General features: G+C 72.3%; 91 protein-coding genes. 40 read left to right on the top strand and 51 right to left on the bottom strand.

All coding sequences use genetic code 11. The annotated features are described in order from the left end of the window. From IF655_RS25870 to IF655_RS25860, 3 genes are all read left to right on the top strand, one after another. Positions 1–1720: serine hydrolase (locus IF655_RS25870; protein ID WP_199587525.1), on the top strand; the 1720-nt coding region annotated here is incomplete at its 5' end. A gap of 197 nt (positions 1721–1917) precedes the next feature. Further along, positions 1918–3942, top strand: a complete 2025-nt coding sequence (locus tag IF655_RS25865; RefSeq protein WP_199587524.1) for an MFS transporter — start codon at positions 1918–1920, stop codon at positions 3940–3942. Positions 3943–4116: 174 nt separating this feature from the next. Next, positions 4117–5232, top strand: a complete 1116-nt coding sequence (locus IF655_RS25860) for an ADP-ribosylglycohydrolase family protein (RefSeq protein ID WP_199587523.1) — start codon at positions 4117–4119, stop codon at positions 5230–5232. A gap of 27 nt (positions 5233–5259) precedes the next feature. Here the strand turns inward: IF655_RS25860 and IF655_RS25855 are convergent, their stop codons facing one another. Both IF655_RS25855 and IF655_RS25850 read right to left on the bottom strand, forming a co-directional pair. Continuing rightward, complete coding sequence (locus tag IF655_RS25855; RefSeq protein WP_199587522.1) at positions 5260–6807, bottom strand: sodium:solute symporter family protein; 1548 nt, start codon at positions 6805–6807, stop codon at positions 5260–5262. Positions 6808–6966: 159 nt separating this feature from the next. Next, a complete protein-coding gene (locus IF655_RS25850; RefSeq protein WP_199587521.1) occupies positions 6967–7902 on the bottom strand; it encodes a LysR family transcriptional regulator in 936 nt (311 codons plus the stop codon). 124 nt (positions 7903–8026) lie between these two features. Here IF655_RS25850 and IF655_RS25845 point away from each other — a divergent pair, with 124 nt between their 5' ends. After that, positions 8027–9277, top strand: a complete 1251-nt coding sequence (locus tag IF655_RS25845) for an MFS transporter (RefSeq protein ID WP_199587520.1) — start codon at positions 8027–8029, stop codon at positions 9275–9277. On the opposite strand, the gene IF655_RS25840 is transcribed toward IF655_RS25845, so the two are convergent. Then, entirely contained in the window at positions 9268–9801 is a 534-nt protein-coding gene (locus IF655_RS25840) for a DUF2165 domain-containing protein (protein WP_199587519.1), read from the bottom strand. The genes IF655_RS25845 and IF655_RS25840 overlap by 10 nt on opposite strands. 171 nt (positions 9802–9972) lie before the next feature. On the opposite strand from IF655_RS25840, the gene IF655_RS25835 reads away from it, so the two are divergent. Next, a complete protein-coding gene (locus IF655_RS25835; RefSeq protein ID WP_199587518.1) occupies positions 9973–10455 on the top strand; it encodes a MarR family winged helix-turn-helix transcriptional regulator in 483 nt (160 codons plus the stop codon). 11 nt (positions 10456–10466) lie between these two features. Beyond that, positions 10467–10910, top strand: a complete 444-nt coding sequence (locus tag IF655_RS25830; RefSeq protein WP_199587517.1) for a MarR family transcriptional regulator — start codon at positions 10467–10469, stop codon at positions 10908–10910. Positions 10911–10922: 12 nt separating this feature from the next. On the opposite strand, the gene IF655_RS25825 is transcribed toward IF655_RS25830, so the two are convergent. The 6 genes from IF655_RS25825 to IF655_RS25800 all read right to left on the bottom strand — a co-directional run bounded on the left by IF655_RS25825 (position 10923) and on the right by IF655_RS25800 (position 14946). Then, complete coding sequence (locus IF655_RS25825) at positions 10923–11420, bottom strand: DUF3291 domain-containing protein (protein WP_199587516.1); 498 nt, start codon at positions 11418–11420, stop codon at positions 10923–10925. 122 nt (positions 11421–11542) lie between these two features. After that, the gene (locus tag IF655_RS25820) at positions 11543–12187 is read right to left on the bottom strand and encodes a LysE family translocator (RefSeq protein ID WP_199587533.1); all 645 of its coding nucleotides are present in this window, start codon (positions 12185–12187) and stop codon (positions 11543–11545) included. A 35-nt stretch (positions 12188–12222) separates the two neighbouring features. Further along, on the bottom strand, positions 12223–12675 hold the full coding sequence (locus tag IF655_RS25815; RefSeq protein WP_199587515.1) for a pentapeptide repeat-containing protein: 453 nt from the start codon (positions 12673–12675) through the stop codon (positions 12223–12225). Between the two features lie 13 nt (positions 12676–12688). Continuing rightward, a complete protein-coding gene (locus IF655_RS25810) occupies positions 12689–13402 on the bottom strand; it encodes an alpha/beta fold hydrolase (protein ID WP_199587514.1) in 714 nt (237 codons plus the stop codon). Between the two features lie 109 nt (positions 13403–13511). Then, positions 13512–14522: a transcriptional regulator gene (locus IF655_RS25805; RefSeq protein ID WP_307815061.1), complete on the bottom strand. Its 1011-nt coding sequence runs from the start codon at positions 14520–14522 to the stop codon at positions 13512–13514. A 127-nt stretch (positions 14523–14649) separates the two neighbouring features. Then, on the bottom strand, positions 14650–14946 hold the full coding sequence (locus IF655_RS25800) for a LysE family transporter (protein WP_199587512.1): 297 nt from the start codon (positions 14944–14946) through the stop codon (positions 14650–14652). Positions 14947–15026: 80 nt separating this feature from the next. Between IF655_RS25800 and IF655_RS25795 the strand changes: the two genes are divergently transcribed. After that, positions 15027–15251 (top strand): hypothetical protein, encoded by a 225-nt coding sequence (locus tag IF655_RS25795; protein ID WP_199587511.1) that lies wholly within the window; start codon positions 15027–15029, stop codon positions 15249–15251. 30 nt (positions 15252–15281) lie between these two features. On the opposite strand, the gene IF655_RS25790 is transcribed toward IF655_RS25795, so the two are convergent. Together IF655_RS25790 and IF655_RS25785 are read right to left on the bottom strand one after the other, a co-directional pair. Then, entirely contained in the window at positions 15282–15470 is a 189-nt protein-coding gene (locus IF655_RS25790; protein WP_199587510.1) for a DUF397 domain-containing protein, read from the bottom strand. Further along, complete coding sequence (locus tag IF655_RS25785; protein ID WP_199587509.1) at positions 15467–16279, bottom strand: helix-turn-helix transcriptional regulator; 813 nt, start codon at positions 16277–16279, stop codon at positions 15467–15469. The genes IF655_RS25790 and IF655_RS25785 overlap by 4 nt, the downstream gene beginning before the upstream one ends. A gap of 115 nt (positions 16280–16394) precedes the next feature. Between IF655_RS25785 and IF655_RS25780 the strand changes: the two genes are divergently transcribed. Next, entirely contained in the window at positions 16395–16805 is a 411-nt protein-coding gene (locus IF655_RS25780) for an ATP-binding protein (RefSeq protein ID WP_307815059.1), read from the top strand. Here the strand turns inward: IF655_RS25780 and IF655_RS25775 are convergent. Continuing rightward, positions 16798–17370, bottom strand: coding sequence for a hypothetical protein (locus IF655_RS25775; protein WP_199587508.1), 573 nt, complete (start codon positions 17368–17370; stop codon positions 16798–16800). The two genes, IF655_RS25780 and IF655_RS25775, sit on opposite strands and share 8 nt — an antisense overlap. Positions 17371–17429: 59 nt before the next feature. Then, positions 17430–20015, bottom strand: a complete 2586-nt coding sequence (locus tag IF655_RS25770) for a bifunctional FO biosynthesis protein CofGH (RefSeq protein ID WP_199587507.1) — start codon at positions 20013–20015, stop codon at positions 17430–17432. A gap of 317 nt (positions 20016–20332) precedes the next feature. On the opposite strand from IF655_RS25770, the gene IF655_RS25765 reads away from it, so the two are divergent. Together IF655_RS25765 and IF655_RS25760 are read left to right on the top strand one after the other, a co-directional pair. Then, a complete protein-coding gene (locus IF655_RS25765) occupies positions 20333–23281 on the top strand; it encodes a BTAD domain-containing putative transcriptional regulator (protein ID WP_199587506.1) in 2949 nt (982 codons plus the stop codon). A 185-nt stretch (positions 23282–23466) separates the two neighbouring features. Continuing rightward, positions 23467–23649 (top strand): hypothetical protein, encoded by a 183-nt coding sequence (locus IF655_RS25760; RefSeq protein ID WP_199587505.1) that lies wholly within the window; start codon positions 23467–23469, stop codon positions 23647–23649. 102 nt (positions 23650–23751) lie between these two features. Here the strand turns inward: IF655_RS25760 and IF655_RS25755 are convergent, their stop codons facing one another. After that, positions 23752–24786 carry an endonuclease/exonuclease/phosphatase family protein gene (locus IF655_RS25755; protein ID WP_199587504.1) on the bottom strand — a complete coding sequence of 345 codons (1035 nt, stop codon included), beginning with the start codon at positions 24784–24786 and terminating at the stop codon, positions 23752–23754. 87 nt (positions 24787–24873) lie between these two features. Between IF655_RS25755 and IF655_RS25750 the strand changes: the two genes are divergently transcribed. Continuing rightward, complete coding sequence (locus tag IF655_RS25750) at positions 24874–25578, top strand: response regulator transcription factor (RefSeq protein WP_199587503.1); 705 nt, start codon at positions 24874–24876, stop codon at positions 25576–25578. 10 nt (positions 25579–25588) lie between these two features. Further along, positions 25589–26671 carry a HAMP domain-containing sensor histidine kinase gene (locus IF655_RS25745; RefSeq protein ID WP_307815063.1) on the top strand — a complete coding sequence of 361 codons (1083 nt, stop codon included), beginning with the start codon at positions 25589–25591 and terminating at the stop codon, positions 26669–26671. A gap of 14 nt (positions 26672–26685) precedes the next feature. On the opposite strand, the gene IF655_RS25740 is transcribed toward IF655_RS25745, so the two are convergent. From IF655_RS25740 to IF655_RS25730, 3 genes are all read right to left on the bottom strand, one after another. Next, positions 26686–27102, bottom strand: coding sequence for a hypothetical protein (locus IF655_RS25740; RefSeq protein ID WP_242488935.1), 417 nt, complete (start codon positions 27100–27102; stop codon positions 26686–26688). 219 nt (positions 27103–27321) lie between these two features. Next, entirely contained in the window at positions 27322–29670 is a 2349-nt protein-coding gene (locus IF655_RS25735; RefSeq protein ID WP_199587500.1) for a PQQ-binding-like beta-propeller repeat protein, read from the bottom strand. Between the two features lie 191 nt (positions 29671–29861). Beyond that, positions 29862–30593, bottom strand: a complete 732-nt coding sequence (locus tag IF655_RS25730) for a VOC family protein (RefSeq protein ID WP_199587499.1) — start codon at positions 30591–30593, stop codon at positions 29862–29864. A 133-nt stretch (positions 30594–30726) separates the two neighbouring features. On the opposite strand from IF655_RS25730, the gene IF655_RS25725 reads away from it, so the two are divergent. The 3 genes from IF655_RS25725 (at position 30727) to IF655_RS25715 (ending at position 33459) form a co-directional block, all read left to right on the top strand. Beyond that, positions 30727–31362, top strand: a complete 636-nt coding sequence (locus tag IF655_RS25725; protein ID WP_199587531.1) for a TetR family transcriptional regulator — start codon at positions 30727–30729, stop codon at positions 31360–31362. 102 nt (positions 31363–31464) lie between these two features. Next, on the top strand, positions 31465–32151 hold the full coding sequence (locus tag IF655_RS25720; RefSeq protein ID WP_199587498.1) for a pyridoxal 5'-phosphate synthase: 687 nt from the start codon (positions 31465–31467) through the stop codon (positions 32149–32151). A 108-nt stretch (positions 32152–32259) separates the two neighbouring features. Continuing rightward, on the top strand, positions 32260–33459 hold the full coding sequence (locus tag IF655_RS25715; protein WP_199587497.1) for an NAD(P)/FAD-dependent oxidoreductase: 1200 nt from the start codon (positions 32260–32262) through the stop codon (positions 33457–33459). Here the strand turns inward: IF655_RS25715 and IF655_RS25710 are convergent. Beyond that, positions 33443–34750, bottom strand: a complete 1308-nt coding sequence (locus IF655_RS25710) for an MFS transporter (protein ID WP_199587496.1) — start codon at positions 34748–34750, stop codon at positions 33443–33445. The two genes, IF655_RS25715 and IF655_RS25710, sit on opposite strands and share 17 nt — an antisense overlap. A 72-nt stretch (positions 34751–34822) precedes the next feature. Here IF655_RS25710 and IF655_RS25705 point away from each other — a divergent pair, with 72 nt between their 5' ends. After that, entirely contained in the window at positions 34823–35818 is a 996-nt protein-coding gene (locus tag IF655_RS25705; protein ID WP_199587495.1) for a GlxA family transcriptional regulator, read from the top strand. Here the strand turns inward: IF655_RS25705 and IF655_RS25700 are convergent. From IF655_RS25700 to IF655_RS25690, 3 genes are all read right to left on the bottom strand, one after another. After that, complete coding sequence (locus tag IF655_RS25700; RefSeq protein WP_199587494.1) at positions 35815–36198, bottom strand: VOC family protein; 384 nt, start codon at positions 36196–36198, stop codon at positions 35815–35817. The two genes, IF655_RS25705 and IF655_RS25700, sit on opposite strands and share 4 nt — an antisense overlap. Positions 36199–36976: 778 nt before the next feature. Beyond that, positions 36977–37525 (bottom strand): ATP-binding protein, encoded by a 549-nt coding sequence (locus IF655_RS25695; RefSeq protein ID WP_199587493.1) that lies wholly within the window; start codon positions 37523–37525, stop codon positions 36977–36979. Between the two features lie 564 nt (positions 37526–38089). After that, entirely contained in the window at positions 38090–38470 is a 381-nt protein-coding gene (locus IF655_RS25690; protein WP_199587492.1) for an STAS domain-containing protein, read from the bottom strand. Positions 38471–38807: 337 nt separating this feature from the next. On the opposite strand from IF655_RS25690, the gene IF655_RS25685 reads away from it, so the two are divergent. Beyond that, positions 38808–39371, top strand: coding sequence for a sigma-70 family RNA polymerase sigma factor (locus IF655_RS25685; RefSeq protein ID WP_199587491.1), 564 nt, complete (start codon positions 38808–38810; stop codon positions 39369–39371). A 134-nt stretch (positions 39372–39505) separates the two neighbouring features. Continuing rightward, entirely contained in the window at positions 39506–40906 is a 1401-nt protein-coding gene (locus IF655_RS25680) for a maleylpyruvate isomerase N-terminal domain-containing protein (protein WP_374100363.1), read from the top strand. 104 nt (positions 40907–41010) lie between these two features. Here the strand turns inward: IF655_RS25680 and purU are convergent, their stop codons facing one another. Further along, a complete protein-coding gene (gene purU / locus IF655_RS25675) occupies positions 41011–41895 on the bottom strand; it encodes a formyltetrahydrofolate deformylase (protein WP_199587489.1) in 885 nt (294 codons plus the stop codon). Between the two features lie 125 nt (positions 41896–42020). Then, on the bottom strand, positions 42021–42521 hold the full coding sequence (locus IF655_RS25670) for a hypothetical protein (RefSeq protein WP_199587488.1): 501 nt from the start codon (positions 42519–42521) through the stop codon (positions 42021–42023). A 117-nt stretch (positions 42522–42638) separates the two neighbouring features. Here IF655_RS25670 and IF655_RS25665 point away from each other — a divergent pair, with 117 nt between their 5' ends. Then, on the top strand, positions 42639–43958 hold the full coding sequence (locus IF655_RS25665) for an ABC transporter substrate-binding protein (RefSeq protein ID WP_199587487.1): 1320 nt from the start codon (positions 42639–42641) through the stop codon (positions 43956–43958). A gap of 82 nt (positions 43959–44040) precedes the next feature. Here IF655_RS25665 and IF655_RS25660 read toward each other — a convergent pair whose 3' ends face one another. Then, on the bottom strand, positions 44041–45492 hold the full coding sequence (locus IF655_RS25660; RefSeq protein WP_199587486.1) for a hypothetical protein: 1452 nt from the start codon (positions 45490–45492) through the stop codon (positions 44041–44043). A 200-nt stretch (positions 45493–45692) separates the two neighbouring features. After that, positions 45693–47078 (bottom strand): transcriptional regulator, encoded by a 1386-nt coding sequence (locus IF655_RS25655; RefSeq protein ID WP_199587485.1) that lies wholly within the window; start codon positions 47076–47078, stop codon positions 45693–45695. 322 nt (positions 47079–47400) lie between these two features. Here IF655_RS25655 and IF655_RS25650 point away from each other — a divergent pair, with 322 nt between their 5' ends. Genes IF655_RS25650 through IF655_RS25640 form a run of 3 tightly spaced genes read left to right on the top strand, consistent with a single transcriptional unit; the run spans position 47401 to position 50477 of the window. Then, positions 47401–48054: a bifunctional DNA primase/polymerase gene (locus IF655_RS25650; protein ID WP_199587484.1), complete on the top strand. Its 654-nt coding sequence runs from the start codon at positions 47401–47403 to the stop codon at positions 48052–48054. A gap of 57 nt (positions 48055–48111) precedes the next feature. Further along, entirely contained in the window at positions 48112–48888 is a 777-nt protein-coding gene (locus IF655_RS25645; RefSeq protein WP_199587483.1) for an ABC transporter ATP-binding protein, read from the top strand. Next, entirely contained in the window at positions 48885–50477 is a 1593-nt protein-coding gene (locus IF655_RS25640; protein ID WP_199587482.1) for a transporter, read from the top strand. Before IF655_RS25645 ends, IF655_RS25640 begins: the two co-directional genes overlap by 4 nt. 104 nt (positions 50478–50581) lie before the next feature. Here IF655_RS25640 and IF655_RS25635 read toward each other — a convergent pair whose 3' ends face one another. Together IF655_RS25635 and IF655_RS25630 are read right to left on the bottom strand one after the other, a co-directional pair. Further along, the gene (locus IF655_RS25635; RefSeq protein WP_199587481.1) at positions 50582–51436 is read right to left on the bottom strand and encodes an alpha/beta fold hydrolase; all 855 of its coding nucleotides are present in this window, start codon (positions 51434–51436) and stop codon (positions 50582–50584) included. A 328-nt stretch (positions 51437–51764) separates the two neighbouring features. Next, a complete protein-coding gene (locus IF655_RS25630; protein WP_161179097.1) occupies positions 51765–52457 on the bottom strand; it encodes a metal-dependent transcriptional regulator in 693 nt (230 codons plus the stop codon). A gap of 319 nt (positions 52458–52776) precedes the next feature. Here IF655_RS25630 and IF655_RS25625 point away from each other — a divergent pair, with 319 nt between their 5' ends. Further along, the gene (locus tag IF655_RS25625; protein ID WP_199587480.1) at positions 52777–53532 is read left to right on the top strand and encodes an SIS domain-containing protein; all 756 of its coding nucleotides are present in this window, start codon (positions 52777–52779) and stop codon (positions 53530–53532) included. A gap of 41 nt (positions 53533–53573) precedes the next feature. Here the strand turns inward: IF655_RS25625 and IF655_RS25620 are convergent, their stop codons facing one another. Next, on the bottom strand, positions 53574–54947 hold the full coding sequence (locus IF655_RS25620; protein WP_199587479.1) for a PAS domain-containing protein: 1374 nt from the start codon (positions 54945–54947) through the stop codon (positions 53574–53576). A gap of 415 nt (positions 54948–55362) precedes the next feature. Continuing rightward, positions 55363–56049: a pyridoxamine 5'-phosphate oxidase gene (gene pdxH / locus IF655_RS25615; protein WP_199587478.1), complete on the bottom strand. Its 687-nt coding sequence runs from the start codon at positions 56047–56049 to the stop codon at positions 55363–55365. Between the two features lie 196 nt (positions 56050–56245). Here pdxH and IF655_RS25610 point away from each other — a divergent pair, with 196 nt between their 5' ends. Then, complete coding sequence (locus IF655_RS25610; protein WP_199587477.1) at positions 56246–57346, top strand: citrate synthase 2; 1101 nt, start codon at positions 56246–56248, stop codon at positions 57344–57346. An 89-nt stretch (positions 57347–57435) separates the two neighbouring features. Here IF655_RS25610 and IF655_RS25605 read toward each other — a convergent pair whose 3' ends face one another. The 9 genes from IF655_RS25605 to IF655_RS25565 all read right to left on the bottom strand — a co-directional run bounded on the left by IF655_RS25605 (position 57436) and on the right by IF655_RS25565 (position 69093). Continuing rightward, positions 57436–58464 carry an isopenicillin N synthase family oxygenase gene (locus IF655_RS25605; RefSeq protein WP_199587476.1) on the bottom strand — a complete coding sequence of 343 codons (1029 nt, stop codon included), beginning with the start codon at positions 58462–58464 and terminating at the stop codon, positions 57436–57438. Positions 58465–58733: 269 nt separating this feature from the next. Continuing rightward, positions 58734–59342, bottom strand: coding sequence for a TetR/AcrR family transcriptional regulator (locus tag IF655_RS25600; protein ID WP_199587475.1), 609 nt, complete (start codon positions 59340–59342; stop codon positions 58734–58736). Next, a complete protein-coding gene (locus IF655_RS25595; RefSeq protein WP_199587474.1) occupies positions 59330–60064 on the bottom strand; it encodes an enoyl-CoA hydratase family protein in 735 nt (244 codons plus the stop codon). Before IF655_RS25595 ends, IF655_RS25600 begins: the two co-directional genes overlap by 13 nt. Beyond that, complete coding sequence (locus tag IF655_RS25590; RefSeq protein ID WP_199587530.1) at positions 60061–61629, bottom strand: 4-coumarate--CoA ligase family protein; 1569 nt, start codon at positions 61627–61629, stop codon at positions 60061–60063. The genes IF655_RS25595 and IF655_RS25590 overlap by 4 nt, the downstream gene beginning before the upstream one ends. 22 nt (positions 61630–61651) lie before the next feature. Then, positions 61652–62812, bottom strand: a complete 1161-nt coding sequence (locus IF655_RS25585; RefSeq protein ID WP_199587473.1) for an acyl-CoA dehydrogenase family protein — start codon at positions 62810–62812, stop codon at positions 61652–61654. Positions 62813–62866: 54 nt separating this feature from the next. Continuing rightward, a complete protein-coding gene (locus IF655_RS25580; protein WP_199587472.1) occupies positions 62867–64747 on the bottom strand; it encodes a biotin carboxylase N-terminal domain-containing protein in 1881 nt (626 codons plus the stop codon). A 5-nt stretch (positions 64748–64752) separates the two neighbouring features. Continuing rightward, a complete protein-coding gene (locus IF655_RS25575) occupies positions 64753–66351 on the bottom strand; it encodes an acyl-CoA carboxylase subunit beta (protein ID WP_199587471.1) in 1599 nt (532 codons plus the stop codon). A gap of 223 nt (positions 66352–66574) precedes the next feature. Further along, positions 66575–68302 (bottom strand): acyclic terpene utilization AtuA family protein, encoded by a 1728-nt coding sequence (locus tag IF655_RS25570; protein WP_199587470.1) that lies wholly within the window; start codon positions 68300–68302, stop codon positions 66575–66577. Then, the gene (locus tag IF655_RS25565; RefSeq protein ID WP_199587469.1) at positions 68299–69093 is read right to left on the bottom strand and encodes a TIGR03084 family metal-binding protein; all 795 of its coding nucleotides are present in this window, start codon (positions 69091–69093) and stop codon (positions 68299–68301) included. The genes IF655_RS25570 and IF655_RS25565 overlap by 4 nt, the downstream gene beginning before the upstream one ends. A 97-nt stretch (positions 69094–69190) precedes the next feature. On the opposite strand from IF655_RS25565, the gene IF655_RS25560 reads away from it, so the two are divergent. Next, positions 69191–70207: a phosphotransferase gene (locus tag IF655_RS25560; RefSeq protein ID WP_199587468.1), complete on the top strand. Its 1017-nt coding sequence runs from the start codon at positions 69191–69193 to the stop codon at positions 70205–70207. Between the two features lie 31 nt (positions 70208–70238). Here IF655_RS25560 and IF655_RS25555 read toward each other — a convergent pair whose 3' ends face one another. The 3 genes from IF655_RS25555 to IF655_RS25545 form a co-directional block, all read right to left on the bottom strand. Beyond that, positions 70239–71183 (bottom strand): DMT family transporter, encoded by a 945-nt coding sequence (locus IF655_RS25555; protein WP_199587467.1) that lies wholly within the window; start codon positions 71181–71183, stop codon positions 70239–70241. Between the two features lie 190 nt (positions 71184–71373). Beyond that, positions 71374–72495, bottom strand: coding sequence for a peptidoglycan bridge formation glycyltransferase FemA/FemB family protein (locus IF655_RS25550; RefSeq protein ID WP_199587466.1), 1122 nt, complete (start codon positions 72493–72495; stop codon positions 71374–71376). A 141-nt stretch (positions 72496–72636) separates the two neighbouring features. Beyond that, the gene (locus IF655_RS25545; protein ID WP_242488934.1) at positions 72637–75651 is read right to left on the bottom strand and encodes an FAD-binding and (Fe-S)-binding domain-containing protein; all 3015 of its coding nucleotides are present in this window, start codon (positions 75649–75651) and stop codon (positions 72637–72639) included. Positions 75652–75933: 282 nt separating this feature from the next. Here IF655_RS25545 and serC point away from each other — a divergent pair, with 282 nt between their 5' ends. Next, positions 75934–77052: a phosphoserine transaminase gene (gene serC, locus IF655_RS25540; protein ID WP_199587465.1), complete on the top strand. Its 1119-nt coding sequence runs from the start codon at positions 75934–75936 to the stop codon at positions 77050–77052. A 78-nt stretch (positions 77053–77130) separates the two neighbouring features. On the opposite strand, the gene IF655_RS25535 is transcribed toward serC, so the two are convergent. Beyond that, entirely contained in the window at positions 77131–78129 is a 999-nt protein-coding gene (locus IF655_RS25535) for a WD40 repeat domain-containing protein (protein WP_199587464.1), read from the bottom strand. 143 nt (positions 78130–78272) lie between these two features. Between IF655_RS25535 and IF655_RS25530 the strand changes: the two genes are divergently transcribed. The 3 genes from IF655_RS25530 (at position 78273) to IF655_RS25520 (ending at position 80632) form a co-directional block, all read left to right on the top strand. Continuing rightward, positions 78273–78947, top strand: coding sequence for a GDSL-type esterase/lipase family protein (locus IF655_RS25530; RefSeq protein WP_199587463.1), 675 nt, complete (start codon positions 78273–78275; stop codon positions 78945–78947). Positions 78948–79030: 83 nt separating this feature from the next. Next, positions 79031–79591: a Uma2 family endonuclease gene (locus IF655_RS25525; RefSeq protein ID WP_307815056.1), complete on the top strand. Its 561-nt coding sequence runs from the start codon at positions 79031–79033 to the stop codon at positions 79589–79591. A 48-nt stretch (positions 79592–79639) separates the two neighbouring features. Continuing rightward, positions 79640–80632 (top strand): aldo/keto reductase, encoded by a 993-nt coding sequence (locus tag IF655_RS25520; protein ID WP_199587462.1) that lies wholly within the window; start codon positions 79640–79642, stop codon positions 80630–80632. Between the two features lie 172 nt (positions 80633–80804). Here IF655_RS25520 and thpR read toward each other — a convergent pair whose 3' ends face one another. Next, on the bottom strand, positions 80805–81377 hold the full coding sequence (gene thpR, locus IF655_RS25515; RefSeq protein ID WP_199587461.1) for an RNA 2',3'-cyclic phosphodiesterase: 573 nt from the start codon (positions 81375–81377) through the stop codon (positions 80805–80807). Positions 81378–81425: 48 nt separating this feature from the next. On the opposite strand from thpR, the gene IF655_RS25510 reads away from it, so the two are divergent. Next, a complete protein-coding gene (locus IF655_RS25510; RefSeq protein WP_199587460.1) occupies positions 81426–81938 on the top strand; it encodes a GNAT family N-acetyltransferase in 513 nt (170 codons plus the stop codon). A 17-nt stretch (positions 81939–81955) separates the two neighbouring features. On the opposite strand, the gene IF655_RS25505 is transcribed toward IF655_RS25510, so the two are convergent. Both IF655_RS25505 and IF655_RS25500 read right to left on the bottom strand, forming a co-directional pair. Then, positions 81956–83317: an MFS transporter gene (locus IF655_RS25505; protein ID WP_242488933.1), complete on the bottom strand. Its 1362-nt coding sequence runs from the start codon at positions 83315–83317 to the stop codon at positions 81956–81958. Positions 83318–83347: 30 nt separating this feature from the next. Beyond that, complete coding sequence (locus tag IF655_RS25500) at positions 83348–83785, bottom strand: MarR family winged helix-turn-helix transcriptional regulator (RefSeq protein WP_199587459.1); 438 nt, start codon at positions 83783–83785, stop codon at positions 83348–83350. A gap of 136 nt (positions 83786–83921) precedes the next feature. On the opposite strand from IF655_RS25500, the gene IF655_RS25495 reads away from it, so the two are divergent. After that, positions 83922–84161 carry a ribbon-helix-helix protein, CopG family gene (locus IF655_RS25495; protein ID WP_199587458.1) on the top strand — a complete coding sequence of 80 codons (240 nt, stop codon included), beginning with the start codon at positions 83922–83924 and terminating at the stop codon, positions 84159–84161. A gap of 54 nt (positions 84162–84215) precedes the next feature. Here the strand turns inward: IF655_RS25495 and IF655_RS25490 are convergent, their stop codons facing one another. After that, on the bottom strand, positions 84216–85670 hold the full coding sequence (locus tag IF655_RS25490; RefSeq protein ID WP_199587457.1) for an NCS2 family permease: 1455 nt from the start codon (positions 85668–85670) through the stop codon (positions 84216–84218). A gap of 193 nt (positions 85671–85863) precedes the next feature. Here IF655_RS25490 and IF655_RS25485 point away from each other — a divergent pair, with 193 nt between their 5' ends. The 3 genes from IF655_RS25485 (at position 85864) to IF655_RS25475 (ending at position 91206) form a co-directional block, all read left to right on the top strand. Then, complete coding sequence (locus IF655_RS25485; RefSeq protein ID WP_199587456.1) at positions 85864–86130, top strand: DUF2530 domain-containing protein; 267 nt, start codon at positions 85864–85866, stop codon at positions 86128–86130. 168 nt (positions 86131–86298) lie between these two features. After that, positions 86299–88620, top strand: a complete 2322-nt coding sequence (locus IF655_RS25480) for a GH92 family glycosyl hydrolase (RefSeq protein ID WP_199587455.1) — start codon at positions 86299–86301, stop codon at positions 88618–88620. Positions 88621–88809: 189 nt separating this feature from the next. After that, positions 88810–91206 (top strand): HAD-IC family P-type ATPase, encoded by a 2397-nt coding sequence (locus IF655_RS25475; RefSeq protein WP_199587454.1) that lies wholly within the window; start codon positions 88810–88812, stop codon positions 91204–91206. A gap of 25 nt (positions 91207–91231) precedes the next feature. Here the strand turns inward: IF655_RS25475 and IF655_RS25470 are convergent, their stop codons facing one another. From IF655_RS25470 to IF655_RS25460, 3 genes are all read right to left on the bottom strand, one after another. Then, positions 91232–92065, bottom strand: a complete 834-nt coding sequence (locus tag IF655_RS25470) for a hypothetical protein (RefSeq protein ID WP_199587453.1) — start codon at positions 92063–92065, stop codon at positions 91232–91234. Between the two features lie 266 nt (positions 92066–92331). Then, on the bottom strand, positions 92332–93252 hold the full coding sequence (locus IF655_RS25465; protein ID WP_199587452.1) for a hypothetical protein: 921 nt from the start codon (positions 93250–93252) through the stop codon (positions 92332–92334). A 181-nt stretch (positions 93253–93433) separates the two neighbouring features. Continuing rightward, positions 93434–96574 (bottom strand): sacsin N-terminal ATP-binding-like domain-containing protein, encoded by a 3141-nt coding sequence (locus IF655_RS25460; RefSeq protein WP_199587451.1) that lies wholly within the window; start codon positions 96572–96574, stop codon positions 93434–93436. 253 nt (positions 96575–96827) lie between these two features. Here IF655_RS25460 and IF655_RS25455 point away from each other — a divergent pair, with 253 nt between their 5' ends. Further along, a complete protein-coding gene (locus tag IF655_RS25455; protein WP_199587526.1) occupies positions 96828–97259 on the top strand; it encodes an ATP-binding protein in 432 nt (143 codons plus the stop codon). 1457 nt (positions 97260–98716) lie between these two features. Here the strand turns inward: IF655_RS25455 and IF655_RS25450 are convergent. Further along, positions 98717–99643, bottom strand: coding sequence for a DUF3027 domain-containing protein (locus IF655_RS25450; RefSeq protein ID WP_199587450.1), 927 nt, complete (start codon positions 99641–99643; stop codon positions 98717–98719). A gap of 338 nt (positions 99644–99981) precedes the next feature. On the opposite strand from IF655_RS25450, the gene IF655_RS25445 reads away from it, so the two are divergent. From IF655_RS25445 to IF655_RS25430, 4 genes are all read left to right on the top strand, one after another. Continuing rightward, positions 99982–101382 carry an MFS transporter gene (locus tag IF655_RS25445; protein WP_199587449.1) on the top strand — a complete coding sequence of 467 codons (1401 nt, stop codon included), beginning with the start codon at positions 99982–99984 and terminating at the stop codon, positions 101380–101382. Between the two features lie 166 nt (positions 101383–101548). Next, on the top strand, positions 101549–102028 hold the full coding sequence (locus IF655_RS25440; protein ID WP_199587448.1) for a DUF2771 domain-containing protein: 480 nt from the start codon (positions 101549–101551) through the stop codon (positions 102026–102028). Positions 102029–102042: 14 nt separating this feature from the next. Beyond that, entirely contained in the window at positions 102043–102756 is a 714-nt protein-coding gene (locus tag IF655_RS25435) for a futalosine hydrolase (protein WP_199587447.1), read from the top strand. Next, positions 102746–103612 carry a 1,4-dihydroxy-6-naphthoate synthase gene (locus tag IF655_RS25430; protein ID WP_199587446.1) on the top strand — a complete coding sequence of 289 codons (867 nt, stop codon included), beginning with the start codon at positions 102746–102748 and terminating at the stop codon, positions 103610–103612. Before IF655_RS25435 ends, IF655_RS25430 begins: the two co-directional genes overlap by 11 nt. A 107-nt stretch (positions 103613–103719) precedes the next feature. On the opposite strand, the gene IF655_RS31565 is transcribed toward IF655_RS25430, so the two are convergent. Next, positions 103720–104103 carry a cold-shock protein gene (locus IF655_RS31565; protein ID WP_199587445.1) on the bottom strand — a complete coding sequence of 128 codons (384 nt, stop codon included), beginning with the start codon at positions 104101–104103 and terminating at the stop codon, positions 103720–103722. 163 nt (positions 104104–104266) lie between these two features. On the opposite strand from IF655_RS31565, the gene IF655_RS25420 reads away from it, so the two are divergent. Then, a complete protein-coding gene (locus tag IF655_RS25420; RefSeq protein WP_199587444.1) occupies positions 104267–104515 on the top strand; it encodes a hypothetical protein in 249 nt (82 codons plus the stop codon). Positions 104516–105680 lie beyond the last annotated feature (1165 nt).

Below are 105680 nucleotides of genomic sequence, written 5' to 3'. Positions count from 1 at the left end.
CTCCGGCACCAAGCCCAGCCCCACCGACAAGGTCGAGGGCGACGCCGCCCCCTCGGACAGGGACGACGAGAAGTCCGCCTCCGCCGACAGCTCCGACCGTAAGTCTTCCCCCGCCCCCAAGCAGGGACCGGCCGACAAGCCCGGCGGCAAGCTCATCCCCGCCCCCGGCGACAAGGCGACCCCGACAGACCAGCCCACCACCACCCTCCGCTCCCCCAAGCAACCGCAGCCCCCCAAGGATCAGCCGACCACCACCCTCCGCGCGCCGAAGGAGGTTGATCAGCCGACGACCATGCTGAAGGTCGGGGGGAAGGAGAAGGAGGCTGAGAAGACCAGTCGGTTTGTCGCGCTCAAGGGGGACATAAGGACCGCCCCGGCGGAAGAGACGCGGACCGTGCCGCAGGTCGGGCCGGAGCGGACGACGCAGCAGCCGTTGCCGCCGAAGCCGCCGCTGGACCTGCTGGCGGAGCTGACGAACACCCCGCCCCCGCCGGAGACCCCGGTGCGGACGCTGGTGCGCAGGGTCAAGATCTGGACGCCGCTGGTGCTGCTGCTGGTGGTGATCCTGGGCGTCGTACAGGCGCTGCGCCCGCTGCCCGCGCCCACGCTGGACCTGACCGCGAAGGACAGCTACACCTTCGAGGGCGGGAAGGTCCAGATCCCGTGGCCCGCGGAGGGACAGGCCGCGCTGGATGTTCAGGGCGTCGGCACGTTCGGCTCCTCCGGCTCGGACAAGCCCGTGCCGACCGCGAGCGTCGCCAAGGTGATGACCGCGTATCTGATCCTGCACGACCACCCGCTCAAGAGCGGCGCCGCCGGTCCGAAGATCAAGATCGACAAGACGGCGGAGTCGCAGTCGAAGGCGGGCCAGGAGTCGACGGTGGACGTCACCGCCGGTGACCGGATCACCCAGCGCGAGGCGCTCCAGGACATCCTGCTGGCGTCCGCGAACAACATCGCCCGTCTGCTCGCCCGCTGGGACGCCGGTTCGGTGGACGCGTTCGTCGCGAAGATGAACACGACCGCCAAGCGTCTGGGCATGAGCAACACCAAGTACACCGACCCCTCCGGTCTGACCGACTCCACGGTCAGCACCGCGCGGGACCAGGTGAAGCTGGCGAAGGCGGCGATGACGTACCCCGCCTTCCGCGAGGTCGCGGCGATGATGTCGTACACCGACTACAAGGGCACGTACCACTCGAACTGGAACCAGCTCGTCGGGCACAACAACGTCGTCGGCATCAAGACCGGCACCACCACCTCCGCCCTCGGCAACCTGGTGTTCGCCGCGAAGCAGGACGTGGACGGCGAGACCCGGATGATCATCGGCGCGGTGATGCGGCAGCCCGCGGGCGGTCCGGAGAACACCATCCTGAGCGCCGCCCTGGACCACAGCGACAAGCTGATCCGGGCCGCGCAGGGCGCCCTGAAGTCGGCGACGGTCCTGAAGAAGGGCACGGTCGTCGGGTACGTGGACGACGGTCTCGGCGGACGGACGCCCGTCGAGGTGACCGAGGACGTGAAGGCGACCGGCTGGGCGGGTCTGAAGGTGAAGCTCTCCTTCACCGGCGGTCCGGTCCCGCACACCGCGAAGGCGGGGACGAAGGTCGGTTCCCTGACCGTCGGTGACGGTTCGACCGGTGCCGTCCAGGTGCCCGTCGCACTGCGTGACGACCTCGCGGAGCCCGGTCTCGGCAGCAAGCTGACGCGCCTGGGCTGACCCCGGCACCCGCACCCGTCGCACCCCGCCGCATGTGTTCCCCGCCCGGGAGCCGTGCGGCGGGGTGCGTGCTAGCGTCACGAAACGGGGCAGGTCACCGGTCACGGGACAGGGCCGCAGCGGGACGAGGACCGGCCGGGAGCACGTACGGGACAGGTGGCCGGGAACAGCAGACGGGACACGGGGAGTGCCTTCAGGTGGCCACAGCCGAGCCGACACGCGCCGACCACACCGAGGGCGGAGGTCGCATGAGCCCTGAGCCCGGTACGGACGTCACGGGTACCGCCGGGCGGACCCTGAGCCCCGACCGCGCGGACGCCGACACCCCGCCCGCCTGGCGCCGTTGGCCACGCGAGCACCCCGTCCTGTTCATCACCGCCCTCGCCGCCGTGCTGCACGTGATCTGGTTCTTCACGTCCGCCAACAGCGGCGGCGACCTCGCGGCGCAGGACGCCTGGGCGGAGTTCGTCGGCCGGCACCCCGACTCGGCGTACAACCTCGCCTGGTACGGCGGGATGCACCCGGTGTCGTACAGCGTGCTGTCGCCGTATCTGATGTCCGTGCTCGGCGTGCGCACGACGATGATGATCGCGGGGACGTTCTCCGCCGGGCTGCTGACGCTGATCCTGGTGCGCGGGCGGGCGGTGCGCGAGCCGCTGTGGCCCGCGCTGGCCGGGGTGTTCGCGCTGATGGGCAACGCCGCCTCGGGCCGGGTGACGTTCGGGCTCGGCACGATGTTCGCGCTCGGGGCGGTCGCGGCGGTGTTCTGCTGGCCGTACCAGGGCAGGTACGCGAGCTGGGCGAAGGCGCTGGCGGCAGCCCCGCTGGCGCTGCTCGCCGGGGTGTTCGCGCTGCTCGCCGGGGCGGTCTCCGGCTGGGTGGCGTACGGACTTGCCGCGCTGTTCGGGATCGGCGCGGTCGCGGTGCTGCTCTACTGGCCCTACGAGGGGCGCTACAAGCGCTGGGCGAAGGCGCTGGCCGCCGCGCCGCTGGCCGCGCTCGCGACGATGTCCTCGCCGGTGGCGGGGCTGTTCGTGGGTCTGGTGGCGGTCGCGCTGTTCCTCCAGAAGCGGCGTCCGGGCGCGTGGGCGCTGGGGCTCGCCCCGGCGGCGGTGGTGGCGCTCTCCGCGTGGCTGTTCCCGTTCTCCGGCACCCAGCCGATGACGTTCGGCTCGGTGATCATGCCGCTGCTGTACGGGCTGCTGTGTCTGGCGCTGGTGCCGCGCCAGTGGGTGACGGTGCGGCTGACGGCCGGGGTCTACAGCGTGGCCGTGGTGCTGGTGTGGCTGATCAGCTCGCAGATCGGCACGAACATCTCGCGTCTTCCGATGCTGTTCGCGGGCACGGCGCTGGTGGCGGCGCTGCCGTTCGCGGTGCCGCGCACGCACAAGTGGTACGCGCTGGTGCTGGCCATCGCCGGGTTCGTGGGCTGGATCGGGTTCAAGTCGGTGGACGACGTGATCCACACGACCCCGGCGGCGTCCTGGGCGCGTGAGCTGGCGCCGCTGGTGAACGAACTCCAGCAGGTGGGCGCGGAGAAGGGGCGGGTGGAGGTGGTCCCGGCGCGCTCGCACCGCGAGGCGTCCGCGCTCGCGCCGTACGTGAACCTGGCGCGCGGCTGGAACCGCCAGGCGGACATGGAGCGCAACCCGCTCTTCTACGACGACACCCTCAACTCGGCGAACTACCACGAGTGGCTGCAGCGCTGGGCCGTGCACTACGTGGTGCTGCCGAAGGCGGACGACCCGGACGGCGACGGCGGGGAGCGCGAGCGGGAGCTGGTGCTGCGCGGGATGCCGTATCTGAAGCAGGTGTGGGGGAACGCGGACTGGCAGTTGTTCCGGGTCACGGACCCGGTGCCGCTGGCCGAGCCGAACGCGGTGGTGCTGCGCGCCGAGCAGGGCGAGATGACCCTGAAGGTGAGCCGGGCGGGACGCGTCCTGATCCGCATTCCGTACTCGCCGTGGCTGAGCGTGGTGGACGAGCACGGCAAGCCGCTCAAGCCGCCGCAGGAGACGGAGGCGTCCAAGGAGCGGGCGGACGGTGTGCCGAAGACGTACGTCAACGTCAGCGGCTGTCTGGCGGAGACCCCGCAGGACGCGGAGGGCGACGCCTGGACGGTGCTGCTGGCGCCGCGCGCGGGGACGTACCACCTGGCGGCGCCGTACCAGTTGCCGCGCGGGACGCCGTGTCCGCAGGAACTGAAGGACGCCAAGGGGTGAGATCCGGCCGTTACCTCCGTTCACAGTGGCTCACACCTGTGAACACGTGAGCAAAGCGTTCACACCTGACCGGGATTGGTCTCGCGAGGTCGGTTTGCGCGGCTGATCGGACCGTTCGCGGTCCATTACAGTGCTGCCCGTCGGCCGGACGCGAGGTGCCGTGAGGGGGTCTGCATGGGTGCGACGAGCGGCGCCGTCTGGGGTCGCACCGAGCAGCAGGACTTCCGCAGCCGGGTGCGCGGCACCCTGCTGGGCATCGCGCTCGGGGACACCCTCGGCGCGCCCGTGGACGTGCTCGGTCTCGACGAGATCCGCTCGGCGTACGGTGCGGAGGGCGTGCTCGACCTGGGTTTCGCGCACGGGCGGCGCGGCGCGGTCACCCATCACACCCAGCTCACCCTGTTCACGGTGGACGGTCTGATCCGCGCGCAGGTCCGCCGGGACACCGGTGCCTGGCATCCGCCGACCGATCTGCACCGGGCGTACCTGCGCTGGCGGGCGACCCAGCGGGACTGGGGTCCCGACGAGCGGCGCAGGGAGGACGGCTGGCTGGCTCGCGAGGAGTGGCTGTACGCCCGCAGGGAGCCGCCGAGGTCGCTGCTGAGCGGGCTGGGCGACGAGGTGATGGGCACCCTGGAGCGGCCGAAGAACCCCGGTGAGCTGGGTCCCGAGGCGGTGGCGCGCTCGGGTCCCTTCGGGCTCCTGGTGGGCTGGGAGCCGCAGTTGGTGGCGCAGTTGTCCGTGGAGTGCGCGGCGCAGACCCACGGGCACCCGGTCGCGTGTCTGGCGGCGGGGGCGTACGCCGTGATCGTGCACGCCCTCGCGCGCGGCGAGGACCTGGACGCGGCGGTGTGGGGCACGGTGGCGCTGCTGTCGGCGCGCCCGGGTCATCAGGCGGTCGTGGAGGCGCTCCAGCACGCGGTGAACGCGGTGCGCCTCGGCCCGCCGAACCCGGTGCGGGTGGAGGAGCTGGCCGGGGACGGCACGGCGGACGGGCTGCTCGCGGCGGCCGTCTACTGCGCGCTGGCGGCGGACGACGTACGCCTCGGTCTGTGTCTGGCGGTGAACCAGTCCGGTCCCTCCGCCGCCGCCGGAGCCCTCACCGGGGGTCTGCTCGGCGCCCTGCACGGCGAGACGGCGCTGCCCCCGGCGTGGCTCGCCGAGCTGGAGGGTCGTCCCACGATCCTGGAGCTGGCGGACGACTTCGCCATGGAGATGACCCAGGGTCCGGCGCTGCACAGCCCGGCGGGTTCGGCACCGGGCTGGCTGGCGCGCTATCCGCGCGCCTGAGCTTCCGCGCGCCGGCCGTCCGCCCGGCTATCCGCGCGCCCGAGCCGCCGGGGCGGGTACGGCAGCCGCCGCGCCGTCGCCGTCGGTGTTGATCCGCTCGATGACCGCGAGGCGCTCGGGGGTGTCCTCGGGCTTGATCAGACCGATGACGACGTAGAGGACCAGGGAGACGGCGAGCGGCACCGAGACCTGGTACTGGAGCGGGACGCCGCCCTGGACGTGCCAGCTGATCGGGTAGTTGACCAGCCAGAAGGCGAGCAGTCCGGCGGCCCAGCTCGTGAGCGCGGCGGTCGGACCCGAGCGGCGGAAGGGGCGCAGCAGACCCAGCATCATCGGGATGGCGATGGGACCCATGAGCCCGGCGACCCACTTGATGACGACGGTGATGATGTCCTTCAGGGCGGGCGAGTCGACCTGGGTGGCGACCGCCATCGACAGGGCGAGGAAGACGACGGTGGTCACCCGCGCCGCGAGGAGTCCCACGCGCTCGCCCCAGTCCCGCGCCCGCCGCCACAGCACGGGCACCACGTCCTGGGTGAAGACGGCGGCGACGGCATTGGCGTCGGAGGAGCACATGGCCATGGTGTGGGAGAAGAAGCCGACGACCACGAGCCCCAGCAGACCGTGCGGCAGGAGCTGTTCGGTCATCAGGGCGTAGGAGTCGGAGCCGTCGGGCTTCTTCGCCGTCACCAGGAGCGGGGCGAGCCACATCGGCAGGAACAGCACCAGGGGCCACACCAGCCACAGCAGCGCGGAGAGCCGGGCGGAGCGCTCTGCCTCGCGGGCGGAGGCGGTGGCCATGTAGCGCTGAGCCTGGTTGAGCATGCCGCCGTTGTACTCGAACAGCTTGATGAACAGGAACGCCAGCAGGAAGACGGTGCCGTAGGGACCCGCGAGGGGCTGGGTGTGGTCGTGCAGGGCGGGCTGGTCCCAGGCGTCGAGGAGACCGATGTGCCGGTCGCCCAGCTTCACGGCGACGGCGACGAGCATCGCGATCCCGGCGAGCAACTGGATGACGAACTGGCCGAGTTCGGTGAGCGCGTCCGCCCACAGACCGCCGATGGTGCAGTAGACGGCGGTGATCGCGCCGGTGATGAGGATGCCCTGGTTCAGGGAGAGTCCGGTGAACACCGAGAGCAGGGTGGCGATGGCGGCCCACTTGGCGCCCACGTCCACGATCTTCAGCAGCATCCCGGACCAGGCGAGTGCCTGCTGGGTGCGCAGGTCGTAGCGGTTCTTCAGGTACTCGAGGGGGGAGGCGACGCGCAGCCGGGAGCGCAGGCGGTTGACGCGGGGCGCGAAGAGCCGGGAGCCGATGGCGATGCCGAGCGCGATGGGCAGCGCCCAGGTGACGTAGGAGGTGACGCCGTAGACGTAGGCGATGCCCGCGTAGCCGGTGAACATCACGGCGCTGTAGCCCGACATGTGGTGGGAGATGCCGGACAGCCACCAGGGCATCCGCCCGCCCGCGGTGAAGAAGTCGCCCACGTCGTCCACGCGCCGGTGCGACCAGACGCCGATGGCCACCATCACGCCGAAGTAGCCGATCAGTACGGCCCAGTCGAGACCGTTCATGTCTCACCCTCCAGCGTCCGCAGTCGTGTTCGGCAGTCAGGGATGTGAACTCCGGCTACGACCATGGGGGTTGAGGCGTGGAGGCGTCGAGTCACGGGCAGGTAAAATCGTTCGCCGGGGTGACTGGCGTTCAGATGTGTGAACGCGATCGAGGGGTGCTCAGTGCGGGCGGACCCAGTCCGGCACCCAGGTCCCGGGCACGTCGTGGGCGGGCGTCGCTCCCGCGAGGTAGGCGCGCAGGGTGGTCAGGGCGGGATGGGGGTTGTCCCGGTGCCAGAGGAGGGAGTGCGGGTAGACGGGGACCGGGTCGGTGACCGGGATGCGGCGCAGACCATGTCCTGCGGGCCAGACGAGACGGGTGGGCTCGCCCATGAAGGTGGCCAGGGCCGGGGTGTCGGCGATGGTGTCGAGGAGGGCGTCGGAGCCGAAGTTGGGTCCGGTCACCTCGATGGTGAGCCCGAACTCGGCGGCGAGGTCGTCGTAGTAGGCGGCCCACTCGGTGCCGGGGGCGACGCCGGGCATCCAGATCCGGTGCCCGGCGAGCCGGGCGAGGGTCACGGACCGGGCGCCCGCCAGCGCGTGGGCGGGACCGGTGAGGAGCTGGAGCGGCTCGTCGAGCACCCGCACGGACGCGATGTCCTCCGGCAGGGGACGGCCGGGCGCGGCGACGGCGCGGAAGGACGCGTCGATCGCGCCCGAGCGGATGGCGGTGACGGCGGTCTCGATGTCGAACAGCGTCAGCACGTCGAGGTCGATCTCGGGGTGCGCGCGGTGGAAACCGCGCATCAGACCCGACTGCGCGCTGCGCGAGGCGAGCACGTCGACGCGCAGCGGACGGCTCCCCCGGTGCACGGAGGCAGTGGCGCGTTCGGCCACGCGCAGCAGTTCGCGCGCGTGCGGCAGGAACGCCTGCCCGTCGATGGTCAGCTCGGCGCCGCGCGGGGTGCGGGTGAACAGCCTTACCCCCAGGACGCGTTCCAGGGCGGCGATCCGCTTGGACACCGCCTGCTGGGTGACCGCCAGCTCGTCGGCAGCCTCCCGGAACCGCCCGGCGTCGGCGACGGCGACGAAGGTGCGCACGGTGTCGAGGTCCATGGGGTCAGGCTACGGCGACAACTACGGGTTGTCACACAGTGGCTCCACGGTTGTTTGATCCCAGCTCGGCGGTGCCGCTTTGATGCAACTGGTCGCGGATCGGTTGTGGAGGCGGGAGACGGGCATGAGGAACGGGCGCGGGCTCGGGCGGTCCTTCGGGTGGCTGTGGGGGGCGTACGGGACGAGCGCGCTCGGCACCTGGCTCGCCTTCGGCGCGTTCCCGCTGATCGCCGTCCAGGTGCTGCGCGCGGGACCCGCGGAGGTCGCCGCGCTGTCCTCGGCGGGGGCTGCGGTGGGCGCGGCGGTGGCGGTGCCGCTCGGACCCTGGGTGGAGTTCCGGCGCAAGCGTCCGGTGCTGATCGCGATGGACCTGGTGCGGTGCGCGGCGCTGCTGACGATCCCGGTCGCGTACGCGCTCGGCGCGCTGAGCTTCGTCCAGTTGCTGCTGGTCTCGGTGGTGGTCGCGGCGGCGGACATCACCTTCCGGGCGGCTTCCGGGGCGTACCTCAAGACGCTGCTGCCGCCCGGTGACCTGCTCGCCGCCAACGCGCGCTTCGAGTCGACGGCGTGGACCACGACGATCATCGGACCACCGCTGGGCGGCGCGGCGATCGGACTGCTGGGACCGGTGGCGACGGTGGTGGCGGACGCGGTGAGCTATCTGCTCTCGGCGCTGGGGCTGCGGGCGATCGGGGGCGGGGAGGCGCGACCCGCCGCCGACCGCGGGACTACGGCGCGGCTGCGCCCCGGTGATCTGGTGGCGGGCTGGCGGTACATCCTGGCGGACCCCACCCTGCGCCCGCTGTTCCTCAACGCGGCGGTGTTCAACGGGCTGTTGATGGCGACCGAGCCGCTGCTCGCGGTGCTGATGCTCGGGCATCTCGGGTTCACGCCGTGGCAGTACGGGCTCGCCTTCGCGGCGCCGTCGCTCGGCGGGCTGCTGGGCTCGCGGCTGGCTCGTCCGCTGGTGGCGCGGTACGGGCAGCACCGGGTGCTGACGGTTTCCGGGCGGCTGCGCGCCCTGTGGCCACTCGGACTCGCCTTCCTGGGTCCCGGCACGGGCGGGCTGCTGCTGGTGACGGGGGTCGAGCTGGGGCTCATCTTCTGCTGCGGGGTCTTCAACCCGGTCAGCGCGACCTGCCGCCTGGAGCGGACCCGCACCGACCGGGTCACCCGCGTGCTGTCCGCCTGGACGGTGACGACGAAGGCGACGACAGCCCTGCTGACAGCCGTGTGGGGTGTCCTGGGCTCGCTGCTCGGACCGCGTACGGCGATCGGACTGGCGGGGCTGCTGCTGCTGGCGACGCCGCTGCTGCTGCCCCGCCGTACGGCGGAGGTGCCGACCGATGCCGAGGCGTCCCCGGCTCACGCCTGAGGCGACCGCCGCTCCGGCAACTGGTTCACGACCAGCGCGACCCCGCTGACCAGGACGATCCGGGTCGCCGCGTCCAGCCCGTTCCACGCCTTGGACTGCCACATCGCGAACCACTCCCCGCCGATGGCGATGAACCCGGCGCCGAAGAGGAGTATCAGCATCAGCAGCCCGTAGGTGGAGACCCGGCGCGCCCGCTCGGTGTCCCGCCGCGCCCACAGCCAGGTGCCCAGGATCAGCACGGCGGCGGCGACCGTCTCCCACGCGATGATCGCCACGTACGCGGTGTCCTGAAGCGCGGTGCTGGTGATCGCCCGCCACATCAGGGCGTCGTCCTTGAACGTCGTGTCCATCGCCAGCACATGCCGGACGTACTGCTGGTTCGACCCGAAGTCGGTGATGTTCCCGAGGGCGACGAGGGCGATGTACAGCGCGAGCACGCCGGTGAACACGCCCGCTGCCAGGGAGAGACCGGTGCGGGGCGTGGTCGGGGTGGGGGCGCTGATGTCGGTGGGAGTGGTGGTCATGGCTGAATTCTCCCTGGAGTGGCGGGAGTTGTGCCGCACGCATCGCGCCAGAATGCGGGGACGGGTGTGGCGGTCCCGTCCGGTCCGGTCCGGTCCGGTCCGGTCCGGTCCGGTCCGGTCCGGTCCGGAAAACAGTAGCCATGGACATAGTAGCCATGTACTCTATTTCTCATGAGCAAGGGTTCACCGCCGGGTCCCACGCCCGGATTCCTGGTATGGCGGCTCGCCAACAAGTGGCGGGTCGCGGTCGATCGCGCGGTGGCTCCGCTGGGTCTCACCCACGCGCAGTACTCCCTGGTCGCCTCGCTCCACGGCATGGGGCGCACCGGCGAGCGTCCCAGTCAGCGGCGGCTCGCCGACCACACCGGTCTGGAGGCGCTGTACGTCTCGAAGCTGGCGCGCGCCCTGGAGTCGGCGGGGCTGATCGAGCGCACCCGCGATCCCCGCGACCCGCGTGCCGTACAGCTCGCCCTCACCGAGCGGGGCGAGGAGGTCACCCGGCGGGCCATCACGGTGGTCCAGGAGCTGCACCAGCGGCTGCTGGAACCGCTCGGCGGTCCCGGCTCCCCGCGCACCCGCGCGTTCACCGACGAGCTGACGACCCTGCTCGACGCACCTCTCGCTCCCTCCGTCCCGCCCGACCAGAGCACCTAGAGGAGAACACCATGGCCACCACCGCACCCGACGCCGACGCCCGCGCTCTCGCCCTCGCGCACTACGCCGCCCGTGGCGTCCTGGAGCACGTCCTGGCCCGGCACGGCATCACGTTCCAGCAGCAGGTCGTGCTGCGCACCGCGGTCACCGCCGGGGTCCCGCAGACGCCGGACGAACTCGTCGCCCAGGTCCAGGGACTCCTCAAGACCGACCCCGTCGGCATCCGCGCCACCGTCGACGATCTGCTCGCCGAGCGGCTGCTGACCGAGGACGGTACGCGCCTGCGCCCCACGGACGAGGGGCGCGACGTGCTCGCCGACGTCGCCGCGGAGACCGCCCCCGTCTCCGCCCGCGTCTGGGGCGGCATCCCCGCCGAGGACCTCGCCGCCGCCGGGCGCGTCCTCGCCCTGGTCACCGAGCGCGCCAACGCGGAGCTCGCGGCACTGAAAGCCTGACCTCCCCGCCGGTCACGGGACGTCCTGGAAGGTGAAGGCGTGCGGGGCGGCGCCGTGGGCGTGGAGGTGCTCCAGGCGGGAGACGCCGTCCTGCCAGGTGGGGGTCGCGTCGTCGGGGACCCACCAGAGCACGTGGGTCGGGTGTCCCGTCCGCTCGAACCAGTCGTACCGCCTGCTCAGCGCCTCGCGGTGCACGCCGGTGTAGACGGCGTCGAACGCGGGGCGCGGACCGGTCCAGAGGGAGAGGGTCGCGGCGAGGGCGGTGGTCTCCGGTGTACGCCCCTTGCCGTACCAGTCCGGCACGGCGAACTCGCCCCACGCGCCCCAGTCCGCCCCGAAGAGCACGCCCTGCTCGCCGTCCGCCGCCTCGGCGTGCCCGAGGTAGCCGGGGCGCCCGCTGATCTCCGGGTAGACGGCAGCGCCGATGCCGTAGAACTCGCGTGTGAGCGGGGCGGGGTCGGAGAGGGGGAACTTCAGGACACCGAAGGTGTACAGCGCGAGACGGGGCATACGGGTCTCCCTGGTCGGGGGGCAACTCCGGTTTGGCCGGGGGTGGTTGCCGAGGACCCGGTGAAGGTAGCGGTCTGTGCGGACCCTGTCGAAGTTGCGTTTTCCCTGTCCGCGTGGCCGGGTCACGCCCGTGCGCGGGCGGGTACCTCGCGGGCGAGGGTGATCGCTACGGCGGCGAGGAGGGTGCCCGTGAGGCGGCGCTGCCATTTCGCCCAGGTCGGGCGGCGCTTGAGGAGAGCCGCTACGGATCCTGCCGCGAGCACGATCAAGCCGTTCACGGTGAGGCCCACGGCGATCTGGATGGCGCCGAGGGCGAACCCCTGGGCGGTGGTGTGACCGCGGGCGGGATCGATGAACTGCGGGATCAGCGCGAGGTACAGGATGGCGACCTTCGGGTTGAGCAGGTTGGTGATCAGCCCCATCCGCAGCAGCTTCCCGTACGAGTCGCGCTGGAGACCGCGCGGCTCGAACAGCCCGCGACCGCCCTGCCTGAGCGCCTGCCACGCCAGATACGCGAGGTAGGCGGCGCCGACCGCCTTGAAACCGATGTACAGCCACGGGACGGCGACGAAGACCACCGCGAGACCCACGTTGGCCAACGTCATGTACACCAGGAACCCCACCCCGGTCCCGACCAGCGAGACCAGCCCCGCCGCGCGTCCCTGGCTCACGCTCCGGGACACCAGGTACATCATGTTCGGGCCCGGCGTCAGCGCCATCCCCAGCTCGACCAGGGCCATTCCACCGGCTGCCGCCGTAGAGATCATCACGCGGTCACCCTGCCACGCCCTCGGCGGGCGGCTCAGCCCTTCCCCTCGGCGCCTGGGCGGACTCCGCCCGGTTCAGCTCGGCCGACCACCTGGTCGAGTGGGAGGTCGCGCAGGACGGCGTGGTCCAGTCGGGCGCCGGTGATGTCGGTCAGCCCGTGGGGCGGGGTGCCGGTGAGGACCCGGCCGAAGTGCGCGCCGGTCAGGTCCGCTCCCCGCAGGTCGGCGCCGGTCAGATCGCACCCCGCGAAGGAGACCCCGCGCAGGGAGGCGCCCCTCAGGTCCGCCCCGTGGAAGTCGCACAGCTTGAAACCGCACCCGTCCAGCGTGGCGTGCCGCAGGTCCGCCCCGCGGAACGAGCACCGCGTCAGCCGGAGTTCCCGCAGGTGCACCGAGGCGAGGTCATCGCCGTCGAAGCGCTCCCCGCGCAGAACCTCGTACTTGCGTCGGGACGCGAGCCGTTCCCTCGCCGTCAGCACTCTGCCCATGCCCGACATCGTGTCAGCCCAACGGGACGCCTGTCGTCGGCATTTCACCCTCCCCGCCCCGCGCGTCCAGCAGCAGCGCGGCGACCGCCTCCGGCGCCTCGCGCATCGCGTTGTGCCCGGTGGGGAGGTCGTGGACCCGCCAGTCGGGGTCGGCTGCCAGGCGGTTACGGAGATCCGCGAACGGGGTCCGGTCCTCCCACCCCGAGCAGTACACGAACTCCCGCCGGGGGACCTCCGCGAGCGCACCGGTCAGGCGGATCGTCTGGAGGAACGACGCGAGCGGATGCGGACGGCGCCGGGAATCGCCCCCCGGCGGTGGCTCCACGGCGTATCCGGTGCACGCCGCGCCCGCCGCGAACGCCTGCCGGTAACCCTCGGTCGTCACCGACCAGCACGAGTCGCCGTCCTGCGGCACGTACGCGTCGAGATGCACCAGCCGTGCGACCCTCCCGTCCGCCCGGTCCGCCGCCGCGGCGATCACCATGCCGCCGTAACTGTGGCCCACCAGCGTGGCGTTGGTGACATGAGCGCGGTCGAGGACCCGCAGTACGTCCTCGGCGTGCGTGTCGAGGTTGGCGCCCGCGACGGTCGCCCGGTCGTCGTCGGGGCGCAGCCCGGTCAGCGTCAGCGCGTGCACCGTGTGCCCGGCTTGCTCCAGCAGCGGGACCACGGTCTCGTACGACCAGGCGCCGTGCCAGCCGCCGGGGACGAGGACGAACGTTGCCATGCGTTATCTCTTTCTCCCGGGAGCGGAGGGACGAGCGCTGGGCAGAGCAAGCGGCGAAGCGGAGGAATTCCGTCCGGATGGCGGGCACTTCCTTCGGGCATCGGTGTGCTCAGCGCCGTAGGAGCGCCTTGGCGCGGTCGTGGAGGTCCCTGGCGAGCGGGTTCGTGGTGCGCGGCGCGACGGTGGAGAGCAGTGTGCGCACCCGGTCGTCGCACCGCCCGGACCGCACATGCGGATAGTCGTCCAGTGCCTTGCCCCAGGTGGCGACGGCTTCCTCCATGCGGCCCGCCTGCCACTGCCGCTCGGCGAGCATCGCGTTGTACCGCACACGTGTCCGCCGGTGGGTGGGCTCGCGGAGCCGGTCGGCGAGTTCCAGGGACTCGATCGACCCGGTGATGTCGCCCAGCTCGAACCGCACCTGAGCGAGGTGGTAGTTCAGGGCGCTGGGGTTGTAGGACCCGAGGGCTTTCGCTCTCGACTCGGCTCTCTCCATGGCGGTCTCGGCCGTCCTGATGTGGGCGAGGGCGGCCGGACGGTCGCCGTCCTGCGCGGCGGCGTGAGCCCGCTGCCCGGCCAGGAACGCCAGTAACCGCGGACCTGCCTGGGGGGACGCGGACGCAGCCGATTCCGACAGCCGCACCGCCTGCCGGGTGTGCCCGAGATCCACGGCCTGGACGCTCATGCCGCGCAGGGTCGTGCAGTACGTCAGGTGATCCCCGGCCCGGCGCGCGAGGTCGAGAGCCTTCACGTAGTACCGCTGCGCGAGGCCGTCCTCACGCTCGTCCATCGCCATGTACCCGGTGAGGTAGAGGTGGTCAGCGGCCGCCGACAGCATCGCGTTCCGTACCGGCTCCGATGCGCGCGCCTTGAGGTGCGGGATGATCGTGTTGACGAGGAATGCGGCCGCCATCGGCCGGGCCATACGGCCGCCGTACTCGTCGTCCAGGGTGCTGACGCACTCCGTCATGGCGATCACCGCCTGGACTTCGGCCATACCGATGCGGGCGTGCGGGTCGGTGTCCAGCCGGGACAAGCGACCGTCGATCTCCTGCCATCCGGGCACGGCGAGCGCCGCCGAGTACACGACCCCCCTGATCACGGTCCGCCTCGACGGGTCCATGTCCGCCCTCCCCAGGTCCATCGCCAACGTCTCAGCGAGCGTCTCACCAGCGGCTATCACCCCGAGCCCGACGCCGATCCCACCGGCCTCTTCATCGCCGCCTACTTCCACACCAGCGGCGAACCCCTCAGCAGCTTCGCCACCGCGCTCGAAGCAGCGCACCTCGCCGACCCGCACCCGGACACCGCCGACATGTCCGCCCACATGCTCCTCGTCGCGACGGTTGCCTGACGAGGATGAGCGCGGCGGCGCCGGTGGCGAGGACGATCAGGCCGTTCACTGTGAGGCCGACGGCGATCTGGATGGCGCCGAGGGTGAAGCCCTGGGCCGTGGTGTGGCCTCGGGAGGGGTCGATGAACTGCGGGATGAGCGCCAGGTAGAGGATCGCGACCTTCGGGTTCAGCAGGTTGGTGATCAGTCCCATCCGCAGCTCCGCCGACTGCCGCCGATGCGGTCATCATTTACGCCACCCCGCCGGACGCGGGGCTCACTACACTCCCCCCGATGAACAACATACGGTGCACCCAATGCGGTGCGGTGGGGCTGGAGCCGGGCTTCGTCGAGGACTCCGGCCAAGGCTCTCGCGGCTTCGCCCGCTGGATCGCGGGAGCCCTTGAGCGAGGCCCGCTCGGCAATGCCAAGCGGCTGGGCCGACCGCGCTGGCAGATCGACGCCTTCCGTTGCCCCACCTGCGCCCACCTCGAACTGTTCGCCACCCAGCGGGACTAGCGGCGCGCCGGGCACCGCAGCACCACGCCGTCAGCGGGTGTTGGTGGCGAAGTGGAGGAAGTCGGTCCAGGTGGTGGCGGGGACGGTGAGGTAGGCGCCGTTGTGGTTCTTCGAGTCGCGGATGTGGATCGTGGCGGGAGTGAGGGCGACTTCGACGCAGTCCGGCTCGTTGGCACCGCTGTAGCTGCTCTTGAACCACGTCAACGTGGGTGCCGTCATGTTCCTTCTCCCAAAATATTCTTGATGAACGCCAGGGATTCCAGGCGGGGCAGAGCCTGGGCCCGGATCATTCCATAGCGCATCTCGAGGGTCTGAACTTCCCGAGGGTCACCGATCATCCGGCTGTGCAGCTCGGCAGTCACGTAGCCCACCGCGTTGCCGTTTCGCAGTTTCAGTACCCGGAACGATCCGCTCACACCGGCGTGGTCCTCCCGGTCCGTGGGCATCACCTGGATCTCTACGTGCCGAGACTCGCCTACGGCCAGGAGGTGTTCAAGCTGTTTTCGCTGTACCAGTCTGCCTCCGACCGGCCTTCGTAGCGTCGCCTCTTCCTGGACAAACGTCATGAGCGGCCGTGGTGCCCGTTCGAAGACCTCCTTGCGGGCCATGCGTGCTGCGACACGGCGTCCGATCTCCTCCTCGGTGAGTGCCGGTCGCCGCATGGCGTACATGGCGTGGGCGTACTCCGGGATCTGGAGCAGTCCATGAATGTGGAGGACGCTGTAAGCGCCCATCTCCACGGACTCCTCTTCCAGCTTCTGCAAGTCCCGTACGTTCTTCGGGTACCTCGCCTTCTCCACATCGGCCTTCATCGCCGACAACTTGCCGCCCGCCCGGGTCACTTCATCAGCCTTGTCGAGCAAGTCCGGCTTCGGCACGCGCCGCCCCCGCTCCACCGACGCCACCATCTCCCCGCTGTACCCGATCGCCGCGCCCAACTCCGGCTGAGTCAGCCCCGCCGCTTCCCGCCACGCCCTGATCTGCCGTCCGACCGCACGCAGTACGGCCTCGGCTTCCTCGTCCTCCACCCGGCACCCCTCTTCCGCGTACCAGCCGTACCGTCACCGCAACCACCCGTACAGTCACGCTGCGTACCGTGGTCGTTGCTGTTCAGGGTAGGGACACGCGGCCACGCTGGGTGATGTGAATCAGAAATCTCAGTTGCGGATCCAGTTGTCCGCCACCCGCAGAGGCGCGCGCCTGGCGCGGCTGCTCGCCGAACGTCAACTGGACGAGTGGGGGATGCCGTTCGAGGCGGCTACGCAGGTGGTGGCCGAGTTCGCGGCGAACGCGGTGCTGCACGGCAGGGTGCGGGGAAGGGACTTCCGGCTGGAGTTGCGGCGGTACGACGACGGCACGCTGCGGATCGAGGTGACCGACGCGCGCGGGGAACGGCTCCCCGAGGTGCCGGAGCCCTCGACCGAACTGGCCGAGGGCGGGCGGGGGTTGCGGATCGTCGCCGCCTACGCGCAGCGCTGGGGTGTGATGGAGGCACCGGCGGGGGCGAAGACCCTGTGGGCGGAGCTGGCGCCGGGCGGGGCGGACGTTACTTGACGACCGCCACGCGCGTGCCCTGGTCGCCGAACGCCCACAGCGCGGCGCCGTCCGCCTTGTGGAGGCGGATGCCGGTGGTCTGCTTGCCGCCCGCGGGCGGGGGCGAGGAGCCGTCGATGGCGTTGGAGAAGGCGGCGTCACCGGCCGGGGTGTGGGTGAAGTACAGGATGTGCTCGATGGCGACGCCGTCGGAGCCGGTGGCGGCGGGCAGGCGACCGAGGACGGTGTAGCGGCCGGGCTGCGGGCTGACCGTGCCCGGCCACACCGTGAACGTGCGGACCGCCTTGCCGGTGGCGTCCACCAGCCAGACCCGCTTCTCACCGACCGCGTAGACGATCCGGCGCCCCTCCCCGGAGGCGTCCGGGAGCGCGGGCGGACCGGAGGGCTTCGGGGTGTCGGCGGTCGGGCTCGCGGTGGCGGTGGCCGTCGCCGAGGGGCGCGGTTTCACCGCCGCCGCCGTGGGATGCGGGCCGTGCTCGGCCTGTATCGCGAGGGCGATGACGGCGGCGGTCGCGCCCACCGTCAGTCCGGAGACCCAGGCCCACGAGGGCAGTCGGGCAGCCACGGGTACGCATCTCCTCCGCTGTGAGTCCCCCGCCTACATCCGGGGTCGGATCATCGTACTCAGTCCAGGACCGGCAGCAGATCCGGCAGGTGCCCGTCCGAGGCACGCGCCGCCTTCCGCCGCTCCTCGGACACCTCCCCGTAGAGCGTCGTACGGGGCTTCGACGGGCGCCCCGCCGCCTCCGCGACCGCCTCCAGGTCCCGTACGGACTTGTACGAGCCGTACGACGAACCCGCCATCCGCGAGATCGTCTCCTCCATCAGCGTGCCGCCCAGGTCGTTCGCGCCGGAGCGCAGCATCTCGGCGGCGCCCTCGGTGCCGAGCTTGACCCAGCTCGTCTGGATGTTCGGAATCCAGGGGTGGAGCAACAGCCGCGCCATCGCCGTCACCGCGCGGTTGTCCCGCATGGTCGGACCCGGGCGCGCGATGCCCGCGAGGTAGACGGGCGCGTTGGTGTGGATGAACGGCAGCGTCACGAACTCGGTGAAGCCGCCGGTGCGCTGCTGGATGCCCGCCAGGGTGCGCAGGTGTCCGAGCCAGTGGCGGGGCTGGTCCACATGGCCGTACATCATCGTCGAGGACGAGCGGATGCCCAGCTCGTGCGCCGTGCTGATCACCTCGATCCACGTCGCCGTGGGCAGCTTGCCCTTGGTGAGGATCCAGCGGACCTCGTCGTCCAGGATCTCGGCGGCGGTGCCGGGGACGGAGTCCAGACCCGCTTGCTTCGCCGCCGTCAGCCACTCGCGGATCGACAGTCCCGTCCGGGTCGCGCCGTTGACGACCTCCATCGGGGAGAAGGCGTGGACGTGCATCCCGGGGACGCGCTCCTTGACCGCCTTCGCGATGTCGAAGTACGCCGTGCCGGGCAGGTCGGGGTGGATGCCGCCCTGCATGCAGACCTCCACCGCGCCCACGTCCCACGCCTGCTGGGCGCGGTCGGCGACCTGGCTCAGGGAGAGGGTGTAGGCGTCGACGTCGGTGCGGCGCTGGGCGAAGGCGCAGAAGCGGCAGCCGGTGTAGCAGACGTTGGTGAAGTTGATGTTGCGCGTGACGATGTACGTGACGTCGTCCCCGACCACCGACTTGCGCACGTCGTCCGCGATCCGGCACAGCGCGTCCAGCGCCGGACCGTCGGCGTGGAGGAGAGCGAGCGCCTCGTCGTCGGTGAGCTTCGTCGGGTCGTCGGCGGCGGTGCGCAGTGCCTGCCGTACGTCCGTGTCGATGCGCTCGGGGACCATGCCGGGAGCCGCCGCCTCGCGCAGCTCGGACCAGTCGCCGTAGACCTCGTCGAAGTCGTCGCGGCGGTCGGAGGTGCGCCCGTCGGTGTCGATGGTGGTGTGCAGGTCGGTGCGCCCGCTCGCGGTGAAGACCTCCTCGGGCTCCTGCCAGGGGAGACCCTTCGGGAGTGCGTCCGGGCGGGCAAGACCCGTCTCCGGGTCGGCGAGCGCGTCCACGTGCGGGCGCAGCCGCGGGTCCAGCCAGGGTTCGCCCCTGCGGACGAACTCCGGGTACACGCACAGCCGTTCACGCAGCTCGAACCCCGCCTTCCGGGAGCGCTCGGTGAGCTGCTCGATCTGCGGCCAGGGGCGTTCGGGGTTGACGTGGTCGATGGTGAGCGGGGAGACCCCGCCCCAGTCGTCGATGCCGGCGCCGATCAGCCGCTCGTACTCGCCGTCGACGAGGTTCGGCGGTGCCTGGAGGCAGGCGGCGGGTCCCATGATGTGCCGGGCGACGGCAACCGTGGCGATCAGCTCGTCCAGTTCGGCGTCGGGCATCCCGCGCATGGCGGTGTCCGGCTTGGCGCGGAAGTTCTGGATGATCAGCTCCTGGACGCCGTGGTAGGCGCGGGCGACCTTCCGCAGCGCGAACAGCGACTCCGCGCGCTCCTCGTAGGTCTCCCCGATGCCGATCAGCAGCCCGGAGGTGAACGGCACGGAGGAGCGTCCCGCGTCCTCCAGCACCCGCAGCCGTACGGCGGGTTCCTTGTCCGGGGAGCCGTAGTGCGGACCGCCGGGCTCGGACCACAGGCGGGTCGCGGTCGTCTCCAGCATCATGCCCATGCTCGGCGCGACCGGCTTCAGCCGCTGGAAGTCCGTCCAGCTCATGACGCCCGGGTTGAGGTGGGGCAGCAGCCCGGTCTCCTCCAGGATGCGGATGGAGATGGCGCGGACGTAGGCGATCGTGTCGTCGTACCCGTGCGCGTCCAGCCACTCCCGCGCCTCGGGCCAGCGGTCCTCCGGCTTGTCCCCGAGGGTGATGAGCGCTTCCTTGCAGCCGAGCGCGGCGCCCTTGCGGGCGACGTCCAGCACCTCGTCCGGCGACATGAACATTCCGTGTCCGGCGCGGCGCAGCTTGCCCGGGACGGTGACGAACGTGCAGTAGTGGCACTTGTCCCGGCACAGCCGCGTCAGCGGGATGAACACGCTCTTGGAGTACGTGATGACGCCGGACCTGCCCGCCTGCTCAAGACCCGCGTCCCGCACCCGCGCTGCCGACGCGGCGAGGTCGGTCAGCGCCTCCCCGCGCGCCTGGAGCAGCACCGCCGCCTCGGCGACGTCGAGCGCGACACCGTCCCGCGCTCGTTTCAGGGCGCGACGCATGGAGTTCTCGGTGGGGCCGGTTCCGGGGGTCGCGGAAGTCGTCATTGGTTGAGCATACGTTCGGCGGCACGGGGTGCCAGGGGGCGTTCCCGGCCGGGGGTCCGCGCCGGTGTCCTGGAGTCCGCGCCGGTGTCCTGGGGTCCGCTTCGGTGGTCGACCTGGTCAGCGGTGGACCCGAGCGCCCGTCCTGCCCTTCACCGCCGCCCAGCCACCCGGAAAGCCGACGCGGCGCTCCCGTCCGGCATGTGGAGGGATTGTGGAGCCCCCCGCGCCGCCTTGTGATCGGCGTCTCGCACGGCTGACGGAAGTGGTCCTAAGAAGGCAAACTGGCCCTGTAAGAGGGATGTCTAGGGGGCGAGCGCATGGACGGTGGGCCGCGGGTGCCTGAGCAGCGGGTCAGCGGCTTTGCCGGGTTGCGGTTCGGGGTGCTCGGTCCGGTGCGGGCGTGGCGCGGGGACGAGCCGGTGGGCACCGGGTCGCCGCAGCAACGCGCCCTGCTGGCAGCCCTGTTGCTGCGCGAGGGGCGTACGGCGACGGCGGCAGAGCTGATCGACGCGCTGTGGGGCAGCGAGCCGCCGCAACAGGCGCTGGCGGCGGTGCGGACGTACGCCTCGCGGCTGCGCAAGGCGCTGGGTCCCGGCGTGCTGGTCAGCGAGTCCAGCGGGTACGCCGTACGGGGACTCGGCGAGGGCTCGCTCGACATCACCTCGGCGCAGGAGCTGGCCGCACGTGCCGAAAAGGCGCGCGGTGAGGGGGACTTGCCGGAGGCGGGGAAGCTGCTGCGGCTGGCGCTCGCGCTGTGGGACGGGGAGCCGCTGGCGGGCGTGCCGGGACCGTACGCCGAGACCCAGCGGGTGCGCCTTGAGGAATGGCGGCTCCAACTCCTCGAATCCCGGCTGGACATGGACCTGGAGCGGGGTCATCACGCCGAGGCGGTCTCGGAGCTGACCGCGCTCACGGCGGCGCATCCGCTGCGCGAGCGGTTCCGCGAGCTGCTGATGGTGGCGCTGTACCGCAGCGGACGCCAGGCGGAGGCGCTCGCCGTCTACGCGGACACCCGGCGGCTGCTCGCGGAGGAGCTGGGCGTGGACCCGCGCCCGGGTCTGAGCGAACTCCAGCAGCGCATCCTGCGCGCCGACCCCGCCCTCGCCGGACCCACACCGCCGCCCGCCGAGCCCGCCGTGGTGGCGGTCAAGCCCGCGCAACTGCCCGCTTCCGTACCGGACTTCACGGGTCGCGACGCGTTCGTGACGGAGCTGAGCGAGGTGCTCGCCTCGGCGTCGGAGGCGGAGGGGCGGGTGATGGCGGTGTCCGCGCTGGCCGGGATCGGCGGCGTCGGCAAGACCACGCTCGCGGTGCACGTCGCCCACCGCGCCCGCGCCGCCTTCCCCGACGGGCAGCTCTACGTCGACCTCCAGGGCGCCGGTCCCCGCCCGGCGGAGCCGGAGACGGTCCTCGGCTCCTTCCTGCGCGCCCTCGGCACCCCCGACCGCTCGATCCCGGACTCCCCGGAGGAGCGCGCCGCGCTGTACCGCTCGGTGCTCGACGGGCGCCGGGTCCTCGTCCTGCTGGACAACGCCAAGGACGCCGCCCAGGTGCGCCCGCTGCTGCCGGGCACGGCGGGCTGCGCGGCGCTGGTGACCGCGCGGGTGCGGATGACCGGTCTCGCCGGGGCGCATCTGGTGGACCTGGACGTGATGTCCCCGGAGGAGGCGCTGGCCCTCTTCACGCGGATCGTCGGCGCGGAGCGGGTCGCCGCCGAGCGCGAGTCCGCCCTCGACGTGGTGGCAGCCTGCGGATTCCTGCCGCTGGCGATCCGGATCGCCGCCTCCCGGCTCGCCGCCCGCCGCACCTGGACGGTCTCGGTGCTCGCCGCCAAGCTCGCCGACGAGCGGCGCAGGCTGGACGAACTCCAGGCAGGCGACCTCGCGGTGAAGGCCACCTTCGAGCTGGGCTACGGCCAGTTGGAGCCCGCGCAGGCGCGCGCGTTCCGGCTGCTCGGGCTCGCCGACGGACCCGACCTGTCGCTGGCCGCCGCCGCTGCCGTACTGGACCGCCCGCAGGAGGACACCGAGGACCTGCTGGAGTCCCTGGTGGACACCTCGCTCCTGGAGTCCGCCGCGCCCGGTCGCTACCGCTTCCACGACCTGGTCCGCCTCTACGCCCGCTCCTGCGCCGAGCGCGACGAGGCGGCGCCCGGCGAGTGCGCTGCCGCGCTCTCCCGGCTGCTGGACTTCTACCTCGCCACCGCCGCCCGGGTGTACGCCATCGAGCGCCCCGGCGACCGCACGGTGGAGCACCTCGACCCCGCCGCGCACGAGGGGCTGGCTTTCGCCGGGCACCGCGACGCCCTTGACTGGCTGTACGCGGAGGCGGACCCGCTGCTCGCGTGCGTACGGCAGTCGGCGTCCGGGGCGAGTCTGCGGCGGGCGGTGGACCTGCTCCTGGTCTCCAAGGACCTGGCCGAATCCGGCGCCAACGCCCATCAGTTCGGGGCGGCGGCGACCGCCGTACGGGACGCGGCGGAGGCTGCCGGGGACGCGCGCGCGGAGGGGCGGGCGCGCACCACGCTGGCGCAGGTGCACATGGCGGCGGGGCGGTTCGACGAGGCGGAGGCGGAGGCGCAGCGGGCGGTGGAGCTGGCGGACGCCGCCCGGGACCCGTGGATAGACTGCAACGCCCCGAGCGAGCGCGGGATCGTCGCCGCCTACCACCAGCGCAACGAGGAGGCGGAGACCTACCTCCAGCGCACCCTGGACGCCTACCGCGCCGACGGCAACCTGCCCGGCGAGGCGAGCGCCCTGTGCAATCTGTCCCGGGTGCGGCTCGCGATGGGGCAGGTGGACAGCGCGGTGGAGCTGGCGGAGGCGGGCGTCGCGATCTACCGTGACCTGGGTCTCTCCGTCCGTCTGGCGAACGGGAGTTACGCCCTCGGGCTGGCGCTCGCGGAGTCGGGACGGCAGGAGGAGGCGGAGGCACGCCTCACCGAGGCGCTGACCATCTTCCGCGACAGCAGGCAGCGGCTGTGGGAGGGCATGACGCTCTTCCGGCTCGCCGGGGTGCGGCTCGCGGCGGGGTGGCCCGCCGCCGCGGCGGCACAGGCGGAGCAGTCGCTCTCCGTGCTGCTGCACGTCGGCGGGGACTGGCGCCGGGCGGGGGTGCTGACCGTGCTCGGCAGGGCGCTGGACGCGCTCGGGGAGTCGGACCGGGCGCGTGCCTGCTGGACGGACGCGCTGGCCGTCTTCGAGCGACTGGACTCCCCCGAAGCCGCCGACCTGCGGAAACTGCTCACCCCGGCGACGACGGGCTGACAACGGGGGTCCCGGAGCGCCGCGTTCATCATTCGTTTATCGTGCCCGAGCACTCTCTAGGCAGTCGGCTCGGCGTTCACGGGGGACGTACGGGTCGGCTGGGCCCCGGCCCGTCCGGAAGTCCTCGGGGGAGCGGCCGGACGGGCCTGCCGTCCCAGCACACCTTCACAGCAACGGAGTTCAGGATGAGCGACGCCAAGAAGTCCGACAAGGTCACTCCTCAGGAGAGCCACATCACCGGCGGGGAGACGGCGGACGCCGCCGAGGCGACCCCGCAGGAGAGCCACATCACCGGCGGTGAGAACGCCGCTGAGCTGGACGACGTCACCACCCTGGAGAGCCACATCACCACCGGCGACCCGCGCTGAGACCGCTCCACCGGGGGGTGGAGCACGGGGGACACGGGGGAACACGGGGGACGTGAGGCCGCGGCGGCGCGGAGGGGGGACGCCGCCGCGGCTTTCGCGCGTTCACCAGCCGATACGCGCCGCCACCGGCAGGTGATCGCTTCCGGTGGCCGCGAGCGTCCATGAGCTGTGCGGGGTCACGCCCCTGACCAGGATCTGGTCGATCCGCACCGCGGGGAACCTCGCGGGCCAGGTGAAGCCGAAGCCGTCCCCCGCCGCGTCCTGGGCGGAGCGCAGCCGCGCGGTGATCCCCGCGAACGCCCGGTCGTCCAGGGTGCCGTTGAGGTCCCCGAGCAGCACCACCCGCTTGCTCGGGTCGTCCGCCAGCGCCTTGCCGAGAGCCCGCGCGCCGATGTCCCGGCTGTCCGTCCAGAAGCCCTTCCTGGGCATGAGCCGTACGGACCCCAGGTGGGCGACGTACACCGTCAGCGGACCGTGTCCGGTGGTCACCGTGGTGCGCAGCGCGCGGTTGGCGGGCAGCTTGTCGGCGGTCGTCTTGGTCGCCGCGAGCGGACCGAAGTCCATGATGTCGATCATCCGGGTGTCCGAGAGCGGCAGCCTGCTCCACAGCCCGACCGTGCCGCGCACCACGTGGTGCGGGTACGCCGTCGCGAGCCCCTTCTCGTATCGCGGCGTCGCCTTCGGGGTCAGCTCCTCCAGGGCCAGCACGTCCGCCCCTGAGGCGGTCAGGGCGCGGGCGGTGGCGGTGGGATCGGGGTTGCCCGCGCCGACGTTGTGGGAGACGACGGTGAGGTCGCCGCCCGGTCGGGACTTGTCGGTGAGCAGCCCGCCGAAGAGGCTCAGCCACACCGCGACCGGCAGCACCAGCGCGAGCACCGCCGGAGCGGACCGCCGCCACAGCGCCCCGGCCAGCAGCACCGGGACGCCCAGTCCGAGCCACGGCAGGACGTTCTCCAGCAGACTGCCGAGACCGCCGGGGTCCGGGAGGCTCGCGTGCAGGAGCATCAGCAGACCGAGCAGCAGGGCGAGTGCGGTGAGGACCGGGCCACGCTTCCAGGTCTCCGGGCGGGCGGCGGCGTGGAGCGCCCGGTGGAGACGCGCGCGCCGTCCGTCGGCACCGGGGGTTTCTCGTGTCATGCCGCCAGTCAAGGGCGGGTGATGTTGCCGGGGCGTATGCGCTTTTCGATACGTTGCCGATATGCGCCGCCTCGTAGCCTTTCTCCCATGCGTGTGCTGATCGTCGAGGACGAGCCCTATCTGGCCGAGGCCATCCGCGACGGACTGCGGCTTGAGGCGATCGCGGCGGACATCGCCGGGGACGGCGACACCGCGCTTGAGCTGCTGGGCGTCAACGCCTACGACATCGCCGTCCTCGACCGGGACATCCCGGGTCCGTCCGGGGACGAGGTCGCCCGGCGCATCGTCGCCTCCGGGAGCGGGCTGCCGATCCTCATGCTCACGGCTGCCGACCGGCTCGACGACAAGGCGTCCGGGTTCGGGCTCGGCGCGGACGACTACCTCACGAAGCCGTTCGAGCTGAGGGAACTCGTGCTCCGGCTCCGGGCGCTGGACCGCAGACGCGCCCATCACCGCCCGCCCGTACGGGAGATCGCGGGGCTGCGCCTGGACCCGTTCCGCCGGGAGGTCCACCGGGACGGGCGCCATGTCGCCCTCACCCGCAAGCAGTTCGCGGTCCTTGAGGTCCTGGTCGCCGCCGAGGGCGGGGTGGTCAGCGCCGAGGAGCTGCTGGAGCGGGCGTGGGACGCGAACGCGGACCCGTTCACCAACGCCGTACGCATCACCGTCTCGGCGCTGCGGAAACGGCTCGGGGAGCCGTGGGTCATCGCGACGGTGGCGGGGGTCGGGTATCGCATCGACACGGGCGGGGACGCGGGCGGGGACGCGGACGCGGGAGGCGCGCGTGGATAGGGCGCCCGGGGTGAGCGTCCGCCTCAAACTCACGCTCAGCTACGCCGGGTTCCTCATGGTCGCCGGTGCGCTGCTGCTCGCGGCGGTGTGGTGGTTCCTGCTGCGGTACGTCCCGGAGCGCGCGCTCATCGTCCCCGGCTCCACCGGCGATCCGACGACGGGCGGTGTGTTCCCGGTCCGCTCCAGTCTGCTGCGCGTGTTCGCGCCCCGGGCGTTCGCGGTGCTGGCGTTCCTGCTGGTGTTCGGGCTCGTGGGCGGGTGGTTCCTGGCGGGGCGGATGCTCGCGCCCCTGGGACGCCTCACGGAGGCAACTCGCAGGGCAGCGACCGGTTCGCTCTCCCATCGCGTCGAACTCCCGGGTCGCCGCGATGAGTTCCGCGAGCTGGCGGACGCCTTCGACACGATGCTCGCCCGGCTCGACGCGCACCTGGCCGAGCAGCGCCGCTTCGCCGCCAACGCCTCGCACGAGCTGCGCACCCCGCTGGCGATCACGAAGGCGCTCCTCGACGTCGCCCGCACCGATCCCGGTCGCGACACCGACGCCCTCCTCGACCGGCTCGGCGCGGTCAACACCCGGGCGATCGACCTCACCGAGGCGCTGCTCCTCGTCAGCCGCGCCGAACAGCGGTCCTTCACCCGGGAACCCGTCGACCTGTCCCTCCTCGCGGAGGAAGCCACCGAGACGCTGCTCCCCCTCGCCGAGCGGCACGGGGTCGCGCTGGAGACCTCGGGCGAGATCACGCCCGCCCTCGGATCACCGGCGCTGCTGCTCCAGTTGACGACCAACCTGGTGCACAACGCGATCGTCCACAACCTGCCCGAGGGGGGCACGGTGCGGGTGACGACGGGGGTCCAGGAGGGAAGGGCTGTGCTCACGGTCGAGAACACCGGTGAGCGCCTCACCCCGGAGCTGGTCGCGACGCTCACCGAGCCGTTCCGGCGCGGGACCGAGCGCGTCCACACCGATCACGCGGGCGTCGGGCTCGGTCTGGCCATCGTCCGCACCCTCACCGAGGCGCACGACGGCACGCTGACCCTCGCTCCGCGCGCGGACGGCGGGCTGCGCATCTCCGTGTCGCTGCCCGCGCGTTGACGGCGCCCGGCGCGTCAGTCCGCCCGCTTCGCCGCCGCCTCCGCCTTGCAGTGCCCCGTGCCCACGCCCGCCGCGCCGATCTGCACCCTCTTCTTCGCGCTGCCCCGCGCGGGCACGTCCACCTCCGCCCGCCCGACCCGGAGTTCGGCGCCCGAGCCGTCCAGGAAGTGCACGACGGCGGTGTAGCGCACCTCGCGCTTGTTCGGGTTGGTCACCTCGACGACCGCGTACGGCGTCGTGGCACTCGCACAGCTCAGCAGCTCGACCGTCCCGTCCTCGACGGCGCCGCGCCCGCTGCCGGTGGCGGTCGAGGTGGGCCGGTGCGTGCGGGGGGTGCGATAACCGCCCGTACTGCTCCCGTAGGAGTCGTCGGTGTCGTCGTCCGGGTCGTACGTCGACCCACCCCCGGAGCCGGAGCTGGAGCCGGACAAGCCCCCGCCCGACGACGACGTGCTGTCGTGATCCTGGCTGGAGCTGCTGCACCCGCCCCCGCCCGAGCCGTGCCTGCTGTGCCCGTGCCCCCGCGAAAACCCCGTGAGCGCCAGCACGGTAAGTGCCAGCACAGCCGTCAACCTGAGTCCGCGCCCCCGTAGTCTCATGCGGTTCACCCTAATGGCGGACAGCGGGGGCAGCCAGGGCCCCCTTCGCCGTCACGCCGTCCGCGCCGTGCCCGTGCCCTTCTCCGCGTCCAGGGCGTAGACGCAGCGGTCCTTGCTGCAGGCGTAGACCACGCCGTCCTTGACGACCAGGGAGCCGGTGATCTCGCCGCCGGTGGCGAGTTTCCAGCGCAGGCGGCCGTCGTCTGCCTTGAGGGTGTAGATGAGGGCGTCGGTGGAGCCGAAGTGGATGCGTCCCTCGGCGACGGAGGGGGCGCCGACCACGTCGCCGCCCGCCTGGAAGCGCCACTTGGGGGTGCCGGTGACCGCGTCGAGGGTGTAGAGGCCCTTGCCGCTGCCTACGTGGACGTGGCCGCCTGCCACCAGCACCGGTTCGACCGAGGCGCGGGACTCGGTGGCGATGCGCCAGCGGTCGCGGCCGTCGGCGGCGTCGAGGGCGTAGACCGTGCCGAGGTAGTCCGCGAGGTAGACACCGCCGCCGGTGACCGCCGGTCCGGGGACGAAGGCGGGCGGGGCGAGGAAGACCGCCGGTGCCTCGAAGTGCCAGCGCACGCGACCCGTGGCCGCCTCCACGGCGAGGACACGGCTGCCCGCGCACAGGTAGACGTGCCCGTCGTCGGCCGGGGTGAGCCGGACCGGGACGCCGCCGCAGGAGGCGGCGTCGCCGACGGGGTAGGACCAGCGTTCGTCGCCGGTGCGGGCGTCCAGGGCGCGCAGCCGGGCGTCCTGCCAGACGTAGACCGTGCCGTCGTGGACGACGGGTCCCGCCTCCGGGGACTCGAAGTCCGTCTGGCAGCCGCTGATCTCCCACAGCTTCTGTCCGCCGGACGCGTCCCACGCCTGGGCGCCGCCGCCCCGGGTGCCGGTGACGACGGTGCCCCGGTCGGCCTTGAGCGAGTACACCCAGGCGTCCGTGGACAGCCGCCACAGGTCGGTGCCCTCGCGGGCGTCCAGGGCGAACAGGGTGGGTCCGTCGGAGGCGTGGATGCGCCCGTCGGCGACGGTCATGGACCAGGCGACGTCGCGCGTCTTGAAGCGGCGGCGACCGGTGGCCACGTCGAGGGCGTGCACCTCGAAGGAGGTGACGTAGACGAGGTCGCCGTCGACCGAGGGGGTGCCCCACACGTCGTTGGACATGCGGAACCGCCAGGGCCGCCAGCCCGCCGAGGTTTCCGGCTGCAGCGCCGGTACGGGCGGTACGGCGGGGTCGGCGCCGAGCACGCCGGGGCGCGGCCGGGACCAGCTCGCCACGAGCCCCGCCTCCGGCGGCGGCGCCTTGACCGCGGCGGCGCGGGCGTCGGCCACGCGCGGTCCGGGACCGATGGGCACCTCGACCCCGGCGAGCCGCACCGGACCGGTGTCGGGCCCGCCGAGCGGGACCGGCGCCGGGGAGGACACCACGGGGTCGTACGACGGCGGCGGGGGCACGGCGCCGCGACCGCCGCTGCGCGGTCCCGGCGGCAGCGGGGCGGGCTTGGCGGGCGGACGTCCGCCCCGGCGCGCCTCGATGAGCGCGACCGCCTTCTCGGGCAGCCACGCGGAGGCGGTGCCGGAGTCGTCGGAGCCGGAGCCGAACAGATGCGGGGCCAACTGGGACTGGAGGTCGGCGGGGCTGGGCCTGCCGGGTGCCTCCATCTGCATGCAGGCGTCGATCAGCGGGCGCAGCTCGTCCGGGAGCCCGGTGACGTCCGGACCCTCGCGCAGCAGCATGAACACCGTCTCGACCGGGTTGGCGCCGTGGAAGGGCGGGTGTCCGGTGGCGGCGAAGACCAGGGTGGAGCCGAGCGAGAACACGTCACTGGCGCCGGTGACGCTGCGGGAGTCCTTCGCCTGCTCGGGCGACATGTAGGCGGGGGTGCCGACGGCGACGTTCGTCATCGTCAGCCGGGTGTTGGAGACCCCGGAGGCGATGCCGAAGTCGATGACGCGGGGACCGTCCTCGACCACGAGCACGTTGGACGGCTTGAGGTCGCGGTGGACCAGTCCCGCGCCGTGGATCGACTGAAGTGCCTCGGCGACGCCCGCCGCGAGCCAGCGCACCGCCTGCGCCGGGAGCGGACCGCACTCGTTCACTATCTCTTCCAGCGAGGGCGCCGGGACGTACGCGGTCGCCAGCCAGGGCACCGCCGCGCGCGGGTCGGCGTCGACGACGGCGGCGGTGTAGAAGCCGGAGACCGCGCGGGCCGCCTCCACCTCGCGGGTGAAGCGGACCCGGAAGAGCTGGTCCTCGGCCAGCTCCGTGCGGACGGTCTTGATGGCCACCCGCCGCCCTGATGCCGAGCGCGCCAGATAGACCAGCCCCATGCCGCCGGCCCCCAGCCGGCCCAGCACCTCGAACGGCCCGATCCGCCGCGGGTCGTGCTGTGTGAGCTGATCCACCACTTGCCTGCCACCTCCCCGTACGAGCCGCGTCGCCCACCTGCGGACGCGGCCGTAGTGCAGCGTCTCACCACCGCACCGCCCTGGCGGCACGCACCCCGATTCTTCCTGGCCGGGCGCCCGGTTGCGAACCCGGTGGCGAATCGGGGTGTCTCGTGCCCAATCCCGTCATTTCGCCGCCGCGAGCCGCTCCGTCACCGGTGCAGCAGCGCGAACGACGCCCCCTGATTGTCGGTGACGACCGCCACACGTCCGTACGAGGCGTCGAAGGGCGGCACCTGAACGCGCCCGCCGAGCCGCCGTACGGTCGCGAGGGCGGCGTCCAGGTCCGCGACGCGGAAGTGGACGACGAAGTGCGGGGGCATCTCGGCGGGGAACACGTCGGTGACGTCCGCGCGGCCGAAGTCGGGCTCGGTGCCCGAGCCGAACAGCGCCTCGTGGAAGAGGGCGCCGTAGAAGGTGTTCGCGGCGGCGGTGTCGCGGGTGTACAGCTCGGCCCAGACGAACGTGTCCGGCTCGCGGCGGCGCCCGAATCCGGGGAGCGAGCCGGGCTGCCACAGACCGAAGACGGCGCCCTCGGGGTCGGCGGCGAGGGCGGCGCTGCCGAGTCCGCCCGCGGGGAAGGGACCGGAGATCAGGGTTCCGCCCGCCTCGGTGATCCGGCGGCCGAGCGCGCGGGCGTCCGGGGTGGCGAAGTAGACCGTCCAGACGGTGGGCATCCGGCCGTCCGTCTTCGGGGCGAGCGCGGCGACGGGTTCGCCGTCCAGGCGCGCCCACACCGAGCCGCCGGGCGCCTCCTCGGCGAGCTCGAAGGTCCACCCGAAAAGTTCACCGTAGAACCGCTTGCCCGCCTCGACGTCGGGCAGTTGCGCGTCGACCCAGCAGGGCACGCCCTCGCCGTACGCCGGTGCACTGTTTTCGGCCATGTCGTCAAAGTAACCGCCTCGCGCGCACCCCGCAGACCAGGGAAATCGCCCCGAGATGGCCGGGCACCCCATTTGCAGTCGGCCGAATAGCGCTCCTGCCCCCCGTCGGTAAGCTGACGGCATGACAGGACAAGTGCGTACCGTCGACGGCCGCGTGGCCGGCCGGCGTGGGCAGGCGACCCGGCAGAAGCTGCTCGACTGCCTCAGCGAGATGCTCAGCTCCTCCCCCTACCGGGACGTCAAGGTCATCGATGTCGCCCGGAGGGCGGGCACGTCGCCCGCGACCTTCTACCAGTACTTCCCGGACGTCGAGGGAGCCGTCCTGGAGATCGCGGACCAGACCGCCGCCGAGAGCGCCGAGCTGGCCGAACTGCTCGCCGGGCGGAGCTGGGCGGGCAAGGCGGGCTGGCAGACCGCGCAGGAACTCGTGGACGGCTTCATGGACTTCTGGCGCCGCAACGACGCGATCCTGCGCGTGGTCGACCTCGCCGCCGCCGAGGGCGACAAGCGCTTCAACAAGCTCCGCATGAAGATCCTGAACGCGGTCAACGGCCCGCTCACCGAAGCCGTCGCCGAACTCCAGGCCAAGGGGCGGGTGGACAAGGACATCAACCCCTCGGCGATCGCCGGTTCCCTGGTCACCATGCTCTCCTCGGTCGCCGCGCACCAGAAGGGCTTCTCCGCCTGGGGCGTGAAGCAGGCCGAACTCAAGCCGACGCTCTCGCTGTTGACGTACCTCGGCGTGACCGGGAAGAAGCCCGCCAGGTAGCACGCGCCCCACGTCCTGTCTGGCGGGCGGTGGTCCACTCGGGTGGACCACCGCCCGTCCCGCGTCCGAAGTCAGCGCGCGGCAGCGGGCGATACTCGGTCCATGGCACACGAGGAGACCCCGGCCCACCCCGATCTGCACGCCCTGCTGCTCTCCCTGCGGGTGTGGCCGCCCGGGGAGACCGAGCTGCGCCCCTTCGACCCGGCGACCGCGCCGCCCTCCCCGCTGCCGCTGTTCACCGCGTGGTTCGCGGACGCCGTACGGGCGGGGCAACCGGAGCCGCACACCATGTCGCTGGCGACGACCGACGAGGACGGCGACCCGGACGTGCGGATCGTGATGCTGCACGGCGCCGACGCGGCGGGCTGGTCCTTCGCCTCCCACGCCACGAGCCGCAAGGGGCGCGCCCTGGACGCCCATCCGTACGCCGCCCTCGCCTTCTACTGGCCCGTGCTCGGCCGCCAGGTACGGGTGCGCGGTCCGGTCACCGCCGCCCCCGGCGAGGAGGGCCAGGCGGATCTGCACGCCCGCTCCACCGGCGCCCTCGCCGCCGCGCTCACCGGTCGCCAGAGCGAGGAGCTGGGTTCCCTGGAGGAGCTGCGCGAGGCGTCCGAGGGCGCCTGGCGGCAGGCGCGCGAGAACCCCGCCGAACCGGTTCCCGGGTGGACCCTCTACCGCCTGCGCCCCGAGGTCGTGGAGTTCTTCCAGGGCGACCCGGACCGCCGTCACGTACGCCTGGAGTACCGGCGCACCGAGTTCGGGTGGGCGCGTCAACTGCTGTGGCCGTGAAGCGTTTTCACACGTTTCGCACTCCGCACACGTCATCGTTGTCAATCCGCAACCAATTCCGGTCTTGACCGATACCCATCAACCGGGGGTGTGATTACGCTCGCGCTCATGGCCGACTCGCGTCCCTCTCTCGCGCACCTGACCGCGACCCCCGCCGACCGTCCCGTCTACGTCATCGGTGCCGGTCCCGGCGGACTCGCCGTCGCGCACGCCCTGAGGGCACGCGGGGTGCGGGCGGTGATCCTGGAGAAGGCCGACCGGGTCGGCGCGTCCTGGCGCCGCCACTACGACCGGCTCAAGCTGCACACCACCCGGCGCCTCTCGGCGCTGCCGGGGCTGCCGATCCCCCGCGCGTTCGGGCGCTGGGTGTCCCGCGACGACGTGGTGCGCTATCTGGAGAAGTACGCCGAGCACCACGAACTGGAGATCGTCACCGGGGTCGAGGTCTTCCGGGTCGAACCCGCCCCGGACGGCGCGGGCTGGCTGCTGCACGCCTCCGGCGGCAGGGAGCTGACCGGCAGCGCGGTGGTCGTCGCCACCGGTTTCAACCACACCCCGCGCCTGCCCGACTGGTCCGGACTCGAGGACTGGGACGGGGAGTTCCTGCACGCGAGCGCCTACCGCAACGCCCGCCCGTTCGCCGACCGGGACGTGCTCGTGGTCGGCGTGGGCAACACCGGCGCCGAGATCGCCGTGGACCTGGTCGAGGGCGGCGCGGCGCGGGTCCGCCTCGCCGTGCGCACCGTCCCGCACATCGTGCGCCGCTCGACGGCGGGCTGGTCCGCCCAGTACACCGGCATCCTGGTACGGCGGCTGCCGGTGCGGCTCGTGGACCGGCTCGCCCGTCCGATGGCCCGCCTCAGCACCCCCGACCTCTCCGAACACGGGCTGCCCCGACCGGAGTCCGGGCTCTACAGCCGGGTGCGCGAGGGCGCGATCCCGGTGCAGGACGTGGGTCTGATCGACGCGGTGCGCGAGGGCAAGGTCGAGATCACGGCCGCCGTCGAGGGGTTCGAGGACGGCAAGGTGGCGCTCGCCGACGGCAGCCGGGTGGCGCCGGACGCGGTGATCGCCGCCACCGGGTACTCGCGCGGTCTGGACTCCCTGGTCGGGCACCTCGGGGTGCTGGACGGGCGGGGGCGCCCGGTGGTGCACGGCGCCCGCAGCCCGAAGGAGGCGCCGGGGCTGTACTTCACCGGGTTCACCAACCCGATCAGCGGCATGTTCCGCGAACTCGCCCTGGACGCCGAGAAGATCGCCCGCACCATCGCCAGACGGCTGGCCCGCGAGGCTACGCGGGCAGGCTGAGCGGTGCCGGGCGGCGCCGGATCACCAGCACCATCAGGGTCGCCGCCGCGCACAGGGCGCCGGAGGCGTACCAGACCATGTCGTAGGAGCCGAACACGTCGCGGGCGACCCCGCCGAGCCACGCCACCAGCGCCGCGCCGATCTGGTGCGAGGCGAGCACCCAGCCGAACACGATCGCGGAGTCGTCGCCGTACCGGTCCCGGCACAGGGCGAGCGTGGGCGGGACGGTGGCGACCCAGTCCAGACCGTAGAAGACGATGAAGAACACCATCGGCGGCTTCACCTCGGGACCGAGGTTCAGCAGCACCGGCAGGAAGAGCAGCGAGGTGCCGCGCAGCGCGTAGTACACGGCGAGCAGGCGGCGCGGCTCGAAGCGGTCGGTGAACCAGCCCGACGCGATCGTGCCGACCACGTCGAAGACGCCGATGACCGCGAGCAGCGAGGCAGCCGCCGTGACCGGCATCCCGTGGTCGTGGGCGGCGGGCACGAAGTGGGTCTGGATCAGCCCGTTGGTGGACGCCCCGCAGATCGCGAAGCTGCCCGCGAGCAGCCAGAACGGTCCGGTCCGCGCCGCCCGCGCGAGCACCCCGAGCGTCCGCCGGGCGGCACCGGTCAGCGGCGGCGGCTTGGGCACGAACTCGCTCGCCCCGTACGGCGCGAGTCCCACGTCGGCCGGGTGGTCGCGCAGCAGCAGCCACACGAAGGGCACGACCACGAGGGCGGCGAGGGCGACCGTGACAGCCGCCGGGCGCCAGTCGTGACCGCTCTCGATCATCCAGGACAGCAGCGGCAGGAAGATGAGCTGCCCGGAGGCGGAGGCGGCGGTGAGGATGCCGCTGACCAGACCGCGCCGCGCGGTGAACCAGCGCCCGGTGACGGTGGCGGCGAACGCCAGCGCCATCGAGCCGGAGCCGAGACCGACCAACAGCCCCCAGCACAGGATGAGTTGCCAGGGCTCGGTCATCCACACGGTGAGCCCCGAGCCCAGCGCGACGACCGTCAGCGCGACGGCGACCACCCGGCGGATGCCGAAGCGGTCCATCAGCGCGGCGGCGAACGGCGCGGTCAGTCCGTAGAGCGCGAGGTTCACGGAGACGGCGGCGCCGATCGTGCCGCGCGACCAGCCGAACTCCGCGTGCAGCGGGTCGATGAGGAGTCCGGGCAGGGAACGGAAAGCCGCCGCGCCGATGATCGTGACGAAGGTGACGGCGGCGACGAACCAGGCGCGGTGCACCCGGCGTCGCCCTGCCGGGGTCGGGTCGGCGGCGGTGGCTTCGCTTGTCTGAGTCACGCCGTCCAGGATCGGGCGCCGTGTGCACGCGCATCGAGTGGCCCGCAGGTCAGTGTTGGCTAGGATCGGGCCATGGCCACGTCCGAGGAGTTCCGCCCGCACCGCGTCGTCGTCCTGGCCCTGGACGGTCTGCTCCCTTTCGAACTGGGCATCCCGCACCGCATCTTCACCCGCGCCCGCGACGAGCACGGTCGGGCGCTGTACGAGGTCCTGACCTGCTCGGTGCGTCCGCCGGGTCCGGTCGTGACCGACGCCGACTTCAGCGTGCACGTGCCGCACGGTCCCGAGGCGCTGGCGACCGCCGACACGGTGATCGTCCCGGCGTCGTACGAACTCGGCCCGGAGTACGACGAGGGCAGGCTCACCCCCGGACTGGCCGCCGCCCTCGCCCGCATCCGCCCCGGCACCCGCCTCGCCTCCATCTGCACCGGGGTCTACGTCCTCGCCGCCGCCGGATACCTCGACGGGCGCCCGGCGACCACGCACTGGGCCGACGCGGACCGCTTCCAGCGGATGTTCCCGGCGATCCGGGTGGACCCGGACGTGCTGTTCATCGACGACGGCGACGTGCTGACCTCCGCGGGGGTCGCCGCCGGGCTCGACCTGTGCCTGCACATCGTCCGCCGCGACCACGGCGCGGCGGTCGCCAACGAGGTCGCCCGCCGCACGGTCGTCCCCCCGCACCGCGACGGCGGCCAGGCGCAGTACATCCACCGCCCGGTCCCCGACCCCCAGCTCGCCACCACGAAAGCCGCCCGCGCCTGGGCGCTCGCCCGCCTCCACGAGCCGATCCAGCTCCGCGACCTCGCCGCCCGCGAGTCGATGTCCGTCCGCACCTTCACCCGCCGCTTCCGCGAGGAGGTCGGCGTCAGCCCCGGCCAGTGGCTCACCCAGCAACGCGTCGAACTAGCCCGCCGCCTCCTGGAATCCACCGACCTCCCCATCGACCACGTAGCCCGCGACTGCGGCTTCGGCACAGCCCAGTCGATGCGCCAGCACCTCCAGCAGAACCTGGGGGTGACGCCTACGGCTTACCGACGCACGTTCCGGGCCACCGCCCGCGCCTAGACGACCCCGACCCGGGCCCTGAGCAGACAGAACTCGTTCCCCTCCGGGTCCGCCAGCACGTGCCAGCTCTCCTCCCCGGTCTGGCCGACGTCGATCCGCCTCGCCCCGAGCGCCAGCAGGCGTTCCAGTTCGGCGTCCTGGTCGCGGTCGGTGGCGCTGACGTCGAGGTGCAGCCGGAGCTTCGCGGGGCGCGGGTCGGTGGTCAGGCTGAGGACCAGGGTGGGCTGCGGTCCGCCGAACCCGGTGCCGGGTGGCCCGATCTCGATGCTCCCGTCCTCCTCGCGGCCGAGTTCCACGTACCCGAGGACCTCGCTCCAGAAGACGGCGAGACGCTCGGGATCGGCGGCGTCGAGGACCAACTCGCTGATGCGACATGCCATGGCGGCAGCTTAGGGAGCGGGCCTCGCAGACGGGCCGGAAGCGCCGTGCGGGACGAGGCGGCGAGCGCCGACGGGAGCGGGGCAGGTTCGGGGCAAGGCCCCACAACCACCTTGCCCAGACCGGCAGATGCGTCTTGCCGGGCTCTGGGGGCGGGAAGTGCGGTGCCGGAGCAGACAGGCGACTTGACGGGCTGGGCAAGACGGGCACGGTTGGTGGGGCAGGGCGAGGCGAGACGGCCAGGCAGACGTGCCGACAGACGGGCTGGAACGCGGCGGGAGCCCGTGCGAGCCAGGTTCCGAGCGCCGCGTCCGACCGGGCGGAGGCGAGTTGCCGGACAGGGCGAGACAGGCGGCAGGCGGGCGGGAGCCCGTGCGAGGCGAGGTCCCGGCGTCGTGTCCGACCGGGCGGATGCGTCTTGGCGGGCCGGGCGAAGCAGGCAGGCACCGGGTAGCTCGGGCGAGACGGGTCGTGCAGGCGGGGCGGGCTTGCTGGACGGGGCGGGAGCGTTTTGGCTTGGCTCCCGCCCCGCGCGGACCGGGCGGTGGCGTATCTCCCGGGCGTGTCCCCCTGTGCACGCCCGGCGCCGCCGACCGGTGCGACCCACACTCGGCGAGGACTCCGTCACCCCGGTCCTCGCCGTCCCCTCGCGGCGAATCGACGCACACCAGCGTGTTCACACACACTCGACGCGTCAACACCGTACGGGCGGCGGGTACTTGCGCGCACTTCGCGGCGACCGCGCACGGGAGCACGCCCGGCGCACCGCCGGGAAACGGGTCAGACGGCCTCGAAGGTGAAGCCCTCGTACGCGGCCATGCCGCCCCCGTACGCCATCGCCACGCCCTCCCGGGGCGGCGAACAGCGGTCCAGTTCGCACCAGATGCTCTTGCCCGCGCCCTCGGTCTGCCAGCCCCAGCGGTCGGCGAGACAGTCCACGAGGGCCAGACCCCGGCCGCCGGTGGCGTCGTCGCCCGCGCAACGCGGCACGGGGGCACGGGAGCTGGCGTCGGCCACCTCCAGGCGCACCGTGGCGGAGACGACGGTCGTGCGCGTCTTCTCCGGCTCCCGCGCGGTCTCCGGGTCGCCGTCCCCGGACTCCGTCCGGCCGCCTGGCGTACCGCCCGGCAGCGAGAGCCGGAGCAGCGCCGGGCGCCCCGTGTGCACCACCGCGTTGGTCACCAGCTCGGAGACGAGCAGGATCAGCGTCTCGGCCAACGGTTCGTCGGCCGCTATCCCGAGCCCGGCGAGCCGGGAGCGGGTCCACGAGCGCGCCCGCCTCACCTCCTCGGGGTCGGGCCGGATCTCCAGTACTTGAAGCACCTGCACCGCTCACACCATCCGAACCGGCGGACACATGACCCCACGCCGCCCGTCGTGCGCGACACGATCCGCGACGCGCGGTACGGCGAAGGCCACGATCGTAGCCATTTTCTGCATGGCCAGAACAACGACCAGAGCAAGGGTCACGGAACGTGATTCCCTTACGAGACAGCATGGTTGACGTACAGTCACCCCAACAAGCGCTTCGGGCATATTCCCGCGCGAAGGAGTACCCGTGCGGCATACTGTGCGACGCCCATGTCGAGGAGTCGAACAATCGGGTCGGTATTCCACCGTCACCCCGTGAACAGCGGCGCGCGACACCGAGTCCGGGAACGCCCCAGGGGCATCTCCGGCACCACCGGTGCTCGCAGCCACTCGCATCTCACCCAAGGTACCCGAGCGGGCCGCCGACTCCGGGCCGTGACGAGTCGCGGAACGGACACAACCCGATATCGACGCTCAGTGATGCGAGTTCGCCACGATCCGCGACATCCGTGGCCATGAATTCGCGCCGCAGGGCGCCGAATTACCGGAAGATCGTCTTCCGGGATGTCCGACGACTTCGGTTCAGGCGGTGAGCGAGTCCGGCTCGTCGGCGGTGGCGGAGGCGACATCCGCGCGCACGTCGAAGAGGCGCCGTACGCCCAGCGCGCCCAGGACCCGGTTCACGTGCGAGCCGTCCTCCGCGCCCCGGTCCGGCAGGATCAGCCGCAGCCTGCCCTGGCAGGAGCGGATGAGGCGCCGGGACGCGATGAGCACGCCGACCCCGCTGGAATCGCAGAAGAAGACCTCGGAAAGGTCGAGGACGAGACTGTGGTGCCCCTCGGCCACCGCGTCGTGCACCCGCTGGCGCAACACCGGTGAGGTCACCAGATCCAGTTCACCGCAGACTCGGAGCACGGCCCACGCGCCCCGCTCGGCGCCGGTCACTTCGAATGCCACGGCCACACCCCTCCGCTCGGCGGATCTCGCGGAACCGCCCGGAAATGGAAGCAGTCCCTACGTTTCTTTCCGCGCGGCTGCCCAGCGGGCGTTTCCCTGAAACACGAATTGGCAAACCGCGGAGGATCGGCAAAGGTCTTGTTTCGGTCACTATCAATCCTGTTCGATCGGAGTTGGACCATGCAAGAGTGAAGGCGGTGTGAAGGAGGCCCTATCACCTGCGACGCAGCGGGGGGCGCACATTGACACAAAGGGGCGTGCGCTGTCAGACGTGCCGACTACATTCGAGAGAAGGTCACCGGGACACCGGTCCGGGCCCGCACCGGGCGAGGGGAGGAACGGCATGGCGCAGCAGGACGTACCGCTCCGCTGGGACCGCGTGATGCAGCAGCGGCTGGCGCGCGGGGAGGCGGCGGCACTCGGTGAGCTGTACGACCGGTACGCCTCGCTGGTGCACGCCCTCGCCCACCGCGTGCTCGGCGAGGAGGGCGCCGCCGACGCCCTGACCCGCGAGGTCTTCGCCCACCTGTGGCAGCACCCCGAGACGTACGACCCCCGCCAGGAGCCGCTGCGCACCTGGATCGCCGCGGTCACCCGCCGCCTCGCGGTACGCCGCCTGCGGGACAACGAGACGGCAGCGCTCGGCGGCGACGGCACCTCGCCGGAGGAACTGGAGCGCAAGGTCCACCGCGCGGCGGTCGCCGCCCGCGCCGACTACATCGTCCACTCGATGCCCCAACCCCTGCGCGCTGCGCTTGAGTTGGCCTACTTCCAACGCCGCGACTACCGCAGCACCGCCGCCGACCTCGACGTCACCGAGGACGAGGCGCGCCGCCGCCTCCGCCTCGGCCTCCAACTCCTCTCCACCGCCCACGACACCCCACCGCCCGACGGGGGAACCCCATGACACCCCCGAACCCCCACGAGCCCCACGTGGACGGCACCGAGGAGCACGTGCCGCGGCAGCAGCGCCACGAGGGGGCTGCCGCCCGGACCCCCGAAGCAGACGGCACCGCGGGACACCCCTGCACGGAGAGCGCCATGGGACAGCCCGGCACAGCGGGACACCCCGGCACGGAGGGCGCCTGGGCGCGGTCCGGCGGAGACCGGCCCGGCGGGGAACTCCCCGGCACGGAGAGCGCTGGAGCACAGCCCGGCGGCGAACGCCCCGGCACGGAAGGCACCCGGACCTGGTCCGACGGCGAACAACCCGGCGCGGAGCGCACCGGAGCATCGCCCGACGTCGAACCCGCAGGCGCGGAGGGCGTCCAGGCATGGCCCGGCGGTGAACGCGCCGCGGCGGACCGCATCCGGGCGCGGTCCGAGCGCGTGCCGTTGCCCCGCGCGGGCGGAGAAGCGGCGGAAGGCGGTGCGGCGCTGTCGCACGACGTGTTGCGGTCGCTGCTCGGCGCCTGGGCGTTGGCCGCTTGCTCGGGGGCGGAGACGGAGGCGGTGGAGGAGCATCTGGGGGACTGCGGGAGCTGTGCCGAGGAGGCGCGGCGGTTGCGGGAGGCGGTGGAGCTGCTGCACCGCCCCGAGCCGCTGGACGTCGACCCCACGCTGCGCGCCCGGGTCCTGGAGACCTGCCTGAGCCGCCGCCCGCCGCGCATCCCGGTGCCCGACTGGGCCGACGCCTACGACGCCGAGACCGCCCGTCTGGACGCCCTCCTCCAGGACTTCGGCGACGCCGAGTGGCACGCGCCCGTACGGCTGCGCTGGTTCGGCGCCGAGGGCGGGACCAGCCGTCGTACGACCGTCGCCGGGGTCATCGCGCATCTGCTCTCGGTGGACGGTCTGGTGGCCACCGCGCTCGGTCTGGAGGACCCGCTGGCGGAGGCACTCGCCGAGCAGGCGCGCGGGACCGGTGGTCCCGCCGAGCGGACCGAGGCGTTCTGGCGTGCCTCGCACTTCCCGCCCACCCGCCACGTCCGCGAACCCTGGCGCGACCAGAGCCACCGCCTCGTCCGCACCGCGTCCTTCACCGGCGGGCGCGCCCGCGGCTTCGAGGTGTCCTACGGCGACTTCGCGCTCCCCCTGCACGACGCGATGCTGGACCGCGCCTTCGAGTGCTGGGTCCACGCCGAGGACATCGCGAAGGCGGTCCACTACCCCTACGACCCGCCCGCACCCCGCCACCTGGGCAAGCTGATCGACCTCGCGATCCGCATGCTCCCCGCCGTCCTGGCCGCCGGTCCCCAGGCACCGCCCGGCACCGTCCTGCTGGAGATCGAGGGCAGCCCCTACGGCAACAAGTACGTCATCCCCCTGGACCCCCGCACCCCCGACGCCGACCAGGTGGCCCAAGTAGCCCTGGACGGCGTCGAGTTCTGCCGCCTGGCAGCGGGCCACGTCTCCCCGGAGGAAGCAGCGGCGGGCCAGAAGGGCGACAGGGACGCGATCAGGACAGTCCTGACGGCAACAGCAAGTCTGAGCCGGATGTAGGAAACGTACGGGTGTCCCACCCAGGGGCGCGGGGCTGTGTCGATTTGCGGCTGCCGCCGCGTGGGCGCGACAAGCCACAACGGACCCGCACCCGCCGACGAACCTCAGGCGAACACCACAGTCCGCCGCCCGTTAAGAAGAATCCTCCGCTCCGCGTGCCACTTGACGGCCCGCGCCAGCGCCTGACACTCCACATCCCGCCCCACGGCGACCAACTGGTCCGGGGTGACCTCGTGCCCCACCCGCTCGACCTCCTGCTCGATGATCGGCCCCTCATCGAGATCCGCGGTGACGTAATGCGCGGTCGCCCCGATCAGCTTCACCCCCCGCTCATGCGCCTGGTGATACGGCTTCGCACCCTTGAAGCTCGGCAGGAACGAGTGGTGGATGTTGATGATCCGCCCGCTCAGCGCCTTGCACAGGTCGTCCGAGAGGACCTGCATGTAGCGGGCGAGCACCACCAGCTCGACCTTCTCCTCGCGCACCAGCTCCAGCAGCCGCGCCTCCGCCTCCGCCTTGGTGTCCCGGGTGACGGGGATGTGGTGGAAGGGGATGTTGTACGACCCCACGAGTTCCTCGAACTCGGTGTGGTTGGACACCACCGCCGCGATCTCCACGGGAAGCGCCCCGGTCCGCGCCCGGAACAGCAGGTCGTTCAGGCAGTGCCCGAACTTGCTGACCATGAGGACGATCCGCATCTTCTGGTCGGCGCGGTGGATCTGCCAGTCCATGTGGAAGGCGTCCCCGATGGCCGTGAAGCTGGCGCGCAGCTTGTCCACGGTCACCGGCTCCTCGGCGGTGAAGTGGACGCGCATGAAGAACAGACCCGTGTCGTGGTCGCCGAACTGCTGGCTGTCCTCGATGTTGCAGCCGGTCATGAACAGATAGCTCGACACGGCGTGCACGATGCCCTTTTTGTCCGGGCACGAGAGGGTCAGGACGTACTGGTCCGCCGCACCGGCGGCAACGCGGCTGGGCTGCTCGTTCATGCGTCACACGATCTCACGCCGGACCGCCCCGGCGGGCGGGGTGTCCGGCAGACGGACCCACGCGACCCGGCGACGGCAGCCCCGCGCCCGGCGACGGCAGACCCCGCGCCCGGCGGCGGCAGCCGCTACGCGGACCTGGTCATGATCTGGAGCACTTCCAGGCTGCGCGGCGGCGCCTCCGCGTCGTCCCCGTCGCTCGCGGCGAGCCGCAGATGGGCGTCGCGCGCCGCCCGTACCGCCTCCGGCCAGCCCGCGTGGTCGAGGTAGGCGGAGACCGGGGCGTCCGGACCGACCTGGTGCATGATCCGCAGGACCCGCAGAACGGCGGTGTCGACGAGCGCCGCCTCCTGCGAGTCCCGGAATATCGTGCCGACGTATTTCTCGGCCGACCAGTTGTCCAGCCAGGTGTCCTCCACCAGCCGGTAGACGGCGTCGGTGACGTCGCCGTACCCGGGTACGCCGGCCAGCCAGACGTCCCGCTGGAACACCGGGTCGGAGAGCATGTGCAGCGCGGAACGCACAGTGCAGCGCCAGCGCCACCACGGCATGTCGTTGAGTGGCATGACGCCCATGGTGGTGGAGCGGCGGCCGCGACGGGAAGTGTTCTCCGAACCTTGCACGGTCAACGATCGTACGTTCCGTGTCCCGGGCGCCCCATTCGCCCCCGCTGTTCACCCCGCTGTCACCCGTCGTCGACCGAGGGTCACCTCTGGGTTGGGTGCGTGAGGGAATCGTGCGTGTCCATGACCGGCAGGCGACTCCCCCGCAGCTTCTTCCCCTTCCCCCTCACCCGGCGCACCCGCACCGCCGCCCGGTACGCCGGGGCACTGGCCGTGTGCGCGTCCCTCACCGCGGGGTGCGGTGTCGTGGGCGGCTCGGACTCCGGGGAGGGCACGGTGAAGGTGATGACCTGGGCGCCGGAGAACACCCGCGCCACCAACAAGCCCGGTATGCCCGCCATGGCCGTCGCGTACGCGAAGTGGATCAACTCGCGCGGCGGCATCGGCGGTCGCAGGCTCCAGGTGCTGACCTGCAACGAGCGCAACAACAGCGTGGGCGTGGCCCGCTGCGCCCGGCGCGCGGCGGACGAGGGCGCGGTCGCGGTCGTCGGCTCGTACAGCCAGTACGGGGACTCCTACCTCGCCCCGCTGGAGGGCGCGGGCATCCCCTTCATCGGCGGCTACGGCGTGACCAGCGACGAGTTCACCAGCCCCGTGTCGTACCCGGTCAACGGCGGTCAGCCCGCCCTGCTCGCCGGGCTCGGGCAGGCGCTGGCGGGCACCTGCGGTCCCGTCGCGCTGGTGCGGCCCGACAGCATCGCCGGGGACGAGATGCCCCCGCTGCTGGACGCGGGTCTGAAGGCGGGCGGTCACGCGGCGGCGAACGACCAGCTCGCCGCCGACGACGCCACCGAGTACGGCACCGCCTCCGACCGGGCACTGCACGGGGCGACCGCCGACCCGGCGCGCAGGGGCTGCGTGGTGCCCGCGCTCGGCGACCGCACCGACACGTTCATGGACTCCTTCCGGCGCGCCCGCCCCGACTACCCGGCGGTGCGCACGGCGACCGTGCTGGGCAGCGTCGACCAGTCGCTGATCAACGCGACGGGCGGCGCGAGCGGACCGTACGAGGGGACGTACGTCACGAGCTGGTACCCGGTCGCCTCCGACCCGCGCTGGGACTCGATGAAGAAGATCATCGACACGGAGGCGTTCGGGGACAACCGCATCGACCCGGCGGACGTGGGCGTGCAGACCACCTACCTCGCCTACACCGTGCTGAAGGCGGTCCTGGAGCGGATCGGGGACGGCGAGGTGAGCGCCGACACCGTGCAGCACACCCTCGACCACGGTCTGAAGGTGGGCACCGGCGGTCTGACCCCGACCCTGCACTGGCCGCAGGAGACCCCGCTGTCGGCGGTCGGCTTCCCGCGCCTGGTCAACGCGGACGTGACCGTCCAGGTGGTCCGGGACGGCAAGCTGGTCGCGGCGAAGCGGGGCGCGACGGCGTCCTCCGAGGTCACCGACATGACGGCCACCCTGGCGAAGGCGGACGTGGACTGAGCCGTCCGGCGAAGCGTGCGAGGCGTGCGAGGCGTGCGAAGACCCGGCGCCCGGGGAAGCTTCCCGGGCGCCGGGTCTTTCGTCAGAGCTGGGTCGGCTGGCGCGCGGTCAGGCCGTACTTGCCCGCGATGGCGTTCCACAACTGGGCGGCGCGGGTCTTCTGGGCGCTGGCGGTGCCGCTCGCCCGGTCGCCCTGCTGGGTCTGGCCGGTGGTGCGCGCGTGACCCTTGGCGCAGCCGTGCTTGCCGGCCACCTGGCCCGCCCAGGCCGCGTAGTGGTTGTCGGCGGAGGCGGACGCCTGCCACGCCTTGGTGAGCGCGTCCTTCAGCGCGGCGTTGTCCGGCAGCTTGTCCAGGGACAGCTTGCCGAGCCGGGTGACCAGCGCGTTGCGCTGCCGGGCGGCGTCGCGCAGATCGGTGGCGGCGCGACCGAGGTCGCGGCAGCCCTTGACGTTCTCCACCGAGCGGATCACCTGGGCGCGGCTGTTGCCGCTGTCGGCGAGCACCTGGTCGAGGGCGACCGCCTGCTGCTTGGCCGGGTCGGCGGCGGCGGAGGCGGAGGGCTCGGTACTGGCCGGGCTGGAGGCGGCGGCGGTGGCGGGGTCCGGCTTCTTGTCGTCCCCGCCGCTGCTGAGCAGCGCGCCCGCGCCGATGCCGAGGACCACGATGCCGATGCCCACGGCGGCGATCACCGGCACGCGCGATCCGGTGCGTCCGCCGCCCCGGCGCCCGCTGTCGTCCTCGTCCATCGGCGGCCGGTAGGCGGGCTGCCCGGAGATCACCGGCGCCTGGCCGACGGGCGCCGAGGGGACGCGCGGCATCTGCTGGGTGGAACCCTCGCCCGCCTGCGGACCGCGGAAGAGGTTGTCGAACTCGGCGGGCGGCTGCCGCTCGCCGTCGTCGCCCGGGTAGGGCGGGATGTACTGGGTCGCCGCCTCGGCGTGGGCGTGGCCGGGCTGCTGCTGCGCCGGTCCGCCCATCTCGGGCGGCAGCGCGCCGCCGGGCACCGGGGGTATGTACTGCGTGGCCGCCTCGGCCGCGCCGCCGCCCGGGACCGGGGGTATGTACTGCGTCGCGCCCTCGGGACCCGCGCCGGGCACCGGGGGCATGTACTGGGTGGCGGCCTCGTGCATCGGGGGCATGGGCGCCCCGGCGGCCGGGTAGCCCTGACCGCCGCCGTTGTCCGCATAGCCGCCGTTGTTGTCCGCGTAGCCGCCGCCGTTCTCCGCGTACTGCGGGTACGGCTCGCCGCCGTACGACGGCGCGGGGGCACCCTCGGGCGGCATCGGGCCGGGACCGGCCTGCTGCTCGGGGAGGGGCCACTGCTGCGTCGCGGGGGGCCAGCCCTGGCCCGGCTGCGGTGCCTCCTGGCCGGGACCCCACTCACCGCCCCAGGTCTGACCGCCGGGCGGCGCGGAGGGCGCGGGTGCGCCCGTCGTGCCCGGCAGCAGGGGCTCTCCTCCGTCGGAGGGCAGCACGATGCCTTCGTGCGCGGGTCGCGCCGAGGGCTCCTCGCCCTGTCCACTCTGCGTCACCGGGACTCCTGTGAATGGGGGACCTTCGGAATCGTCGGCTCACGCTACCGGGTCTGTCGAGCCCGGTGCCACGCAGCTCAGGGCCACAGCCGCTTCCCTGTGACAGCCGTAACAAAACCTGCCCCCACCACGCTGTATTCGGCACCCGCGAACGCCGCGGGTGCCGTTCACCGTCCCTTCACACGCGGATGCCCGCGCGTTCAGGCCGCCTGGCGTACGTCGAGCCGCGCCCCGAACTCCCTGACGACCGCCTCCTCCCGGAACGGTTCGAGGCGTTGCTGAAGATCCGTCAGATACTCGGCACCCCGGTCGGAGCGCAGGGTCTCCAGGAGTTCGACCGCCTTCATGCCGGTCTGGCACGCCTGCTCGATCTCGCGGCGCTGCACCTGGGCGGTGGCGAGCAGGACGTAGCCGATGGCACGGCGCCGGGCGCGGGACTCCGGGTGCCCGGCGAGCGACTGCTCGGCGTAGCGAGCGGACACCTCCGGCTGGCCGAGGTCGCGGTGGCAGTGCGCCAACTCGTCGGCCAGATACGCCTCGTCGAAGTGCGCGATCCACGCCGGGTCGTCGCCTCCGGACGCCTCCGCGCGCTCCAGCGCCGCGATCGCCTTCCCGGAAGCCGCCTCGGCGGAGCGGGCGTCGCCGAGCAGGGCGTGCCCGCGCGCCTCGGCGGCGTGGAACATCGACTCCGCGCGCGGGGTCACCCGCCCCCGGGCGCCCTCCTGCGCGGCGCGCGCCAACTGGGCGATCTCGCGCGGGTTTCCGAGCTGGGCGGCGAGATGGCTCATGGAGGCGGCGAGCACATAGCCGCCGTAGCCGCGGTCACCGGCCGCCTGCGCGAGGCGCAGCGACTGGATGTAGTACCGCTGGGCCAGCCCCGGTTGACCGGTGTCCACGGCCATGTACCCCGCCAGCTCGGTCAACCGGGCGACGGCGGAGAAGAGTTCGCGCCCGACCGCCTCCCGGTACGAGCCCGCGAGCAGCCCTGAGACCACGCTGTTCAGGTAGTGCACGACGACCGGGCGCACATGCCCGCTGCCGTAGGTGTGGTCCAGACCCACCAGCGCCTCGGTCATGGAGCGCACGGCCGCCACGTCGGAGCGGCCCACGCGCGGACCCGCCTGCCGGGCCACCGCCGCGTCCGGCGCGGAGATCAGCCAGTCGCGGCTGGGCTCGACGAGCGCGGAGGCGGCGACGGAGGAGCCGGACAGGAAGTCCCGCCTGCCCACGTCGCTGCGCCACAGCTCGCAGACCTGCTCGATGGCCCCCAGTACGGTCGGCGAGAACTGGAGACCCACGCCCGAGGCGAGGTTCTTGCCGTTGGCCATGCCGATCTCGTCGATCGTGACCGTACGGCCGAGCTTGCGGCCGAGTGCCTCGGCGATGACGGCCGGGGCGCGCCCGCGCGGCTGCTGACCGCGCAGCCAGCGGGCCACGGACGTCTTGTCGTAGCGCAGGTCGAGACCGTGCTCGGCGCCGCACATGTTGACGCGCCGGGCCAGCCCCGCGTTCGAGCACCCCGCTTCCTGGATCAGTGCTTGCAGCCTTTCGTTCGGCTGCCTCGCCACTAGCGGCCTCGCGGCCATCCGCTACCCCCTGCGAAACCCTGGAGCGTGAAGATCCGGCCGGACGATCCGGTCGATTCAGATCACTGCCCAGTCGACATAACGTCAATGCGTGACATGTGCGGTTTGCCGGGGTAAAGGCGGCAGCCTCTCCCCTCCGGCGGTCCGGCGGCGCCCACCGCGCCCGCTCCCGGACCCCTCGGACGTGGCTACCCGCGCCACACTCCCGACCCTCCCGCGCGCCCCCGTGGATGCACCCATGCGCCCCGGGTGGCGAGCCGGTGCACCTCCCCCGCGCGCGGCCGGGCCGTAACCGACGTCCGGCGGGAGAGTTGAGTGGATCGTGACCGACACGAGCGCGGGCCCCGCAGCCGCCCAGATCCCGCACCAGCGCGCGGAGCCCCTGCTGGAGACCGCCGTACGCTACGCGGACGAGCGGCGCTGGGACGTGGTCGCGGGGAGCTGGCTGGAGACGCTCGACGGCATGGTGTTCTGCTCGTGCGGGGACGAGGAGTGCCCCGCGCCGGGGGCGCATCCGACCCGGCCCGACTGGGCGTCCCTGGCCACCCGCAGCGTGCGGGCGGTGCGCGCGATGTGGCAGCGGCGGCCGACGGCGTCGATCCTGCTGCCGACGGGGCGCACCTTCGACGCGCTGTCCGTCCCGGAGAGCCCGGGTCTGCTCGCGCTGGCCCGCATGAAGCGGATGGGGCTGATCCCGGGTCCGGTGATCCGCACCGCCGACGGCAGGACCCAGTTCTTCGTGCTGCCCGGCGGCGGCGCCAAGACGCCCGACCTGCTGCGCCGCCTGGGCTGGTACCCGCCCTCGCTTGACCTGACCGCCCTCGGCGAGGGCCGCTACGTCGCCGCCCCGCCCTCCCGCGTCGGCACCCGGGGCGCCGCCCAGTGGGCATCCCCGCCGACCCTGGCCAACCGCTGGCTGCCGGACGCGGAGGAGGTGGTCCCGGCGCTGGCGTACGCGTGTGCGCGGGACCGCTGATCACCGAGTGGTCCGGGGCCCTCAACAGGACCGCCGATGTCCCCGTAGGGTTTCGGCATGACCGAGGCAGCAGTGCGGATACGGGGACTCTGGAAGCAGTTCGGGCAGCATGTCGCGGTCGGGGGGATCGATCTCGATCTGCCCGCCGGGAAGTTCATCGGACTGGTCGGTCCCAACGGGGCGGGCAAGACCACCACCCTGTCCATGGTGACCGGGCTGCTCCGGCCCGACCAGGGCAGCGTGGAGATCGCCGGACAGGACGTCTGGCGCGACCCGGTGGCCGTCAAGGCACGCATCGGGGTGCTGCCGGAGGGACTGCGGCTCTTCGAACGGCTGTCGGGGCGGGAACTGCTCGGCTACTCCGGGCGGATGCGCGGGCTGCCCGGCGCCGAGGTCGACAAGCGGGCCACCCAGTTGCTCGACGTGCTCGACCTGGCCGGGGCCCAGCACAAGCTGGTCGTCGACTACTCCACCGGTATGCGCAAGAAGATCGGACTGGCCGCCGCCCTGCTGCACAACCCCGAAGTGCTCTTTCTGGACGAGCCGTTCGAGGGCGTCGACCCGGTCTCCGCGCAGACCATCCGGGGCGTCCTGGAGCGCTACACCGCCTCCGGCGCCACCGTGGTCTTCTCCTCGCACGTGATGGAGCTGGTGGAGTCCCTGTGCGACTGGGTGGCCGTGCTGGCCGCCGGACGCATCCGCGCCACCGGTCCGCTCGCCGAGGTGCGCGGCGAACATCCCACACTCCAGGCGGCGTTCCTCGAACTCGTGGGTGCCCACGACCGCGCCGCCGGGTCCGACCTGGACTGGCTGGGCGGCGGTGCCCCGCGATGACGGCTCTGACCCCCACCCTCGTCCGGCTGAAGCTGTCGCTGCTGCGCGGCGGGCTGCGCCAGTCGGCGGGTCGCCGGGCGGCGTTCGTGTGCTCGGCGATCGCCGCGCTGCTGATCGGTCTGCTCCAGATGACGGGGCTGATCGCGCTCGGCGGGTTCGCGCACGTCGAGAACGTCGTGGTGATCGGCGCGGCGGTGCTCGCGCTCGGCTGGACCGTGATGCCGCTGTTCTTCCCGAGCGGCGACGAGACGCTCGACCCGACCCGGCTGGTGATGCTCCCGCTGCGCCCCCGGCCGCTGGTGCGCGCGCTGCTCGCCGCCTCGCTGGTCGGCATCGGCCCGCTGTACACCCTGCTGGTCCTCACCGGCTGCGCGGTGGCGCTCGCGCACGGACCCGCCGGATGGGTCGCCGCCGCCGTCGCCCTGCCGCTCGCGCTGCTGGTGTGCGTGGCGCTGGCGCGTACGGTCGCGGCGGCCAACGTACGGCTGCTGACCAGCCGCCGGGGACGGGACCTCGCGGTGCTGAGCGGGCTGGTGATCGCCATCGGGGCGCAGGTGCTCAACTTCGGTTTGCAGCGCCTCGGTTCGTCCACCGGGCTCGGGCAGCTCCAGCCGGTGGCGGACGTGCTGTCCTGGGTGCCGCCCGCCTCGGCGCTGGCCGCGGTGCACACGGCGAGCACGGGGTCGTACGGTCTCGCGCTGGCCCAACTGGCCGTGTCCGTGCTCGCGCTGGCGCTGCTGATCGTCGCCTGGGCGCGCAGTCTGACCCGGCTGATGACCGCGCCGGACGGCTCCACGCTCCAGGGCGCCGACACGAACGCCCCCGACCACGCCTCGGCGAGCCTGCTGGGGCGGGTGCTGCCGGGCGGTCGCACCGGCGCCGTCATGGAACGCACCCTGCGCTACATCTGGCGCGACCCCAAGACCAAGGCGGCGTGGGTCACCTCGCTGGCGATCGGGCTGATCGTGCCGGTGTTCAACGCGGTGCAGGGCACCGGGTCGGTCTACTTCGCGTGCTTCGCCTCGGGGATGCTCGGGATGCAGATGTACAACCAGTTCGGGCAGGACGCGTCCGCGTTCTGGATGGTCGCCATGACCATCTCCTCGCCCCGCGACGCCTACGCCGAGCTGCGCGGGCGCGCGCTGGCGCTGCTGCTGATCACCCTGCCGTACGCGCTCCTGGTCACCGTGGTGACGACGGCGCTGCTCGGCGACTGGGACCGGCTGCCCGAGGTGCTCGGGCTGTCCCTGGCGCTGCTGGGGGCGATGCTGGCGACCGGGGCGTGGACGTCGGCGCGGTTCCCCTACTCGATCCCGCAGGAGGGGCACCGGAACGTGGCGCCGGGGCAGGCGGGGCTCGCCTTCGCGGCGATCTTCGGGGGCATGGTGTCGGCGGCGCTGCTGTGTGCGCCGGTGATCGCGGCGGTGATCTGGCTGAACGTCGCGGACGGTGGGGCGCGGTGGGCGTGGGTGCTGCTGCCGCTCGGGGTGGTGTACGGGGCGGGGTTGACCGTGGCGGGGTTGCGGTTGGCCGCGCCGCGGACGGTGGGGCGGTTGCCGGAGATTCTGGTGGCGGTCAGTCGGGGGTGAGGGGGCTGTCTGCGGGTTTTTCGGGTGCGGCGCCGTGTGGGCTGGTCGCGCAGTTCCCCGCGCCCCTGAAAAGACCAAAAACCAGTGGCCCCTGCTGAACAAGCTCAGGACAGGTGGTTCAGGAACGGCTCCACCGCTCTGCGCCATGCTTCCGGCTGGTCGTAGTGGATCAGGTGGCCCGCGTCGGTGATCTCGGCGTATTCGCCTCGGGGGAGGACGCGGACCATTTCCTGGGCTTCGGCGCGGCCGAGTTCGCCGTCGAGACCGCGGACGACGAGGGTGGGGCAGGCGACCTGGGTCAGTTCCTCCCAGTGGGCGTCGTGGACCCAGGTCTCGCGGGTGCGGAGCATGCGCTCGGGCTCGAAGACGGGGCGCCAGCCGTCGGCGCACTCGTGCATGACCTCGGCGTAGAACTCGCCGCGGGTCGGGCTCGGGCGCTCCAGGCGGGGGTCGTCCTCGCCGAACCACTTGCGGACGTCCGCGAGCGTGGCGAAGGGGACCGGCCAGGAGCGGAACCATTCGTCCCACTCGCGCTGCGAGGCGGCGCCGAGGGCGGAGGCGCGCATGTCGCAGATGACGAGCCCGCGCACGAGGTCGGGGCGGCGGGCGGCGAGCTGCCAGGCCGTCAGGGCGCCCATGGCGTGGCCGATGAGGACGGCGGGGGCGAGACCGAGCTGTTCGAGGGCGGCTTCGGCGTCCGCGACGTAGTCCTCGCGGGTGCAGGCTGCCGCGGGAGGGTGTTCGCTGCGGCCGTGGCCGCGCTGGTCGAGCGCCACCGCGCGGTAGCGCTCCGCGAGCCAGCGGGCGGTGGCCGCCCAGTGCGAGGCGCGGCCCATCAGCCCGTGGAGCAGCAGCACGCCGGGGAGGGCGGAGTCGGCCCCTTCCTTGGGCGGGTCCGCGAACTCCCAGGCGGCCAGCCGTACGCCGCCCGCTCCTGTCACGTCGATGCGTCGTGCCATCGCCTGGCACCCCCCAGCCTTGCCTGCCTCGTACCGGTGTACTGCCCTGCCGTCGTCCTATGCCGTGGTTCGTGGTGCTGCTGTCGCAGACTATCGAACTGCTATTCGAACATCGGGTCTGTGCGAGGAACACCCCTCGTTCGAGTGACACCAGAAGAGGAATGATCGCCACCGCCGAGGGGATCTTCTCTGGCGAGGGGGGCGGACCGCTCGGGGAAAAACGGTCCGAGGGTGACCCTGGGAGCTCGGGGCTCCGGGTCACCGTCCGGGGAGGTGAGACCCCGGCGCCGCGGCGGCGCCGGGGTTCTCTTTCGTCCCGGCGCGTCTCTCAGCGCTTGGCGACGAAGACGTGCGAGGCGACCTCCGAGGCCAGCTCGGCGGCCTCGCCGCCGCTGCCGACCAGGACGCCGCCCGCCGACTCGGTCACGCTCACCACGGAACCGGGCTGCACGCCCGCGCGCCGCAGCGTGTACATGAGCTGCGCGTCCGTCTGGATCGGCTCCCCGATCCGGCGGACGACGACCGTCTTGCCGTCCTGGCCCGGGTCGAGGTCGGCCAGCGAGACCATGCCCTCGTCCAGGAACGGGTCGGCGCCGTCCTTCTCCCCCAGCTCCTCAAGACCCGGGATCGGGTTGCCGTACGGCGACTCGGTGGGGTGCCGCAGCAGTTCGAGCACGCGGCGCTCGACCGCCTCGCTCATCACGTGCTCCCAGCGACACGCCTCCGCGTGCACCTGCTCCCACTCCAGCCCGATGACGTCCACCAGCAGGCACTCCGCGAGGCGGTGCTTGCGCATCACCCGCGTGGCCAGCCTGCGGCCCTCGTCGGTCAGCTCCAGATGACGGTCGCTGGCCACGGACACGAGCCCGTCCCGCTCCATCCGCGCCACCGTCTGACTCACGGTCGGCCCGCTCTGGTCGAGCCGCTCCGCGATGCGGGCGCGCATGGGGACGACGCCTTCCTCTTCCAGTTCGAGGATGGTGCGGAGATACATCTCCGTGGTGTCGATCAGTCCGGACATACGTGCCCCTCGATTACCTCTGCCGGAAGCTCACCGCTCCCGGCGCGTGCGCTGGCCCAGACCTCAATTCTGCCGGATACCACCGACAACCGTGCCGCCCCTACGAAACCGGGGTGCGGCGGGGTGACGGGGCGGGGGGAATCGGGGCGGTGATGACGTCGTACGCGGGACCGCCGCCAGGTCCCGCACCCCGAGCCCCCTCACCACGCGCCAACTCCCGCACAGGACACCCGCCGAACCGCCGGAGGCACCCCGTATTGACAGGGTGATGGTCCAGACCGCACCGTGATCCGCGACACCGAGCGCGAAGGGGCACCGTATGAGCGACGGCACGCCTGCCGAACTGTTCTTCGATGCCGCCGCGGAGCTGTTGCGGCGGGTGCGGGAGGAGGAGGGTGGGGCCATCGCGGAGGCGGGGGTCCTGCTGGCGGACACGGTGACGGACGGGGGGCGGCTGTTCGCGTTCGGGGCGGGGCACTCCTCGCTGGCCGCGCAGGACGTGGTCTACCGGGCCGGCGGACTCGCCCTGATGAACCTGCTCGCCGTACCCGGCGTCGTCGGCGTGGACGTCACCCCGGCCACCCTCGGCTCCGCCCTGGAGCGGGTCGACGGGCTCGCGACCGCCGTACTGGACAGCTCACCGGCCCGCGCCGGGGACGCCCTGGTGATCATCTCGCTGTCGGGACGCAACTCCCTGCCCGTCGAGATGGCGCGCGGCGCCCGGGAGCGCGGACTCAAGGTCATCGGCGTCACCTCCGTCGCGTACGCCACCGAGACCGCCTCGCGGCACTCCTCGGGCACCTTCCTCAAGGACCACTGCGACGTCGTGCTCGACTCCAAGATCGCGGTCGGGGACGCGGAGCTGAGCCTGGACTCCGTGCCCGCCCCCTTCGCCCCCGCCTCCACGGTCGTCACCTCGGCGCTGATGCAGGCCGTGATGGCCACCGCCGCCGCCGAACTGGCCGCGCGCGGCATCGAGCCCCCGCTGCTGCGCTCCGGCAACGTCGACGGCGGCCACGACTGGAACGCGCGGATCATGGAGAAGTACGGCGACCGGATCTTCTACCGGCACTAGGGGGCGTCTCCCCGGACACCGGTACCGGCGGCGGACAGGCCCTAGCCCCGGACCGCCGCCGTCAGGTCCAGCGCCGCTCCGATCCGCGCCGCCACCTCCTCCGCGTACGCCACGTCGGACCGGTCGAAGCGCCCCCGCCCCGGCCCGCGCAGGAAGGTGAGCACGCCCAGCGTGCGACCCCGGCTGCGCAGGACCGCGCACAGCGCGTGCGCGGTGTCGGCGGGCCACAGCCGCGCCCGCGCCCACTCGCGCGGGCGCTCGGCGGGACCCGACCCGGCGTCCACCCGCACCGTCCCGTTCCGCTCGCCGCACTGGAGCGCGGGATGTCCGGCGCCGTACCGCACGGGCAGCCCGGAGGTGCCGGGCGGTGTGTCGGGTCCGGGCGTACCGGCGGGGGTGGCGGCGAGCCGTACGAGCCGTACCGAACCCTCCTCCGCGCCGGGCGGCACCGGCGCGACCCGGTCCAGCAGGGCGTGGTCGGCGAAGCCCGCGAGGGCGAACTCCAGGTGGACCACCGCCGCCTCCGCCGGGTCCTCGCACTCGGCGGCGGCACGGGCGGCGCGGTGCAACTGGTTGGAGCGGAAGCGCAACTGGGATGCCTCCCGCTCGCCCTGCCGTGCCTCGGTGACGTCCTGGAAGAGCCAGCCGACCCCGAGCGGTACGGGCTCCTCCGCCAGTGGCGAGGACAGCCGTACGAAGCCGCTGCGCCAGCAGCGCCGCCGCTCGCCCTCGGCGGTCCGCACGCTCACCCACATCTCGGCGGGTCCGGGCGGCGCGCCCTCGGCCAGCACATGGGTCAGCGCGCTCTCCAGCTCCTCCACCCCCTGGGCGAGCAGCTCACCGAGCGGGCGCCCGAGCGCGGACGTACGGCCCACCCCGAGCGCGCGGGCGGCGTGCGCGTTGACGACGGCGGGCCGCAGATCGGCGTCGACCAGGACGACACCCCAGGACGCATCCTCGAACAGCGCCTCGCTGAGCGCGATCGACCGCTCCAGGTCGATCTGCGCGTGCACCTCGCTGAAGGCGCAGTACAGCCCGGCAGGGCTGCCGTCGGGACCGCGCACGGCGGCGGACTGGGTCCGGACGAGCACCCGTCCGCCGTCCTTGGTGACCAGCGCGAACTCGTGCACCTGCCGTCCCGGCGCCCGCATCGCGGACATCAGCCGCCGCTGCACCTCCTCGGCGTCCGCGCTGCGCACCGCCCACCCGGCGAACCCCGCCCGCCCGACCGCCTCGGCCGCGCTCCACCCGAGGATCCGCTCCGCCTCACGGTTCCAGTGGGTCACGACCCCCTCGGCGTCGAAGGCGCACAGGGCCGCGTCCATGCCGTCCAGCAGCGCGGCGAGCAAGTCCTCCCCGCCCGGCTCCCCCGGCCCCAGCTCGTCGGTGGCCCCACCGCGCCGGGAAGCACTCACCCTGGACCCCCTGGAGGCTGCGTCGGGCACACCCCTCGGCGCCCGTTCCGCTCACTGGCCTGCATCGTTCGCCTGTCATTCAACTCGACAGTGACCCGGAACACATCAGGTTCTCGCAAGATTGCGGGCGTCGCGAAAAAAGAGTTGAGCCGCTCCGGTCCACTGCCTAGGCTGCGAAGCAAGCAGAAGGGAGGTGATCGGGTACATGTGTGAAACCCGGACGCGTGAGGTGGCTGCGGGCTAGCGGCCCGTCACCACACCGAGTTGCGGTGCCGGAACAGCGCGTGTGAATGCGCGCCGCCGGCCAATCCATCGCAGTCGCCCGACCCGTGAGCTCGCCGGTAACGTCCGGCCGGCCCTCCGCCCCGGCGGAGGACCCGAGCTCACGGGTCGTCTGCGTTTCCACAGGTCGGCGTCAGGGGCTCAGGCGGTCGACCGTCCAGGTGCCGTCCGGGAGGGCGGCGTAGCGGAGGCGGTCGTGGAGCCGGTTCTCGCGCCCCTGCCAGAACTCGACGGTCTCGGGCGCGACGCGGAAGCCGCCCCAGTGCGGCGGGACGGGGACCTCCGCGCCCTCGGGGTAGCGGGCGCCGAGCGCGGCGTACGCCTCGTCCAGTTCGGCGCGGGAGCCGACGACCGTGGACTGCGCGCTGGCCCAGGCGCCGAGCTGGGAGCCGTGCGGGCGGCTGTGGAAGTACGCGGCGGTCTCCTCGCGGCTCGTGCGGCGGGCGACGCCCGAGACGATGACCTGGCGGGCGATCGGATGCCAGGGGAAGAGCAGCGAGACGTACGGGTTCCCGGCCAGGTCACGCGCCTTGTGGGAGTCGTAGTTGGTGTAGAAGACGAAGCCCTCGGTGTCGTAGCCCTTCATCAGGACCGTGCGCGAGCCGGGGCGCCCGGCGGGGTCCACCGTGGAGACGACCATCGCGTTGGGCTCGTACAGCGTGCCGTGGACGGCGGCGCGTGCCGCGTCCGCGAACCAGCGCGCGAACTGGTCCATCGGGTGGCCCGCGAGATCCGGCTCGTCCAGTCCCCGGGCGCGGTACTGCTTGCGCATGAACGCGGGGTCGGTGGCGGGGTCGGGCATCGTGTCGCGATCGGTCACGCGGTCATCCTGCCGTATGGGGGCGTACGGACCTCGCGGTGCGCCTCCCTCTAACGTGGCACTGAGTGCCGCAAGGTCTCCCCAAACCTGGCACTCAGGGCTATCGTGCTGGTTCCCGCCCCGTCTCCGGGTGACCCCCGGTCGTACGGGGCATGACCGGTGTGACCGCCGCCGACCCAGCATGAGGAGCCGCCTTATGTCCGAGTTCGTACCCGGGCTAGAGGGAGTCGTCGCCTTCGAGACGGAGATCGCCGAGCCGGACAAGGAGGGCGGCGCCCTGCGGTACCGGGGCGTCGACATCGAGGACCTGGTCGGCCACGTGTCCTTCGGGAACGTGTGGGGACTGCTGGTCGACGGTGCCTTCGACCCCGGTCTGCCGCCCGCCGAGCCGTTCCCGATCCCGGTGCACTCCGGGGACATCCGCGTGGACGTGCAGTCCGCGCTGGCCATGCTGGCCCCCGTGTGGGGCCTCAAACCGCTGCTGGACATCGACGCCGAGCAGGCACGCGACGACCTCGCCCGCGCCGCCGTCATGGCGCTGTCGTACGTCGCCCAGTCCGCGCGCGGGCAGGGGCTGCCGATGGTGCCGCAGAACGAGATCGACAAGGCGCGGTCGGTGGTCGAGCGGTTCATGATCCGCTGGCGCGGCGAGCCGGACCCGAAGCATGTCGCCGCCGTGGACGCGTACTGGACCTCCGCCGCCGAGCACGGCATGAACGCGTCCACCTTCACGGCGCGGGTCATCGCCTCCACCGGCGCGGACGTCGCCGCCGCGCTGTCGGGTGCCGTCGGGGCGATGTCCGGTCCCCTCCATGGCGGGGCGCCCTCCCGCGTGCTCGGCATGATCGAGGAGATCGAGCAGACCGGGGACGCGGAGGGGTGGGTCAAGCAGGCGCTCGACCGGGGTGAGCGGCTCATGGGCTTCGGGCACCGGGTCTACCGGGCCGAGGACCCCCGGGCGCGGGTGCTGCGGCGCACCGCGCGGGAGCTGGGGGCGCCCCGGTACGAGATCGCGGAGGCGCTGGAGAAGGCGGCGCTGGAGGAGCTGCACAACCGGCGGCCGGATCGTGTGCTGGCCACCAACGTGGAGTTCTGGGCGGCTATCCTGCTCGACTTCGCCGAGGTGCCGGCGCACATGTTCACGTCGATGTTCACGTGTGCGCGGACCGCTGGGTGGTCGGCGCACATTCTTGAGCAGAAGCGGACCGGGCGCCTGGTGCGGCCTTCAGCGAAGTATGTGGGGCCCAGCTCTCGGCGGCCGGAGGACATTCCTGGGTTTGCGGGGATCGCCCACTGAGATGGGTGGTTGGGGCGCGTGGCGGCTGCGGACCGGTTGTGGCTGGTCGCGCAGTTCCCCGCGCCCCTGAAAGACAAAAGACAAAAACCTTACGCCGGGGTCAGCAGGCTCGCGTGGTGTCGCTCCGCCACCAGCGGGTGCGCTCGCAGCTTGCCCTTCAGTTCGTTGTAGCCGTACTCCGCGTACAGCGGGTTCGTCGGGTCCGTCGTCACGCCCGGGGCGGCATCCGCGTGGGGGAAGGGCAGCGGAGCGATCTTCGCGTCCAGGCGGGGGTTGTAGAAGAACGGGACCGAGAAGCGTTCCGTGGCTCCGGGCGGGCTGACGACGCGGTGGTTGGTGGCGAGGAGGTAGCCGTTGGTGGCAACCTCCAGGAGTTCACCGAGGTTGACGACGAACGCGCCGTCCAGGGGCGGGACTTCGTGGAAGCGGCCGTCCTCGCGCTGGACCTGGAGACCGCCGACGGAGTCCTGGAGGAGCAGGGTGAGGAAGCCGTAGTCCTTGTGGGCGCCGACGCCCTGGTCGGTGCCGTCGCCCGCGCTGCCGGGGTAGCGGACCAGCTTGAGGTGCGGGTGGGCGTGGGCGCCGAAGATCGGGTCGTAGAAGTCCGCCGGGGCACCGATGGCGGTCAGGAGCTCGTGCAGCAGGCGCTGGGCGACCGCGCTGAGCTTGTCGATCCAGGCGAGGGCGGCGGTGCGCAGCTCGGGCAGGGCGGCGGGCCACTGGTTGGGTCCCTGGAGCCACCAGTACGGCGGCTCGTCCGGTCCGGGCACGCGGGCGGGGCGCTCGGCGCCGATGTCGAGCTGGTCGCGCCAGTCGCGGGCACCGGCGGTGCGCTCGTCGCCGGTGCGCGTGTAGCCCCGGAAGTGCGGGGAGTTGACGTTGTCCAGGGCGAGCCGGTCCGCCTCCGGCAGCGCGAAGAAGGAGCGCATCGCGGTGAGCAGGGCGTCGGTCTCGTCCTGGGTCACCCCGTGCCCGACGAGCTGGAAGAAGCCCACGTCATGGGCGGCGGAGTGCAGCCGCTCATGGAGCAGGGCACGCTCCTCGGGACCGCGGTCTGCGGCCGAAAGGTCGATGATCGGGAGCTGGGCGTACGACGGGTTCGTCGCGTGAGTCGTCATGGCGCGTCCGCGGGTGTACGGGGCACGGGCGGCCGCGGGGGTGTGCGGCCCCCGGGTGCCGGAAAGGAAGAGACGAGAAGAAGGGGGCTGGGTCAGGCGGAACGCCGACAGCCCATGCTCGTGACGCGCACGTAGTCCACGTGGCGGCGGCGAACGAGCATCGGAAGCATGGGCCAAGAGTACTGCGATGCCCGGAATACGGATGTGACGGCCGTCACCTGCACCCCGGGCGTCGCAGAGCTTGCCCCCCCTGCCGCGCCTGCCCGGGTCTACTCCCCCAGCGCCTCGTCCAGCAGGACCGCCCACTGGGCCACGACCCGCTCGCGGCGGGCGGTGTCGTCGGTGAGGAGGGTGGCGAGACCGAGACCGCGGGCCAGGTCGAGGAGCCCCTGGACGGTTTCGCGGACGCCGGGGCGGGACTCGTCGGCGTCGAGGAGTTCGACGGCGATGCGGTGGCACTCGCGGCCGACGCGTGCCTCCAACTCCGTCACGCGTCCGCGCAGTTGCTCCTCGTTCGAGGCGGCCACCCACAGGTGCAGGGCGGCGCGGAAGAGGGGTCCGGTGAAGAGACCGATCAGGGCGGAGATCACGGCGCGCCGGTCGCCCGGACCGTCGGGAAACAGCTCGCGGAGGGCGACGGAGCGGCTTTCCGCCACGTACTCGACGGCGGCGGTGAAGAGGTCCTCGCGGGTGGGGAAGTGGTGCTGCGCGGCGCCCCGGGAGACGCCCGCGCGCTCGGCGACGACCGCGACCGTGGAGCCCGCCCAGCCGTACTCGGCGAGGCAGGACACGGCGGCTTCCAGGAGCCGCTGCCGGGTGGCCCGGCTGCGGTCCTGCTTGGGTACGCGGTCGCGTTCCGCCGTACTCACACCACCCATGCCGCATCCCGTCTTTCCAGGAAGGCTGTCATCCCCTCCCGGGCCCCGGGGGCGGAGAACAGCCGGGCCGAGAGGGCGGTCAGGTCCGCCGCGTCCCGGTCGAATGTCTCCAGCACCCTAGCCGTGAGCAGCCGTTTCGTCGCGGTCAGGGCCTCGGGCGAGGAGCGGCGCAGTCCGTCGAGGACGGGCGCGAGGACGTCGTCCACGTCGTCACCGGAGGCGGTGAGCAGACCGAGGCGTACGGCTTCGGCGGGGTCGAAGCGCTCGCCGGTGAGGTAGTAGCGGGCGAGCGCGCGCGGGTCGGCGCGCGGCAGCACCGGCAGGGAGATCACCGCCGGGGCGACCCCGATCCGTACCTCGGTGAAGGCGAAGGTCGCCTCGCGCGAGGCGGCGGTGATGTCGCAGGCGGCGAGCAGCCCGAGCCCGCCCGCGCGCACGTGCCCGGTGACCCGCGCCACCACCGGCTGGGGCAGCTCCACGATCTGCCGCAACAGCCCCACCAGCGCGTCCGGCGGGGGCGGGTCGCGCAGATCGGCGCCCGCGCAGAAGGTGCCGCCGGTGTGGGTGAGGACGACCGCCCGGACGCCGGGGTCCTTCCCGCAGTCGGCGAGGGCGTCGGCGAGCGCGGCGACGAGGGGCGCGGAGAGGGCGTTGCGGGTGTCCGGGGAGTCCAGGCTGAGGGTCTCCACGCCCCGTTCGCGGGAGCGTCCGACAACGGTCATGAGCGCTCCCTCAGTTCGCGGCGCAGGATCTTCCCGGAGGCGGCGCGCGGCACGGAGTCGGTGAAGGTCACCCGCCGCACCCGTTTGTACGGCGCGACGTGCTCGGCGACGTACAACATCACCTCGTTCTCGCCGAGTTCGGGCGCGTCCGGGCGGCGGACGACGAAGGCGTGCGGGATCTCGTTGCCCTCGTCGTTCACCGCTCCGACGACCGCCGCGTCCGCGATGCCGGGGTGGGTCAGCAGCAGCGCCTCCAGTTCGGCGGGTGCCACCTGGAACCCCTTGTACTTGATGAGTTCCTTCACCCGGTCCACCACGAACAGCCAGCCGTCCGCGTCGACTTGACCCACGTCACCGGTGTGCAGCCAGCCGTCCGCGTCGATCGTCTCGGCGGTGGCGTCGGGGCGGTTGAGGTAGCCCTTCATCACCTGCGGACCCCGGATCAGGATCTCGCCCGCCTCCCCGGCGCCGAGGTCCTTGCCGGGGTCGTCCAGGGAGACGATCCGCATCTCGGTGCCCGCGATCAGCTTGCCCGCGGTGCCGGGCGGCGCCTCGCGCAGCAGGTCGAGCGGGACGACATGGGTGCCGGGCGACAGCTCGGTCATGCCGTACGCCTGCCCCAGCGGCGGCAGCCCGAGCCGCTCGGCGCAGGCGGCGGCGAGGGAGGCGTCCAGCGGGGCGGCGGCGCTGATCACGTACTTCAGCGAGGAGAGGTCGTAGCGCTCGACCGAGGGGTGCTTGGCGAGGGCGAGGACGATCGGCGGGGCGACGTAGAGCCCGGTGATGCGGTGGGTCTCGATGGCCGCGAGGAAGGTGTCCAGCTCGAAGCGGGGCAGCACGACGACGGTGGCGCCCTGCCGCAGGGGCGCGTTCATCAGGGCGGTGAGACCGTAGATGTGAAAGAGCGGGAGGACGGCGAGGATGCGGTCGTCCGGCTCCGCCCTTATCGCCGGGTCCAGTTGGGCGAGGTTGGTGACGATCTGCCGGTGGGTGAGCATCACCCCCTTGGGCACACCGGTGGTCCCGGAGGAGTACGGCAGGACGGCGATGTCCTCGGCGGGGTCGAGCGCGATCTCCGGCTCGGGTCCGTCGCTCGCCAGCATGTCGACCAGGGAGCGGTGTCCGGGCGCGCTGTCGCACACGATGATCTCCCGTACCCCGCCAGCGAGTTCGGCGGCGCGGCGGGCGGCAGGGAGCAGCGGGGAGACGGTGACGATCCAGCGCGCCCCGCTGTCCTCCAACTGCCGGGCGAACTCCTCGGGGGTCGCGAGCGGATGGGCGGTGGTGACGGTGGCGCCCGCGCGGGTCGCCGCGTAGAACGCCAGTGGGAACGCCAGGGTGTTGGGGCTGTGCAGGGCAAGGACGTCCCCCTTGCGCACCCCCGCCTCCGCGAACGCCGCCGCCAACCGTCGGTGGAACCGGTCCAGTTGCTCGTAGGTCAGGGTCGTGCCGTCGGTGCCGTCGATGAGCGCGGGTCGCTCCCCGAAGGCGGCGGCACCGCCCAGCACCGCGTCGTGGACGGGGAGTTCTACGGGCGGTACGTCGTCGTACGCGCTGTGGAACACGGTTCCTCCAACGGGCATGTGCCTAGTAGGACTTGGGGAGACCGAGGGTCTGGTGGGAGATGTAGTTGAGGATCATCTCCCGGCTCACCGGCGCGATACGGGCCACCCGGGCGCCGGTGATGAGGGAGGCGAGCCCGAACTCGCGGGTGAGACCGTTGCCGCCGAGGGTGTGGACCGCCTGGTCGACCGCCTTCACACAGGCTTCCCCGGCCGCGTACTTGGCCATGTTGGCCGCCTCGCCCGCGCCGATGTCGTCCCCGGCGTCGTAGAACTGGGCTGCCTTCTGCATCATCAACTTGGCCAGTTCCAGGTCGATGTGTGCCTGCGCGAGGGGGTGTGCGATCGCCTGGTGGGCGCCGATGGGGACGTTCCACACCGTGCGCTCGCGGGCGTACTCCACCGCACGGGCGAGGGCGTAGCGCCCCATGCCGATCGCGAACGCCGCCGTCATGATCCGCTCGGGGTTCAGCCCGGCGAAGAGCTGGAGCAGCCCGGCGTCCTCGTCACCGACGAGCGCGTCGGCGGGCAGCCGTACGTCGTCCAGGACCAGCTCGAACTGCTTCTCGGCGGCGTTGACTTCCATGTCGATCTGGTGGCGCGTGAAGCCGTCCGCGTCGCGCGGGACGATGAAGAGGCAGGGCTTGAGCCTGCCCGTGCGGGCGTCCTCGGTGCGGCCGACGATCAGCGTGGCGTCCGCCTGGTCGACACCGGAGACGAAGACCTTGCGGCCGGTGAGCAGCCAGTCGTCGCCGTCGCGGCGGGCGGTGGTGGTGATGCGGTGGGAGTTGGAACCGGCGTCGGGTTCGGTGATGCCGAAGGCCATGGTGCGGGTGCCGTCGGCGAGTCCGGGGAGCCAGGTGCGCTTCTGGTCCTCCGTACCGAAACGGGCGATCACTGTTCCGCAGATGGCGGGGGAGACGACGAGCATGAGGAGGGGGGAGCCTGCCGCGCCCAATTCCTCCAGGACTATGGAGAGTTCGGCTATGCCGCCGCCTCCGCCTCCGTATTCCTCGGGGAGGTTGACGCCGAGGTAGCCGAGTTTGCCTGCGTCGGACCAGAGTTCGGTGGGGTGTCGTCCCTCGGTTATGGCGCGGGTTATGTAGTCGCGGCCGTAGCGGTTGCCGAGGGCGGAGACGGCCTTGCGGAGTGACCGGTGTTCTTCGGATTCGATGAGGGTCGTCATTCTTTTCCTCCGGGTGCGGCTTGTTCGTGGCTGGTCGCGCAGTTCCCCGCGCCCCTAGGCATCTCGCACCACTGCCAGCAACACGCCCGGCTCCACCTGCTGGCCGAGTTTGGCGTGCAGCTCTGTCAGGGTGCCGCCCGTCGGGGCTGTGATCAGGTGCTGCATCTTCATCGCCTCCAGCCAGATCAGGGGCTGGCCGGAGGTGACCTCGGTGCCCTCGGTCAGGTGCTCCGCGATGCGGACGACCGTGCCGGGCATGGGGGCGAGGAGGGAGCCGGGGGCGTGGTCGGGGCGGGGGTCGGGGAAGCGGGGCAGGGCGGTGAGGGGGGTGGTGTTGACGTACACCTGGTCGCCGTAGCGGGCGATGTCGAACTTCCGCTCCACGCCGTCCACTTCAAGGACGACGAGGGCGGGTTCGGCGCGGACCACGCGGACGCCGTCCGCCGTCGGACCGGTCCGGGTGTGGCGGTAGGTCGCCTCGGTCTCCTCGCCCGCCATCTCGTACCGCTTCACCTGTGGCGCCGAGGGCACGTTGCGCCAGCCGCCGAAGCGGGAGCCGGAGTGGGAGCGGGTGCCGGTGCCGGTGCCGGTGCGGCTTGCGGCGTCCGCGAGGGCGGCGGCCAGGGGGGCGTACGGGTCGGGGGCGGGCTCGGTGAGGGTGGGGAGGTGGCGGTCGTAGAAGCCGGTGTCCATGCGGGCGGCAGTGAACTCCGGGTGCCGCAGCGAGCGGACGAGCAGGTCGCGGTTGGTGACCGGACCGTGGACCGCCGCCCGCTCCAGGGCGCCCGCGAGGGCGCGGACTGCCTCGGCGCGGGTCGGCGCGTGGACGACCACCTTGGCGAGCATGGGGTCGTAATGGACGCCGACCGTGTCGCCGTCGCCGTATCCGGCGTCCAGGCGGACACCCGGTACCGCGAGCCGGTGCAGGGTGCCGGTCTGCGGGGCGAAGCCGCGTGCCGGGTCCTCGGCGTAGAGGCGTGCCTCGACGGCGTGCCCGTGCGCGGACGGCGGGTCGAGGGGCAGGGCGTGGCCCTCGGCGATCCGGATCTGCTCGGCCACCAGGTCGAGCCCGAACACCGCCTCCGTGACGGGGTGTTCGACCTGGAGCCGGGTGTTCATCTCCAGGAAGTGCGCCCTGCCGTCGGCCACGAGGAACTCGACGGTGCCCGCGCCCTCGTACGACACGGCGCGCGCGGCGCGTACCGCCATCGCGTACAGCTTCTCGGTGAGTGCGGCCGGCAGCCCCGGCGCCGGCGCCTCCTCGACGACCTTCTGGTGACGGCGCTGGAGGGAGCAGTCGCGGGTGCCGAGGGTCCAGACGGTGCCGTGGGTGTCGGCGAGGATCTGCACCTCGACATGGCGACCGCGCTCGATGTACGGCTCGACGAACACCTCCCCGTCCCCGAAGGCGCTCGCGGCTTCGGCGCGGGCTGCGTCCAGCGCACCGGGCAGCTCCTCCAGGCGGCGTACGACGCGCATCCCGCGCCCGCCGCCGCCCGCCGCGGCTTTCACCAGCACGGGGAGGTCCGCTTGTGTGACGGCGGCCGAGTCGAGCGGGGCGACGCCCATCAGCTCCTTGGCGCGGGTCTTGGACGCCATCGCCTCGATCGCCTCCGGTGGCGGACCGATCCAGACCAGCCCGGCGTCCAGGACGGCGCGGGCGAAGTCGGCGTTCTCGGAGAGGAAGCCGTAGCCGGGGTGCACGGCGTCCGCGCCCGCCGCGAGGGCGGCCTTCACGATGAGGTCGCCGCGCAGATACGTCTCGGCGGGTGCCGCGCCGGGGAGCCGTACCGCTGTGTCCGCCACACATGTGTGCAGCGCACCCTCGTCGGCGTCGGAGCGCACGGCGACGGTGCGGATGCCCAGGTCGGCGCAGGTGCGGAAGATCCGGCAGGCGATCTCGCCCCGGTTGGCCACGAGCAGGCTGGAAATCATGGGCCTCACATCCGGAAGACGCCGAAGCCGCCACGGGCGCCCTGGTAGGGGGCGGTGTGTAGGGCGGACAGACATATGCCGAGGACGGTTCGGGTGTCGCGGGGGTCTATGACGCCGTCGTCGTAGAGGCGTCCGGACAGGAACATGGGCAGCGACTCGGACTCGATCTGCTGCTCCACCATGGTGCGCAGCGCGGCGTCCGCCTCCTCGTCGTAGGGCTGCCCCTTGGCCGCCGCCGACTGCCGGGCGACGATCGACAGCACTCCGGCGAGCTGCTGGGGTCCCATGACGGCGGACTTGGCGCCGGGCCAGGCGAACAGGAAGCGGGGGTCGTAGGCGCGACCGCACATGCCGTAGTGCCCGGCGCCGTAGGACGCGCCCATGAGGACGGAGAGGTGGGGCACCTTCGAGTTGGACACCGCGTTGATCATCATGGCGCCGTGCTTGATGATCCCGCCCTGTTCGTACTCCTTGCCGACCATGTAGCCGGTGGTGTTGTGCAGGAACAGCAGCGGGATGTCGCGCTGGTTGGCGAGCTGGATGAACTGGGCGGCCTTCTGCGACTCCTCGCTGAACAGCACCCCGCGCGCGTTGGCCAGGATGCCGACCGGGTAGCCGTGCAGCTCGGCCCAGCCGGTGACCAGGCTCGTGCCGTACAGCGGCTTGAACTCGTCGAAGTCGGACGCGTCGGTGATGCGGGCGATCACCTCGCGCGGGTCGAAGGGGGTGCGCAGATCGCCGGGGACGATCCCGAGCAGCTCCTCGGGGTCGTACTTCGGCGGCTCGGCTGGTCCCGGATCGCCGTGCGCCTTGCGGTGGTTGAGCCGCGCGACCACCCGGCGCGCCTGGCGGATCGCGTCCCGCTCGTCCACCGCGAAGTGATCGGCGAGCCCGGAGGTGCGGGCGTGCATCTCGGCGCCGCCCAGCGACTCGTCGTCGCTCTCCTCGCCGGTCGCCATCTTCACGAGCGGCGGACCGCCCAGGAACACCTTCGCCCGCTCCTTGACCATGATCACGTGGTCCGACATCCCGGGGATGTACGCGCCGCCCGCCGTGGAGTTGCCGAACACCACCGCGACGGTCGGAATGCCCTCGGCCGACAGCCGGGTCAGGTCCCGGAAGATCGCCCCGCCGGGGATGAAGATCTCCTTCTGCGAGGGCAGATCGGCGCCGCCGGACTCGACCAGGCTGATACAGGGCAGCCGGTTGACGCGGGCGATCTCGTTCGCCCGCAGCGCCTTCTTCAGGCTCCACGGGTTGCTCGCACCGCCGCGCACGGTCGGGTCGTTGGCGGTGATCAGGCACTCCACGCCCTCCACCACACCGATCCCGGTGACGAGCGACGCCCCGACCGTGTACTCACTGCCCCACCCGGCCAGCGGCGACAGCTCCAGGAACGGCGTGTCGGGATCGAGCAGCAACTCGATCCGCTCCCGCGCGAGCAGCTTCCCGCGCTTACGGTGCCGGGCCACATATTTCTCCCCACCACCCGCGAGCGCCTTGCCATGTTCGGCCTCCAGCTCGGCCAGCTTGCCGAGCATGACCTCACGGTTGGCCTGGAAGTCGGGGGCGGTGGGGTCGAGGGAGGTGGGGAGGACGGTCATGTGGTGTCTCCGGGTCGGTGGGCGGGAGTGCCGGAGGGAGTGAAGGGCCGCCCTTCACGGGACGACGGGCGAGGCGACCGAGGGGTGTTCGATGCCGACCCTCCGGGCGACCAGGGTCGGCCGCAGGCCACTCCGCGTGGCTTGGGTGGGCGTCGTGGCTTCCGTGGCTGTCGCGGTTGCCGTGGCTGAGGCGGCTTGGGGGACCGAGGCGGCTCGGGAGGCGTCACAACAGCCCCTCCGGGATGTCCACATGGCGGGCGCGGAGCCATTCGCCGAGGGCTTTCGCCTGGGGGTCGAAGCGGTGGCGGGCGGCTACTCCGGCGCCGAGGATGCCGGTGACGACGAAGTTGAGGGCGCGCAGACGGGGCAGTACGTGCCGGGTGACGGGCAGGTCGCGGGCTTCGGGGATCAGCTCGCGGAACCGGTCGACGGTCAGCTCGTGCGCGAGCCAGCGCCAGGCGTCGTCGGAACGCGCCCACACCCCGACGTTGGCGTCCCCGCCCTTGTCGCCGCTGCGGGCCCCGGCGAGCAGACCGAGGGGTGCGCGACGGGTGGGACCGCCTGGCGGGAGGGGCTCGGGGAGGACCGGGTCCGGGACGTCGTCCAGATCGCGCGTGTCCTGGGGTGGCGCCACATGGATGCGGCGACCGTCGGGGAGGACGGCTATGTGGTCGGCGGCACCATGGGGCACGTACACACCCTCGAAGACCCCATAGGGATCGCCCTTTCCGGGTGGTGCCAGCACATGGAAGCCGGGGTAACTGGCGAGAGCCAGCTCGATCGCGGCTCCGCTCAGCGCGCGCCCCACGACCTGCGGGTCACTGTCCCGTACGACGAGCCGCAGCAGGGCGGTCGCCGTCTCCTCGGTGTCGGCGTCGGACCGGTCGGTGCGTACGAGTTCCCAACTAGTCTCCGCCGGGGGCGACTTGGCGAGCGCGTCGCTCATCTGCTCGCGCACCAGCGCCGCCTTGGCCTCGATGTCGAGCCCGGTCAGGACGAAGGCGACCTCGTTGCGGAACCCGCCGAGCCGGTTGAGCCCGACCTTGAGCGTGGGCGGCGGTGCCTCTCCCCGTACGCCGGTGATCCGCACCCGGTCGGGCCCGTCCTGGTGGAGCCGTACGGTGTCCAGCCGGGCGGTGACATCGGGTCCCGCGTATCGCGCGCCCCCCGTCTCGTACAGCAACTGCGCGGTGACCGTCCCAGTGTCCACGAAGCCGCCGGTGCCGGGGTGTTTGGTGATGACGCTGCTGCCGTCGGCGTGGATCTCGGCCAGCGGAAACCCGGGGCGGCGTACGTCGCCGTCCCCGAAAAACGCGTAGTTCCCGCCCGTCGCCTGCGTCCCGCACTCCAGCACATGTCCGGCGACCACAGCCCCGGCGAGCCGGTCGTGGTCCCCCGGTCCCCAGCCGAAGTGCGCGGCGGCGGGACCGGTGACGAGGGCGGCGTCAGTCACCCGCCCGGTGATCACGACGTCGGCGCCCGCGCGCAGACACTCCGCGATGCCGAAGCCGCCGAGGTAGGCATGTGCGGCGAGCACACCGGGATGGGCGGCGGTGAGGTCGTCCCCCTCCACATGTGCGACCCGCACAGGTATCCCCAACCGGTCCGCCAACCCCCGTACCGCGTCCGCGAGTCCCGCCGGATGGAGTCCGCCCGCGTTGGTGACGATCCGCACCCCGCGCTCGTGCGCGAGCCCGAGGCAGTCCTCCAACTGGCGCGGGAACGTGCGGGCGTACCCGGCGTTCGGGTCCTTCAGCCGGTCGCGGGCGAGGATCAGCATGGTGAGTTCGGCGAGGTAGTCACCGGTGAGGACGTCCACCTCGCCCCCGGTGAGCATCTCGCGCAGGGCGTCGGCGCGGTCGCCGTAGAAGCCGGAGAAGTTGCCGATGCGGAGGGGCGCGACGGGCTGGGGCGCGGTCTCGGCGGGCGGGCTCGGCTCGGGCGGAGTCACCGGTCCGCCTCCCCCGGTGCGCGCCCCGGTCCTGGCGGTCCCGCGAATGCCTGGGCGATGTCCAGCCACCGGTCGGCGTCCGGTCCCACGGCGATCAGCGCCAGGTCGGCGCAGTGGGCGCGCTGGGTGACCAGCAGGCAGAAGTCGAGGGCGGGACCGGTGACGCGCTGCGCGGCATCGGGCGGGCCGTAGGACCACACCTCGCCGGACGGGCTCACGAGTTCCACCCGGAACTCCTCGTCCGGCGGCGTCAGCCCGTGCACCCCGTAGGCGAAGTCCCGTGTCCGCACTCCGAGCCGGGCCACATGCCGGAGCCGGTCCGTAGGGGTCCGCACCACACCCAGGGCGGCGGCGACGTCCAGCCCGTGCGCCCAGGTCTCCATGATCCGTGCCGTTGCCATGGAGGCGGCGGACATGTGGGGTCCGTACCAGGGGAACCGCGCCCCCGCCGGTGCGTCCCGCAGCGCCCGCTCCAGCGCTGCCCGGTCCGCGCGCCACCCCGCCAGCAGCTCGGCGGGGGCGAGCCGCGCCCCTTCCTCCGCGCCCTCGTCCACGAAGGAACCGGGCGCGGCGAACGCCTTCTCCACCAGCACCCGGAAACCGCCGGGATCGGTCACCGCGATCAACGCGGACCGGTCGGTCCAGGCAAGGTGCGCGATCTGATGGGCCACGGTCCAGTTGGGCGCCGGGGTGGGCAACGCCCACTGCTCCGCGCTCAACTCCCCCACAAGTAGATCGAGTTCAGCACTCTCGGCACGCAAGTCGTCAATGACGGGCGTCGGGTCGGCCATGGAGGGGAGCATGGCAGCGCCCCGAGAAACAATCAAGCGTGCTTGCATGAAAAAAATCGGCCATCGCGGCGCCTTCACCGACCGGTACCGTCACCCGATGCGCGAACTGACGACGACCGTCGACCTGCCGGAACTCCTGCGTACGGCACTGGGCGCAGCCGCCGAGATCGTCGGCGTCGAGCGACTGCGCGGCGGCAGCAAGAAGGGCGTGTACCGGGTACGTCTCGCCGGGACCGCCCCCGCCGCCGTGATCGTCTACCGGTGGGCGCCGGACGAGGACTTCTGGCCGGAAACCGGCGGGGAATCCCCCCTGGACCCCCTGACTCCCGCCACCGGCCTCGCCCCCTACCTGGCCGCACACCACGCCCTCCGGGACGCGGGCGTCCGCACCCCGGAGCTGCTCCACGCGACCGAACCCGGCGCGACCGATCCCGGCACGCCCGGCTCCCCCTCCGCCGACCTCGCCGTGGTCGAGGACCTCCCCGGCGGCACCCTGGAGTCACTCCTGGCCGACGACCCCACCCGCGCCGCCACACCCCTGACCGAACTCGCCCGCGTCCTCGACCACATGCGACACGCCCAGTCCTCGCACTACGGCCGTGTGGGCACCCCACACCCCTCCGACGTCGGCAGCGCCTCTGCCCCCACCCCCGCCGAGCAACTGGTCCTCGACCGCGCCCTGCGGGACCTCACCGAAGCCGCCTCCCGCGACGCCACGATCCACGCGGCGCACGACCGCCTCGCGACCCGCCTGCACGACCTGCGCGCCCGCGTGCACCCCCGCACCGCCTACGGCCTCGTCCACGGCGAACTCGGACCCGACCACGTCCTCCTCGACGCCGACGGTCACCCGGTCCTCATCGACATCGAGGGTCTGCTCCACTTCGACGTGGAGTGGGAGCACACCTTCCTGCGCCTCCGCTTCGGCGCCCACTACGACCGTCTCGCCCGCCCGGACCTGGACCCCGACCGCCTCGCGCTCTACGCCCTCGCCCAGCATCTCTCCCTGGTCACGGGCCCTCTCCGCCTGCTCGACGGCGACTTCCCCGACCGCCGGGCCATGCTCGGCATCGCCGCCCACAACGCGGGGGCTGCCCTGGCCACGCTGGAGTGACCGGCGAGCCGGGCAGCGCTCGGGTTTCGGCTCAGGCTTCCGGTGCGCGCGTGGGGACCGAGGTGCGGCGCGTCTGGGTGCGGACCGCGCCGATGCTCGCCGCGATGACCAGGGCGATGGCCGCCGCCTGCATGGCGGACAGGGTCTGGTCGAGGACGAGGAAGCCCGCCGTGGCCGCGAGGGCCGGTTCGAGGCTCATCAGGATGGCGAAGGTGGGGGCGGGCAGGCGGCGCAGGGCGAGGAGTTCGAGGGTGTAGGGCAGCACCGAGGAGAGCAGGGCGACCGCCGAGCCGAGGGCGATGGTGGTCGGGTTCAGCAGCTTGGTGCCCGCCCCGGCGATGCCCAGCGGGAGGAAGAGCAGCGCGGCCACCGCCATGGCGAGCGCCAGCCCGTCGGCTTGTGGGAAGCGGCGCCCCGTACGGGCGCTGAAAACGATGTAGGCCGCCCACATGGCGCCCGCGCCCAGGGCGAAGGCCACACCGGCGGGGTCGAGCGTGTCGAAGCTGCCCCCGCCCAGCAGGAAGACACCGCCGAGGGCGAGCCCGGCCCACAGCACGTTGATGGCGCGGCGGGAGGCGAAAACGGAGAGGGCCAGCGGGCCCAGCACTTCGAGGGTGACGGCGGGACCGAGCGGGATACGCGCGACCGCCTGATAGAACAGCCCGTTCATCCCGCCCATGGTGATGCCGAAGACGATCACCGTGGTCCAGTCGGCGCGGGAGTGCCCGCGCAACTTGGGGCGGCAGACCACGAGCAGCACCACGGCCGCCGCGAGCAGCCGCAGCATGACCACGCCGAGCGCGCCCGTGCGGGGCATCAGCGTCACCGCGAGCGCGCCGCCGAACTGGACCGAGATCCCACCGGCCAGCACCAGCCCCACCGGACCGAGCGAGCCCAACCCGCCCGGCCCGTCCGGCGGCGACGGCCGCTCACCGGTTGCCGGGGTGGTCGTGCTGGAGGTGCTGACGGGAGTCACGGGCGGTCCTGAGGTCGGGCTCGGAACGGATCTTGTGCATCTTGGTGTACTGCCCGGTCCACGGTAATGGACCACCGTCAGGTGTGTGAAGCGATTTCACGGCTGTACGACCGACCGTCCCGGATGCTGAGAAGCGACCCGGCGCGCACCTCTGAGCCCACCCCGGCGCCCACCCCCGCGACCAGCGGTTTCAGCGGCGGCGCATGTACGTCTCCAGCGCCTTGTGCAGCAGCCGGTTCAGCGGGAAGTCCCACTCGCCCACGTACTCCACCGCCTCGCCGCCCGCCCCCACCTTGAAGCGCAGCAGACCGAGCAGATGGTCGGACTCCTCCACGGTGTCGCCGATGCCCCGGAAGTCGTAGACGTGCGCGCCGCGTTCATGGGCGTCGGACATCATGCGCCACTGCAGGGCGTTGCTGGGCTGGACCTCGCGCCTGCGGGCGGTGGAGGCGCCGTAGGAGTACCAGACGTGTCCGCCGACGGTCAGCATCGTCGCCGCCGCGAGCACCTCCCCGTCGTGGTGCGCGAGGTACAGCCGCATCCGGTCGGGGTCCTCTGCGGTGAGCGCGGTCCACATGCGCTGGAAGTACGGCAGCGGGCGCGGCACGAACCGGTCGCGCTCGGCGGTCTCGGTGTACAGCGCGTGGAAGACCGGCAGGTCCTCGTGGCCGCCGCGCACGACCTTGACGCCCGCCTTCTCGGCCTTCTTGATGTTGCGCCGCCACTGCTGGTTGAGACCGCGGTGGAGGTCGTCCAGGGAGCGCCCGGCGAGCGGCACCTGGCACACGTACCGGGGCTGTCCCGCCGCGAAGCCCTCCTCGGCGCCCGGCTCGGACTGCCGCCAGCCCATGCGGCGCAGCCGGTCGGCCAGTTCGCGGGCGCGGGGGTCCTCCGAGGTGGGCTCGGCGTCGCGCAGCCGGTGCGCGGCCGGGTCCGCGATGGCGGCCTTGACCGCCTCGGGGCTCCAGCGCCGGGCGACCACGGGCGGACCCATCTTCACCGAGAAGGCGCCGCGCGACTTCAGGTAGGTCAGCAGCGGGGCGAGCCAGCGCTCCAGGTCCGGGGCGTGCCAGTCGATGACCGGACCCTCGGGGAGGTAGGCCAGATACCGCCTGACCTTGGGCAACGGCCGCAGCAGCACCAGACCCACCCCGACCAGGCGCCCGTCCTCCGCGAACCAGCCGAGGCTCTCCGCCGTCCAGTCCGGCTTCACCTCACCCCAGGACGGCATCTGCATGTGGCTGGCCGAGGGGAGGGACGCGACGAAGGACAGATGCTCGGCTCGGGTGACGGGACGCAGGGTGAGAGTCATGCGCGGGACTCCTTCAGGTCGCTGTGCGCTCACCCTACGAGCGCGCTCCGCCCCCGGCCCCGGCACCGACCGCCCCGCGCCCCGGCCCCGCACGCCCCTGAGCGCGTCGCCGCGAGGGCGCCCTCCGGTCGTTCCTCCCGCTCACGGCCCTCCTTCCGCCCGGTCCAGCGCGTCCGCGAGCACCTCCGCGAGGTGGCGGCCGCGTATGCCGGTCAGTTGGGCCAGTTGGGTGCGGCAGGAGTAGCCGTCGGCGAGGATCACGGCGTCCGGGGGTGCCTGCCGGACCGCGGGCAGGAGCTGGTCCTCCGCGCAGGCGCGGGAGACCTCGAAGTGTCCTTTCTCGAAGCCGAAGTTGCCCGCGAGCCCGCAGCAGCCGCCGCTGAGGTCACCGGTCAGCCCCGCCGACGCGCGCAGTCCTCGGTCGGCGGTGTCACCGAGCACCGCGTGCTGGTGGCAGTGGGTCTGGCCGGCCACCGGGCGGTCCACGGCGGGCGGCGTCCACAGGGGCGCGTGCCGCTCCAGCGCCTCCGCGAAGGTGAGGACGGAGGCGGCGAGCCGGTCCGCGCGCGGGTCCTCGGGCAACAGCTCGGGCAGGTCGGAGCGGAGCGCCGCCGCGCAGCTCGGCTCCAGGACGACGACCGGGGCGCCCGCCTCCAGCACCGGTTCCATCAGGTCCAGGGTGCGGCGCAGTACTGCGCGGGCGGCGTCGAGGCGACCGGTGGAGATGTACGTGAGCCCGCAGCAGACCCGGTCCCGGCGGGCCCGGAGCAGCGCGGTCGCCGCGCGTGAGCGGCCGTCCCCGACCGGGCGTCCCCGCAGTCGCAGCGTCGGCGGCAGGGCGACCCGCAGCCCGGCCGCCTCCAGCACCCGCACCGCCGCCCGGCCGACGGACGGGGACAGATGCTCGGTGAAGGTGTCCGGCCACAGGACCACCAGGTCCCCGGTCCCACCCGGGGCGGTACGGCCCGCGAGCGCGCCGCCCCCGAAGGCGCCCGGACCGCCGACGCCGCCCGGACCGCCCAAGCCACCGTCCGGGTCGCGAGGACTAGCCCGCCCCCGCCACCACTGCCCGAACGTCCGCTCCGCCACCCGGGGAATCTCCCGCTCAACCGCGATCCCCGCCGCCCGTCGCGCCGCCCGGGCCAGTGGGCGTACCGAGGCGAGCGCGTTGAGCAGGGGCGCGGTGCGGGTGCGGGCGATCCAGCGCAGCCAGACCGGGAGCGAGCCCATGCTGTAGTGCGCGGCGGGGCGCAGGCGTCCGGCGTAGTGGTGGTGCAGGAACTCTGCCTTGTAAGTTGCCATGTCGACGCCGACCGGGCAGTCCGAGCGGCAGCCCTTGCAGGACAGGCACAGGTCCAGCGCGTCCCTGACCTCGGTGGAGCGCCAGCCGTCGGTGATCAGCTCGCCCGCGAGCATCTCGTGCAGCAGCCGGGCTCTCCCGCGTGTGGAGTGGGCTTCCTCGCCGGTGGCCCGGAAGGAGGGGCACATCACGGCGGACCCGGACACGCTGGTCGTACGGCACTTGGCGACGCCTACGCAGCGGCGGACCGCCGCGCGGAAGTCGCCGCCGTCGGCCGGGTAGCCGAAGGTCACCTCCACCGGGCGGCGGGGCAGCACGGCGAAGCGCAGGTTGGCGTCCAGCGGTGCCGGGCGGACCAGTATCCCGGGGTTGAGCAGGTCGTCGGGGTCCCAGACCGCCTTGGCCCGCTCGAACAGCTCGACCGTCTCCGCGCCGTACATGCGGGGCAGCAGCTCCGCGCGCGCCTGTCCGTCGCCGTGCTCCCCGGACAGCGAGCCGCCGTGCGCGACGACCAGGTCGGCCAGGTCCTCGGAGAAGCGGCGGAAGCGGCTGACGCCCGCGTCGGTGAGCAGGTCGAAGTCGATGCGGACGTGGACACAGCCGTCCCCGAAGTGGCCGTAGGGCGTTCCACGCAACCCGTGCCCGGCGAGCAGGGCGCGGAAGTCGCGCAGATAGGCGCCGAGGCGGGCGGGCGGCACCGCGCAGTCCTCCCAGCCGGGCCACGCCTCCGTGCCGTCGGGCATCCGGGTCGCGGTGCCGGCCGCGTCCTCGCGCAGCCGCCACAGGGTGCGCCGTTCGGATGGGTCGATGACCACGCGCGCGTCCACCGCGTCGGCCGCGCGGACCACCGCCTCTGCCCGTGCGCGTGCCTCCCCCGGCGTTTCCCCGCCCGTCTCCACGAACAGCCAGGCGCCGCCCTTCGGCAGCCCCGCCGGTGCGCGGATCAGGTCGGCGGCCATGCCCTCCACGGTGAGCGGGGCGAGCGGCAGCAGTCCGGGGGCGGCTTCGGCGGCGGCGCTCTCGTCGGCGTAGCCCAGCACGGCGAGGGCACGTGCGCGGGGTTCCGGGACCAGGTTCACGACCGCCTCGGTGAGGATGCCGAGGGTGCCCTCGGAGCCGCAGAAGGAGCGGGCGACGTCCGCGCCGTTCTCGGGCAGCAGGGCGTCCAGGGCGTACCCGGAGATGCGGCGCGGCAGGTCCGGGAAGCCGGTGCGCAGGCGGGCGAGTTCACCCTCGGCAAGTTCCCGCAACCCGGGCGGTGCCCCTGCCCAGTTCCCGCCGAGGCGCAGCCGGTCGCCGCGCGCGGTGAGCACGGACAGCTCGCGCACACTGTCGGCCGTCGTGCCCCAGGCCACCGAGTGGGAGCCGCAGGAGTTGTTGCCGATCATCCCGCCGAGCGTGCAGCGGCCGTGCGTGGACGGGTCGGGTCCGAAGCGCAGACCGTGCGGAGCGGCGGCCTCCTGGAGGCGGTCGAGGACCAGGCCAGGCTGGACCACGGCGGTTCCCGCGCCCGGGTCCAGGTCCAGCAGGGCGTTCATGTGCCGGGTGAAGTCGAGGACCACGCCCGTGCCCGTCGCCTGCCCGGCGATGGACGTGCCCCCGCCGCGCGCCACCACCGGCACCTCGCGCGCCCGGCACACCTCCAGCACCGCCGCCACGTCGTCCGTGTCCCGGGGCGCCACCACGCCCAGCGGGACGCGGCGGTAGTTGGACGCGTCCATCGTCACGAGGGCGCGGTCGGTGACGCCGAAGCCGACCTCGCCCCGCACGGCGCGCCGCAGCTCCGCTTCCAGCCCCTGCGCGAACGCCTCTCGCTCGAACAGCCCTTCCGCCGACAGCCCTTCCTCGAAGCTCATCCCGTCCCCCGTAGCTCGCTCGTGGTCCCGTAGTTCGCTCGCGGTCCCGCGGACCGGTCGTGGTCCTCGTGGACCGGTCCTGGTCCCGCAGGCCGGTCGTGGTCCGCAGACCGGTCGTGGCTCCAGCATGCATCCGATCACTCACCGGCATCGGAAGTTGTCCACAGGCCCTCCCCGCTCCTGGGATCGTCGTACGAGCCCACAAGTCCACGAACCGGAGATCTCGTCTCATCCGACGGACAGGGCTTCGTACCGTTTCGCGCACCGGATACGCTCCGACTCGTGGCCGACATCGAGATCCCCGCTGACATCAAGCCCGCCGACGGACGCTTCGGCGCGGGCCCCTCCAAGGTGCGGACGGAGGCGCTGGCGGCACTCGCCGCCACCGGCAGCTCCCTGCTGGGCACCTCCCACCGCCAGGCCCCGGTCAAGAACCTGGTGGGCCAGGTCCGCGAAGGCATCAGCTCCCTGTTCTCCCTCCCCGACGGCTACGAGGTCGTCCTCGGCAACGGCGGCTCCACCGCGTTCTGGGACATCGCCACTCACGGGCTGATCGAGAACAAGTCGCAGCACCTGAACTTCGGCGAGTTCTCCTCCAAGTTCGCCAAGGCCGCCAAGCTCGCGCCGTGGCTGGCCGAGCCCACCGTCATCGCCTCCGACCCCGGCACCCACCCCGAGGCGCGCGCCGAGGCGGGCGTGGACGTGTACGCCTTCACGCACAACGAGACCTCCACCGGTGTCGCCATGCCGATCGAGCGCGTGGCCGGTGCGGACGAGGGTTCGCTGGTGCTGGTGGACGCCACCTCCGGCGCGGGCGGTCTGCCGGTCGACATCGCGCAGACGGACGTCTACTACTTCGCCCCGCAGAAGTCCTTCGCCTCCGACGGCGGGCTGTGGATCGGCGTCTTCTCCCCGGCCGCGATCGAGCGCGCCGAGCGGGTGCACGCCTCCGGGCGCCACATCCCGGAGTTCTTCTCGCTCCCCACGGCGATCGACAACTCCCGCAAGAACCAGACGTACAACACCCCGGCGCTCGCCACCCTCTTCCTGCTCAACGAGCAGCTCGAGTGGCTGAACGGCCAGGGTGGTCTGGACTTCGCGACCGGACGCACCAAGGACTCCTCGACGCGGCTGTACACCTGGGCGGAGGAGTCCAAGTACGCCACGCCGTTCGTCACCGACCCGGGCAAGCGCTCGCAGGTCATCGGCACGATCGACTTCTCGGACGAGGTCGACGCGGCCGCCGTCGCCAAGGCGCTGCGCGCCAACGGCATCGTGGACACCGAGCCGTACCGCAAGCTCGGCCGCAACCAGCTCCGGGTCGCGATGTTCCCGGCGATCGACCCGGCGGACGTCGAGGCGCTCACGAAGTGCGTGGACTACGTGATCGAGCGGCTCTGACCGCCGATTGAACGACAGCAGGGGGCGCCCGGTGTCACACCGGGCGCCCCCTGCCGTACGCACGCCTGCCGCGCGCTTCTACGCGCCGTCTCCCTTGCGCCGCATCCGCCGCACCCCGAACAGCGCGGCGGCGCCGAGGGCCACGACGACGGCGCCCATCCCGACGTTCCCGCCGGAACCGACACCGTCACCGTCACCGTCACCGGATGCCGAACCCCCGCCTCCGGACGGCGACTTGGACGAGGAGGCGTCCGTCGCCCCCTTCGGCGCGTCCAGGGCGCGCACCGAACTCTCCGCGCCCTCGCTGCCGTAGAGCAGCTTTGTGCCGTCGACGGAGTAGGAGACGGACTCCCCCTGGCCCTGGAGGGGCACGTCGAGCCGGCCCTTCCGTTTGATCCTGCCGCCGTTCCAGTCGTAGTAGACGCCGCCGAAGTAACCGCGCACGGCGAGCTGTCTGCCGTTGGGCGAGAGGGCGGCGTCGGTGGCCCACAGGTCGACCGTGGCGACCGGGCGGAAGATGTTCGTGCCCGAGGAGGACAGTTCGGCGGGACCTTCGTAGAGGTGGCCGCCGTCCTCGTTCTTGTCGATGATGTACGCGCGCCCGGTCTTCGGGTCCACGATCAGCGACTCGGCGTCGCGCGGGCCGTCGGAGTACTTGACCACGTACTGCGTCGCCGTGATCGTCTGGTCCTTGAGCGTCTTCGGCTCGGGCAGCCGGTAGATCCACACGTAGGGCCAGCGGCCATGGAAGTTGTCGCCGATGTCGCCGACGTAGAGCTGGTTGTCGGGACCCATGGAGATGGCCTCGACGTCGCGCGGGGCGCCGATACCGCGCAGGGTCACCGTGGCGACGGTCTTGCCGGTCGCGCTGTCGACGGCGTACAGATACGGGCCGTCGTCGCTGTCGTTGTGGGTCCAGTAGATCCCGGGGTGCTGCCGGGAGGCGGCCAGGCCGCTGGACTCGGTGATCCTGGGGTCCTTGATGGTGAACCCCTGGTCCCCGTCGGCGGCGGACGCGGGCAGCGCGCAGGCCCCCGCGAGCAGGGCCCCGGCGAGCAGGGCGAACGGTCGGCGCATGAGCCAAGCGTGCCACTCCGCGCGGGTGTTCACCGGGCGAGTCGTACGCCTACCCATGACGCCTTCCCGTGACGCCTTCCCGTGGCGGGCCTCACACCCCTCCCGATTCCCCGGGCGGCCCCGCGATCGTCCATGATGAGCGAATGCTCAGGTTCATGCCCGTAGGTGACTCCATGACGATCGGGAGCGCGGGCGAACACACGTGGCGCTACCGGATGTGGCAGCACCTGCGCACGACGTACGGCGGCCCCTTCCAGATCGTCGGCCCCCGCGAGACGCTCTACGACCAGGCGACCGGCGCGGCCGACTCCTACGAGTACGCCGACCCCGACTTCCCCCGCGCGCACCTCGCCGGGTGGGGCGAGGGCTGGCTCCACATGGCCCCCCTGATCGGCGACGCGGTCCGCGCCCACCGCGCGGACGTCCTCCTCGTCTCCCTCGGTCTGATCGACCTCGGCTTCTACACCAACGCGGAGCAGACGGCGGACAACGTCCGGTCGTTCATCACCGCCGCCCGCGAAGCCCGCCCCCGCGTCCGCATGGTCCTGCTCCCGGTCATCCCCAACGTCCGCGCCGCCGAGGACACCCCCTTCGCCGACCAGGTCGCCCTCTTCAACACCCTCCTCGCCAAAACGGTCGCCGACCTCGACGAACCCCGCGCGCCCCTGCTGCTCGCCTCCACCCCGAGCGGCTGGGACATCCACACCGACACCTACGACGGCACGCATCCCAACGCGAGCGGGGAACACCGGATCGCGGGGGCGTTCGCGGGGGCGATGTACGAGGCGTGGGGGGTGGGGGAGCCGTACGTGGCTTGATCACATCGGCGTGATCCGGTGTCACCTGGTTGCCGCGCGCTTCGTTGAACAACTCGCCCGAGAACGGTGGGGAGGGAAGCCACGTGGCCGCGAACGGCACGACGAGCACGCTGGACGACTGGTTCGCGCTCCTCGAAGCGATGCCGGTGCCCCAGGGGTACAGGGCCGAGATCATCGAGGGGACCGTCCAGTTGACCCGGCGACGAGACACCCGGTGGGACATCACCGCCGACCTGTACGACCAACTGCGGACGAAGTACCCGCGCAACCGGCTGAAGTCGGATGTCCGGCTCGACCTGCCAGGACCGCTCAACAGCTTCGCCCCCGACCTGATGCTCCTCGCCGAGGGCGCCGAGCGGACGGCAGCCGGTCTCTGGCGCTGTGCGGACATCGAGTTCGCGGCCGAGGTCACGCCCCAGGACACGACGGACCCCGAGGACAGCCCGAAAGTGGCCGCGTACGCCGAAGCGGGAGTCCCGGTGTATCTCGTCGTGGACCCCCGCCAGGGCAGGTCCCACGCCTACACCACGCCGAAGAAGGACACCTACGCGGTCAGGCTGACGGTCACCTTCGGGGGCGGGATGAACCTCACCGGCACCCCGCTGGACCTCGTCCTCGAAACCGGCGCCTTCCCCCGCGACTGACCCCACCCGCTTGCCTGGAGCGCACTTCAAGTCGTTGGCTAGGGAGGCATGAGGTACACGCAGCTTGGACGTACGGGACTGAAGGTCAGCCGGCTGGTGCTGGGGACCATGAACTTCGGGCCGCAGACCGACGAGGCGGACAGTCACGCGATCATGGACGCGGCGCTGGACGCGGGGATCAACTTCTTCGACACGGCGAACGTGTACGGCTGGGGTGAGAACAAGGGCCGTACCGAGGAGATCATCGGCAACTGGTTCGCCAAGGGCGGCGAGCGGCGCGAGAAAGTCGTACTGGGCACCAAGGTTTACGCGAACATGGGCGCAGAAGGCGACGCGTGGCCCAACTACGACAAGCTCTCCGCGCTGAACATCCGCCGCGCGGTGGACGCCAGCCTGAAGCGGCTGAAGACGGACTACATCGACCTGTACCAGTTCCACCACGTCGACCGGAACACCCCGTTCGAGGAGATCTGGCAGGCGATCGACGTCCTGGTCACCCAGGGCAAGATCCTCTACGCGGGCTCCTCCAACTTCCCCGGCTACAAGATCGCCCAGGCGAACGAGACCGCGCTGCGGCGCGGCAACACCATCGGCCTGGTCAGCGAGCAGTGCCTGTACAACCTGGAGGAGCGGCGCGCCGAGATGGAGGTCATCCCGGCAGCCCAGGAGTACGGGCTCGGTGTCATCCCCTGGTCGCCCCTGCACGGCGGACTGCTCGGCGGGATCATCCGCAAGGAGGCCGAGGGCGGTCGCCGCACCTCGGGCCGCGCCGCCGACGCGCTCGCGAACGCGGCCGTCCGCGCGCGCCTGGAGGCGTACGAGGAGCTGCTGGCCAAGCACGGTCTGGAGCCCGGCGAGGTCGCGCTGGCGTGGCTGCTGACCCGCCCCGGCGTCACCGGTCCGATCGTCGGACCGCGCACGGCGGACCAGCTCGCGTCCGCGCTGCGCGCGGTGGAGCTGGAGCTGAGCGAGGAAGTGCTGACGGGCCTGGACGAGATCTTCCCGGGTCCGGGACCCTCTCCGGAGGCGTTCGCCTGGTAGGGGCGGCCTGGTAGCGGCAACAAAAGCCGTCGGCACGACAGTGAGGGCCGCTCCCGGACACACCGCGGAGCGGCCCCGCTAGCGGAGGGCCGCCACGGCGACGACCACCAGCATGAGAACAAGCGCACCGGCCATGATCCGGTTCCGGGTTTTCGGGTCCACGGGAACGAGCCTAACCGGACGCGCCCAGTACCCAGCGGGCGACCGCCTCGTACCGGGGCTGCTCACCGGGCACGCCGGAGGTCGGCAGGTTGCTGCGGACCAGGGTGAGGGCGTCGACGGTCCAGGTACGACCGCCGAAGTCCGCGAGGGCGTCGGTGTACGGGCGGAGGTCCACGGTGCCCCTCCCGCGCGCGAGGGTGAGGTGGGGCTGGTAGCGCCGGTGCTCCTCGTGTCCGACGCCCGCCTTGCGCCCCGCCGACCGCGCCCGCTCGGCCAGCAGCCGCAGGGCCGCCACGTCGCCGTGCGCGCCCGTCCACAGCGCCTTGCCGCCCCCGAAGCGCCCGCCGCCCGCCAGCGCGAGCGGGAAGGGCGCGGTGCGGTGGGCGGCGCGGGCCAGCCGCTCCGCGAGGGCGGGGACCAGCTCGTCCGGGACCTCGCCGTAGAAGGCGAGGGTGAAGTGCCAGCCGGGGCGGCCGGTCCAGCGCAGTTCGTCCGCGCCGGGCAGCTTCCGCAGCAGCGCGACCTCGGCGGCCAGTTCGGCCGCGGCGTCCGCCGGGGGCAGGACGGCGGCGAAGAGTCTCATGCCCTCACCCTGGCAGACGGAGCCGCGGGGCACCCGCATGATGAGGACATGACGATCACGATGCGGGAGGGCGGCCCGGCGGACGTACCGCTGGTCCTCGGAATGTTCGACAGCGCGGTCGCCTGGCTGGCCGCCCAGGGGCGTACCGGGCAGTGGAGCAGCCGTCCCTGGTCCGAGGACCCGGCGGCGGTGGCGAAGATCGAGAAGTACGTCGCGCACGGCGTGCTCTGGATCGCGGAGGTGGACGGCGAGGCGGCCGCCGCGATGGTCCTCGCGGACTCCCCCACGCACTACGTGACCCCCGCCGACGAGCCCGAGCGCTACCTCCAGGTCCTGACCTCCGACCGCCGCTTCAAGGGCCACGGCGCCGGAGCCGCGCTCATCGCCCACGCGGTGGAGGAGACCCGCCGCGCCGGGGTCTCGTTGCTGCGCGTCGACTGCTACGCGGGCGACGACGGCAAGCTGGTCGCCTTCTACGAGAAGAACGGCTTCGCCCCGGCCGAGTCCTTCACCGTCGGGGAGAAGGAGTGGCCGGGGCTGGTGCTGACCCGCCGGGTCTAGGACGCCTTCCGGAGACCTCAGGCGACCGCCGTCAGCTCCTCGCGCTCGTCCTCCCGCTCACGGCGCGGGACGAAGCGCAGGCTCGGATGCCCCCGGTGCCAGCCCAGGGCGAGGCGCAGATTGCCGACCCGGGCCAGGACCAGGCCGATCGCGGTCGCCGCGGCGACCGAGACGAGACCACCGGCCGCGAAGCCCACCCGGGCGCCGTAGGCGTCGGTGATCCAGCCGACGAGCGGGGCGCCCAGCGGCGTGCCGCCCATGAAGACCATCATGAACAGGGCCATCACCCGGCCGCGCATGGCCGGGTCGGTGCCCATCTGCACGGCGGTGTTCGCGGTGACGTTGACCGTGAGCCCGAAGACGCCGATGGGCACCATGAGCGCCGCGAACAGCCAGTACTCCGGCGTCACCGCCGCCACCGTCTCCAGCGCGCCGAACCCGATCGCGGCGGCGATCAGCACCCTCAGGCGGGCCGTGCCGCGCCGTGCGGCGAGCAGGGCGCCGCCGAGGGAGCCGACGGCCATGAGGGTGTTGAAGAGGCTGTAGGCGCCCGCGCCCGCATGGAAGACGTTGTCCGCGAAGGCGGAGAGCCAGACCGGGAAGTTGTAGCCGAAGGTGCCGACGAACCCGACCAGGACGACCGGCCAGATCAGGTCCGGACGCCCGGCGACGTAACGCAGCCCCTCGCGCAACTGTCCCTTGCCGCGCGGCGCACGGCGGCCGGGGTGCAGTTCGCGGGCGCGCATCAGCATCAGACCCGCGATGGGCGCGACGAAGGACAGACCGTTGAAGAGGAACGCCCACCCGGTGCCCACGCCGGTGATCATCAGACCGGCGACGGCGGGACCGACGAGCCGGGCGGACTGGAAGTTCGCGGAGTTCAGGCTGACCGCGTTCTGGAGCTGGTCGGGGCCGACCATCTCGGAGACGAAGGACTGCCGGGCCGGGTTGTCCACGACCGTGGCGAGACCGACCGCGAACGCGGCGACGTAGACGTGCCAGACCTGGACGTGCCCGGAGAGGGTGAGCAGGGCGAGCGCGAGGCCGGTGAGCGCCATGGCGGTCTGGGTGACCAGCAGCGTGGGGCGCTTGGGCAGCCGGTCAACCAGGACACCGCCGTAGAGACCGAAGAGGAGCATCGGCAGGAACTGCAGGGCGGTGGTGATGCCGACGGCGGCGGAGGAGCCGGTGAGGCTGAGTACGAGCCAGTCCTGGGCGATGCGCTGCATCCAGGTGCCGGTGTTGGAGACGACCTGGCCGATGAAGAACAGCCGGTAGTTCCGGACCTTCAGCGAGCTGAACATCGAGGACTTGGCGGGCGAGGGGTTCGTAGGGGTGGTCGGTGCGGGGGCGGAAGCTGCTCCGGGGCCCGTACTCAAAAGGTCGCCTCCTTGCGGGTACTGCTTGGCTTACAGATGCGCGAGTTTCTCCAGCACGGGGGCGGCGGCGCGCAGGGCGGCCCACTCGTCCTCGTCGAGGCCCTCGACCAGACCGGCCAGGAACGCGTTGCGCTTGCGACGGCTCTCCTCGAGCATCGTCTCGGCCTGCTCGGTCCTGGTGACGACCTTCTGGCGGCGGTCCTCGGGGTGCGGCTGGAGCCGGACCAGTCCCTTGGCCTCGAGCAGCGCGACGATGCGGGTCATCGACGGCGGCTGGACGTGCTCCTTGCGGGCCAGCTCGCCCGGGGTGGCCTGGCCGCACACGGACAGGGTGCCGAGCACCGACATCTCGGTGGGGCTCAGCGACTCGTCGACACGCTGGTGCTTGAGCCGACGGGACAGCCGCATCACTGCGGAGCGGAGGGAGTTCACGGCGGCCGAGTCGTCGCCATGGGTGAGGTCCGGCATGTCTTTAGCGTAACTCATTACTCTGACTAAAGAACAACGGGGACGCACCGCGATGCCCGTGATGCGCGCCACTGAAGCCATAGATCACCCATAAGAGTGAGTCAGTTGCGAAAAGTGACCCATCGGGTGGCCGGATATGGCGACCCTCGTACGCATGGGGACCAGTGTGCTCAGCCTGCGGATGGACGGGGAGCTGCTAGAGAGGCTCCGGGACCGTGCGGCCAAGAGGGGAATGAGCGTGCAGGACTATGTGATCCGCACGCTCGTCCGCGACGACTTCGACGAGCGCTTCCAGAACGCGGTGGAGGAGACGGAGAAGTTCTACGGGGCCACACCGGAGGCTCGTGACGCCTCGTGTGACCCCGTAGTGCCCTGACCGGGCCGGGTGCCGGGGGTGGCCCCGGGGAGTGTTTCCCCTTGGGGCCACCCGTCAGGTCAGACCCAGTGCCGGCATCAGGTAGTAGAAGCCGAAGACCGCCGCGACGACGTACATCGCCGCCGGGACCTCCCGGGCGCGTCCGGCCGCCAGGCGCAGCACCACGAAGGTGATGAAGCCCATGCCGATGCCGTTGGTGATCGAGTAGGTGAACGGCATCATCACCATGGTCACGAAGGCCGGGATGGCGATGGTGAAGTCGGCCCAGTCGATCTCGCGGACCGAGCCCGCCAGGATGAGGAAGCCGACCGCGATCAGCGCGGGCGTGGCGGCCTGCGAGGGCACCATGGTGGCGATCGGGGTGAGGAACAGCGCGACGGCGAACAGCGCGCCGGTGACCACGTTCGCCAGACCCGTGCGGGCACCCTCGCCGACGCCCGCCGTGGACTCGACGAAGCAGGTGGTGGCCGAGGAGGAGGTGGCGCCGCCCGCCGCGACGGCGAGACCGTCGACCAGGAGGACCTTGTTGATGCCGGGCATCTGGCCCTGGGCGTCGGTCAGCTTCGCCTCGTCGCTGACGCCCATGATCGTGCCCATGGCGTCGAAGAAGCAGGACAGCAGGACGGTGAAGACGAAGAGGATGCCCGTCAGGACGCCGACTTTGCCGAAGCCGCCGAACAGGCTGACCTTGCCGATCAGTCCGAAGTCCGGGGTGTCGAGGGGGTTGCCCGGCCACTTCGGGGTGGTCAGACCCCAGGAGGGCACCTTGGCGACGAGGTTGATGATCACCGCGAGGACGGTCATCGCCACGATGGAGATCAGGATCGCGCCGGGGACCTTGCGGACGATCAGCGCGAGGGTGAGCAGCACGCCCAGGATGAAGACCAGGACCGGCCAGCCGTTGAGGTGACCGTCGGCGCCGAGCTGGAGCGGGACGGTGGTCTGCGCGACGTCCGGGATGCGGCTGACGAAGCCGGAGTCCACCAGACCGATCAGCATGATGAACAGACCGATACCGATGGAGATCGCCTTGCGCAGGCTGTAGGGCACGGCGTTCATGACGCGCTCGCGCAGACCGGTCGCCACCAGCAGCATCACGACGAAGCCGGCGAGGACCACCATGCCCATCGCGTCGGGCCAGGACATACGGGGCGCGAGCTGGAGCGCGACCACGGTGTTGACGCCGAGACCGGCGGCGAGCGCGATCGGGACGTTGCCGATCACGCCCATGAGCAGGGTGGTGAACGCCGCGGCGACCGCGGTGGCCGTCACGAGCTGACCACTGTCCAGATGGTGCCCGTACATGTCCTTGGCACTGCTCAGGATGATCGGGTTCAGCACGATGATGTACGCCATCGCGAAGAAGGTCGCGAAACCGCCACGGATCTCGCGACCGACGGTGCTGCCGCGCTCGGAGATCTTGAAGTAGCGGTCGATGGCGCCATAGGCGGGCGTACCGCCCGGCTGCTCAGGGGCGGGGGCGGCCTTGGTGGGTGCCGACGTGGGCATTCGGTTCCTCATCACCATTGGGGTTCCCCCGAGCCCCGTTGGAGTTTCCTACGATCAGAAGCGGTCAAAGGCAAACCGTTTCAGTATGAACGTATGAACCCCGGATCGCTAACTCCACGCGTAGATTTCGGCGGAACATCCGAGGGGAACAGCGCCTGCCGAGTGACCCGGGCCACCTCGTAAGCTGTCTGCCATGACGAAGTGGACACCCAGGCACGAAGCGCCGGAGCCCCTGGAGGGGCCCGTGGTCGGCACCATCACCGGCGGCACGATCCTGTGGTTCGTCCTCTTCCTGGTCCAGTTGCCCTTCTACGGCTGGTTCGAGGACCACGGACACCTGTGGTGGGTGTGGACCTGCCTGGCCGGAGCCGGACTCGGTCTGATCGGCATCTGGTACGTCCGCAAGCGGGACGCGGCGATCAAGCGGGACGCGGCGCGGGAAGCCGTACCGGTCGAGTGACCGGGCGGCCACAGCGGCCCGCAGGACCCTCGTGCGAGACCCCTGGACGGAATGCGGATTCCGTGTTGTCATGCCCACTGCTGTCCGATGACAACGTTGTTCCGCACTGCTGACAACGTTGCCTTACGCCTCCCCGAGCAAGTCCGGCCCGCTTCCCTAGAGGTCTAAATGACATGGACACGGCAAATCGGTCTGTGCCTGGCCGGGACGCTGGCGGCGACCGCGCTGTTCGCCGCCCCCGCCACCGCACAGTCCGGCCCGCCCGCAGGCACCCGGCTGACCGATCTCGTCAACCCGTTCATCGGCACCCAGAACGAGGGCAACACCTACCCGGGCGCCGCCGTGCCCTTCGGCATGGTGCAGCTCTCCCCCGACACCGGCCACAACACCGGCTACGACTACGCCCAGGACCACATCAGAGGCTTCTCCCTGGTCCACCTCTCGGGCGTCGGCTGCGGTCTCGGCGGCGACCTGCCCGTCCTGCCCACCACCGGTGACGTCACCACCACCGACTACGCGCGCTATGCCGCGAAGTTCAGCCACGACGACGAGAGCGCGAGCCCCGGCTACTACCGCGTCGGCCTGGACAGCGGCATCGAGGCGGAGCTGACCGCGACCGCCCGCACCGGCGTCCAGCGCTACACCTTCCCCGCCACCACCAAGGCGAACGTGCTGGTCAACGCGGCCCAGTCGCTGCACAGCAAGGTCGCCACCAAGGTCGAGATCCTGGACGACCACACCCTGCGCACCACCCTCACCGGGCGCGGCTTCTGCCAGGACACCGTGCCGTACACCCTGTACACGGTCACGCATTTCGACCGTCCCTTCACCGCCCACGGCACCTGGACCGGCTCCACGGTCACCGACGGCGCGAAGACCGGCGCGGACGGCGCGTACGTCCGCTTCGACACCACCGAGGACCGCACCGTCGAGGCGACCACCGCGCTCTCCTACGTGGACGCGCGCGGGGCGGCGCTCAACCTGCGCGCGGAGGGCGGCCGTTCCTTCGACGCGGTGCGTACGGCGGCGCGGCGGGCCTGGGAGGACCGGCTGGACGACGTACGCGTCCAGGGCGGCGACGACACGCTGCGCCGCACCTTCTACTCCTCGCTGTACCGCTCGTTCCTGGCGCCGAACGTCGGCAGCGACACGGACGGCCGCTACACCGGCTGGGACCAGAAGGTCCACCGCGCCAAGGGCTTCACCTACTACCAGAACTGGTCCCTGTGGGACACCTACCGCACCCAGTCCCAGTTGCTGTCCCTGCTCGCGCCGCGCGAGGCACGGGACATGGCGATCTCCGTCGTCCACATCGACGAGGAGAGCGGCTGGCTGCCCAAGTGGGGCTACGGCACGGTCGAGACGAACATCATGACCGGCGACCCGGTCACCCCGTTCCTCACCAACGCCTACCAGCAGGGTCTGCTCAAGGGGTACGAGGAGCGGGCGTACAAGGCGCTGAAGAAGAACGCCGACGGTGTGCCCCCTGCCGACTCCCCCGCGGTGGGGCGCGAGGCGAACAAGGAGTACATCGCCGACGGGTTCGCCCCCTACGTCAAGGACCGTCCGCACGCCAAGCCCGGCGACTCCGACTACGACCACGGCGCCTCGGCCACCCTGGAGTACGCGCTCTCCGACGCGATGCTCGCCCAGATGGCCCGTGACCTCGGGCACCGCGCCGATGCCACCCGCTATGCCGCCCGCGCCCAGAACTACCGCCGCGTCTTCGACCCGTCGACCGGCTTCTTCCGGGCCCGGGACGCCTCGGGCGCCTTCACCGGTCCTGCCGACCCGGCGCAGAGCGAGGGCTTCCACGAGGGCACCTCGTGGCAGTACCAGTGGCTCGTCCCGCAGGACCTGCCCGGCATGGTGGACCTGATCGGCGGCAAGCAGACCGCCAACGACCGCCTCGACTCCTTCTTCGCCTACGCCGACCTGCTGAAGGACCCGGCGAAGACCGCGCGGGAGACCTGGGTGAACGGGCCGTACGACTACTACAACGCGGACAAGTACAACCCGCAGAACGAGCCCGACCTCATCGCCCCCTACACCTATCTCTCCACCGGCCAGCCGTGGAAGACCACCGACGTGGTGCACGCGGCGCTGACCCTGTTCACGGACGGTCCGACCGGCATGACCGGCAACGACGACCTCGGCACGATGTCCGCGTGGAACGTGCTGTCGTCCATCGGCGTCTTCCCGGTCCAGCCGGGCTACGACACCTGGGGTCTGTCCACGCCCGTCTTCGACCGTGTGGACCTCACCCTGGACCGCCGCTGGTTCCCGCACGGCAGGCTCACGATCAGCGCGCCCGGCACCTCCGCCAACGCCCGCTACATCCGGTCGGCGCGGCTCGACGGCGCCGCCTACGGGCGGACGTATCTGACCACCGCCGACCTGCGGGCGCACCGCTCGCTGGCCTTCACGGTGGGCGGGACGCCCTCGGCGTGGGGCACCTCGGCGGACGCGGCGCCGCCCGCGCTGCGCTGAGGGGGCGGTGCGGGTCGCCGCGGCGACGGTGCCGGTCGCCGTGTGCTGCCGCGGCGGTGCGGGTCGCCGCGACTCGCCCCGGAACGGATTCAGGGGTACCCCCGGTTCACGCCGGGGGCGCCCCTGAGCCGTCCCCTATTTCCGGCCACTCGGCAGGTGATCCGGGCCGTCCGCACGTAACGTCGAGGCATGACGCATATCGACGCGGGCGCCGGACTGGACCCCGTGCACCCGGTCGCGCCGCCCGGCACCCGCTCGGCGGGACTGACCCGCCCGCAGGTCGCGGAACGGGTGGCACGCGGTCAGGTCAACGACGTACCGGTGCGCAGCAGCCGCTCCCTCTCCGAGATCGTGCGGGCGAACGTGTTCACCCGGTTCAACGCGATCATCGGCGTGCTGTGGATCGTCACGCTGTTCGTCGCGCCCATCCAGGACAGCCTGTTCGGCTTCGTGATCCTCGCCAACACCGGCATCGGCATCGTGCAGGAGTGGCGGGCGAAGAAGACGCTGGACTCGCTCGCGGTGATCGGGGAGGCCCGGCCGACCGTGCGCCGGGACGGCAGATCCGTCGAGGTGCCGACCAGCGCGATCGTGCTGGACGACCTGGTGGAGATCGGACCGGGCGACAAGATCGTGGTGGACGGGGTGTGCGCCGAGGCGGACGGACTGGAGATCGACGAGTCGCTGCTCACCGGCGAGGCGGACCCGGTCCTCAAGCACAGCGGCGACCGGCTGCTCTCCGGCAGCTTCGTGGTCGCGGGCGGCGGCGCCTTCACCGCGACGAGGGTCGGCCGCGAGGCGTACGCGGCGCAGCTCGCGGAGGAGGCGTCCCGGTTCACCCTGGTCCACTCCGAGCTGCGCACCGGCATCTCCACGATCCTCAAGTACGTGACGTGGATGATGATCCCGGCCGCGCTCGGTCTGATCGTCACCCAGCTCGTGGTGAAGAGCAACGACTTCAAGGGCTCGGTCGCGCGCACCATCGGCGGGATCATCCCGATGGTGCCGGAGGGGCTGGTGCTGCTCACCTCGGTGGCCTTCGCCATCGGCGTGATCCGGCTGGGGCGCCAGCAGTGCCTGGTGCAGGAGCTGCCCGCGATCGAGGGGCTGGCCCGGGTGGACACGGTGTGCCTGGACAAGACCGGCACACTCACCGAGGGCGGCATGGACGTGTCCGCGCTCAGGATGCTGGACGGCGCCGACGAGGAGCACGCGCGCAAGGTGCTCGGCGCCCTCGGGGAGGCCGATCCGCACCCCAACGCCTCCCTCCAGGCGATCATCGACGCCTATCCGGACAGCGAGGAGTGGCGGTGCGTGGAGGCGCTGCCCTTTTCCTCCGCGCGCAAGTACAGCGGGGCGGCGTTCAGCGAAGGCGACGGTCAGGTGAGCACCTGGCTGCTGGGCGCGCCCGACGTGCTGCTCGGCGCGGACGACCCGGCGCTCGCGGAGACCTCACGGCTCAACGAGCAGGGGCTGCGGGTGCTGCTGCTTGCCCGCGCCGCTCAGGGGCTGGACGCGCCCGAGCCCGCCGAGGGCGCCCGTCCCGTCGCCCTGGTGGTGCTGGAGCAGCGGCTGCGCCCGGACGCGGCGGAGACCCTGCGCTACTTCGCCGACCAGCATGTCCACGCAAAGATCATCTCCGGGGACAACGCGGTGTCGGTGGGCGCGGTCGCCCACAAGCTGGGGCTGAAGGGCACTGCGGTGGACGCCCGGAAGCTGCCCGCCGAGCTGCCGGAGATGGCCAGGGCGATGGACCGGGCGACGGTGTTCGGGCGGGTCACCCCGCGCCAGAAGCGGGAGATGGTCGGCGCGCTCCAGTCCGAGGGGCACACGGTCGCGATGACCGGCGACGGGGTGAACGACGTGCTGGCGCTGAAGGACGCCGACATCGGTGTCTCGATGGGCTCCGGCTCGGAGGCGACGCGCGCGGTGGCGCAGATCGTGCTGCTGAACAACAGCTTCGCGACGCTGCCCTCGGTGGTCGCGGAGGGCAGGCGGGTCATCGGCAACATCACCCGGGTGGCGACGCTGTTCCTGGTCAAGACCGTCTACTCGGTGCTGCTCGCGCTGCTGGTGGTGTGCTGGCAGGTGGAGTACCCGTTCCTGCCCCGGCATCTGACCCTGCTGTCCACGCTCACCATCGGCATCCCGGCCTTCTTCCTGGCCCTCGCACCGAACACGGAGCGGGCGCGACCGCACTTCGTGCGCCGGGTCATGCGGTATTCGATACCCGGCGGGCTGGTGGCGGGGGTCGCGACGTTCGTGACGTATCTGCTCGCCCGGCACCACTACACGGGCGCGGGGGCGCTGTCCGCCGAGACCAGTGCGGCGACGCTGACCCTGTTCCTGATCTCCATGTGGGTGCTCGCCATCATCGCCCGCCCCTACACGTGGTGGCGCGTCGCGCTGGTGGCGGCGATGGGGGTCGCGTTCCTGTTCGTGCTGATCGTGCCCTGGCTGCAGGACTTCTTCGCGCTGCGCCTGGTGGGGAACACGATGCCGTGGGCCGCGGTGGGCATCGCGGCGGTGGCGGCGGCCGTCCTCGAACTCATGTGGAGATGGGTCGACCGCCGCTTCCCCGCCTAGGCGGGGGCGTACTCACCTACGGGGCTTACTGCACGTCCACGTAGTCGCCGGTCGCGCTGACCGAGGGGGTGGTGGAGGTACCGGCGAAGCTGTAGCGCCAGTAGCCGTCGCTCGCGGCGGTGACGGTGGTCTTCAGGTTGCCGGACGAGTCCGAGGTCACCGTCTTGACGGTGGTGTAGCTGGTCGCGCCCTTCTTCTTGAACTGGAGCAGGACCGACTGGCCGGTGTAGCCGTGGTACTTGTGGTCCTCCCAGTTGGCGCGGGTCAGGGCACCGGTGACCGTGATGGTCTTGCCCTTCTTCACCGGCTCCGGGGAGGCGTTGACGGTGAGCTTGGAGTAGCGCAGCAGGCTGGTGGTGGCGACGCCCGCCTTCTCGGCGAAGCCGATCTTGCTGCCGTCGGCCGGGTCGTCGGGGTTCTGGCCGTTGAGGGCGACAGCCTCGACGTCCACGGACCACTTGCCCGCGTCCGAGTTCAGCAGGTCGCCGTCGACGGGGTAGACGTCGACCGTGCCGGTGCAGGTGGCGGTGGTGGACGTGGCTGCCTTGCAGGTGGCGGGGGCGTCTCCCTCGACGGTGGCCGACGGGTCGTCCACGGAGCCGCGGTAGAGGTAGGCGTCGGTGTAGAAGTCGGACGCCTTGATGTTGACGTCCGAGCCGTACGTGAGGGTGTACGTGTAGGTCGTGCTGACCTCGTTCGTCGTCCCGACCTTGATCGACGAGCCGATCTTGAAGTTCGAGAAGGACGCGTTCAGGGCGTACGGCGGGGCGTCGGCCGGGGCGGCGTGCGCGGCGGACGCGCCGAACGCGGAGAGCGCCAGGGCGCCGGTGACGGCGGCCACGGAGGCACGAATGCGCATGTGTGTTCCCTAGGAGGGAGAAGAGTTCGGTGAGTCGGTCGACTCGGGTGATCAGATTCATGACAGGTCCGCCGAGTTGTACGCCGGACGCCTCACCTGATCGAATTTTGCCGACGTATTGCCAGGTCAGCCCCCAAGTCAAGAGACCTTGATCCCCAAGTCAAGCCCGCCCCACGGGACCCCGCCGGGGGAACGTGGCGGACATGCCACCGGCCCCGGAGGCTGGGTGCCTTCGGGGCCGGTGGGGAACTGCTGCGGGGTGGCGCTTACTTCACGTCGACGAAGTCCGAGGTCGAGGCGATCGCCGGGGTCGTCGAGGTGCCGACGAAGTTGTAGCGGAAGTAACCGTCGGCGGAAGCCTTGACGGTGGTCTTCAGGTTGCCCTTGGAGTCGGAGGTGACGGTCTTCAGCGTGGTGTAGCTGGAGGCGCCCTTCTTCTTGTACTGGAGCTGCACCGACTGCTTGGTGTAGCCGTGGTACTTGTTGTCCTCCCAGTTGGCGCGGGTCAGGGCACCGGTGACCGTGATGGTCGCGCCCTTCTTCACCGGCTCAGGGGAGGCGTTGGTGGTGAGGCGGGAGTTGCGCAGGACCGAGGTGGTGGCCAGGCCACCCTTCTCGGCGACGCCGACCTTGGACATGTCGCCGGTGTCAGGGTCCTGACCGTTGAAGGCGACGGCGGCCGCGACAGCCTTCCAGGAACCCGCGTCGGAGTTCCACAGCTCGCCTTCGCCGGGGTAGATGTCGATCGTGCCCTTGCAGGTGGCGGTGGTGTCCGTCACGACGGTGCAGGTGGCCGCGATGCCGTCACCGAGGAGCACGTTGTCCGGCTCGTCGTACGAACCCTTGTAGAGGGCGGCGTAGGAGACGAAGTCGTCGGCCTGGACGTCCACGTCGGCGCCGTGGGTCAGCGTGTAGCTGATGGAGGTCGACACGTGGTTGGTGGTGCCGACCTTGATCGCCTTGGCGACCTTGAAGTTGGAGAAGGACGCGTTCAGGGCGTACGGCTCGCCGTCGGTCGGCGTGGCGCGGACACCCTGCTTGGCGGCGTCGGCGTGCGTCCCCTTGACGATCTTCACGGCTGCCGCGTCGTAGGCGGAGTCGTTGCCGACGGCGTGAGCGGCCGTGCCGGCGAAGGCAGAGAGGGCCACGGCGCCGGTGACGGCGGCCACGGTGGCGCGAATGCGCATGTGCGTTCCCCTGCGTAATGGGGCTCCGGGATGCCAACGCCTCCCGGAGCCCAGAGATCTGGGGAGCCTGTTGGCTCACCCGATCAGACATACGCCTGGGACGAATGGTTGTACGGATGTTGAGGATTCTGAAGTGACTTCGTGAAGATCCAGTTCCGCTTCACCCGCACACGGGTCCCGCTCAGTCGAACCAGCGGTCCCGCGCCAGCTCCTCCGTCCGCGACGGGTCCTCAAGGAGCGCCGCCACCTCGAACCGCCGCGGCCACTGCCCCGCCGCCCAGGCGAGACCGGCGGCGACGCCCTCCAGGGTCGCCGCGTGCAGGACGCCGTCGTCGGTGAGCCGCCAGTCGATCTCCACACCGTCCACGACGAGTTCGTCATGCTCGACGTACCGCGCCGGGGTGCGCGAGCCGAGCAGCGCCCGCACCGCGTCCGGTACGTCGTGCTCGGCGCCCTCGGAGTCCACCGCGCCCGTGACGGACTCGCTCAGCCGCCGCACCTGGAACAGCTCGGCCAGCTCCGCCGCACGCGCGGGGCGTACCGGCAGCAGCGGCACACCGGAGGTGAAGGGCAGCAGGTCGGGCGAGTCGACGACCACCGCGTCCCGCGCGTCCACGACGGTCACCCGCCCGTCGGTCACCGCGCGCACCTCGTCCGGCAGGGTCACCTGCTCCGGGTCGAGGTCGGCCAAGGCGCTGTAGAGACCGTGCAGTTGGGCGGGGCTCACCGGGCGGTCGGGGTCGGCCAGGCGGTCGAGGAGTTCGGCGGCGCCGCCGGGCTCGTCCAGGAGGGCGGCGACCGAGGTGCGTACACCGAGGGCGCGCAGCACCTGCTCGTCCTCGAACCCGGTGGCGTCCGCCTCGTCGTACAGCCCGCGCAGCAGCGGGTCGCCGCCCGCCGCGAGCAGTCCGGCCGGGCGGCGTCCGTCGAGCACCGGGTGCCCGCGCAACCACCAGGCGGTGTACGGCCGTACGACCTCGTGGGTGCCATCGGGCAGCAGGACGCGGACCGGCTGGGTGAGGGCGTCGCGCAGCGGCGGCTGGGCGATCAGGGCGAGTGCCTCGGGCCAGCGGTCGTCGTCCACGAGGTCCAGGTCGCGCACGGCGACGAGTTCGGTGGCGACGGGCGGGACCGGGCTGTCCGGGAAGCGGTCGAGGATGTCCTCGCACCACACGTCCACCGAGTCGAGCAGACCGGCGTCGTCGGGCTCGGCGAAGTCGCCCTCACGGGGCTCCAGTTCGTCCGGGTCGAGAACGACGTCGGTGGCGCGGACGAGGGCGAAGTCCGCGAGCACCCCGCAGGCGGTCAGGGGCTGTTGCCCCCACCGCTCGGCCAAGTCCAGGTCCACGGCTGCCAGTTCGCCGTCACGGATGACGTGGGCGAACGGGCTGCCGGGCAGGACGAGTTCACCGGCGGGGGCGAGTTCGCCGTCCTCGTCGGGCAGGGCGAGCGCGCCGAGCCAGGGCTCGTCACCGGGCTCCAGACCCGCGTCGCGCACCAACGCCAGGACGGTGTCGATCAGTTCCTCGGCGTCGGGCGCGTCCTCCTCCCACAGCGCCCCGCCCTCGTCGTCCAGCGAGGCGGCCACGGCTGCCCGCACCTGCGGGGTGGTGAGCACCGCGCGCGGGGTGGCGGGCAGCGCGCCCAGCTTCTCCAGGAGCGGGTGGGCGGCGTCCGCGTGGGCGACCTTGAGACCGAGGCGGCCGAGCACGTCGGGGTCGACGGCGGCGGTGTCCGGGGTGGGCAGCAGCACCTGGCGGGGACCGATGGTGGTGCGACCGGTCCCGGCGAGCGGCACCGGCAGCCCGGAGAGCCGGTCGGGGTCGATCCCGGCGAGGCTGTCGTAGAGCCGCCACCACCACTCGGGGTCCTTCTCCAGCCCGGCGAGCCGGTCGATCGCGTCCGCGAGCGGGAGGCGGGCGACACCGAGCGCGCGCAGTTCGGGGCGCCGCTCAAGTCCGGCGGGGAGCAGGGTGGGCAGCACCTCGGCGAGGACCCGTACGGTCTGCGCTCCCGCGCCCTCCACGATCTCGGCGTCCCTCGGGCGCAGCGCCTCGGGCAGGTCGTCGTCCTCGCCGGGCGCGAGCGCCGGGGGCAGGAACGCGGTGCGCGGGAGCCGGTCGAGCACGGCCTGGCGCAGCGCGCCGTCCAGTTCGCCCTTGCCGAGCGGGCCGGGGACGAGGTCGATGGCGCCCTCGGTCACCGGGCGCCAGGCGGCGAGGAGTTCGGCGTAGGTGTCGGCGGCGCGCTGGACCAGGAAGTCGGTGAGCGGTCCCGGCGCGGTGTGGCGGCGGGTGGTGTCCAGCGGGAACGACGCGATGAGCAGGGCGGGGACGCCGAGGGGCTCGTCGCTGGGGGTGGGGGCGTGCAGGACGGGACTGGTGCGGGGGCGCACGGGATGGCCCTCGGCGTCCTCGGGCACGGCCCAGGTCACCGACCAGTGCGGGCGCAGGCGTTCCTCGACGGGGCGGTCCGCGAGCAGCTCGGGGGTGAGGGGGCCGTGCGCGGAGGCGGTGCGCCAGCGGGTGCGGCCGTCGCGGGAGTCCTCGACGACGGTGACGGCGCCGTCGGTGCTCCGGCGCAGGGTGCGCGGCTTCTCCCCGGCGATCTCGACCACGACCTCCTCGAGACCGGGCAGGGCCAGCAGCAGGGCGTCGTCCACGGCGTCCAGGAGCCGCTCGGCCAGTCCGGCGGCGGCCGCGTCACGCAGCGGGAGGATCACGGCGGTGTCGTACGGGTCCGGGGCGGTGCCCTCGGCGGCGAACGGCAGGCGCAGCAGGGGGACGTGGCCGTCGCGGCGGCGCACCTCGTCGCCGAGCCCGGGGCTGTGCCGGGCGGTCTGATCGGCCAGCTCGCGCGCCTCGGCGAGCGACCAGCGGACGCCGCCGTGCCGTCCGACGATCGCGGGCTCGTCGGTGACGGAGAGGACGGCGGAGAAACCGACGCCGTAGCGGCCGACCGTCCCAGCGGTGCCGTGCTCGTCGTCGCGGTCCCGCTTCGCGGAGGCGCGCAGGGTGGACAGGGACTCGACGCCTACCGCGTCGAGGGGGGCGCCGGTGTTGGCGGCGATCAGCACGTGGTCGCGGAGCGTGAGGCTGAGGCGGCCGGGGACGCGGGCGCGGGCGGCGGCGTCGGCGGCGTTCTGGGCCAGCTCGACCACGAGCCGGTCCCGGTAGCCGCCGAGTGCGAGGTCCTCCTCGGCGTTGGCGTCCTCGCGGAACCGGGCGGGGCTGGTGGCCCAGGCGTCGAGGACACCGCGGCGGAGCCGGGCGGTACCGAAGGGGTCGGCGCCCTCGGCCGCCGGCCGCACGTACTTGCTCACGATCACACTCTCCTCATCGGCGTGAGGTCGAAGGTACAGCGAGGGCGGGTGCGGCCGTTCGCGGCGTACGCGCGGGCGCGCGGCGCTGTCGGACCGGCGGTCGCCGCCGTGGTCCTGACGGAACGTCCGCCGGGGGCGCCCCGACAGCCCGGACATCGCCGGACAGGTTCCGGACAGTAACCGTACGTATCGACATCGTGACTGTTCACCGCGCGTGGGCGGGGCCACGCTGGACAGCGTGATCGACGAAAACATGCCGTACATCCCGCATTTCCGCGTGACGTTGTCGTCCACGCCCCGCGGGGCGCGTCTCGCCCGGCTGCTGGCCACCGAGCAGTTGCGCTCCTGGGGGCTGCCACCGGACAACGGCCCGCTCGTCGTCGCCGAACTCGCCAAGAACGCCACGACCCACGGGCGCGCGCCCGACCGCTACTTCCGGCTCACGATGCTGATCTTCGGCGACCACCTCCGCATCGAACTGACCGACTCCCGCAGCGACCGGCTCCCCCGCCTGGGCGAGGGCTACGGACTCCAACTGGTCGACGCCCTCTCCGCCCGCTGGGGCACCACCGACTCCTTCTCCTCCTGCAAAACGGTCTGGACAGAACTGACCCTCACGACCCCACCGAACATCACCCGGGGCCGACGCCTGCGGATCATCGGCCCCTTGGACTTCCTCCGCTGACGCCTCACGCCTGCCGGCGGGGAGCGGGGTGCGTGGGCTGTACGGCGGGTGTCCTGGGGGGCGGGTCGGGGCTGGGGCTGGTCCGCCGATCCCCTGCGGGGGTGGGTCGTAGCCGGGGCTGGTCCGCCGATCCCCTGCGGGGGTGGGTCGTAGCCGGGACTGGTCCGCCGATCCCCTGCGAAGGCGGGACGCAGGAGGTGCGGGGGTCCTGTGCTCCGCTGCGGGCTTGAGGAGCGGGGGCACACGGACCTCTGGTTCCGCTGATCCCCTGCGAGAGCGAGGTGTCGGGGTTCTGCGCTCCGCTGCGGGCGTAAGGGGCGGGGGCACACGGACCTCTGGTTCCGCTGATCCCCTGCGGGCGCGAAGTGCCGGGGTTCTGCGCTCCGCTGCGGGCTTGAGAAGCGGGGCACTCGGGCCCGCCCGGACTGGGCCGTCAGACCCGCCGGACTGGTCCCGTCACGGCCGCCCGGACCGGTGCCGTCACGACCCGCCCACAGTCGTGCCGTCACAGCCCGCCCTGGTGCCGCCCTCGCCTGCCCGCACAGGTGCCGTCACAGCCCGCCCAAACTGGTGCCGTCACAAGCCCACCCGGGCCGGTGCCGTCATGGTCCTCTGCCGATCCCGCGCGACGTGGCTTCCCGAACCCGCGAACTCGCACCACCTCAGCCCGTTCGAGCCGAAGCTGCCGAGCACATCAGGGTCGACGGTCGCGGTGTCCGGGGTGGGCAGCAGTACCTGACGGGAGCCGATGGTGGTCCGGCCGGTCCCGGTGAGCGGCCGGGCAGTTTGGACAGCCGGTCGTGGGCGATCCCTGTCCGGAAGCCGCGTACCCAACTGCCCCGCGCACCAAAGCACCCCGGCAAACCGAGCCGACATCGACCCCGAGCCCGAAACTCCGCACCCCACCAGAGCGCGGGCCACTAAAGCGTCTTGGCGAGCCGCGCCGACATCGGCGCCAAGCCCGGAACGCTCGTACCCACCTGCGCCCGGACCGGACCGGCGAAGCACCCCGGCGAGCCGCGCCGACATCGGACCCGAATCCGAAACGCCGTACCCACCAGGCACCGGACCGCCGAAGCACTCCAGCCAGCCCCGAGCCCGAAGAGCCGTACCCCACCAGACCCCGAGGCACCCAAGCACCCCAAACGAGCCGAGCCGACACGAACCCCGAGCCCGAAACGCGCCCACCACCACTCCCCCCGGAGCCACCGAAGCACCCGGCGAGCCGAGCCGACATCGGACCCGAATCCGAAACGCCATACCCACCAGGCACCGGACCACCGAAGCACTCCAGCCAGCCGAGCCGACACGAACCCCGAGCCCGAAACGCCGTACCCCACCAGACCCCGAGGCACCGAAGCACCCCAACCAGCCGAGCCGACACGAACCCCAAGCCCGGAACGCGCCCACCACCACTCCCCCGGAGCCACCGAAGTACCCGGCGCCCCCCGGAGGGGCTACGCGTGGCCCAGTTCTGCCGTTTCCGCGTCGCCCGCGTCCGGGACCGAGCCGGGGTCGGGGGTGGGGCGGAGGGGGAAGGGGTCGAGGCGGGTTTCGTCGACGACCGGTTCGGCGGGGCGGGGCGGGGTGGGCATGACGGCGGCCTCGGAGTGGGCGCCGCAGCCGTAGGCGAGGGAGACGACGCGGCCGTCGGCCGGGGAGAACTCGTTGGCGCAGACGCCGAACGCCTGGCCGAGGGAGCCGCCGATGGGGTTGAGGAAACCGCAGGTGGCACAGGTGGCGGGGGCTGCCTGGGCCATCGCGGACTTGGGACCGAACGCCTCCTCCCAGCGGTCGGCGGCGACATGCAGCCCGTAGCGGGAGAGGACGCGGGCGCGGCGCATCCCCAGCTCCTCGGCGACCGCCGCGATGGAGCCGCGCGCGGGCACCGTCTGCTGTTCGGCGGGGCTGCCGGGGGTGACGTCGGCGTCCTCCTCCTCGGCGAGTTCCGCGATCCCCTTGGCGACGACGGAGTTCGGCGGGGGCTCCTCCTCGCCGCTGAAGCCGGGCTCCAGGCGGAGGTCGCCCTCCTCGGTGGGGAGCAGGTCGCCGGGACCGAGGTCGCCGGGGCGCAGCCGCTCGCTCCACGGCACCCATTCGGGGGCGAGGATGGCGTCGGGGCCGGGCAGCAGCACGACCTCGTCGAGGGTGACGAGCTTGGCGCGGGAGGCGCGGGCGACGGTGGCGGCCCAGCGCCAGCCCCGGTAGCCCGGTTCCTTGCACTCGAAGAAGTGGGTGACCACACGGTCACCCTCCGACGTCATCCCGATGTGCTCGCCGACCACGCCGGGCGCGGCCGCCTCCTCCGCTGCGGCGCGGGCGAGGTCGATCGCCTCGGCGCACAGGCGGTCGGGGGTGCGGCTTCGCGTGGTCGCTGCGCTCACAGGTATCGCTTCTCTCCTACGCCGTCTACGAGTGCGGATGCCCTCCGGCGGTGAAGCGGACGGAGCGGACCTGTGGGCCGCATCGACGTCCGCGTCCGATCACGCGCGGGCGCACCTCTGCCATCCATTCTGCGTTATGGCTGAGATAGGCACGCTACCCCGTCGCCCGTGGTGGGGGACAGTCCGCTGCGGTTCGGCGGGTTCCGCGCTCACCGGCGAAGACGTGCCGAACAGGCCGCGCGGCGCCCCGTACGGGTGCTCCGGGCGCCCCGCGCGGCCCGTACGCCGATCAACTCGCTCGGCCGCAAAACGCACATGTCCCGTCTCCTCGGGGCAGTATGAAGCTCGTGGCAGCCACGGACAGGGGGAGCGGTGGCAGCGGTTCGGGCCGGGTCGGCGGTGTCGTCCGCTCGGTCGGGCGTGCCCTGCATCTGCCGGTGACGGGGACGGCGCGCGGGATCCGGCGGGTGACGCACGCGCACGGCGCGGGCGAGTCGGGGCTCGGCAAGCTGATCGAGCTGCACGCGGTGAACGGCGCCGGAGACGTGATGATCACCGTCGCTCTCGCCTCGACCGTGTTCTTCTCCGTGCCGACCGACGAGGCGCGCGGGCGCGTCGCGCTCTATCTCGCCATCACCATGGCGCCCTTCACCGTCCTCGCCCCCGTCATCGGTCCCCTCCTGGACCGCCTCCCGCACGGCCGCCGCGCCGCCATGGCCGCCTCGATGCTGGCCCGCGCGCTGCTCGCGCTGGTCATCTCGGGGGCGGTCGCGACCGGCGCCCTGGAGCTGTACCCGGCGGCGCTCGGCGTCCTGGTCGCCTCCAAGGCGTACGGCGTGGTGCGCAGCGCGGTCGTGCCCCGGCTGCTGCCACCCGCCTTCTCGCTGGTGAAGGCGAACTCCCGGGTCACCCTGGCCGGGCTGCTCGCCACCGGTGTGGCCGCACCCATCGGAGCGGGTCTGCAGATGGTGGGCGACCCCTGGCCCCTGTACGGCGCCTTCGTGATCTTCGTGGCGGGTACGGTCCTGTCGTTCACGCTGCCGCACAAGGTGGACTCCGCCAAGGGCGAGGACGTGGCGCTGCTGTCCGCCGACGGCTCGGGTCTGCCGGACCCGCGCGGCAAACAGCGCGCCCGGCGCCCGGGGCTGCGCTCGGTCGGTACGGCCGTCACGCACGCGCTGGGCGCCAACGCCGCCCTGCGCTGTCTGTCCGGCTTCCTGATCTTCTTCCTCGCCTTCCTGCTGCGCGAGCACCCGCTGACCGGCGTGAGCGCGGCCGTCTCGCTCGGCATCGCGGGCGTGGCGGCGGGCGCGGGCAACGCGCTGGGCACAGCCGTGGGGGCGTGGCTGAAGTCCCGCGCGCCCGAGGTCATCATCGTGACCGTGGTCGCCGTGGCGCTCGGTACGGCGGTCCTGGCCGCCGCCTTCTTCGGCGCCGTGCTGGTCGCGTGCCTGTCCGCCGTCGCCGGGTTCGCGCAGGCGCTGGCGAAGCTGTCCCTGGACGCGCTGATCCAGCGGGACGTGCCGGAGGCGGTGCGCACCTCTGCCTTCGCCCGCTCCGAGACCCTGCTCCAGATGGCCTGGGTGCTCGGCGGCGCCATCGGCATCGTGCTGCCCCTGAACGGCACGCTCGGTCTCTCGATCGCCGCCCTGATCGTGGCCACCGGCTGGGTGACGACGCTGCGCGGGCTGCTGGCGTCGGCGCGGCACGGCGGGCGGACGCGGGCGCGCGTGGTGTGAGGGTCCGCGGTGGGGAGCGGGACCCGCCGGGGGCGTCCCGGGCGCGCCGCGGGGGCGTCCCCGGCGGGCACCGCGAGCCGTACCGGCGGGCGCCGTCGTCGTAACGAACCGGGCACGCCGTACCCCACGTGGGGGTCACCGCCGGGGTGCCCGATAGCCTTCGGCCATGACCTCGCTGCAATCCCGCTCGCGACGCCGCCGCGCCGTCGCCGTCGCCGGTGCCGTTTCCGCCGGACTGCTCGTCCTGTCGGCCTGTGACAAGCCGACGCCCGTCGCGACGGTGACCGTCGGCGACAGCTCGGTCAACTCCGAGGCCGTCTGCTGGAACGACGGCAAGGCGCTCGACGCGCAGACCCTGGCGAAGTGCGCCAAGAAGGCCGGCGACATCAAGTCGATCGACGTGGACCAGGACAGCACGGTCCGCATCGGCGTCGACCCGAAGATCGCGGACGAGGGCTGGACCCTGCTGGTGAACGGCCGCCAGTTCACCGACGCCAGCAAGAAGACGTACCGCACGATCCCGAGCAGCGCCTTCTTCAACGCGCAGTACGGCACCCAGGGCAACACGAACACCGTGTCGGTCCAGATGGGCGAGAAGGCAGCCAAGGGTCTGTGGAGCTTCAAGGTCAAGAAGTCCGACTCCTGACCCCGGTCCCCGCCGTGCACGCCCGCGTACTCGTCGCCACCGCCGTCCCCGCCGAACGGGACGCGGTGGCACGGGCGTTCGCGGGCACCGCCGAGGAACTCCGGCTGCCGGGCGTGTCCGTGTTCCGTACGGGCGCCGGGTGCGATCTGCTGGCCGCCGGGGTGGGTCCCGCGCTCGCCGCCGCCTCCACCGCCACCGCGCTCACCGCGGCCGCCCTCGCGGGCACGCCGTACCGTCTGGTCGTCTCGGCCGGGATCGGCGGCGGTTTCCTCCCGGAGGCGCCCGTGGGCTCGCTGGTCGTCGCGGACGCGATCACCGTCGCGGACCTGGGCGCCGAGACCGCCGACGGCTTTGTGCCGGTCACCGAACTCGGCTTCGGAACCGTCAACCATGTGCCACCGAATTCAGCCGTACGAGCGATCGTCGAGGCGTCCGGCGCGCGCCCCGGCACCGTCCTGACCGTCTCCACGGTCACCGGTACCGCCGAGCGCGCCGCCGCACTGCGTGCCCGTCATCCGCGTGCCCTGGCCGAGGGCATGGAAGGCTTCGGGGTGGCCGAGGCCGCCGCCGCGCAGGGGGTGCCCGTGCTGGAGATCCGCGCGGTGTCCAACCCGGTCGGCCCGCGCGACCGCGCCGCCTGGCGCATCGGCGACGCGCTCGCCGCCCTCGCCGAGGGCTTCGGGAAGATCGCGCCCGTCCTGGAGAGTTGGAACCCGCATGACCAGTGAATCCCCGGCGGCCGGCGCGCCGCTGCAGATCGCGTACTCGCCCTGCCCCAACGACACCTTCGTCTTCGACGCCCTCGCCCACGGCCGCGTCCCCGGCGCGCCCGCGCTGGACGTGACCTTCGCGGACATCGACATCACCAACGGCATGGCCGAGCGCGGCGAGTACGACGTGCTGAAGGTGTCGTACGCCGTCCTGCCGTACGTCCTCGACGAGTACGCCCTGCTGCCCTGCGGCGGCGCGCTGGGGCGGGGCTGCGGTCCGCTGGTGCTGACGCGGGAGGCGGGCGCCGACTTGACGGGGCGTACGGTCGCGGTGCCGAGCGAGCGCTCGACCGCGTACATGCTGTTCCGGCTGTGGGCCGCCGACACCCTGCCCGGCGGGGTGGGGGAGATCGTGGTGATGCCGTTCCACGAGATCATGCCCGCCGTGCGGGACGGCAAGGTGGACGCCGGACTCGTCATCCACGAGGCGCGGTTCACCTACCAGGAGTACGGGCTGCACAAGCTCGCCGACATGGGCGAGCACTGGGAGCGGACCACCGGGCTGCCGATCCCGCTCGGCGCGATCATCGCCAAGCGGTCGCTGGGCGCGGAGACCCTGCGGGGTCTCGCGGACGCCGTCCGTGGTTCCGTACGGGCCGCCTGGGACGACCCGGAGGTCTCCCGGCCGTACGTCATGGCGCACGCCCAGGAGATGGACCCGGCGGTGGCGGACCAGCACATCGGGCTGTACGTCAACGAGTTCACCGCCGACCTCGGGGAGGACGGCTACGCGGCGATCCGGGGGCTGCTGACCCGGGCGGCGGCCGAGGGACTCGTACCGCCGCTCGCGCCGGGGGCACTGGCGTTTCCGTAGGTCTCGCGTCGCTGGGAGGGCTACGGGGTTCGGCTGCGGGGTGGACTCCCAGGTCCTGGAGTTCCCAGAGATCCTGGAGGTCCTGGAGGTCCTTTCGGTTCCGGAGGTCAGACGTCGAGCTGGTCGGCGACCGCGCGCAGGAGGCCGGCGATCCGCTTCCCTGCGGTGCGCTCCGGGTAACGGCCGCCCTCCAACTGCGGGGTGATCTTCTCCAGGAGGGTCGTCAGGTCCTGCACGATCGAGGCCAGTTCGTCCGGCTTCTTGCGCTGGGCTGCCGCGACGGACGGGGCGGGCTCCAGAACGGTCACGGAAAGCGCCTGGTCACCGCGCTGACCGGCGACGACTCCGAACTCCACGCGCTGTCCCGGCTTGAGTGAATCGACTCCGGCGGGGAGAACCGAGGAATGCACGAAGACGTCACCGCCGTCGTCGCGGGAGAGAAAGCCGAAGCCCTTCTCGCTGTTGAACCACTTGACCTTGCCGGTAGGCACGTCTGTCCTCGTCCTCGTACTCGTCGGAAAACTGCACGGAAACTGCTCTGGATAGCACTACAGCGGGTCGACCCTGACCCGCCGACACCAAGGCTAATGGTCTGTGAGCGGCTGACAAGACGTCGCCGGGTTGTTCCCTCGCGCTGGGAACTACCCTGGTCCGGTGCGTGACAAAACCCAAACGAATTCCGCCGGGCCCGGTGACGGACTGATCCGCGCCGGAGTCATCGTCTTCTTCCTCGGCGCCCTGGCCACCCTGGTCACGGTGGCCCCCCTCTTTCTCGGCGCCACCCCCTTTCCGACCTACATGTTCGGCCTCAGCATGCTCATGGCAGTCGGTTTCCTGATGGCGGGCGCGGGGGTACTGCGGTCGGCGTCGGCGGGCCGCAAACAGGCGCGGGCGCTGCGCTGAGCCTTGGCCGTCGGGGGTGTTCGTGGCGCCGGGGCGGGAGTGGGGTGCTCGGGGTGCGGGGCTGCGTCTGGAGCTGGGCCGGGGTGAGCTTCGGCGTGCGGATTTGAGCTGGGCCGGGGGTTGGGGTCGGCGCGGGGATTTCGGCTGGGCCGGGGGGTGGGGTCGGCGCGGGGTTTTGAGCCGGGCCAGGACTGGGGTTCGGCGCGAGGACTTGAGCCGGGACAGTGCCGGGGTTCCGCGCGAGGTTTGAGCTGAGCCGGGACGGGATTTTGAGCTGGTCCGGTGCTGGGGTTCGGCGCGGGGTATCGAGCGGGTCCCAGGGTTGGGTTCGGCTCGGGCTTTGAGCCGGGACGATGCTGGGTTGGGCACGGGGTTCTGAGCCGGTCCGGTGCTGAGGTTCGGCGCGAGGATTGAGCTGGGCCGGGGCTGGGGTTCCGCGCGGGGTTTCGAGCTGGGCCCGGTTTGGGTTCCGCGCGGGGTTTTGAGCCGGGGCTGATGCTGGGGTTCGGCGCGAGGTTTTGAGCCGGGCCAGTGCCGGGGTGCGCGCGGGGTTTTGAGCGGGGGCTCGGGCGTGAATTTTGGCCGGGGACCGTTCAGGGGCGGGGTTCGGTCCGGGCACGGCGTAGGCACGGCGATCACCGTGAGGTCGCTCAAGCCCGCCGAGGGGGCAAGCGGGGGCTCAGCCGGAGCAGCGCGGAGTGCCCTGTCCGGGGGCTCGGTGGCGAGGTAGTCCGCGCCCCGGGCAGCGAGAGTCGAACCTGGACACGGCACAGGGCCGGGCGATCACCGCAAGGTCGCCCAGGCCGCAGGGGCGTGCCGGGGACTCAGGCGGATCAGCACAGGTTCCATGCCGCGGGGACTCGGTCGTAAGGCAGTCCGCGACCCAGGGAACTCAGCGATGGAACTCGGCCTGGACACAGCGCGGGCCCGGCGATCACCGCAAGGTCACCCAGACCGCCGGGAGCGTGCCAGGGGTGCAACCGGATCAGCACGAAGTGCCCTGCCCCAGGGGCTCGGTCGTGAAGCAACTCGTGCCCCGCGACACTCGGCAATGGGACTCGGCCTGGACACAGCGCGGGCCCGGCGACCACCGCAAGGTCACCCAGACCGCCGGGAGCGTGCCAGGGGTGCAACCGGATCAGCACGAAGTGCCCTGCCCCAGGGG

The organism is Streptomyces sp. DSM 110735, from assembly GCF_016482685.1.
Taxonomy (GTDB): Bacteria; Actinomycetota; Actinomycetes; order Streptomycetales; family Streptomycetaceae; genus Streptomyces.
This window is presented reverse-complemented; position numbering and strand designations above follow the sequence as displayed.

Bases quoted from the DNA above. Each gene is read 5' to 3' on its own strand.
- IF655_RS25770 (WP_199587507.1), bottom strand. From the start codon at position 20,015: ATGACGACTTCCGCGACCCCCGGAACCGGCCCCACCGAGAACTCCATG.
- IF655_RS25560 (WP_199587468.1), top strand. From the start codon at position 69,191: ATGCGCGAACTGACGACGACCGTCGACCTGCCGGAACTCCTGCGTACG.
- IF655_RS25535 (WP_199587464.1), bottom strand. From the start codon at position 78,129: ATGCGCCGACCGTTCGCCCTGCTCGCCGGGGCCCTGCTCGCGGGGGCC.
- IF655_RS25465 (WP_199587452.1), bottom strand. From the start codon at position 93,252: ATGCGCATTCGCGCCACCGTGGCCGCCGTCACCGGCGCCGTGGCCCTC.
- IF655_RS25490 (WP_199587457.1), bottom strand. From the start codon at position 85,670: ATGCCCACGTCGGCACCCACCAAGGCCGCCCCCGCCCCTGAGCAGCCG.
- IF655_RS25625 (WP_199587480.1), top strand. From the start codon at position 52,777: ATGAGCGACGGCACGCCTGCCGAACTGTTCTTCGATGCCGCCGCGGAG.
- IF655_RS25685 (WP_199587491.1), top strand. From the start codon at position 38,808: ATGGCGCAGCAGGACGTACCGCTCCGCTGGGACCGCGTGATGCAGCAG.
- IF655_RS25645 (WP_199587483.1), top strand. From the start codon at position 48,112: ATGACCGAGGCAGCAGTGCGGATACGGGGACTCTGGAAGCAGTTCGGG.
- IF655_RS25440 (WP_199587448.1), top strand. From the start codon at position 101,549: ATGACCTCGCTGCAATCCCGCTCGCGACGCCGCCGCGCCGTCGCCGTC.
- IF655_RS25640 (WP_199587482.1), top strand. From the start codon at position 48,885: ATGACGGCTCTGACCCCCACCCTCGTCCGGCTGAAGCTGTCGCTGCTG.
- IF655_RS25705 (WP_199587495.1), top strand. From the start codon at position 34,823: ATGGCCACGTCCGAGGAGTTCCGCCCGCACCGCGTCGTCGTCCTGGCC.
- IF655_RS25720 (WP_199587498.1), top strand. From the start codon at position 31,465: ATGGCACACGAGGAGACCCCGGCCCACCCCGATCTGCACGCCCTGCTG.
- IF655_RS25445 (WP_199587449.1), top strand. From the start codon at position 99,982: ATGAAGCTCGTGGCAGCCACGGACAGGGGGAGCGGTGGCAGCGGTTCG.
- IF655_RS25635 (WP_199587481.1), bottom strand. From the start codon at position 51,436: ATGGCACGACGCATCGACGTGACAGGAGCGGGCGGCGTACGGCTGGCC.
- IF655_RS25605 (WP_199587476.1), bottom strand. From the start codon at position 58,464: ATGACGACTCACGCGACGAACCCGTCGTACGCCCAGCTCCCGATCATC.
- IF655_RS25520 (WP_199587462.1), top strand. From the start codon at position 79,640: ATGAGGTACACGCAGCTTGGACGTACGGGACTGAAGGTCAGCCGGCTG.
- IF655_RS25790 (WP_199587510.1), bottom strand. From the start codon at position 15,470: ATGACGGCACCCACGTTGACGTGGTTCAAGAGCAGCTACAGCGGTGCC.
- IF655_RS25580 (WP_199587472.1), bottom strand. From the start codon at position 64,747: ATGATTTCCAGCCTGCTCGTGGCCAACCGGGGCGAGATCGCCTGCCGG.
- IF655_RS25730 (WP_199587499.1), bottom strand. From the start codon at position 30,593: ATGGCCGAAAACAGTGCACCGGCGTACGGCGAGGGCGTGCCCTGCTGG.
- thpR (WP_199587461.1), bottom strand. From the start codon at position 81,377: ATGAGACTCTTCGCCGCCGTCCTGCCCCCGGCGGACGCCGCGGCCGAA.
- IF655_RS25455 (WP_199587526.1), top strand. From the start codon at position 96,828: ATGCCGTACATCCCGCATTTCCGCGTGACGTTGTCGTCCACGCCCCGC.
- IF655_RS25840 (WP_199587519.1), bottom strand. From the start codon at position 9,801: ATGACCACCACTCCCACCGACATCAGCGCCCCCACCCCGACCACGCCC.
- IF655_RS25495 (WP_199587458.1), top strand. From the start codon at position 83,922: ATGGCGACCCTCGTACGCATGGGGACCAGTGTGCTCAGCCTGCGGATG.
- IF655_RS25610 (WP_199587477.1), top strand. From the start codon at position 56,246: ATGTCCGAGTTCGTACCCGGGCTAGAGGGAGTCGTCGCCTTCGAGACG.
- IF655_RS25600 (WP_199587475.1), bottom strand. From the start codon at position 59,342: ATGGGTGGTGTGAGTACGGCGGAACGCGACCGCGTACCCAAGCAGGAC.
- IF655_RS25715 (WP_199587497.1), top strand. From the start codon at position 32,260: ATGGCCGACTCGCGTCCCTCTCTCGCGCACCTGACCGCGACCCCCGCC.
- IF655_RS25475 (WP_199587454.1), top strand. From the start codon at position 88,810: ATGACGCATATCGACGCGGGCGCCGGACTGGACCCCGTGCACCCGGTC.
- IF655_RS25760 (WP_199587505.1), top strand. From the start codon at position 23,467: ATGAGCGACGCCAAGAAGTCCGACAAGGTCACTCCTCAGGAGAGCCAC.
- IF655_RS25585 (WP_199587473.1), bottom strand. From the start codon at position 62,812: ATGACGACCCTCATCGAATCCGAAGAACACCGGTCACTCCGCAAGGCC.
- IF655_RS25470 (WP_199587453.1), bottom strand. From the start codon at position 92,065: ATGCGCATTCGTGCCTCCGTGGCCGCCGTCACCGGCGCCCTGGCGCTC.
- IF655_RS25500 (WP_199587459.1), bottom strand. From the start codon at position 83,785: ATGCCGGACCTCACCCATGGCGACGACTCGGCCGCCGTGAACTCCCTC.
- IF655_RS25835 (WP_199587518.1), top strand. From the start codon at position 9,973: ATGAGCAAGGGTTCACCGCCGGGTCCCACGCCCGGATTCCTGGTATGG.
- IF655_RS25810 (WP_199587514.1), bottom strand. From the start codon at position 13,402: ATGGCAACGTTCGTCCTCGTCCCCGGCGGCTGGCACGGCGCCTGGTCG.
- IF655_RS25750 (WP_199587503.1), top strand. From the start codon at position 24,874: ATGCGTGTGCTGATCGTCGAGGACGAGCCCTATCTGGCCGAGGCCATC.
- IF655_RS25765 (WP_199587506.1), top strand. From the start codon at position 20,333: ATGGACGGTGGGCCGCGGGTGCCTGAGCAGCGGGTCAGCGGCTTTGCC.
- IF655_RS25830 (WP_199587517.1), top strand. From the start codon at position 10,467: ATGGCCACCACCGCACCCGACGCCGACGCCCGCGCTCTCGCCCTCGCG.
- IF655_RS25795 (WP_199587511.1), top strand. From the start codon at position 15,027: ATGAACAACATACGGTGCACCCAATGCGGTGCGGTGGGGCTGGAGCCG.
- IF655_RS25430 (WP_199587446.1), top strand. From the start codon at position 102,746: ATGACCAGTGAATCCCCGGCGGCCGGCGCGCCGCTGCAGATCGCGTAC.
- IF655_RS25860 (WP_199587523.1), top strand. From the start codon at position 4,117: ATGGGTGCGACGAGCGGCGCCGTCTGGGGTCGCACCGAGCAGCAGGAC.
- IF655_RS25700 (WP_199587494.1), bottom strand. From the start codon at position 36,198: ATGGCATGTCGCATCAGCGAGTTGGTCCTCGACGCCGCCGATCCCGAG.
- IF655_RS25655 (WP_199587485.1), bottom strand. From the start codon at position 47,078: ATGGCCGCGAGGCCGCTAGTGGCGAGGCAGCCGAACGAAAGGCTGCAA.
- IF655_RS25575 (WP_199587471.1), bottom strand. From the start codon at position 66,351: ATGACCGTCCTCCCCACCTCCCTCGACCCCACCGCCCCCGACTTCCAG.
- IF655_RS25820 (WP_199587533.1), bottom strand. From the start codon at position 12,187: ATGATCTCTACGGCGGCAGCCGGTGGAATGGCCCTGGTCGAGCTGGGG.
- IF655_RS25680 (WP_374100363.1), top strand. From the start codon at position 39,506: ATGGGACAGCCCGGCACAGCGGGACACCCCGGCACGGAGGGCGCCTGG.
- IF655_RS25550 (WP_199587466.1), bottom strand. From the start codon at position 72,495: ATGACTCTCACCCTGCGTCCCGTCACCCGAGCCGAGCATCTGTCCTTC.
- purU (WP_199587489.1), bottom strand. From the start codon at position 41,895: ATGAACGAGCAGCCCAGCCGCGTTGCCGCCGGTGCGGCGGACCAGTAC.
- IF655_RS25805 (WP_307815061.1), bottom strand. From the start codon at position 14,522: ATGGACCCGTCGAGGCGGACCGTGATCAGGGGGGTCGTGTACTCGGCG.
- IF655_RS25800 (WP_199587512.1), bottom strand. From the start codon at position 14,946: ATGGGACTGATCACCAACCTGCTGAACCCGAAGGTCGCGATCCTCTAC.
- IF655_RS25815 (WP_199587515.1), bottom strand. From the start codon at position 12,675: ATGGGCAGAGTGCTGACGGCGAGGGAACGGCTCGCGTCCCGACGCAAG.
- IF655_RS25755 (WP_199587504.1), bottom strand. From the start codon at position 24,786: ATGACACGAGAAACCCCCGGTGCCGACGGACGGCGCGCGCGTCTCCAC.
- IF655_RS25665 (WP_199587487.1), top strand. From the start codon at position 42,639: ATGACCGGCAGGCGACTCCCCCGCAGCTTCTTCCCCTTCCCCCTCACC.
- IF655_RS25845 (WP_199587520.1), top strand. From the start codon at position 8,027: ATGAGGAACGGGCGCGGGCTCGGGCGGTCCTTCGGGTGGCTGTGGGGG.
- IF655_RS25595 (WP_199587474.1), bottom strand. From the start codon at position 60,064: ATGACCGTTGTCGGACGCTCCCGCGAACGGGGCGTGGAGACCCTCAGC.
- IF655_RS25855 (WP_199587522.1), bottom strand. From the start codon at position 6,807: ATGAACGGTCTCGACTGGGCCGTACTGATCGGCTACTTCGGCGTGATG.
- IF655_RS25480 (WP_199587455.1), top strand. From the start codon at position 86,299: ATGACATGGACACGGCAAATCGGTCTGTGCCTGGCCGGGACGCTGGCG.
- IF655_RS25630 (WP_161179097.1), bottom strand. From the start codon at position 52,457: ATGTCCGGACTGATCGACACCACGGAGATGTATCTCCGCACCATCCTC.
- IF655_RS25485 (WP_199587456.1), top strand. From the start codon at position 85,864: ATGACGAAGTGGACACCCAGGCACGAAGCGCCGGAGCCCCTGGAGGGG.
- IF655_RS25530 (WP_199587463.1), top strand. From the start codon at position 78,273: ATGCTCAGGTTCATGCCCGTAGGTGACTCCATGACGATCGGGAGCGCG.
- IF655_RS25850 (WP_199587521.1), bottom strand. From the start codon at position 7,902: ATGGACCTCGACACCGTGCGCACCTTCGTCGCCGTCGCCGACGCCGGG.
- IF655_RS25565 (WP_199587469.1), bottom strand. From the start codon at position 69,093: ATGGCCGACCCGACGCCCGTCATTGACGACTTGCGTGCCGAGAGTGCT.
- IF655_RS25825 (WP_199587516.1), bottom strand. From the start codon at position 11,420: ATGCCCCGTCTCGCGCTGTACACCTTCGGTGTCCTGAAGTTCCCCCTC.
- IF655_RS25545 (WP_242488934.1), bottom strand. From the start codon at position 75,651: ATGAGCTTCGAGGAAGGGCTGTCGGCGGAAGGGCTGTTCGAGCGAGAG.
- IF655_RS25510 (WP_199587460.1), top strand. From the start codon at position 81,426: ATGACGATCACGATGCGGGAGGGCGGCCCGGCGGACGTACCGCTGGTC.